Here is a 113,534-nt window from a genome sequence, read left to right on the forward strand (position 1 = left end):
GCAAGGACACAGCGCGCCCCCAATTGGCTGCACACACCAAAAATGAAACTCTTTGGCCGCCCAAGACCTGCAACTGAAGCGCCCGCGCGCCCGATAGTTGTTGCCCTGCTTGAGGGCTGGGGCACCCGTGCAGCCGAACCCCACAAGCTCGCCTTCAAAACCAGAACGCCTGCCTTCAATCGCCTGGTCCAACGCAGCACCGTTACATCGGTTGACCCCGGTACAGCCTGCAGGAGCCTGGCCGGCGCCGTATCAGCCATTGCGCAGGGCAAGGCGCCGCTTGCGCCACATACGGCGCTGGACGCCGTTCTGCGCACATCCGGCGGGCTGGGTGCCCATGAAGGGTTCCGCGCATTCGTCCGTGACCTGAGCAAAGTGGGCGGCGACTGCCACATGCTATGCTGCCTCACGTCATCAGGCATTGAAGGCATGACCGAACAGGCCGCCAAAATTGCGGCGCACCTGAGCCACGAAGGCATTCGCGTGTGGGTCCATGTGGTGCTGGACGGACGTGACACGCCCCATGACGCAGGCCTGAGCGCCATGAGCGAGTTCATGGACGATGTGGCCGGCGTGGATCAGGTACGGTTTGCCACCATAACAGGCCGGGCCCATGTTCTGGATGAAACAGCCGACACTAAATCACTGTTGCTTGCCCGCGACGCGATGCTGGATGCGGCTCCCCAGGTGGCGCAGGGTCTGGGTGCCTATATTGACTCAGAAAACCGCAAAGGCACCAATGATGCCGACATCAAACCCGCAGCGGACCCCGCATATCCCGGCCTGCGCAGCGATGACGCACTGCTGATTATTCATCCGCAGCCGGACGGTTTTTCAGCACTGGTGAACACGCTGCTGCCTGATGACAATCTCACGGTGCCGTCAGCGCGCCCGTCAACGCTGTCAGCGTGCCGCCGGATGATCGGCTGGCCGTACGCTGCACAAACCACTCCTGCAGGCACATCGCCTCAGGCCCGTGCGCCGATCGCGCTCTTTCAGCCCACCCATCCCCGCCTTCCGGATATTATTGCAGCCGCAGGGCACTCAAGCCTGATTGCCGTACCGGCCATGCATCATGCACTGGCCGCCGCTCATCTGGAGGGCTGCACGCCCCCCGCAAGCCGGGCGCAACAAACAGCAACTGCGCTGGATGCAGCCGAAATTGCCGTTCACGCCATCAAACAGAACAGTCACGACGTCATATTTGCACTGCTGACCGGCGCACCCGCAGCTGCGCGTGGTGGCAGTGAAACACTCGCCCGCCGCACCATCGAGCAGCAGGACAAAGCGCTTGGCCGCATCGGCGCCATTCTCGAGCGGCGCGGCGGCACGCTGCTGGCGCTGGGCACTGATACCAGCCTGAGCGATGCCTCGGCGGATGCGTTACCCGTCCTGTTGTCGCCAGGCGATGGTCACACTTTGCTCAAACCCGGCACGCTGGCCAACATTGCCCCCACCGTGCTGGCCCTCGCGGGACTGCCGCCGCATGAGACCTTTGGCAACGCGTCTTTGCTGATGATTGATGAGGGCCATGATGCCGTCGCCTCATCCTAGGCTCACGCTTACCGGCACAGCCCTGCTGGCCTTTGCTCTTGGTGCTGCCGGGGTTACCGGGGCGACCGCACAGGAGACCAGCATTGACCCGGCACAGGCGGAAGAACTCATGGAGGTCGAGCGCGCTCTTGATGGCGCAGCTGCCAGCAAGGCGCAGGCCGAAGCAAAGGCCCACGCCGCTCAGCGCGCGGTCCTTATGCTGCAACGCGAGCTCGTGTTGGCTGGCGAGCGCGCGCAGGCGCTTGAGGCAGACATCGCTGAAACACGAGGCCATCTCAGGGGTCTGAATGCGGCCCGCGCTGTCAGCGAAGCTCTGCTGGCCAGCCGCCGCGAGCAACTGGTGGAAAGCCTGGCCGCCCTGCAACGCCTCGACCTTGAGCCGCCACCTGCTTTGTTGGTGAACCCGCAGGATGCACTGGCCGCCGCCCGTGGTGCGATGTTGCTGGGCACGCTGGTGCCTGAACTCAAGGCGGTAGCCGACGCATTGTCTGACCAGATAATCACCCTCGATGCCCTGTCGCGCACAATCGCACGTGAAAGCGAAAGCCTGGCGCGCGATGCAGCGTCCCTTGAAATCGAGCAGCGCCGCATCGACGAACTGCTGGTGGCCCGCCGCGAAGAACACCTCATCAGCACCCAGGATGCCGCCCGCGCCGCAGACCGCTTCACCAACCTTGCAACCCGCGCCCGCTCGCTGCGGGAGCTGCTGGGCGGCCTTGAAGAAGACGTGCCTACATTTGCAGCTTTGCGCCCAGGCCTGTCCGCCGACGATGCACCGCCTGCTTTTTCCACGCTCAAAGGCTCCCTTCGAAGCCCGGCAATCGGCCGGATTATCCAGCGTTTTGGCGAGGATGACGGGTCGGGCAGCATGGCCCAGGGCATTTCGCTGAGTGCTGCCCCGGGTGCGCGGGTTGTCAGCCCTGCGGATGCTGAAATCGTGTTTGCCGGGCCATTTCGCAGTTATGGAAACGTGTTGATAATCACCCCTGGCGATACTTTCCTCATTGTCATCGCCGGGTTGGCCGAGATTTATGCACAACCCGGCCAGCGCCTGCTGGCGGGGGAGCCAATCGGCAGGCTTTTCAACACAGGCACAGGCGGTGAAGGCACAGGTGGTGAAGGCACACGCGGTCCAGGAAGTGGGGATGCAGGCAATGGGGATGCTAACGGGCAACCGGTGCTCTATATTGAAATGAGAAAAGACGGTGCCCCCGTTGATCCGGCACCTTGGATACAGTTTCGCAGCCGCCCGGCTTAGGCCATAAAGCTGTGAAACACATGGGTTTCAGCCGGTTTTCCCGGCCTTGCCACCGGGTGGACATCCGCCTTGAAGGCTACAACGATGTGTAAAGGGTAGTGAATGATGCACCGGACGGTGATTGCAGGGGCCGCAGGCCTTGTGAGCCTGGCTCTTGTGGGCGTATTTGCAATGGATGCGGGCACCACCCGTGGCGGTGCGGAAGCGGCAAGTTCTGAAACTTACCGTCAGCTCAATCTTTTCGGAGATGTGTTCGAGCGGGTGCGCGCGGACTATGTGGAAGAGCCGGTGGACGCCGACCTGATCGACAACGCGATCAACGGAATGCTCACCTCGCTGGACCCGCATTCAAGCTACCTGAACCCCAAGACCTTCCGCGACATGCAGGTGCAGACCCGCGGTGAGTTCGGCGGGCTTGGCATTGAAGTCACCATGGAAGAGGGCTTCGTCAAGGTCGTCGCCCCCATTGATGACACCCCTGCCGACAAGGCGGGTGTGCGTGCCAACGACATTATCACCCACCTTGATGGTGAACCGATACTGGGCCTCACATTGTCTGAAGCCGTTGAAAAAATGCGTGGGGCCGTCAATGCGCCCATCACTGTCACCATCGTGCGCGCGGGACGGACGGAAGCGTTTGACGTAACGATTGTGCGCGACATCATCCGCATCAAGTCTGTGCGCTTCAAGCGCGACGAGGGCGTCGGCTACATCCGCGTGACCACATTTAACGAGCAAACATCAGACGGCGTGCGCGATGCGCTGCGCGAAATGTCTGATCTGCCCGGCTTCGTGCTTGACCTGCGCAACAACCCCGGCGGGTTGCTGGATCAGGCGATTGAAGTCTCCGACATTTTCCTGGAGCAGGGCGAGGTCGTGTCCACACGTGGCCGCTACCCCGAAGACACCCAGCGCTATAATTCGCGCGGCGGTGACCTTGCCAACGGCAAACCCGTGGTGGTGCTGGTAAACGGCGGCTCGGCGTCTGCCTCGGAAATTGTCGCCGGTGCGCTGCAGGACCACGAACGCGCCATTGTTCTGGGCACGCGCTCATTTGGCAAAGGTTCGGTCCAGACCATCATCCCGCTTGGTTCAGACGGTGCCATCCGCCTTACCACGGCGCGGTACTACACACCTGCGGGCCGCTCTATTCAGGCCAAGGGCATTAAGCCCGACATTCGCGTGCTGCAGGATGTGCCCGAAGAAGACGACATCCGCACCACCGGCGAAGCAGGCCTCGCAGGCCACCTCGCGGGAGAGGACGAGGACGAAAAAGGCGGCTCATCCGCCTATGTTCCCGATGACCCCGCAAAGGATCTGCAACTCATCTATGCGCGCGACCTTGTGCTGGGCAAGCGCACATTCGACCGGCAGAATCCGACACCAACCGCAGATGCCGGTGGTGCAACCGACGACGACGCCATGCAACCGATCCCCAACTAAGCGGACCTTGTTCCACCTGCATCACTGCCCAAAAGCCCCGGCACCCCGCGCGATGCCGGGGCTTTTTGGTTCCATACCGCAGATGTCACCCCCGACCTTTCAGGGGGCCAATGCAATAGCGCCACCACGCGAGGCGGCAGCCAGCGCCGGATCTGGTCCAAACCGGCAAAACGGGAAGACGGCGCGAAAGGCTTGCCGCATCGTGTTCAAGCCCTTATGCCAACATGCTGAATGGTGTTTGATCACTCCTGATCTGCCATCTGCTCATCCGGCCTGCCGCCTGGCTTTTATTTATGAACACACTTTCATCTGACGAGAGCGCACAAACCAGATCAGCGGGCCTCAACCCACTGGCCATCGCTGTTTTTGCGGTCGCACTGCTGATTGGTGGGCTGTTGGTCTGGTTGTCCTTTGCCGGCAACAACGCCCCCCCGACGCAGATTGTGGTGGCACTGCCCGAAGCCGAAAACAACACCAGTGAAACCCTCATGGGCGATGCCTCTGCACCAGCGCCACAGGTACTGGACGCCATGTCCGGCCAACCCACCAACGATGAGGCAGCAACAGCCGACACCGCCGCCGACACCGAAGCAGGCACGGGCAAGGGCACGGGCACGGGCACAGATTTCGATCGCGACGTGCAGAAAATCGGCAGCCTGCCCATGATTGCACCCGGCGCACCGCTTGCCGCAGCACCAATTGCCGGCCTGTATGAAGAAACCGCCGCAGGGCTGTTGCCCGTCATCTCGGCAGACGGCGCACGGCCGGTTGCAAGCTATGCCCGCCCCTTTGCGCCCGTGCCAGCAGACACAGCCGAAGCAGCACGCCCGCGCATCGCCATCATGATTACGGGCTTTGGCCTCAACCGCACATTTGCCGGTCGCGCCCTTGAGCAATTGCCCGCTGACGTCTCGCTGGCCTTCACACCCTATTCAACGGACCTGCAGGAGCAAATCAACGCTGCGCGGGCCGATGGCCATGAAGTAGCCCTCGAACTGCCTATGGAGCCGTTCGACTACCCCGACAACGACCCCGGCCCCTACACATTGCTCACCAGCCTGCCTGAAGAGGCCAACCAAAAACGCCTTGAATGGCTGCTGGCGCGCGCCACGGGATACTTTGCCACCGTCAATCGTCAGGGCGGGCGTTACCTGTCGGACGAAGATGCGTTGCGCCCCATTCTCGGCACCTTGCAGGCACGCGGACTTGGCTTCATCGATACCGGCGACGGCGCCCGAAATGCCACGGCCACTGCTGCGCCCGACGATACTTTTGAGTGGGTGGCCGCAGGCCAGGTAGTGGATGCGGCCAAGTCACCGCGCCAGATCGACCGCGCACTTGCGAGCCTCGAAGCCACAGCCCGCGATGCTGGCATTGCCGTCGGCATCGGCACGGCTCTGCCCATCACCGTTGAGCGCGTGGCTGAATGGGCCGCGGGCCTCAACGAAAAAGGCATTGATCTGGTGCCGGTCTCCGCAGCACTTGTGCGGCCACAAGGCTAGTGACGTGGTGATGGCCAAACTCCCCTACCGGCCCTGTGTGGGCATTATGGTCATCAACCGCTTCGGCAAGGTATGGATCGGGCGGCGTACCCGCATCCGTGCGGTGCAGGTGGATGAACCCGGCTCATGGCAGATGCCCCAGGGCGGCATAGACGAGGGCGAAGACCCGCTGCCCGCCGCCTTGCGTGAACTGGAAGAAGAAACCGGCATCACGGATATTGAAATTGTCGGTGAGACGCCCGACTGGCTGACCTATGATCTTCCAGAGGAGCTTGTTGGCAAAGCCCTCAAGGGCAAATACCGGGGCCAGAAGCAAAAATGGTTTGCAGCCCGCTTTACCGGCAAAGACACGGACATTGATCTCGCCAAAGCCGCCGACGATGAGTTCGACGACTGGCGCTGGGAAAAGGCATCAGCCCTGCCTGACCTTATCGTCGCCTTCAAACGCCCGGTCTATGAACAGGTGGTTGCCGCCTTCGCCCACCTGACAAAACCCGCCTGACACCACACAACACCCAATTGCCGTACCGCCACTTGATCGCGGTACCCAGGCCGCACGGCAAGCCGAACAGGACACTCTGGGCCCCGCGGTCAAGCCGCGGGGAAGCACGAAGAGCGGGGTTTAGAACTTCGCCCTTGGTTTCCAGCTTCGCCACAGAACAGCACCTGCCCGCTACGCCAGACACACAACACCCAACTGCCTTACCGCGACTTGATCGCGGTACCCAGGGCCGCACGACACGTCGAACAGGACACTCTGGGCCCCGCGGTCAAGCCGCGTGGAAGCAGAAAAGAGTGTGATACAGGCTTTGTGCTTCGCGTCAGGCGGCTTTGGCGAGGCGGCTGGTGTGTTTTGAAAAGCCCCACCACACAACCGACGTCAGCGGCCGCGCAACACGCGGGCTGATCTTGATGCCGCAGGCATTGGCGATCATGGCCACCAGCCTGTCGGTGTGTCGGCGCTGGTACAGCCCAAGAGCACGGGCCTGGTAGGCCCTGGAGCAGCCTTCGCGATCATACTCACCATCAGGCGTATTGGCACAAAAATAGGCGTATGACAGCTCATCGTCGTCGGCTTCGCTGACGCGGCCCAGTGCAATCTTCAGCCTGCGGAGCTTTGATGGCACGTCGCGCTCGTAGCGCAGGAAGTGATCGTAAAACAGCTTGTAGTGATTGAATTCATCCCGCGCGAGATGCGCCGCCACCTGTTTCAACACCGGCTCTTCGCTGGCATCGCGAATGGCGGAGTAAAAAGACGATGTTCCCGTTTCAACAACGCACCGCGCCAGCAACTCACCCCCCCGGCTGCCGCGTGTCGATTCATCTACGTCCTGCGGAATGGAATAGCCGGCCTGAAACTGCGCAAGCGCTGCATCAAAGCTGAAAGAGGCATCCGCAAGTTCAGCCCAGCGGGCAAGCGCTGCACCATGCTGTTCTTCTTCAACGCCCCAGCGCTCAATTTCTGCAAGCAGTTCAGGGTCGTCTGAAAAGACGTTGGAGAGATACGTCACATAGTCGGGCGCATTGGCCTCCACCAGCGACGCGGCTTTCACCGTGCGCAACAGATCGGCGTCCACCTTGGCAGCGTCAAACGCCGCCCAGTCAATGTCATCCAGGGTCCAGTGTTGGCTCATCAGTTCAGTCCCCGCGCCTCGTCCTTGCGTGCATATAATAAACCCGCCTGGGCACACATATGTCCAGACGGGTTTACCGACATTCTTTTTGGGGAATCAACGCCTTAGCAAACGGCCGCCGCGCTAGAGCGCATCCCGAAGCTGCTTGAGCTGGTCGAGCCTGAGCTGCGCACGACCACGAACGCGGTCATTTGCAGCATCGGCCACATCTTCGCTGGCGTTCTGGATTTCCTGATCCAGCGCGGCTGCATCAAGCTCTTCCAGCGGCACGGCATGTTCAGCCAGAACCGTCAGCCCCTCGGCATTCACTTCAGCAAAACCACCACGCACAAACAGGCGGGTTTCCTCACGACCGTCCTGCACGTCGATAACGCCGGGTGCGACCGTGGTCATGAAGGGCGCATGGCCCGCCATGACGCCGAACACGCCTTCCGCGCCGGGCACGGTCACCATGTCTGCGTCGGCAGACATCAGCAGCCGCTCCGGGCTTACGAGTTCAAAGTGCAGCTTGTCAGCCATGTGCTTCTACCAGTCCCGTTTGCGTTACGCGGCTTCCGCAGCCAGGCGCTCGGCCTTCTCGATGGCGGTTTCGATTGTGCCCACCATGTAGAAAGCAGCTTCCGGCAGATGGTCATAATCGCCATCGCACAGCGCCTTGAAGCCCTTCACCGTGTCCTGAATATCCACCAGCACGCCCGGCGTGTTGGTGAACTGCTCAGCCACGAAGAACGGCTGAGACAGGAAACGCTCGATCTTGCGCGCGCGCGCCACGGTGAGCTTGTCTTCTTCCGAAAGCTCGTCCATGCCCAAAATGGCGATGATGTCCTGCAGCGACTTGTACTTCTGCAAAATCTCCTGCACCCGGCGAGCCGTATTATAGTGCTCCTGACCCACAACGCGTGGCTCAAGAATACGGCTGGTCGAGTCCAGCGGGTCCACAGCCGGGTAGATGCCCTTTTCAGAGATCGCGCGGTTCAGCACGGTCGTTGCATCCAGGTGAGCAAACGATGTGGCGGGCGCCGGGTCGGTCAGGTCATCGGCAGGCACGTAAATGGCCTGCACCGAGGTGATCGAGCCTTTTGTGGTGGTCGTGATGCGTTCCTGCAGGGCGCCCATGTCCGTTGCCAGTGTCGGCTGATAGCCCACAGCGGACGGGATACGGCCCAGCAGCGCCGACACTTCGGAGCCGGCCTGCGTAAACCGGAAGATGTTGTCCACGAAGAACAGCACGTCCTGACCCTTGTCGCGGAAATCTTCCGCCACCGAGAGGCCCGCAAGCGCCACACGGGCACGCGCACCGGGGGGTTCGTTCATCTGGCCGTAAATCAGCGAGCACTTGGAGCCTTCTCCGCCGCCCTCTTTGTTCACGCCCGATTCGATCATTTCCCAGTACAGGTCGTTGCCCTCGCGGGTGCGCTCACCCACGCCGGCAAACACCGAGTAGCCACCATGTGCCTTGGCGATGTTGTTGATGAGTTCCTGAATGAGCACGGTCTTGCCCACACCGGCACCGCCGAACAGGCCGATCTTGCCGCCCTTGGCGTAGGGAGCCAGCAAGTCCACCACCTTGATGCCCGTCACGAGCATTTCAGATTCCGTTGACTGCTCAACGAAGGGCGGCGCTTCAGCATGGATCGGGCGCTTTTGCGTGAACTGGATCGGACCGGCTTCATCCACCGGCTCCCCGATCACGTTCATGATGCGGCCCAGCGTGCCGTCACCCACAGGCACCTGAATGGCGTCTCCCGTGTCGGTTGCCGTCTGGCCGCGCACCAGGCCCTCAGTCGAGTCCATGGCGATGGTGCGAACGGTGTTTTCGCCCAGATGCTGCGCCACTTCCAGAACAAGGCGGTTGCCGTTGTTGTCGGTTTCAAGCGCGTTCAGGATCGCCGGCAGGTTCTCTTCAAACCTAACGTCCACAACGGCGCCGATGACCTGGGTAATCTTGCCCACTGCGTTGGAGCTCATGGTCTGTGTCCTCGGTCTCGTCTCAGTACCTGGCAGCACGTCATGTGCAGCCTTTGTTGAAATCGCAGCGGCTGATGCCGGTGCGGATGATGTCTCACTCATTTTTGCGGCCGCATCAACAACCGCAGATCTCATGTTCCCCGGCGCTGGCAGGGCACGCGGCCCCGGCTGTCGCTGCCGGACAAACAGCCCAAGAACACCTGCAATGTTCTCAAGCAACGGACGCAAAAAGCGCCCAACTCCGTTTCGCTTCGCCACCGACAGCGCCCCCCGGCTTGCTGTTTGCCGCGCCGCTGTTTCCTCTGGGGCGGCGCCGGCACTTGGTTTGTGGTCGAAGGGGCTTACCGCCGCTCTTTTGTCGTCCCTTATCTAGACCGCTTCCGCGCCCGAGATAATTTCAATCAGTTCCTTGGTGATCTGTGCCTGACGCGACCGGTTGTAGGTCAGCGTCAGCTTGTCGATCATGTCGCCTGCGTTGCGCGTTGCGTTGTCCATGGCGCTCATGCGGGCACCCTGTTCAGACGCTGCATTTTCCAAAAGTGCGCGGAACACCTGAATGGTCAGGCTGCGCGGCAGAAGATCGTTCATGATCTCCGTTTCTTCCGGCTCGTATTCATATGGCACCGGCTCGGCCGCATCTGCGGGGCGTTCGGGAATGGAAGCGGGAACAATCTGCTGCTGTGTCGGGATCTGCGTCACCACATTCTGGAACGCCGAATAAAAGATCGTCGCCACATCGAACTCGCCCGCCTCGAACATGTCGAGCACGCGCTTTGACACAATCTCGGCCTGCGCAAAGCCAATGCGGCGAACGTCAGTGAACTCGAACGTGTCAACGATCAAATCAGCAAACTGGCGCTTGAGAATGTCGCGGCCCTTGCGGCCGACGCACAGGATTTTCACCGTTTTGCCCTGCGACAACAAATCCTGAACCCTGAGCCGGGCAATCCGCGCAATCGACGAGTTGAAACCGCCACACAGACCACGGTCTGCTGTGGCCACCACAAGCAGATGCACCTGGTCGCTTCCCGTGCCGATCAGCAGCGGTGATGCACCGGCTGACGTCAGCATGGAACCACCAAGGTTTGCCATCACACTGTCCATACGCTCCGCATACGGACGGGCAGCTTCGGCCGCATCCTGCGCGCGGCGCAGCTTTGAGGCTGCAACCATCTGCATAGCCTTGGTGATCTTCTGCGTTGCTTTAACGCTCGCGATCCGGTTGCGGAGGTCTTTGAGGCTCGCCATGGCGGATACCGGGTTCCTTAACTAGCGTCTGAACGGTTACGCAAAAGCCTTGGCGAAGGCTTCAACGCCCTCGCGCAGCTTGGCGTTGGTGTCCTCAGACAGCGCGCCTGTATCGCGGATGCTTGTCAGCACGTCTTCATGCTTTTCATGGAACGTGCGCAGCAGTTCTTCTTCAAAACGGCCCACATCTTCCACCGGCAGCTTGTCGAGGAAGCCCTGCGTGCCCGCAAAGATCACCACCACCTGCTCCTCCATGGAGAGCGGTGAGAACTGCGGCTGCTTGAGCAGCTCGGTCAGACGCGCACCGCGGTTGAGCAACCGTTGGGTCGTTGCATCAAGGTCAGAGCCAAACTGTGCAAACGCCGCCATTTCGCGGTACTGCGCAAGCTCGCCTTTGATAGCACCGGCGACTTTTTTCATCGCCTTGGTCTGGGCAGAGCCACCCACACGCGACACCGACAGACCCACATTCACCGCAGGACGAATGCCCTGGAAGAACAGATCCGTCTCAAGGAAGATCTGCCCGTCGGTGATCGAAATCACGTTGGTGGGAATATACGCCGACACGTCGTTGGCCTGGGTTTCAATCACCGGCAGCGCCGTCATCGAGCCAAGACCATTGTCTTCGTTCAGCTTGGCGGAGCGCTCAAGCAAACGCGAATGCAGATAGAACACGTCACCAGGATAGGCTTCACGTCCGGGCGGACGGCGAAGCAGCAGCGACATCTGACGATACGCCACGGCCTGCTTGGACAGATCATCATACACGATCAGCGAATGCATACCGTTGTCGCGGAAATATTCAGCGATGGCGCACCCGCCAAACGGCGCGAGAAACTGCAGCGGCGCAGGCTCGGACGCCGTTGCGGCCACAACCACGGAATATTCCATGGCACCGTTTTCTTCCAGCGTCTTGACGATCTGCGCAACCGTTGAGCGCTTCTGGCCGATAGCGACATAGACGCAATAAAGCTTCTTGCTTTCGTCCGTGCCCTGGTTGGCCTGCTTCTGGTTGAGGATGGCATCAATCGCCACAGCCGTCTTGCCGGTCTGGCGGTCACCAATGATGAGTTCGCGCTGGCCACGGCCGATGGGGATGAGCGCGTCAATTGCCTTGATGCCCGTCTGCATGGGCTCATGCACGGACTTGCGCGGAATGATGCCCGGCGCCTTCACGTCAACGACGCGGCGCTCGGTGGCTTCAATCGGGCCCTTGCCGTCAATCGGGTTGCCCAGCGGGTCGACCACACGGCCCAGCAGACCCTTGCCCACGGGCACGTCCACAATGGCGCCGGTGCGCTTGACGGTATCGCCTTCCTTGATCTGCTGGTCAGAGCCAAAGATCACGACACCCACATTGTCGTCTTCCAGGTTGAGCGCCATGCCGCGCACACCGTTGGGGAACTCGACCATTTCACCGGCCTGAACCTTGTCCAGACCATAAACGCGGGCAATACCGTCACCAACGGACAGCACCTGGCCGATCTCGGTTACTTCGGCATCAGCCCCAAAGTTTTGGATCTGTGTTTTAAGGATCGAGGAAATCTCGGCGGCTTGAATGTCCATCAACCGGCCTCTTTCATAGCAAGTTTCATGCGATTGAGCTTTGAGCGCAGGGACGTATCGACCATCCGGCTGCCGAGCTTGACCACAAGGCCGCCCAGCAAACCGTTATCGACCTTGGTGCTGAGCGTCACCTCGCTGCCGGTAGCAGCCTTGAGGGTTTCGGTCAGCTTTTGCACCTGCGCATCGGTGAGGGGGTGGGCGGAGGTTACTTCCGCCGAAACTTCGCCGCGATGTTGCGCGACAAGAGCCTTGTAAGCGCCAATGATACCGTCCAGCGCAAACAGGCGGCGGTTGGCAACCACAAGGCCGACAAACTTTTTTGTAAGGTCGTTGGCACCGGCGCGCTCAAGCAGCGCGGCCATGGCCTTGGTCTGGTCGTCACGGTCATACAGCGGGCTTTTGATGAGGTCGCGCAGATCCGCGCTGTCATTCATCATGGTTGCCACGCCCGCAAGGTCGCCAGCCACCACATCAATGCTGCCGGCGTCCCTGGCGAGGTCAAAAAGAGCGCTCGCATACCGTCCCGCGACACCTGAGATATTTGCGTTACCGCCTGCCACGTATCTGCCCGCTGAAAGTCACTGATAAAAAACTTCTCAACCCCGCATCTGTGCGACTCGCCGCAACAGCACAAGGCATTGAAATCACTAAGAAAATCTGGCGCACCCAAAGCGTGGAAAAACCCGCTTCCGGCCAAGCCGCGCGTTAGGTAACACACCGTTTTCCGCTGTGCAACATAACCATAGCGGCGCACTGCCGCACTTATGCCGAAGGTAGCAGCGGTGACGCCATTTCAGGAACCAAAAGCCCCTTCTTAAGAAAAGCCCCTTCTAAAGAAAAGACTGCGGATCCACATCCACCGCCAGCCGCACCGCATTGGGCAGCTTCACGCCCGCAAGCCATGCGCGCACATATTTTTGCACCTGAAAATCACGTCCCGCCTTGACCAGAAACCGAACGCGATGCCGACCGCGCAACAAGGCAATCGGCGCCGGCGCAGGCCCCAGAACCCGCACCCCGTCTGCCGGCGGCACCGCACGCGCCAATGCCCGCCCGGCCTCTGTCACCATCTGCGGGTCGGGGGCCGACAGGATGAGCGACACCAGCCGCCCGTAAGGCGGCATACCTGCTTCGTCGCGCTCCTGCGATTCGCGCTCCAGAAACTGGTCCCTGTCGCCGGCCACCAGCGCCTGCATCACTTTGTGCTGCGGCATGTAGGTTTGCAGCAGCACCCGACCGGGCTTTTCGCCCCGCCCGGCCCGCCCGCCAACCTGATGCAGCAACTGATAGGTGCGTTCAGCCGCCCGCAGATCTCCGCCGGTCAGCCCCAGATCGGCATCGACAACGCCGACAAGCGTCAACCCGGGAAAGTTGTGCCCCTTGGCCACCACCTGCGTGCCCACCACAAGGTCCACATCCTGCCGGGTGATTTGGCCAACAGCCGCCTGCGTGGCCGCAGGCCCGTGCAGGTGGTCACTCGACAACACCGCCAGACGTGCATCGGGAAACCGCTCAGCGGCTTCCTCAGCAATGCGCTCAACACCGGGACCACACGCCGCCAGGCTGTCTTCGGCCTTGCACTCCGGACACACAAACGGCACCGGCGCGCGGGTGCCGCAATGGTGACATTGCAGTTCACGCCTGAACCGGTGCTCCACCAGCCATGCATCACAATTGGGACACTCAAACCGGTGCCCGCAGGTGCGGCACAGGGTCAACGGCGCATAGCCCCGCCGGTTCAAAAACAACATCGCCTGCTCGCCATTGGCCAGCGTATCGGCAATGGCGGTCACAAGCTCAGGCGACAACCAGCGTCCACGCTCAGGCGGACTGGCCCGCAGATCAATCGCCCGCACCTGCGGCAACCGCGCCGCGCCATGGCGCTCAGGCAGCACAAGACGCTGATACCGCCCGCGCTCTACATTGGCCACCGTCTCCAGCGACGGTGTGGCGCTGGCCAGCACAACCGGGATGCTGCCAAGAGACGCCCGCGCAACCGCCATGTCGCGGGCGTTATAGATCACGCCCTCTTCCTGCTTGAAGGCGGCTTCATGCTCTTCATCAACGACAATCAGCCCAAGGTCCGTGTACGGAAGGAACAGAGCCGACCGTGCGCCGACAATCACCCGTGCGCGGCCCTCTGCAACACCGCGCCACACGCGCCGCCGCTCTTTGGGGCCAAGGTCTGAGTGCCACGGCGCGGGCGGTACCCCAAACCGCTGTTCAAACCGCTTGAGCAACTGTGGCGTCAGCGCAATTTCAGGCAGCATGACCAGCGCCTGCTTGCCCTTACGTGCTGCTTGCGCCACGGCCTCGAAATAAACTTCGGTCTTGCCCGCGCCCGTTACCCCGTCCAGCAGCGTGGCAGAAAAACCGGCTCCGACGCGCGCCCGCAACGCCGCAGCAACATCGCGCTGGGCGTCGCTGAGGGTCGGCCCTGTATGGTCGCCGTCAGGGATGGCGAAAGGCGCTTCACCCGGCATCTCAACCACCTCAAGCGCCCCCGCATCTGCCAGCCCGCGGACAACGCCGGTTCCAACATCTGCCAGATCAGCAATTTCCCGCCCGGTGCGCGCCAGCATCGGCCCGGTATCCTGCAGCATGTCCAGCACCCGCTGGCGCTGCGGTGTCATTCGCTCGGGCGTTATCCCGCTCGACCGGTAGCCCGTCCGCGTCGGCACCGGCTCGAGCGCTTGCGGCACCCGCATGGCCAGCCGCAAAACAGCACCGGGCGGCGACACCGTGTAGGCGGCCACCCAGTCCACAAACCGCCGCAACACGTCGGGCATCGGCGGCGCATCCAGCCGCGCGGAAATGTATTTGAGCTTTTCCGGCTTGACGGGCTTTGCATCCGGCTTCTCATCAGATGCCGCATCCCACACGACGCCTGTAATTTCGCGCGGCCCAAGTGGCACCCGCACAAAATCGCCCGGCTGAACGGCCAGATCATCAGGCACCGCATAGTCATAGGCACCGGGCAATGCCAAAGGCAGCAGCACGCGGGCCTTCGGCGTATCGGCTGTGGGGGCGGGAGGCATCGGGCTTTATGCGCCTTACTTGGGTTCTTGCAGAGTTGGCAGTGTCGAATCGGTTCACGTACAGTCTAGCTGCACATAAAAGATTCGTTTTGGGTCCCCCAAATAAAGAGCACCCCGCCCATGAGCGCTCCCACCGAGACATCCGGCACGACATCCGGCACGCCCGCGAAGGGCAGCACCCCGGCAAAACCACCCGCAAATGTGGACGCCATGCGCTCCGCTTTGACCAAACCCGCCGCACCTGAACAGGTGGATGCTGCAAGCGTAAAGGCGTTTTTGGGGGCCAATCCGGATATTCTGGTTGATGAACCAGACCTGCTGGCAAAGATCACGCCTTCAGGCTACCGCCACACCGGCGATGGCGGCACCGGCGGTGTCGTCGATTTTCAGGTCTTCACCATTGATCGCCTGCGCCAGGAAATCGAAGACCTGCGCGAACTGCAGCAGGCAATGGTGACGGCGGCTGAAGAAAACGCCATCGCCCGCGACCGCATTTTTGCAGCCGTCCTCAAGGTTCTGGACGCCCGCAACTTCGAACACCTGATCCACTACATCACAACTGAGCTTGCCAGCGACATTGAGGTTGATCTGGTGGCGCTGGGCGTTGAAGCCAGCACCTCCACCGCCAGCATGGCCGGTATGCGCTCACCTGTGGCAGAGCCCGGCGGCCCCGCCGTCATGGTGTTGCAGTCCGGTTTCGTCGAAGCACTGCTGGGCACCAAAGCAGACGGCACCACCCGAGACTATGCCCTGCGTGAAGATGTGGAAGGCGCACAGGAACTGTTCGGCCCACACGCCGTTCAGGTGCAATCAGAAGCCCTCATCAGGCTGACATTCTCCCGCGCAGCACCTCCGGGCATTCTGGCGCTGGGCTCAACCCGCGCCAACCAGTTTTACCCGGAACAGGCCGTGGATCACTTGAGTTTCCTGGCCCGTGTGATTGAACGCACCGTGCGCCTGTGGCTTGACCTGCCGCCTGCATAAGCACACCCAAAAACAAGCAGGCCAAAAGCAGGCAGGCCAGAACCAAACAGGCCAGAACCAAACAGGCATGAGCAAACAGGCTCCAGCACCAACAACGGCGCACCAGCTTGCGGCCCTGCCCGCGCAAACCCGCGCAGCGCTGGACAGGTGGTTACACACACTGGCAAGCGAGCGCCGCATGAGCGCCCACACGGTAACGGGCTACCAGCGGGATGTGCTGAACTTTCTGGCGTTCATCACGCGCCACACCCAAACAGAACCCACATTCAAGACCTTTGATGCATTGCGCGTTGCAGATTTTCGCGCATGGCTGGCGCACCGGCGCCGCCACGACAGTGTAGGTGCCCGCACGCTGTCGCGGGGTCTGTCGTCAGTGCGCTCATTTTTTCGCCATTTGGCCCGGCAGGGGCTGGCAAGCAACGCTCACATCGTACTGGTCCGCACGCCAAAGCAACCAGCGTCCTTGCCCCGCGCGCTGAGCATCGATGCCGCAGACAAAATGCTGGCCGGGATCGAGGCCGACAGGAGCTGGACTGATGCCCGCGACCTGGCACTGGTGACACTGCTCTATGGTGCAGGGCTGCGGATCAACGAGGCGCTGTCACTGGATGCGCAAGACTGGCCCAAGCGCGGCGCGCCGTTGCGCGTGATCGGCAAAGGCGGCAAAACGCGGGTGCTCCCGGTGATCGGGGCAGCGCACGATGCGATGGAAAAATACAAGACAGCCTGTCCACATCCGCTGGAGAGCGGCACGCCGTTGTTTCGCGGAGCCCGCGGCGGACGCCTCAATGCCCGCACCGCGCAAGCACTAATGGCACGGCTGCGCAGTAGCCTTGGCCTGCCGGAAAGCGCAACACCCCATGCCTTGCGTCACTCCTTCGCAACCCACCTGCTGGGCGCTGGTGGTGACCTGCGCACCATCCAGGAGTTGCTGGGCCATGCCAGCCTCTCGACCACGCAAACCTATGCATCGGTCGATGCGACACGGTTGATGGAAGTCTATGACCAGGCCCAGAGCAAAAAAGAAAACAGCGCCCGGAAGTAACCGCTACCAGTGAAGTAGCCGCTACATATGCAGGGCACGGCCATCCACCGCCAGTGCTGCTTCCTTGACAGCTTCCGTCAGCGTCGGGTGCGCGTGACAGGTACGGGCAATGTCTTCGGCACTTGCACCAAACTCCATGGCAATGCCCGCTTCGGCAATCATGTTGCCCGCATCCGTTCCCAGAATATGCACACCAAGCACGCGGTCGGTTTTGGCGTCGGCGAGGATTTTCACGAAGCCATCCGTCTGCATGTTCACCTTGGCCCGCCCGTTGGCGCTGAACGGGAACTTGCCAACACGATAGTCAACGCCCGCGTTTTTCAGCTCTTCCTCCGTTTTGCCGATGGTGGCCACTTCGGGAGCCGTATAGATGACGCCGGGAATAGTATCGTAATTCACATGGCCTGACTGACCGGCCAGAATCTCGGCCACGGCAACACCCTCGTCTTCTGCCTTGTGCGCCAGCATCGGCCCGGCGATAGCGTCGCCAATGGCATAGATACCGTCCACATTGGTTTTGAAGTGGTCGTCGATGGCCACACGGCCACGTTCATCCAGTGCAACGCCTGCGCCTTCAAGGCCCAGCCCTTCCGTGTACGGACGCCGCCCGATGGCAACAAGAGCAATATCAGCTTCAATAACCTGCGTGTCGCCGCCCTTGGCAGGCTCAACGGACACCTTGAGACCCTTGTTCGTCTTGTCGATGCCGGTCACTTTCATGCCCAGCTTGAACTCAAAGCCCTGCTTTTTGAGAATGCGCTGAAAGTTTTTCGCCACCTCGTCATCCGTGCCCGGAATGATACGGTCGAGAAACTCGACAACTGTCACTTTGGCGCCCAGCCGCGACCAGACGGAACCCAGCTCCAGACCGATCACACCGCCCCCAACAACCAGTAAGTGCTTGGGCACCTCCTTGAGATCAAGCGCACCGGTGGACGACACGATCTTGTCTTCGTCAATCTCGACGCCGGGCAGCGGCATCACGTCTGACCCTGTGGCAATAACAATGTTCTTTGCTTCAAGCACGCGGGTGCCGCCCTCATTGAGCGCCACCTCCACCTTTCCCGCAGAAAGGATTTTGCCAGCGCCATACACCGGCTCGATCTTGTTTTTCTTGAACAGGAACGCCACACCCTTGGTGTTGCCATCCACACCGTCGTCCTTGAACGACATCATCTTTTCAAGGTCCAGCGACACGCCCTTGGTGTTGATTCCCATGTCGGCCAAATGACCATTGGCTTCTGCGTAAAGCTCAGATGCATGGAGCAGGGCCTTGGAGGGAATGCACCCGACATTAAGACAGGTGCCGCCCAGCGCATCCCGTTTCTCAACGCAGGCCACCTTCAGACCAAGCTGTGCCGCGCGAATGGCACACACATAACCACCCGGTCCTGCGCCGATCACCACAAGGTCAAACTGGTCAGCCACGATTTTTCTCCCGCGCTTGGATAAGCAATAAACTATTCAGCAGGTGGCAGCGGCGCACGCGCCCCTGCCAGTGTTTCATCAAGCGGCACGCCGCCCGCATTGGGCATGTAAAACGCCGACGCCTCAGCCCAGTACAGCCGCTTATTATGACGCACCCGGACAAACGGTCCACCCGGTGCCGCATCCGCACGACCCACCGGACCATACAGGTCCATGTGTTTTTCGACACGCGCGCATTCAGCAACGTCCTTACCCGCCGCCACCATTGCAAAATCCGCAATCTCCGGACACACAAGCGCTGTTTCCGCAGACACCATCAAGGCATGAGCGGGGGCCGCAAGGCACGTTGCGAAGGCAATGCTGGTGAGCAGGCGGATCACAGGTCGAGCAACAGCCGCTGCGGGTCTTCCAGGCTCTCCTTGACGCGCACCAGAAACGTCACGGCCTCGCGGCCGTCAACAATGCGGTGATCGTATGACAGCGCCAGATACATCATCGGCCGCACTTTGATTTCACCATTCACAACCATCGGCCGCTCCTGGATCTTGTGCATACCCAAAATGCCGGACTGCGGTGCGTTGAGAATGGGTGTGGACATCAATGATCCGTACACACCACCATTGGAGATGGTGAAGGTGCCGCCCTGCATCTCATCCATGGTGAGCTTGCCGTCGCGGGCGCGGGTACCAAAGTCATTGATGGTGCCTTCAATTTCAGCCATCGACATCGCGTCCGCATTGCGCACGACGGGCACCACAAGCCCATTAGGCGTACCCACCGCAACGCCCATATGCACATAATTCTTGTACACAATTTCTTCGCCATCGATCTCGGCGTTGACCTGCGGCAGTTCCTTGAGCGCGTGGCTGCACGCCTTGACGAAAAAGCCCATGAAGCCAAGGCGCACGCCATGCTTCTTTTCAAACAGATCCTTGTATTGTTTGCGCAGCTCCATCACCGGCCCCATGTCCACCTCGTTGAAGGTGGTCAGCATGGCGGCAGTGTTTTGCGCTTCCTTGAGGCGGCGCGCGATGGTCTTGCGCAGCCGCGTCATCTTCACCCGCTCCTCGCGCGGCGCGTCATCAGCCGATGAAGGTGCGCGCGGGGCCTGCGAGGGTGCAGGCGCTGCCGGGGCTTCCGTCTTGGCTTCCAGCGCCGCCTGGATATCGGCCTTTACCAGGCGACCGTCTTTGCCGGTGCCTTCGATAGAGGCCGGGTCAATGTTGTTTTCGTCAACCATTTTGCGCACAGCAGGCGACAGTGGCGGCGCATCAGCAGCGGGTGCCGGAGCAGCCTTGGCGGGCGCGGCTTCAGCCTTTGCAGGTGCGGGAGCCGCCGCTTCCTTTTTGGCGGGTTTTTTCTCAGTGACTTTTACGTCGCCTGACCCTTCACCAATAGCGCCCAGAAGTGCATCCACCTCAACGGTATCACCTTCCTGAACGTTGATTTCTGCCAGAACGCCTGCAGCGGGCGATGGCACTTCAACCGTCACCTTGTCGGTTTCAAGCTCCACCAGCGGCTCATCGGCAGCCACAGCGTCGCCGGGTTTCTTGAACCACTGGGCGACAGTTGCTTCCGTCACCGACTCGCCAAGCGTTGGAACTCTGATTTCCGTGCTCATATTTTTGGGCCTCTTTGGTGCAGCATAGATACGCCGCGTTTTGCTGGATTAAATGGTGAGCGCTTCGTCCAGGAACATATTGAGTTCCTGTTTGTGCTTGCTCATCAGGCCGGTGGCAGTGGATGCCGTGGACGAGCGCCCAGCATAGCGGGCGCGCCTGTGCTTGGCATCAATATGCTTCAACACCCACTCGATGTTGGGCTCCATGAACGTCCACGCGCCCATGTTCTTGGGCTCTTCCTGACACCATACCATGTCGGCATTGGCAAAGCGCTCAAGCTCCTTGATCATCGACTTGGCGGGGAACGGATAAAGCTGCTCGATGCGCATCAGGTAGATGTCATCAATACCGCGCTTCTCACGCTCTTCCAGCAGGTCATAATAGACCTTGCCCGAACACATGACGACGCGCCGTATCTTGCCGGGCTCCTGCAACTTGACCGTTGAACCGGGCATATATTCCGCATCATCCCACAACACCCGGTGGAACGAAGAACCAGGCCCCATCTCCTTGAGTGTGGACACGGCCTTCTTGTGACGCAGCAACGACTTGGGCGTCATCAGGATAAGCGGTTTGCGGAACTTGCGGTGCAACTGGCGCCGCAGAATATGAAAATAGTTTGCCGGCGTTGTGCAGTTGGCAACCTGCAGATTGTCTTCGGCGCACAACTGCAAAAAGCGCTCAAGGCGGGCCGACGAATGCTCCGGACCCTGACCTTCATAGCCATGCGGCAACAGCATCACCAGGCCCGACATGCGCAACCACTTGCGCTCGCCAGATGAAATGAACTGGTCAATGATGACCTGCGCACCGTTCACAAAGTCGCCAAACTGCGCTTCCCACAACACCAGCGCATTGGGCTCCGCCAATGAGTACCCGTACTCGTAACCAAGCACGGCGGCTTCCGACAACATGGAGTCCACCACGTCGTAGTCCGGCTGGCCTTGTTTCAGGTTGTTGAGCGGCATGTACCGCTCTTCGGTTTCCTGATCGATGATGGCTGAATGGCGCTGGGAGAACGTGCCGCGCACACTGTCCTGCCCCACCAGCCGCACGGGAAAGCCTTCGTCCAGCAGGGAGCCGAACGCAAGTGCCTCGGCGGTGGCCCAGTCAAGACCTTCGCCCGCCTCAATGGCTTCGCCGCGCGCCTTGAAAATACGCTCCACCGTGCGGTGCGCATTAATGCCGTCGGGAATGGTCGCCAGCGTCTTGCCTATTTCTTTGAGCTTTTCGATTTCAACGGCGGTGTCGCCGCGCCGGGCTTCACCCTCGGCAACCGACAATCCGCTCCAGCGCCCGTCCAGCCAGTCTGCCTTGTTGGACCGGAAATTGTCGGCGGTCTCAAAGGCGTCCGAGAGCATGGCGTTGAACTGCTCTTTCATGCCGTCAATCTCGCCCGGCTCAACCAGCCCTTCGGCGGCCAGGCGATCGCCATAAATCTCCAGCGTTGTGCGCTGCTGTTTGATGGTCTTGTACATCAGCGGCTGGGTGAACATCGGCTCGTCACCCTCGTTGTGTCCAAAGCGCCGGTAGCAGAACATGTCGATGACAACATCCGCGCCAAATGTCTGGCGGAACTCGGTGGCAATCTTCGCCACGTGCACAACCGCCTCAGGGTCGTCCCCGTTCACATGGAAAATCGGTGCCTGAACCATCTTCGCAACGTCAGACGGATACGGCGACGACCGCGAGAAGCGTGGGGACGTCGTAAAGCCGATCTGGTTGTTGACGATGAAATGGATGGTGCCGCCATTGCGCGCGCCCTTGAGCTGCGACAGGCCGAAACACTCAGCCACAATGCCCTGGCCGGCAAACGCTGCATCGCCATGAAGCAGCACCGGCATCACTTTGGTGCGGTCGCGGTTATGCTGCATGTCCTGCTTGGCGCGCGCCTTGCCCAGCACCACCGGGTTCACCGCCTCAAGATGCGACGGGTTGGCGGTCAGCGACAGATGCACTTTGTTGCCGTCAAACTCGCGGTCTGATGACGTACCCAGATGATATTTGACGTCGCCGGACCCCGCGATGTCTTCCGGATTGACCGAGCCACCCTTGAACTCATGGAAAATCGCCTGATACGGCTTGCCCATGACGGTGGCCAGCACGTTGAGGCGGCCACGGTGCGGCATCCCCAGAATGATCTCCTCAAGCCCCATATTGCCGCCGCGCTTGATGATCTGCTCCATCGCAGGGATCAGGCTCTCGCCGCCATCAAGACCAAAGCGCTTGGTGCCGGTATATTTGACGTGCAGGAACTTCTCGAAGCCTTCACTCTCGATGAGTTTTTGCAGGATCGCCTTCTTGCCCATGTCGGTGAACGACACTTCCTTGCCGCGTCCCTCGATGCGCTCCTGTATCCAGCCCTTTTGTTCAGGGTCGGCAATGTGCATGAACTCCACGCCGATGGTGTCGCAATAGGTGCGCCACAGGATTTCCATCATCTCGTTGATGGTGGCGGTCTCCAGCCCCAGCACATTGTCGATGAAAATCGGGCGGTCCATGTCGGCATCGGTAAAGCCGTAGGAGCGCGGATCAAGTTCGGGGTGTTGTCGGGGCGGCTCGATGCGCAGCGGATCAAGATTGGCAATCAGATGGCCGCGAATACGGTAGGCGCGGATCATCATGATGGCGCGGATACTGTCGAGCGTGGCACTACGCATCTGCTCCGGCGACAGCTCGCCACCGGCCTGCGTTGCCTTTGCCTGGATTTTGCCCTTGATGTGCTCTTCAGCGGCTGGCCAGTTGGTGTCGAGGGCCGACACAAGCTCGCCATTGGCAATCTGCGGCCAGTCGGTGCGCGCCCATGAAGGGCCGGTCGCCTCGCTGGCTACCGCACCGGGATCATCCTTCAACCCGTCAAAATAGGCCCGCCAGCGCGCATCCACCCCTTGGGGATTCTGCGCATAGCGATGATGCATCTGCTCAAGATACTGGGCGTTTCCGCCATACAGGAATGATGTTTCGTCAAAGGCTGCGTTTTCAGGCGTCCGCTGACGCCCAGACCCATCTGCCATTTTGTGTCGCTCCAGCGCGGACGACGGTCATGCAAACGTCATTTGGCCCGCGCGCTTTTGGGTAAAAACTCTCTAATCCCGGTCAGTTTTGCATGGGTTTGGTTAACACGCCATTCAAAACACCGGGATCCGGAGCATTCAGCAACGACATTTTGGCGACATTCAGCCCTTGAGCACATCCACGAGCGTGGAACCCAGCGCCGCAGGTGACGGCGACACGGTGATGCCGGCCGACTTCATGGCGTCAATCTTGCTGGCCGCATCGCCCTTCCCGCCTGAAATGATGGCACCGGCGTGCCCCATGCGACGGCCCGGAGGCGCTGTAACACCGGCAATGAAGCCCACAACCGGCTTCTTGGTTTTGGACTGCTTCAGGAACTCTGCAGCGTCTTCTTCCGCCGAGCCACCAATCTCGCCAATCATGATGATGCTCTCGGTCTTGTCGTCACCCAGAAACAGCTCCAGACAGTCAATGAAGTTGGTGCCGTTGACCGGGTCACCACCAATGCCGATGCACGTGGACTGCCCCAGCCCCGCAGCCGTGGTCTGACCCACAGCCTCATAGGTGAGCGTGCCCGACCGCGACACGATGCCGACAGTACCCGCCTTGTGAATATGACCGGGCATGATGCCGATCTTGCACTGGTTGGGCGTAATCACGCCGGGGCAGTTTGGCCCGACCAGACGTGTCTTGGAGCCGCACAGCGCCTTTTTGACCTTCACCATGTCGAGCACGGGAATGCCTTCGGTGATGCACACGGCGAGCGGTATTTCAGCCGCTATCGCCTCGAGAATGGCATCAGCCGCAAACGGCGGCGGCACGTAAATCATTGTCGCATCCGCGCCGGTGGCCTCCACAGCCTCGCCGACCGTATCAAACACAGGCCTGTCGAGATGCGTGGTGCCGCCCTTGCCCGGCGTCACGCCGCCTACAAGTTTAGTGCCGTACTCAATGGCGGTTTCTGAGTGAAACGTCCCCTGAGCACCGGTAAAGCCCTGGGTGATTACCTTGGTGTTGCTGTCAATAAGGACGGCCATTTACTTTGCTTCCTTCACAGCTTTGACGATCTTCTCGGCGGCGTCCGCCAGATTGTCGGCAGGGATAATGGCAAGGCCTGAATCGGCCATGATCTGCTTGCCCAGCTCTACATTGGTGCCTTCCAGGCGCACAACGAGGGGCACCGACAGCGACGTTTCCTTTGCTGCCGCAATCACGCCCTCGGCAATGATGTCGCAGCGCATGATGCCGCCGAAGATATTGACCAGAATGCCTTCAACCGCAGGGTCCGACAGAATGATCTTGAAGGCTTCCGTTACCTTCTCTTTCGTTGCGCCACCGCCCACATCCAGAAAGTTGGCAGGCTCTTCGCCGTACAGCTTGATGATGTCCATGGTCGCCATGGCAAGGCCCGCGCCGTTGACCATGCAGCCAATGGTGCCGTCGAGCTTCACATAGGAAAGGTCGTATTTGGCCGCCTCAAGCTCCGCTGCATCTTCCTCGTCGGGATCGTGCAACTCGGCAATGTCCTTGTGGCGATACAGCGCGTTCGAGTCGAAGTTCATCTTGGCGTCGAGGCACAAAACATCGCCGGACTTGGTGACCACCAGCGGGTTGATCTCAACCAGGCTGGCGTCGGTGCCGATGAACGCATCATACAAACCCTTGCACAGCTTCGCGCCCGCCTTGGCTTCCGCGCCCTCCAGCTTGAGGGCTGCCGCCAGTGCCCGGCCGTGAAAAGGCATGAAGCCGCAGGCGGGATCAATGTCGATGGTATGGATCTTTTCGGGCGTTTCCGCCGCCACTTCCTCGATGTTCATGCCGCCCTCGGTGGACGCCACAAACGCCACCCGGCTGGTTTCACGATCCACCAGCAGCGACAGATAAAGCTCCCGGTCAATGTCGGAGCCTTCTTCCACATACAGCCGGTTGACGACCTTGCCCTCCGGGCCGGTCTGGTGTGTGACCAGCGTCATGCCCAGCATCCGCTGCGCTTCGCTGCGCACCTCGTCAATGCTCTTCACCACCTTGACGCCGCCGCCCTTGCCGCGACCACCTGCATGAATCTGTGCTTTGACGACCCAAACGGGACCGCCCATGTCTTCAGCGACCTTCACGGCCTCATCGACGGTGAAGGCGGGCTTGCCCTTGGCGACGGGCACACCGAAGCCTGCGAGCACGCCTTTGGCCTGATACTCGTGGATGTTCATGTTGTTCCGGCTGGCTGGGGAGGAGCGATGGCACGCATCGCCCGTCCAGGTGGAGAGAGGACTAACGGATTCGCCTACCCGTATAGCATTGCCACGGGCGATGCCCAAGAGCACTGCCGTGCCCCGTGGCATGTCATGTGTTGCCACACGAAAAAGGCGCGGTCCCTGCAGAGCCGCGCCTTTCATTCTTCTTAAAGCAACTAGCTTACCGCCAGCGCACCCTATGCAAGATCAGGGTTGATCTTCTTGCAGCTCTCAACGAGGCCCTCAACGGCATCAACAGAGACCTTGAACATCTCTTTTTCAGCCGCATCGAGTTCAATCTCGACAACCTTCTCAATGCCACCGGCACCGATGATAGTCGGCACACCCACATAGCGATCATTGACGCCGTACTGGCCGGTTAGCTGCGCCGCGCACGGCAGCAGGCGCTTCTTGTCCTTGAGGTAGCTCTCAGCCATGGCAATGGCAGAGGATGCAGGCGCATAAAATGCTGAACCGGTTTTCAGCAGACCGACGATCTCAGCACCGCCATCGCGCGTGCGCTGAACAATCTGGTCGAGCTTTTCCTGCGTGGTCCAGCCCATCTTCACCAGGTCCGGCAGCGGAATGCCGCCCACCGTGGAATAGCGAACCGACGGCACCATGGTGTCGCCGTGGCCACCCAGAACAAACGCCGTGATGTCTTCAACCGACACGTTGAACTCTTCGGCCAGGAAATACCGGAACCGCGCTGAATCAAGCACGCCCGCCATGCCCACCACCTTGTTGGCGGGCAGGCCAGAGAACTTCTGCAGCGCCCACACCATGGCGTCCAGCGGGTTGGTAATGCAGATCACGAACGCATCCGGGCAGTTGGCCTTGATGCCTTCGCCCACGGCCTTCATCACCTTGAGGTTGGTTTCCACCAGGTCATCACGGCTCATGCCCGGCTTGCGCGGCACACCGGCCGTGACGATCACAACGTCAGCGCCTGCAATGTCCTTGTAGTCACTTGAGCCGGACATGGCGGCGTCAAACCCTTCGACCGGGGATGCTTCGGCAATGTCCAGCGCCTTGCCCTGAGGCACGCCGTCCACGATGTCGAAAATGACGATGTCGCCAAGTTCCTTGAGGCCTGCGAGCAGGGCGAGCGTGCCGCCGATCTGGCCGCCACCGATGAGGGCAATCTTCTTGCGTGACATGGGAGTACTCCGCTGTTGGTGTGTCTTGGGGGTCGGTGCGTTGCGATGCCCGGTGTTGCCGGTATTTTCCTCAGCCTTTGACGCTGTGCGCTGCCGCGGCGGGCGACCCATGAACCAGGTGAAAAAACCGCCGGACATTGAGCGTCAACCCCAAAGAAAGTGCGACCGGAAACGTGAGGCATCAAACGCGCCTGAAAAACGCTGCGCCTCACCTATCCCATGGCCGGTGCGCACGCAAGCAAGCCGGTAGTTACATGTCTCAAATCGAGGATCGGCCGACAGGATCGGGACATGCGCCCGATTAGGCACACACCACTCAAATGTAGCTTTGTGCGTTAATCATACGACCGTTCCCGTTTGACACGCACACCCGCCCGGAGTCACAGTTTGTTAGTCGTTTCTGCCGATTATAGGCGGGTTGGACCTTCGCTGCGGGGAGCAGCACGAGGGCCGGGCCACCAACCGGGGCACCAGACGGGCAGCCCGCTTGAGACCGCCACTTTGTGGCGATTGAAAGCAGCCCAACCCCCCGTAAACCGCAGAAAACGGCGTGTATTGGGGACAGGTCCACCCGCGCAAGACCACACCACCGCGACGCTGACATGCCTGGCAAGACCCGGCAGACACAGCAAAAAGCGGCAAAACCGGCCGGGAACCGGGGTGTGTCAGGTATCTCAAGGGTATTGGCCTGGCAGTCTTTTTGCAGGAAATCCGCCATGAAACGCGGAACTTTCCACAGCCAAAAGACTTTTTGGGGGCGTAATTGATGAACGACGGTCGCAGTAAAAACGCAAAACCACGACGCTCCACGCTGAAAAAGCTGGCGCGTCCGCTGGTCATTGTGGCGGGCACCATGGGCCTTGCAGGCTGTGCGGCGCCTGTCATCGGTGCCATTACGGTCAGCCAGCTTTCAACTGCGGCGGGCATTGCGTCCTCCATCATGTCGGGGCGTGACCTTACCGAGCATGTGGTCTCAGCCATTGTGGGCGAAGACTGCCGTTTCCTTGAAGCCATTCTGCGCGGTCGCCCGATCTGCGTGCCCTACGGGTCGCCGGAAGCCGACGACAGTTTTCAGGGCATCATTGTTGCGCTGAACCGCAACGAAGACGAACCCACCTTTGACCGCTCCGGCGAATACCAGGTGGCGGGCCTCGACCCCACCGCCGTGCAGCTTGGCTTTGCGCCAATCGTGCCGGACTACAACATCACAACCAATGCCATCGCCGCCGTTGAGCGCGACATCACCAACAGCGACCGCGGCGACATGCGCCGTGTCTCTTTCGGCATGATGTCTGCCACCTACGGCCCCAGCCACTCCATGGATGACCTGCTCGCCGAACAGCGCGGCCGTGACGCACGCCCGTTCCTTGAAGGCGCTGATGTAAAGCCCGCGCCCGTACCCGCGCCGCGCGTCATCCTGGCAGCCGCCGCACCCACCGTGATGCCGCAACCGCTTGAAGCACGCCGCAGCGACGGCGCAGTCATCACGCCTGACCTGCCATCACGCAAAACGCGCATTCAGGAAATTATTGAGCGCGCGCAGATGGCGCCCATTCCCGGCTAGGACCTGTGACACGGATTATCAAAAGGGCCGCGAGCGATCGCGGCCTTTTTTTGTGGCCACGGCCCTGGGCCCCGCCCCTCCGGTCAAGCCGGAGGGCTAATGGGTCAACAAGCCGCGGGGATGCACGGTGAGAAGTCGTCAGAGTTCACGCCGCATTGTTTTGCCTTTCCGCGACTTGGTCGCGGGCCCCAGGGCGACTTGCACTATCCCTACCTCATGACACCGCTACCTAGATCGCGTGCCCGGCCGCCATATACGCTTCGCCCTGCATCTCGATAAGCCGCGATGCCGTGCGCTCAAACTCAAACGCGCCATCGCCTTTGGGATATAGGTCATCCGGCGGGGTGGCTGCCGAACAAACCAGCTTGGTCTTGTTCTCGTACAGCGCATCAATCAGCGTCACAAAGCGTTTGGCCTCGTTGCGCAGGTTCGGCCCCATGGCCGGGATGTCGTCAATCAGCAATGTATGAAACGAGCGTGCAATTTTCAGATAATCCGCGGCCCCCAGCGGCCTGCGGCACAGATCATCAAAATGAAACCGCGCCACGCCCATAGCCGCGCGCGGCACAGACACCTTGCGGCCCTTGACCTCCACCTGCGACGGCGCAGCCTCAACGCCCGTTGTCAGGCGTGCCCACGCCGCATCCATTGCAGCCGCAGCAGCACCATCCAGCGGCATGTAATATACCGGCGCACCGGCCAGGTGCTTGAGCCGGTAGTCAGCAGCCGCCACAAGCTCCAGCACATCCATCCGCTCGCGCAGCAGATCAATGAACGGCAAAAACAGCGCCCGGTTGAGGCCGCCCTCATAGAGCGTCGAGGGTTCCCGGTTGGAGGTAGCCACCACCACCAGCCCGCGCTCAAACAGCGCCGTAAACAGCCGCCCCAAAATCATTGCGTCGGTGATGTCGGTCACCTGAAACTCGTCAAAGCACAGCAACGTTGTGCGCTTCATGATGGCATCAACGACAAAAGGTATCGGGTCGCCGCCTTTTGCTTTGCCGCCTTTTGTTGAGCCGCGTTTTTCCCGCTGCCGCCATGTATGCACGCTGGTATGCACATCCTGCATGAAGTCGTGAAAGTGAATGCGCTGCTTTCGCTTCACCGGCACATGCGCAAAAAACAAATCCATCAACATGGATTTGCCGCGCCCCACCCCGCCATGAATATAAAGCCCGCGTGGTGCCCTGGCGGCACCACCAAGCCCGAACAGCCCTGTCTTCCTGCCCGGCTGATAGCCCGCCAGCGCGTCATGCAGCATCTGCAACTGATCCGCCGCCGCTTCCTGCGCCGGGTCATGCTCAATGGCACCCGACGTCACAAGCGCACGGTAGGCATCAATGGTGGATGAGGATTTCGCCATGCCAGCCGATTAGCCGCTTTACGCAGTCGCGGCAAGTCGCTCCCCCCACCCCAGCCCTCCCCTTGATGGGGAGGGGTTGGGGTGGGGTGCCAACTAAAATACGCGCAACGCTGGCCTACTTGTCCGGCCAGGTCCACTTGGCCTTGCGCTTCTCCATCCACGCCCGCACCGACTCCTGGTAGTCAGGCTCCGCCACCATCTCATCCAGCAGACGATCGGCTTCTGCAACGGAAGCCCCGACGTCGCGATGCTGATCTACATAGATCTGCCGCTTGGTGGCCGCCAGCGAATGCGGCGCAACGCCGTCAGCCAGCGTGCGGGCATAAGCCGTGACCTCAGCCATCAGCGCATCAGGCGCGACAAGCCGGTTAACAAGCCCCATCGCATACGCCTCGTCGGTCAAAAATACCCGGCTCGACATCAACAGGTCATTGGCCCGCGCCAGCCCGACAATGCGCGGCAACAGCCATGACAAGCCGTATTCGGCGGGCATGTTGAAACGACCATGCGCCGTCGTCAGCTTGGCACCGGGCACCGCAAACCGGATGTCCGCAAAGCACGCCAGCACGAGACCAACACCGGCAGCAGCGCCGTTGATGGCCGCGATCACCGGCTTGGTGAGGCCAAAGTGATAGGCAAAGTTCTGGTCAAACTCAGGCCGCACGCCAAAGCCGGGCCTGGGAATATCGTCGCGCGTGCCTGAGTCGTATCCGCCCTTGGCCGCATGGCCCTCAAGCGCCTGCATGTCAGCGCCGGCACAAAACGCCCGCCCCGCGCCCGTGACCACAATCACCCGCACCGCCGTATCAGCCTCCGCATGCTCAAGCGAGTGGCGGTATTCCGTATGCATCCGCCCGGTCCACGCATTCATCCGTTCAGGCCGGTGCAACGTGATGGTCGCAATGCCGTCGGTCACATCGTAGCGCGTGGATTTAAGCTCCATCCGGTGCCGCCTATTTCATGGTCGGAATGACGAAGCTCGCGCCTTCATTGCCGCGCGACCAGCGCGCCGTCACAGTCTTGACCTTGGTCCAGAACTTCACACCCTCGGTGCCGTGCTGGTTGGTGTCACCGAACGCGGATCGCTTCCAGCCGCCGAATGAATGATACGCCAGCGGCACCGGGATCGGCACATTGATGCCGACCATGCCGACATTCACCTTTGAGGCAAAGTTGCGCGCCGCGTTGCCGTCCTCAGTAAAGATCGCAACACCGTTGCCGTATTGATGCTTTGACGGCAGGGCAATCGCTTCTTCAGGTGTCTTTGCGCGGGCAATCTGCAACACCGGACCAAAGATCTCTTCCTGATACGAAGTCATGTCCGGCGTCACCTTGTCGAACAGCGATCCGCCCATGAAGAAACCACCTTCATAGCCCTGCAGCGAAAACTCGCGGCCATCAACCAGAAGCTCCGCGCCTTCCGCTACACCCATGTCGATATAGCTCTTGATCTTCTCGCGATGTTCGGCTGTTACCACCGGGCCATAGTCCGCATCCGGATCAGTGGATGTGCCCACCTTGAGTGCCTCAACGCGCGGCACCAGCTTTTCAATCAGCCGCTCCGCTGTGTCGTCGCCCACAGGCACTGCGACCGAAATGGCCATGCAGCGCTCACCGGCAGAGCCGTAGCCTGCGCCAATCAAATCATTCACCACGCCGTCAAGATCAGCATCCGGCAGAATGATCGCGTGATTCTTGGCGCCGCCCATCGCCTGCACGCGCTTGCCGTGGGCGGCACCCGTTGCATAAATATATTCAGCCGTCGCCGACGCGCCCACAAAGCTGATGGCTTCAACCCGCGGGTCCGTCAGCAGCGTATCCACCGCATCCTTGCCGCCGTTCACAACATTGAGCACGCCCGCAGGCGCACCGGCCTCCATCATCAGTTCAGCCAGCCGCAGCGGCACGCCGGGGTCTTTTTCGGAAGGCTTGCACACAAACGTGTTGCCGCAGGCAATTGCCACACCAAACATCCACATCGGGATCATCGCCGGGAAATTAAACGGCGTGATGCCCGCACACACCCCAAGCGGTTGGCGCATGGAATACATGTCGATGCCCGGCCCCGCGCCTTCAGTGAACTCGCCCTTTTGCAGATGCGGAATGCCGCACGCAAACTCGATCACCTCAATGCCGCGTTGAATGTCTCCCTTGCTGTCGGCGATGACCTTGCCATGCTGATTAGAGAGCAACTCCGCCAGCTCATTCATATTGGCTTCAACCAGCCGCTTGAACTCAAACATCACCCGCGCCCGACGCTGCGGGTTGACCTGCGACCAGCCGGGGAAGGCTGCTTCAGCCGCCGCAATGCCCGCGCGCGTTTCGTCAGCGGAGGCAAGCGGCGTCAGCGCCTGAACGTCACCGGTGTTGGGGTTGAACACATCATAAAACCTGCCGCTGGTGCCCGCGACTTTCGCGCCGTTGATGAAGTGATGAAGCTCGTTCGACATTGCGCTGACAGCGCGAGATCAATCCCGCGCCTCCCTGACTGTGACTTTTGTTGGCAGTCACTTAGCGCTTTCGCGGCACACGCTGCAAGCCATGCCCGCCTCTGTCTCGGTCGCTGTCAGTCGCCGTGCATCGCAAAACGGGGTGAGCACTAGCGGTGCTTGTACAACCACCCGAAGAAACCAACGGCAGACGCTGCGGCAATCATCTGCGCGGCGATAAACGGCAGCACGTCATCGGGACGGATGCCCGCAAACGTGTCGGTAAATGCCCGTGCAATCGTCACCGCCGGGTTGGCAAACGAGGTGGACGATGTCCACCAGTAGCCCGCCGTAATCACCAGTCCCACCGCGTAGGGAATAGCCTCCGGTCGCGTTTTCAGCAGCGCCAGAATGGACGCCAACAACGCAAACGTGGCCAGAAACTCACCCAGCCACTGAGGCGGGCCTTCACGCACATGGGTGGATGCCTGGACGATGTCGAGCTCAAACATCGCATGCGCCAGCCCGGTGCCCAAAAGCCCGCCGGCAATCTGAAACCCCACATAGGCAAGCGCTGCCACAAGCGTGATTTCACGCCTGAGCCAAAATGCGAATGTCACCGCCGGATTGAAATGCGCGCCCGACACAGGCCCAAACACCAAGATCAGCACCACTAGAATGGCACCCGTGGCAATCGTATTGCCCAACAACGCCACCGCGTCGTTTCCCACGGAAAGCGCTGCGCCCATGATGCCGGAGCCGATGACCGTGCCAACCAGAATGGCCGTGCCTGCCGCTTCAGCAGCCAGACGACGCGAAAGTGTGATGTCGCTCATGGTGTGCCTAGCCGGCTTGCGACAGATCGCGGCCAATTTCATCCAGTCGCTTTTGCAGCGAGAGTTTGTCGAGGGAGGAGATCGGAAGATTGACGAAAATGGTCAGGCGTCGCTCGATCTGGCCGTAAATCTCGGCAAACTTCTGGGCGATCTGCGCCTCCGAGCCGGTAGCCGCAGCAGGGTCTTCAAACCCCCAATGCGCCGTCATCGGCTGACCCGGCCATGCCGGGCACATTTCGCCCGCCGCGCTGTCACACAGGGTGAACACAAAATCGAGATCCGGTGCCCCCTGAACGCCGCTGGCGGCTGAAAACTCATCCCAGTTCTTCGAGCGCAACTCACCGATGGGGTAGTTGAGCTTTTGCAACAGCGTCAGCGCGCCAGGATTGATTTCCCCTTTGGGGTGACTGCCTGCACTAAACGCCTTGAACGTCGGCCTGCCGATGCGGTTGAGAATGCTCTCCGCCATGATGCTGCGCGCCGAATTGCCGGTACACAAGAACAGTACATTGTATGTGTCAGCCATGATGCTTGTCCTTTCGCGATGGCCTTAAAAATCAGCAGCACCCACCCGGACCACCCTTTGTGATCGGCGGCGGCGCATATGTTTCAACGGGAGAGGTGGTCGGCGCATCACCCCGCGACGCGCCACAGACAGCGGGCTTGTTCTCATCGGTTTTGTCATTGAGGGCGCGAGGGCTGGCGTGAGGGGTGGCGTTTGCCTCGCCAACCGAAACAGTCGTATTGCGGTCGTCCTTTTGCGTGCTCAAGGGTTCTCTCCTCATACGGATTGTTTGGCAGGAGCGGCCGTGCTGACGCACACGCCACAGCGGCCTTCGCAACAGTCTTCCAGCAGGAAGCTGGCCAGCGTCGCCACCTTGTCGAACTGCACCCGATAAATGATCGAGCGCCCGTCCTTGCGGCTGACCAGCAGTCCCGCGCGCGCCAGCTCCTTGAGGTGAAACGACAGCGTGGCAGGTGCCAGCTTCAGCCGCGCTGCAATCTCCCCCGCCGCCATCCCGCCAAGTTTCGGGTCAGGGTCGTGCGCCTTCACCAGCAGCCGGAACACATCCAGCCGGGTTTCCTGCGCGAGCGCACCAAAAGCCTCAACAGCATCAATTGTTTTCATTTTTTGACAATAATGGAATTATAAAACAGGTCAAGTGGCACCGCGAAAGCCGCTTGCACATATGTCGTCAGGCTGCGTGCCGCTGCGTCGGTCTGCGCCAGAGGTAGCGGTAAACACCGAACAGGTTGATGCCGAACAGAATAATGTTCTGCAGCGCCAGAGGCTCGCGGTCGCCGAACCAGGCGGCAGTGATCCACATCACCGACGACACGGTGAAAATCACGAACCCGTAGCCCGTGACCCGCACCGAAATATGGGCGGCGACCATCAGCGCCGCCACGATGCCCGTACCGCTGGCGGCCCAGCGCAGCACATCTACAAACTCCATAGCGACCTCCCCGGCGCGTATTTCGGTTGAACCAACGCCCATAAATGCATGACAGCGCAGACCACTGTCGGTTGCCCCACCTAGAGCGGCTGCAATAGCTCGATACGGTTGCCGAACGGGTCCGCCACGAAAAACCGTGCAAAGCCCTCAAGGGCGGTATCGTCGCGAACCTCGACGCCGCCGGCTATCATTCGCTCACGCAGGGCTGAAAGGTCTGTGACCTCGAATGCCGGATGCGCCTTTCTCGCCGGGCGGAAATCGGCCTCGACGCCCATGTGAACGCGAATATTGCCGTCTTCAAACCAGCAACCACCGCGCCTGGCGAGGTCGGCGGGTTTGGGCACTTCCGGCAGGCCCAGCAACTCCCCGTAGAAGCGCCGGGCGGCATCCTCGCCCCCGGCAGGCATGGCAAGCTGAACGTGATGCAGGGCTGAAATACTCATGAGCGCAGTCTACACGATCCCGGCCATGCGGGGATAAGCATCCCGCCATGCCGCAAACGCAAACGGCCCGCCACGATTGTAGCGGGCCGTGCATACGTGGTGATGCAAAAGCATTTAGACCTGACGCTCGACCATCATCTTCTTGATTTCGGCAATCGCCTTGGCCGGCGACAGGCCCTTGGGGCACGCCTTGGCGCAGTTCATGATGGTGTGGCAGCGGTACAGGCGGAAAGGGTCTTCCAGATTATCAAGCCGCTCGCCCTTGGCTTCGTCGCGGCTGTCGGCCAGCCAGCGGTATGCCTGCAGCAGCGCGGCCGGGCCAAGATAGCGATCCTCATTCCACCAGTAGCTGGGGCACGCCGTTGAACAGCACGCGCACAAAATGCACTCATACAGCCCGTCCAGCTTTTCGCGATCTTCGCGGCTCTGTTTCCATTCCTTTTCAGGCGCGGGCGTATCGGTTTTCAGATACGGCTCGATGGAGGCGTGCTGCGCATAGAAGTTGGTGAGGTCCGGCACCAGGTCCTTCACCACCTGCATATGCGGCAGCGGATATATTGCCACCGTGCCCGACACATCCTCAATGGCCTTGGTGCAGGCCAGCGTGTTGGTGCCGTCAATGTTCATGGCGCACGACCCGCAAATCCCTTCGCGGCATGAGCGCCGGAACGTCAGCGTCGAGTCCATTTCATTTTTGATCTTGATGAGCGCGTCCAGCACCATCGGGCCACACGTGGCCAGATCAACCTTGTAGGTATCCACCCGCGGGTTTTCATCATCGTCCGGCGACCAGCGATAGACCTTGAAGGTTTTCACCTTTTTGGCGCCCTTGGGAGCCGCATAGGTTTTGCCCTTGCCGTTGATCTTCGAATTGCGCGGCAGCGTCAGTTCGACCATTTGCTCAAGTCCTCTTTACGCTTAATAGACGCGCGCCTTGGGCGCGATGTACTGAACGTCGTTACTCATGGTGTAGCTGTGCACCGGACGGAAATCCATCGACACATTGCCCTTGTCATCCACCCACGCCAGCGTGTGCTTCATCCACTCATCGTCGTTGCGATCAGGGAAGTCTTCGCGCGCATGGCCACCGCGGCTCTCTTCGCGGTTGGCGGCAGAGTTCATGGTAACGGCGGCCTGAGAAATCAGATTGTCGAACTCAAGGGTTTCGATCAGGTCCGAGTTCCAGATCATTGAGCGGTCGGTGACGCGAATGTCCGGCAGCCCCGAATAGATGTCCGCCATCTGAGACACACCCTCATTCAGCGTTTCACCGGTGCGGAACACGGCACAGTTGGTCTGCATGCTCTTTTGCATCTTGAGGCGCAGGTCTGCCGTTGGCGTGCTGCCGCTGGCGTAACGGAAGCGATCAAGACGCGCCAACGCATTGTGGCCCGCATCCTTGGGCAGATCAGGCTGGCTTTCGCCCGGCGTCAAAATCTCCGCGCAGCGCAGACCTGACGCACGGCCGAACACCACAAGGTCGATCAGCGAGTTGGAACCAAGACGGTTTGCACCGTGTACGGACACACACGCCGCTTCGCCAATGGCCATCAGCCCCGGCACAACCGCATCCGGATCGCCATCCTTGGGCGCCACAACCTCACCATGGAAGTTGGTGGGAATGCCGCCCATGTTGTAATGCACCGTCGGCAGCACGGGGATCGGCTCTTTGGTCACGTCAACGCCCGCAAAGATACGCGCGGACTCAGAAATGCCCGGCAGACGCTCTGCTAGGATCTTGGGGTCCAGGTGATCCAGATGCAGGAAGATGTGATCGCCTTCCGCACCCACGCCGCGCCCCTCGCGGATTTCCATGCTCATGGACCGCGACACCACATCGCGCGACGCCAGATCCTTGGCGGACGGCGCATAGCGTTCCATGAAGCGCTCGCCTTCGGAGTTGGTGAGGTAGCCGCCCTCACCACGCGAGCCTTCGGTAATCAGGCAGCCCGACCCGTAAATGCCGGTCGGATGAAACTGAACAAACTCCATGTCCTGCAACGGCAGGCCGGCGCGCAGCACCATGGCATTGCCATCGCCCGTGCAAGTATGCGCCGAGGTGCAGGAAAAATACGTGCGGCCATAGCCGCCGGTGGCCAAAATCACCATGTTGGCGCGGAACCGATGGATGGTGCCATCATCCATATTGAGCACCATCACACCAACACAGCGGCCTTCATTCATGATGAGGTCGAGCACAAAATACTCGATGAAGAACTCGGCGTTGTGGCGCACCGCCTGACCATACAGCGTATGCAAAATGGCGTGGCCTGTGCGGTCAGCAGCCGCACATGTGCGCTGGGCAATGCCTTCGCCGTAATTGGTGGTCATGCCGCCGAACGGGCGCTGATAGATCTTGCCTTCTTCGGTACGAGAGAACGGCACACCAAAATGCTCAAGCTCGTACACAGCCTTGGGCGCGTTGCGGCACAGATATTCAATCGCGTCCTGGTCGCCCAGCCAGTCAGACCCCTTGACGGTGTCGTACATATGCCAGCGCCAGTCGTCGTCGCCCATATTGCCAAGCGACGCGGAGATGCCGCCTTGCGCCGCCACCGTGTGCGAGCGGGTGGGAAACACCTTGGAGATACACGCGGTGCGCAAACCCGCCTCAGCGCAGCCCAGCGTGGCGCGCAGACCCGAACCGCCGGCTCCAACCACCACAACGTCAAACGTGTGGTCGGTAATTTTATAGGCTGGTCCCGTTGCCGCGCCGTTTGTCGATCCGTTAGTGCTTGTGGTCGTGCTCATGCAGCTTACCCCTTACGCGCCCAAAGCCAGTTTCAAAACCGAGAACCCGGCAACAGCAGCGATACCAATCGCAAAAAATGTGGTCGCCAGAAGCGACAGAACCTTCAGACCCTCGCCATGCACGTAGTCTTCAATGACCACCTGCATACCAAGGCGCATGTGATAGGTGCCGGTAAAGATCAGCAGCAAAAAGCCGACCGCCACCAGCGGATGCCCGATGAAGGACTTAAAGCTTTCATGCTCGGCGCCAAGCTGCGAAATGATCGCCGCCACAAGGGCGATGCCAAGCGGCACCATGGCAATGGCGGTCACGCGCTGCGCAATGAAGTGGCCGGTGCCGTCTTTGGCAGAGCCAAGCCCGCGCACTTTGGCGCGCGGCGTGCGAAGATCAGTCATTACATGGCTCCCATCATACGGAAGGTGGCAAACCAGATCACCAATGTCAGCGTGATCGAGCAGATGAGCGTACCCCAGGCCAGCACATCAACCGTGCGCAGCGCAAAGCCGTGGCCTGAATCCCACAAGAAATGCCGCAACCCGCCCAGCATGTGGTGGATCAGCGCCCACGTGTAGCCAAACAGCACAAGCCGCCCGATGGTGCTGTCCGCCGTCGCCATGAACGTGGCATAGGCATCAGGACCAATAGCTGCCGCCGCCAGCCACCACGCCAGAATGAGCGTGCCGAAAAACAGCGCGACACCGGTAATGCGGTGAACAATCGACATCATCATAGACATCAGGGGCTTGTATATCCCCAGATGCGGCGACAAGGGCCGCTGTCTTGCAGCAGCCTCCACGGGCGCGTCAGCCATTTGCGAATGCCTCTCAAAAACCTTAGAAACTCAAGGGAAATCCCTGTTGCTGCTTACTTATAGCGGGCACTTATCCTGGGCAAGGGCGTGTGACAAACGACCTGCCCTCAAAAACGAGGCTTGAACAGCTGCATGGCCGAATTGAACCGCAGCAAACGTGGAGCCTATCGAACCCCTTTACGCAGGGTCAGCCGGACAATTTTTCGACACGATGCAGCGCTACTCTCCGGTTCTATCCCGCGCATTTGAGCGCACATTACACTCCCTTTTTGACGCCACCCTTTTGCGAGGCCATCCACGTGCCCATCTCCAACCCGGTCAACAACCGACTGACTTCCGCAGTACTGCTTGCCGCCACCCTTGCGTTCGCAGCACTTCCCGCCTCGGCTCAGGACACAGCGCCGCAAGCTGAGACAATCCTCAATCTCATCGTTGACCCCGGCCTGACGAGCCTCTCCACGCCGCATCTGCGCGTCTGCCAACAGGGCTTCGAAGACTTTTTCGGAGTGCCCGACGGCATGGACCCGGACGAAGCACTCATAATTCGTGGCGCCCGCCAGACCTACCTGAAGGACGAGCGGCTGGGGGACGCATTTGGCAGCACCCTTGAAATAGCCATGCCGTATGAACGCGTACTGCCGCCCGGCCCGCCTGATGGCGCCGTCCTCACCGGCAAGATCACCTGCTATTTTGCCGCCGATGACGCAGGCGCATTCCCGCTCGCGCCTTATGCTGTGCTGCTGGAAGAAGAAGGCCAGTCCCGCCGCATCGAGGGGGAGGGGTTGGCGCTCTTTCGCTGACACTGCTGCCTAGCGGGGCATGGCCACCCACATATCAAGATCAAGGATCACACCATCCGCCTCGTCCGGCAACGGAAACTGCGCGCACGCAAGATCACGGGTCGCAATCAGGCGCAGGCGTAAAAGGCCTGCGTCGTCGCGGCCTGCGACCTCAGCCTTGTCCAGCACCTCGCTCCAGGCAAACACCGTGTCTCCTGCAAACAGCGGCGCCACGTGACGCCCGCCATTGAGCGCAACAACTTTCACGGCATTGGCCAGCCCGTTAAACGACAGTGCGCGGGCCAGACTGATGACATGGCCGCCATAAATCAGCCGCCTGCCGAACCTGCCGCGTGCTTCCGCAAACTGATTGAAGTGCACCCGCGCCGTGTTCTGATACAGCCGCGTCGCCAATTGGTGCTCGGCCTCTTCAACGGTCATGCCGTCCATGTGGTCGATCTTTTCACCCACCGCATAGTCGCCCCAGCGATGCGGCTCGCCGCTGAGACCAAAATCAAAGTTTGAAAAATCCGGCACCGTGCGGGACAGAACGCTTTGCGCCCCCACATGGTCTGCCAGCTCAGGCGGGGGATGCCCGGCAATCACCGACGCCTCATCCCGCTTGCGCACCATCACCCAGCGCACATACGACACCACGTCCTGATTGTTCTGGTTCAGCCCGCACGTGCGCACATACACAACGCCGGTCTTGCCGTTGGAGTTTTCCCTGAGGCCGATAACCTCCGATACCGCGCGCAATGTGTCGCCCGCATAGACAGGCACCCCGAAGCGCCCTTCCGCATAGCCCAGATTGGCCACCGCATTGAGCGAGATATCCGGCACCGTCTTGCCGAACACAATGTGAAACACCAGCCAGTCATCCACCGGCGCCAGATGCAGCCCGCAGGTTTGCGCAAAAATCTCCGACGACTGCAACGCAAACCGTGACCCGTACAGCGCCGTATAAAGCGCCACATCGCCCGCCGTTACGGTGCGGGGTGTTGGGTGCTCAAGGGTCTGACCAACGGCGAAATCCTCAAGGAAATTGCCCCTGTTTGATTTAAGGCCGCTCACGCCGCTGCTTCCTTTGCTGCAATCGCATCCGCCACGGACACCAGCCGCCGGGCTTCTTCGGCGTGCAGCAACTCAACCATTTTGCCGCCGACGGTAATCACGCCTTTGCCCTTGGCGTCGGGCGCATCAAACGCTGCAAGTATCGCACGCGCCTCCTCTACGGCCTCTGTGGAAGGCGCAAAAACCTCATTGCACGGAGCAATCTGCGAGGGGTGGATCAGCGTCTTGCCGTCAAAGCCAAAATCACGCCCCTGTTCGCACTCCTCAATAAACCCGGCGGCATTCTTTATGTCGTTATAGACCCCATCAATGGCAATGCACGCCGCACCGCGCGCCGCCAGCAGCGACATCTGCAACGCTGTCACCAGCGGTGCCCTCCCCGGCACACGGGCCGCCTTGAGTTCCTTCACCAGATCATTGGTGCCCATCACCAGCACGCACAACAGCGGATGCTGCGCAATCTCCTGCGCGGCAAACATCGCGGCCGGTGTTTCCATCATCGCCCAGATCGGCTCATCCTTGAGCGCGCTGGCCGCAGCATCTATGTCGCCCGGCCCGTTGACCTTGGGGATCAGCACCCCGTCAGCACCAACGCCCTTTATGGCCGCCAGATCATCCGCCCCCCATGGCGTATCCAGCCCGTTGACCCGCACGATAACCTCGCGCGCGCCATAGCCGCCTGCGCGCACCGCCTGAACCACCTGCGAGCGGGCAAGCTCCTTGGCGTCAGGTGCAACAGCATCTTCCAGATCAAAAATCAGCGTATCCGCATCCAGCGTTCGCGCCTTTTCAAGCGCACGGGCATTGGCACCGGGCATATACAAAACGGACCGGCGCGGGCGGCCAGCATCAAACTGCGGTAACATAAAACCTCAATTTCTGTATCGTCGAACAGCAACACGGCGCATACCATATGTCCCAACCGTCAACCGCGCCAACCCGCACCAGAAGTACCGCCACTCCCATGAGCATTCTCGCCATATCCTCTCAGGTTGTTGCCGGGCATGTGGGTAACTCGGCGGCGCAGTTTGTGTTGCAGGTACTTGGGCATGATGTGTGGGCGGTGCCCACCGTGCTGTTGTCCCACCACCCGGGCCACGCCAGACCCGCAGGCCGCGCCACATCCGCCGATGAACTGGCAGCACTGCTTGCAAGCCTGACCGACGGAGGCTGGATGGAGAGTGTCAGCGCCGTAATGACCGGCTATTTCGCCTCGCCTCAGCAAACAGAAATTGCCGCTCAAACCATCCGCACCCTGACAACTGCACGGCCCGGCCTGCCGGTATTGATAGACCCGATCATCGGTGATGCCGACGAGGCAGGCACGCGGGTCTATGTTGCCGACGGCGTGCCTGAGGCTATCCGCGACACGCTGATGCCGCTCGCCACCATGACCACGCCCAATGTGTTTGAGTTATCAATACTCACGGACACGCCGTGGCCACTGCGCGACCCTTCAGCCATCTTCAAGGCCGCAATGGCACTGCCCGCCCCCGAAACCCTGGTGACATCTGTGCCCGGATCATCACCAGGCATGATCGCCAATCTGGCTTTTGACGGCAAAACCCTGACGAGGCACGAAACGCCAATGAGCCTTTCGCCGCCAAACGGCGTTGGCGATGTTACCGCCGCGGTCTATCTGGGCAATCGCCTAAAGGGTGTGCCCGTCAGCAAGGCTGCGGCGGCGGCAACCGGCACCGTCAGCGCACTGATTGCCCGCGCCAGGAATGACAATCTGCGCGAACTGCCCCTGATTGCGGGACGCGCTGATATTGTGGATGCATCGTCTGCCGGTTAGGCGGTGAGCGCGCCAACCTGTTTTTTCCGGGCCAGCACGCGGGCGTTGGGAAAGCGCAGCGTGATAGACGTGCCCTTGCCCGGCTCGCTGTTCACCACAAGCGTTGCCTGATGACTGCGTGCAAGCGCAGCCGTCAGCGGCAAACCAAGGCCGGTGCCGTCCGCCTTGAAAACTGTCGCATCGAGCGACAACTGCTGGAACGGCTCGAACGCGCGGGCAATGTCCTGGCGCGCAATGCCCACGCCCGTATCCGCCACTTCAAGCGCCAGCCGTCCGTCGGCCTCAAGCCGCGCCCGCAGCGCCACATGGCCACCCCTGGGCGTAAACTTCACAGCATTGGACACAAGGTTGATGACCATCTGCTTGAGCGCACGCTCATCGCCCACAAGCCACGGAAGGTCGGGTTCAATATCTACCTCAAACGTCAGCTCACCGCTTTCAGCGCGCGTGCGGATCATCCGCCCGCAGGCGTCCAGCACTGCCGCAATATCCAGCTCTTCTTCCGCCAGCTGATAGCTATCTGATTCAATCTTCGACAGGTCCAGAATATCGTTGATGATCGACAGCAGATGCGTACCAGAGTCGTGAATATCAGAAATATACTCTTTGTACTGCGGATTATCGACCGGGCCGAATATCTCGCCATTGATGATTTCTGAAAATCCGATGATGGCGTTAAGCGGCGTGCGCAGTTCATGGCTCATATTGGCCAGAAACTCCGACTTGGCGGCGTTCGCTGTTTCAGCCTGGTCGCGTGCGGTGCGCAACTGTTGTGCTGTTTGCTCGCGCGCCCTGATCTCGCCATCCACCTTGTCCAGTACCTGGTTGTACTGGGCGGCGATCTGTCCTGCTTCCGTATAGGGCTCCACCGGCACGCGCTGTGAAAAATCGCCGGTCTGGCGCTGCGTATCCATCGAGAAAATCAGATCGTGAATGGCCGTTGACGCCCCGTGCTCAGATGCATTGAGGCCAATGTGCTCGGCATGGGCCGACACCCGCAACGGCAAAAACACATTGATGACAGACAACACCGCGTAGCCAATGCCAAACGCATACACGCCCGCAACGGTCACGCCCAACGCCTGCACGCCAAGCTGTTCCATCCGCGTCAGACCGGTGCCCCACAGGGTCGCATCCCCTAAAAGTGCCACCGCAAGCGTGCCCCAGATGCCCGCCGCCAGATGCACCGGCACAGCGCTGACCGCGTCATCAATACGCATACGGATCAACAGCATCTGGCAGCCCAGCGCAATTGTTGCACCAATACCGCCAATCAAAATCGCCGAGCCCACAGTCACTACATGCGCTGACGCCGTAATGGCCACAAGACCCGCCAGCACGCCGTTGAGCGTATCAACTGCGTTGGGCGCGCCCCGCCTGCTCCATGTGAGTGCCATGGCAACAGCACCACCGGCGGCAGCCGCAATCAGCGTATGCACCATGATGTGCGGCACGGAGGCGTTCATCGCCAGCGTTGAGCCGCCATTAAACCCGAACCAACCAACCCACAGCAAGAACATGCCAAACACCGCAACCGGCGTGTTGTGGGACTCGGTCGCTTTGCTGTTTTCATCAAACCGTCCAAGACGCGGCCCGATGATGAGCACTGCTGCCAACGCCACCCAGCCGCCAATGCTGTGCACAACAGTGGACCCGGCAAAATCAATGAAGCCCATGGCCTGCAGCCAGCCCATCTGGGTATCAATGCCAAATCCGCCCCACGCCCAGTGACCAAACACCGGATAGATGCACGCGCTCAGCACAAGCGCGGTCAGCAGATAACCGCGAAAACTCATCCGCTCGGCCACAGCACCCGACACAATGGTGGTGGCCGTCCCGCAGAATGCGAGCTGGAAAAAGAAAAACGCCATAAGCCAGGCAGCGCTTGCCCCCGATGTATTGCCCGGATCAAAGAAGAAGAACGACGTACCGATGACGCCAGACGCCGTGGCGCCAAACATCAGCCCGAAGCCGACAGCCCAGAACGCAAGACTGGCGACACAAAAGTCAGCCACATTTTTGACGGCAACGTTGATGGAGTTTTTGGCGCGAACGAGACCTGTCTCAAGGCAGGTGAAACCTGCCTGCATGAGCAGCACAAGAACGGTGCAAACCAACAGCCATATGGTGTTGTCGGTAACGGCAGGATCGCCCATGCCACTCTCATTACGCTGTACTAAACACAATAGGGTTCAGCAAAAGAGCATGGCAGGAGAAGGTTAAGATTGGCGCAACGCACGAAAAAAGACGTCCGTATGCGATATATCTTAACGCGCGTTTACACTTCGCATGGTCATGACCGGTCAAGCGGCACGAAAGACGGCACATCGCCTTCCAGCTTGTCCATGATCTTCTTTGCGGTTGGCGCTTCGCGCGGCAGGCGGCCAAGGGCAAGCTCAGGTGGCACGGTATCAGGGATATCCGGGTTGGGCTGCGGCGGGCTGAAATAGCCCAGCGCGTAAGAGCCCATCGTGTATCCCAGCAGTTCCTGCAGAGCCGGGTCCAGCGTGCGCGCCACATCCGGCGGGCACGACAGATACTGGTTTTCCTCCGTGCGCAACCAACCCAGACAATAAGTGATGTTCATGCCGACCCGCGGTGCCGACGATCTGTTTTCACCGCCGCCATGGATCACCGAGCCCGTGTACAACAGCACCGAGCCACGCGGCATTACTGCCTGACAAACCTCGTGCGGTTCCGCCTCGCGGGCCTCGTCCCAGGTGTGGCTGCCGGGAACAACCTGCGTGGCACCGTTCTCGACCGTGAAATCCGTCAGTGCCCAGATGGTATTGAACTGGGGTTCGATGTCAGGAAGGTAGCCGCCCCATGCCAGCCGGTCCCGGTGCAACGGCTGCCTGCCTTGCCCCGGCAACAACCGTATGAGTTGTGTCAGGTGCAACTGGATGCGGTCACAGTAGGGCAATAAGAACGCGTTGGCCGCCTCAAGCACGGTCGCATTCATCACAGCTTCGCGGCACGCAGGCGAACGGGCCACCAGCGCGCCGGTGCGGGTGGTGTTGTGGCCGGTAAACGCGTCATTGCCCTTTGCCGACAAGTCCATGAGCGGCTGCGTTTCAGCATCAACGCGCGCAAACAGCGCGTCGTCCATGAGGCCGGTCAAAATCATTGCACCATCGCGGGCCATGATGGTGGCAATGTCATCCTGCGTTGCCGTGGCGGCATCAAGGCTGGTGAGCTGTGGCATCAGGTCATCTCCGTTCGGGAAGGTGTATGCGCATTCATGAGGGGATCAATGAGCGCTGCAAGCGTGGCGCGCATCCGCGTCATGGGCCAGGCGTCCGGCTCCATGCACACGCGCACAGCCACGCCATCAACGGCGGCAATAATGGCGTCTGCCACAACGGGGGCCGCCGCGACACCGCGCTGTTCAAGGTCAAGGCGCAGCACGTGTGAAATAGCCTCATAGGCAACGCGGTGGCGGGTGCGGAAAACCGGATCACTGACGCCACGCCCCCAGAACTGCAGGAACACGCGCCATTCGCGCGCGCTGTGTTCGTCATGCGGCAGATATGTCAGCGCCTGCTCCAGCAGCGTCTGCCCACCCGTGCCGCCGACACGCAGCAACGTGCGTGCGCACACCTCGTCAAAAGCTGCCAGCAACACCTCGTCCTTGTTGCTGAGATAGTGGGTAACAGCCCCCGTGGTCAGCCTGGCGGCGCGCGCCACATCCACCAGCCGCACGCTGTCCAGCCCCTGCGCATCAATGGCGGCAATCGCCGCATTGGCAAGCTGGGACCGGCGCAAATCATGATCGACCTGTTTTGGCATAACCGTGATTATATAAAAATCCGCCGACGTGTAAAGAGGCGGGCTTTGCGGATTTTGAGCTAGGCCACCTTCGCCAGATACTTCGTGTTCAGCACTTCGGCGATCTGCACGGCATTGAGCGCTGCTCCCTTGCGCAGATTGTCAGACACTACCCACAGCGCCAGACCGTTTTCAACGGTCGGGTCCACCCGGATGCGGCTCACAAACGTCGCAAAATCGCCCACGCACTCAACCGGCGTCACGTAGCCGCCGTCCTCACGCTTATCCACCACAAGAATACCGGGAGACTCGCGCAGCACCTTGCGTGCCTGCTTGTCGGAAATCGGCCTGGCAAACTCGATGTGCACCGCTTCGCCGTGCCCCACAAACACCGGCACCCGCACAGACGTCGCCGTCAGCTTGATCTTCGGGTCAAGAATCTTTTTCGTCTCAACCGTCATCTTCCACTCTTCGGTGGTGTAGCCGTCCTCCATGAAGTCACCGCCATGGGGAATGACGTTGAACGCAATCTGCTTGGGATAGATTTCGCGCGTAATCGGATCACCCACAAACACAGCCCGCGTCTGGTTGAACAGCTCGTCCATCGCGTCCTTGCCGGTGCCCGACACGGACTGATAGGTGGAGACAACCACCCGCGTGATCTGCGCCAGATCGTGCAGCGGCTTGAGCGCCACCACAAGCTGCGCCGTCGAGCAATTGGGATTGGCGATGATGTTTTTCTTGGTGTAACCCGCAATCGCGTCCGCATTCACTTCGGGCACAATCAGGGGCACATCCGGGTCCATCCGCCAGGTGGACGAATTGTCGATAACAACCGCGCCCGCTTTGGCAATCTTGGGCGACCATTCCTTCGAGACGCTGCCGCCCGCCGACATCATCACAATGTCGGTGCCGGAAAAGTCATAATTTTCCAGCGACTGGCACTTGAGCTTGCGGTCGCCATACGACACTTCCCGGCCCTGACTGCGGCGCGAGGCGATGGCCACAACTTCGGTGGCGGGAAACTGGCGCTCTTCAAGAATGTTGAGCATCTCGTGGCCCACATTGCCCGTGGCACCCACAACGGCGACTTTCAAACTCATATAATCCAATCCTGTTTCGAGCCTTGGTTTTGGCCCCAATTTGGGCGGTGTATATCTCATTACACCCTGTATCAGTCAATGAAAGCGGCACCCGCACTGCCACATGGCAGACCCGCGCCTTCATCCGCGCCGACATATGGCATGTCGCCGTCATATGCTACGCTTGCCCAGCGCGGGGGTGGATAAGTCACTTGGAAAGGTGCCCGATGTCACCACTCAACTTCAGCGTTCCGGCCACGATCTGTATTCTGGCCCTGACGCTTTCAGGCTGTGCCGGCGACCGCCAAAGCGAGATTGCCGCACAAAATGCAGCCGACCATCAAAACTGCCTCGAACTTGGCTTTGAGGAAGGCACGGAAGCCTACGGCAACTGCCGCCTCAAGCTGCGCGAGATTCGCGCCGCCGAGCGCCGCCATGACTCAGGCGGAAACTTTGGTGTCGGCATCGGCATTGGCATCGGCCTTTAGGAGCGGATCATGAAAAACCGTTTCACCTCACCAGCGCTTGCCGTGTGTGCCTTGCTGCTGTTGACCGCCTGCGCCACGCCCGAACAACGGGCACAACACGCCCAGGCCGTGCTCGCCGCCGACAAGGCAGAATGCAGCAAACTTGGCTTCACCCCTGACACGGAAGCCTTCAGCACCTGCCTGTTGAAGCTGCGCGAGATACGGGCTGACGAACGCCTGGCACTGGAACAGCGCCGCGCCACCAACCGATATTATTTCGGCCCGCACTGGCCGTGGCTCTACAATCGCGGCTACCGCAACCGGCACTGGTAATGGCTAAGACGCCATCTCTTCCACAACGGCGCGGCCCATCTGCGAGGTGGAGACCTTGGTCATGCCGTCCTGCATGATGTCGCCTGTCCGAAGACCCTTGTCGAGCACCGACGTTACAGCGCCTTCAAGCAGGTCGGCCGCCTCACCCATGTTAAACGAATAGCGCAGACACATGGCAAGGCTGGAGAGCATGGCAATCGGGTTGGCAATGCCCTGACCCGCAATGTCAGGGGCGGACCCATGCACCGGCTCATACAGCGACTTGCGCTTTCCATCCGCACCCGGAGCACCCAGCGAAGCCGATGGCAACATGCCAAGAGAACCCGTCAGCATGGCCGCCACATCCGACAGCATGTCGCCAAACAGATTGTCGGTGACAATCACATCAAACTGCTTTGGCGCGCGCACAAGCTGCATACCGCCCGCGTCTGCCAGCATGTGCGACAACTGCACATCTCCATAGTCGCGGCGATGCACATCGCTCACCACGTCGTGCCACAGCACGCCGGATTTCATCACATTGCGTTTTTCCATGGAGCACACCCGGTTGTCGCGCGTGCGCGCCAGATCAAACGCCACAGCGGCAATGCGCTCAATCTCGTAGGTGTCATACACCTGCGTATCGATGCCGCGCTTCTGGCCGTTTTCAAGCTCGATGATTTCCTTCGGCTCACCAAAATACACCCCGCCCGTCAGTTCACGGACGATCAGGATATCGAGCCCTTCAACCAGTTCCTTTTTGAGGGAGGACGCCTCCGCCAGCGCGCCGAAACATATCGCCGGGCGCAGATTGGCGAACAGCTCCATATCCTTGCGCAGCCGCAACAGACCCGCTTCGGGCCGCACATCATAGGGCACATCGTCCCACTTGGGACCGCCCACAGCGCCGAACAAAACCGCGTCGGCCGCCATGGCGCGCGCCATGTCGTCGTCAGAAATCGACTGGCCGTGCGCGTCATAGGCCGCGCCGCCCACAAGGCCTTCTTCAACCTCGAATGATGTCAGCCCCTGACTGTTCATCCACTCAATCGCCCGGCGCACTTCCGCCATCACTTCAGGGCCAATGCCATCGCCGGGCAGCAGGAGAATGTTCTGGGTGGTCATCAGCGTCGGGCCTCCGAAGGATATTTTTGACAGTGCGCGAGGTTCCTAGCAGGGACATGGGGCAAGCGCCACCACCCTTGCACCGAGCGCTGAACAAAGCGTGGGGCGGGCACATAAAATGCAATGAAAAACCGTCGGCGCTGTCACCCCACCCCGGCCCTCCCCATCAAGGGGAGGGAGAACATGCCACGTTCCTCCCCTCCCCCTCGTGGGGAGGGGCCGGGGGTGGGGGGAAACAAAAATCACAGCACTGCAAGCCGCACATCCCCCAATGAGACGCAACGGTAAAAAGTGGGTGGCAGGAGCGCTGCCCTGAGGCAGCATGTCCGTTCTGTCGCAACATCAACAGGCGTGTCGGCCGCCCTGTGGGGCAAGCGCTCCTGCGCGGATGGTCTTAGGCGCCAGCCGTTTCCACCGGCGCGGCTTGGGTGTTACCCGCACCGCCCGGCGCAACATTTGTAACCGGTCTAGCCCTCGTAGGGGACGCGAGAACCGCCGGGATGCCTATGGACATAGGCATCAGCAAGACTGTCACCGCCGTATCCGCCAGCGCCCGTTAATCGCTGGCCCGCGCTGCATGGTCCTGATCCTTGTCCCGATCGGACAGGCCACACACGCTCAACGGCATCCGCCCCCGCACCCAGCACCCGGACGGACCGGACTGCCCACAAGCGCGAGGCATACCGCCAAGTATGAGGGGGTGCGGGAGACCGTGGATAACTTTTTTTGATTTTTTCGGGACGCACGCCCCAACACCACGTACCGCACTACAAATAGAGGTGCAGCCGACACCACACACCGCCCATCCTCCGGCTTGACCGGAGGACCCATCTGGCTCTCCGCTCCCACCCTCCGCATGGCCCCTCCGGTCAAGCCGGAGGGTGGCGAAAGAGAGTGGGTGAAAAGGGTGGCTAAAAAGAGTGGGGGAAGGGGTGAGTAGCGAAGTCCGCAGCCGTCGCCGTCAGACCCAGCTACGCGCCGCCTTGTCCTTGCCTTCGAACGCATCAATCGCGTCGGCCTGCTGCATGGTGAGGCCGATGGCGTCCAGCCCGTTCAGCAGGCAATGCTTGCGGAAGGCATCAATCTCGAACTTGATCGTGCCGCCGTCCGGGCCTTTGATCTCCTGAGCCTCAAGATCAACCGACACAACCGCGTTGGCGCCGCGCTCGGCATCGTCCATCAGCTTGTCCACGTCCGCCTTGGGCAGAACAATCGGCAAAATGCCGTTCTGGAAACAGTTGTTGTAAAAAATGTCCGCGAACGATGTGGAGATGATGCAGCGAATGCCAAAATCCATCAGCGCCCATGGCGCGTGCTCGCGCGACGAGCCACAGCCGAAGTTGTCGCCCGCCACCAGAATTTTGGCGTCGCGATAGGCCGGCTGGTTGAGCACAAAATCCGGCAACTCCTTGCCGTCATCGCCATAGCGCATCTCGTCAAACAGATTGACGCCCAGCCCGGTGCGCTTGATCGTTTTCAAAAACTGCTTGGGAATGATCATGTCGGTATCGACATTGGTGATCGGCAGCGGCGCCGCAACGCCCGTGAGTTTGTCGAATTTATCCATTCCGCATTCCTTTTGACCAAAAAGATAAGATGGTCGTCACAGAGCTACTGCGCGTTCTATGACAACATCCAAAGGGTTTCATAAACATCGGAAGCGGCTTCAACGTACTGAGCGGCAGCGCTCGATGAAATGTTAGCTTTCGACTCATGGACTGCACGATTTCGGAGGGCGTTTAGTTCTTTGAGAGCCGGGATAACTGAATCGGGAACGAGCCCTTGGTTCGCAAGCCGCCCTATCACTCTTGCAGTCGGAAGGTATTTCTCACCAGCTTGCAGCACCCCGGGGAACTCGCGGATCTGCTCATCAACGTACTTCCAAGCCTGTACTACAGCCATATCGGGATGGGTGTTCACAAGCGGTATCAATGCAAGAAACTTGTCTTCTTGAAGCGAGCCTCGGGCCTTTAGAGTTTTTTCGCCCTCCTTCGCAGTTGTGACCGTCGAAAGCACCTCTCTCGCCTCTTCGCTGACTTTGTCGGTAGCCTCACCAAATGTCAGTTCGGTGCCTTTGTGGCGGAGTGAAGTAATGCGGCCAAGCAGTTCCGCTATGTGCGATTTAAGCAGGATCACGACGATAACTATCGCGACAGGCCACGCTAGTAGCCCCATCAACTCCACGAACAATCGGGCAAGTTCGACAAGAAGCTCTTGAGTAGTGCTCAAAAAGGCCCCCCCTACTTCACATCCCGAATATCAACAAAGTGCCCGGCAATCGCCGCTGCTGCCGCCATCGCAGGCGACACAAGATGTGTCCGTCCGCCGCGGCCCTGACGGCCTTCGAAATTGCGGTTGGAGGTGGAGGCGGCGCGTTCGCCCGGCGCCAGCTTGTCGGCATTCATGGCGAGGCACATGGAGCAGCCCGGCTCGCGCCAGTCGAAGCCTGCTTCGATCAGCACCTTGTCGATGCCTTCAGCTTCCGCCTGCTCCTTCACAAGACCTGAGCCCGGCACAACCAGTGTGCGCACGCCGGGTTTCACCTTCTTGCCTTTGGCGACTTCGGCGACGGCGCGCAAATCCTCGATGCGGCCATTTGTGCATGAACCGATGAACACCGTATCAACCGCCACGTCGGTCATTTTGGTGTTGGGCTTGAGCCCCATATAGGCCAGCGCACGCTCGACGGAGCGGGCTTTGTCCGCGTCTTCAATTGTGGCGGGGTCCGGCGTCATGCCGGTGACCGAAACCACGTCCTGCGGGCTGGTGCCCCAGGTGACGATTGGGGCCAGATTGTTGACGTCCAGCGTGATCTCGCGGTCAAACTTTGCGCCTTCATCAGACGGCAGCGAACGCCAGTAGGCTTCCGCAGCATCCCACGCAGCGCCTTGCGGCGCACGCGGACGGCCGCGGAAATAATCAATGGTCTTGTCGTCAGGCGCGATCAGCCCGGCGCGCGCGCCGCCTTCAATCGTCATGTTGCAGACGGTCATGCGGCCTTCCATGGACAGCGCGCGAATGGCCGGGCCGGCAAACTCAATCACGTAGCCCGTGCCGCCGGCTGTGCCGATCTCGCCGATGATGGCCAGAATAATGTCCTTGGCGGTGAGGTACTCCGGCAGCGTGCCTTCCACATTGACCCGAAAGTTTTTGGCTTTCTTCTGGATCAGCGTTTGCGTGGCCAGCACATGCTCAACTTCCGACGTGCCGATGCCATGCGCCAGCGCACCGAACGCGCCGTGCGTGGACGTATGACTGTCGCCGCACACAATGGTGGTGCCCGGCAGCGTAAAGCCCTGTTCCGGCCCGACGATATGCACAATGCCCTGCCGCTTGTCTGTCATCGGCAGATACTCGATGCCGAACTCCTTGCAGTTGGCTTCCAGCGTATCTACCTGGATGCGGCTTTCCTCATCCGCAATGCCCTGCGACCGATCCGTGGTCGGCACGTTGTGGTCGGCCACGGCCAGCGTCTTTTCAGGACGGCGCACGGTGCGGCCGGTCATGCGCAGGCCCTCAAAGGCCTGCGGGCTGGTGACCTCATGAACAAGATGCCGGTCGATATACAGCAGGCCCGTGCCATCCTCGCGGGTTTCCACGTTATGGGCGTCCCAGATCTTGTCGTACATCGTCCGTGGACTGTCAGTGGGTGCGGACATCGCCATGCTTCCTTCTTCGTTGATCGTCACGGCGCATATATAAATGCCGCCGCCGCGCAATTACACCGCGCGGCCAGTGTGGGTTTCACCCTCGCCCCTCTTGTCATCCCGGACTTGATCCGGGATCCAGAGCAACCCGCCAGAGCAACCCGCCAGAGCGTCGCCGTGCTGCTCTGGGCCCCGCGATCAAGTCGCGGGGAAGCAGGCATGTGGGGCGAGCGACGAACCCAAAAGCGCCTTAGGCTTTCTTCTTGCCCTTGGGGCCGTTCTTGTGGTCCACCCGCTCGGCGATACGTGCCGACTTGCCGCGACGACCGCGCAGGTAATACAGCTTGGCGCGCCGCACTTTACCTGTCCGCACCAGCTCGATTGAATCAATCAGCGGCGAGTGGATGGGGAACACGCGCTCCACACCTTCGTTGTACGAAATCTTCCGTACAGTGAAGTTTTGATGCAGACCGTCGCCGGAGCGCGCAATGCACACACCTTCATAGGCCTGGATACGCTCGCGCGAGCCTTCCACAACCTTCACGTTGACGCGCACGGTGTCGCCGGGGCGAAAATCAGGAACTTTCTTGTTTTCGCTCAGTTTCGCTGCCTGTTCGGCATTGATGGTTTCGATGATGTTCATGGGATAAACCCTCGTTTCTTTCGTCGTTCTTCTAGTGATCTACAGATGGACGCGCTGTTGGCGCGCCCGCTTGTTTATGCGTGTAGGCCGCCCACAAATCAGGCCGGCGTTCTTTCGTGATGCGCTCGGCCTGCTGTCGCCGCCAGTCACGCACATTTTCATGGTGGCCGGAGGTCAGCACCGCCGGAATGTCCATGCCGTCAAACTGCTGGGGCCGCGTGTAGTGCGGGTATTCCAGCAGGCCATTTTCAAAACTCTCGTCGTCGCCCGAAGCCTCCGCCCCCATCACGCCCGGCAACAGCCGCACGCAGGCATCAATCATGGTCAGCGCCGCCGCCTCACCGCCCGACAGAACAAAGTCACCCAGCGACACCTCAAGGCCCGGCCGGGTTGCAAACACCCGCTCGTCCACACCTTCAAACCGTCCGCACACAAACTTTGCGCCGGGGCCGGACGCAATCTCGCGCACGAGGCTTTGCGTCAGCGGCACACCGCGCGGCGTCATATACACCAGCGGGCCTGGCTGATCCGCACACGCATCAATCGCTGCCGATACCACGTCAGCCCGCATCACCATGCCCGGCCCGCCGCCCGCGGGCGTGTCATCCACCGTGCGGTGCTTGTCCAGCGCATGGTCGCGGATGTTGCGCGCATCCAGCGCCCACCTGCCCTCATCCAGCGCGCGGCCCGCAAGGCTTGCCCCCAGCGGCCCCGGAAACATCTCCGGATACAGCGTCAATACGGTTGCAGTCCAGCTAGGCGTCGTCATCGGGCGCCTCACTTTCTGCGTCATCAAGCAGACCGACAGGCGGCACACACACGATGCGGCGCGCGGCAATATCAACCTCAGGACACACCGCGCGCGTGAACGGCACCAGCAAGGATTTACCCGCGCCGACCTCGTCACTGCGCAGAACGTCTAAAAGATCGCCCGCACCAAAATCGTGAACGGCAGTCACCCGTCCAATCTCCTTGTTGTGCTCATCCACCAGCACGCACCCCACAAGGTCCGCATGGAAATAAGCCTCTTCACCGTCTTCGTCCGGCTCGGCCTCGCCGAGCGCTGAACGCGGCACATAAAGGCGGGTGCCTTTAAGCGCCTGTGCCTGATCGCGGTCTGTGACCCCATCAAGCTTTGCAACCATGCCACCTTTGACCGGCTGCTTGACGGTCAGCGTGAAACGCCGCCCGTCTTCCGTATGCACCTGCCCGTAGTCTGCAACCGCTGCCGGGTCGCCCGTGAATGTCTTGATCTTTACGTCGCCGCGCACCCCGTGGGCACCGGCAACCGCGCATAACAAGACATCAGTGGGCGCAACAGCCATCGGCCTTTAAGACGCTGCTTTTTCTTCGCCGCCTTCATCAGCAGCAGCTTCTTCAGCAGCAGCCTCTTCAGCCGGAGCCTCTTCGGCAGGTGCTTCTTCTGCAGGTGCCTCTGCCGCAGCCTTGGCAGCTTCAGCCGCGTCTTCCTCGGCAATGCGCTTGGCTTCGATGCGCTCCAGCGCCTTCTTGCCCGGCTTGCCCTTGTTGGGGTTGTTGCGGGCTTCGCGCTTGACCACGCCTTCACCGTCCAGCAGACGCGACACGCGGTCCGTTGGCAGGGCACCCTGGCTCAGCCAGTATTTGGCACGATCAACGTCCAGCTTGAGGCGCGACGCATCGTCCTTCGCCAGCAGCGGGTTCAGCGTACCGATCTTTTCAACAAAGCGGCCATCGCGCGGGCTGCGCACGTCTGCCACCACAATGCGGTAGAACGGACGCTTCTTGGCGCCGCCACGGGCAAGCCTGATTTTCAAAGCCATTAAAGTAGTCTCCTTCAAGTTTGTCTCTTGGTGCCGGGGCGCTTGATGGCCGCCGACAAGTTTCATTAATCCGTGTACGTCAAAAATCCGAACTGCTTCTTCTTTGCTTGTTCTTTGCCCGGATCAATTTCTCAAATCCCTAAACTCACTTCTTCTTGGCGCCACCTGACCCGGGAAGCGATCCGCCCCCCAGACCCGGCAACCCGCCAGATGCTCCGGGCAGTCCGCCGCCCATGCCGCCCATGCCGCCCAGCGGCCCGCCAAGGCCACCCATGCCGCCGCCCATACCGCGACCCATGCCACCGGGAGGTGTCACGCCGGGGGGAAGGCCGCCGCCGCCTGAGCCGCCAAGCGCACCCATCAGGGCAGCCATACCTTTTTTGCCGCCCTTCCTGCCCATCATCTTGAACACGTCGGCCATCTGCCGGTGCATCTTCAAAACGCGGTTCACTTCCTGAACCTGCGTGCCCGAACCTTTGGCCACGCGCTTCTTGCGGCTGGCATTCAACACCTTGGGGTTACGCCGCTCAGCTTTGGTCATCGACGAAATGATCGCGCCCTGACGCTTCAACACGCCGTCATCCATACCGGCGGCGTCCATCTGCTTTTTGGCCTTGCCCATGCCGGGCATCATTGCCATCACGCCGGACATGCCGCCCAGCTTCGACATCTGCTTCAACTGCTCCGCCAGATCATCCAGGTCGAACTGACCTTTTTTCATGCGGGCGGCCATCTTCTCGGCCTGTTCAGCGTCCAGCGTCTCGGCGGCTTTTTCCACCAGCGACACCACATCGCCCATGCCCAGAATGCGCCCGGCGATCCGCTGCGCGCGGAACACTTCCATCTCGTCCAGCTTTTCGCCGGTGCCCAGCAGCTTGATCGGCTTGCCGGTGACAGCACGCATGGAGAGCGCAGCCCCGCCGCGCCCGTCGCCATCCGCGCGGGTCAGCACAATGCCGGTCAGCCCCACACGTTTGTTGAACAGGTCTGCCGTCGTCACCGCGTCCTGACCCGTCAGACTGTCAGCGACCAACAAAATCTCGTGCGGATTGGCGGCAGCCTTGATCTGGGCCATCTCGGCCATCAGCGCTTCGTCAACCGACAGGCGACCCGCCGTATCCAGCATCACAACGTCATAGCCGCCCAGCCGCCCGGCCTGCATGGCGCGCCGCGCAATCGCCACCGGGTCCTGCCCGGCAACGATGGGCAGCGTATCAATGCCCGCCTGCTCGCCCAGCACGCGCAACTGCTCCTGCGCGGCAGGCCGCCGCACATCAAGCGATGCCATCAGCACCTTGCGCTTGGCCTTGTCGCGCAGCCGGATCGCAACCTTGGCGGTGGACGTGGTTTTGCCCGAGCCCTGAAGCCCCACCATCATCACCGGCACCGGCGCGGGCGCATTGAGATCAATACCCGCCATATCGTCCGGCGAGCCGTCTTCGGCCACGGGCTCATCGCCCTGCCCGCCACCGGCAAGCATCGCGATCATCTCGTCATGGACGATCTTGATAACCTGCTGGCCCGGCGTCACCGAGCGCAACACTTCCTGACCGACCGCGCGCTCCGTCACTTTTTTGATGAAGTCGCGCGCCACCGGCAGCGCCACATCCGCCTCAAGCAGCGCCCGGCGCACCTCACGCATCGCCTCGGAGACATCTTTCTCCGACAGCGCCCCGCGCTTGGTCAGCCCCTCAAATATGGAGCCCAGACGATCCTGAAGGGTCTCAAACATTTAGACGAAAAATCCGCAGTTTTAAGCCATTTTCCCGCAAAACAGCCCCCACATCCGTTCAGCCAAACCAAAAACGCACCCGTGGGCGCAACGCGCTGACGGGTGGCGACGTGCGGGGGCGAAAGCCCCGCTGGCCGAAGGAGACAGGAGATGTCTCAGGAATTGAGGGAGGTTTTAGGGGGAAACGGGGTGGGTGGTCAAGGGATGCGGAACAAGGGCGCTAACATCCCGCTCGCCTACACCAAGCACCGAGTGGAGTCATGCAAGAGTGCATAGTAGATGTGCATAAAAGCGGGGATTATAGCCGATTTCGACAGATAAATACTACGGATGCAATGAAGCATCCGAAATAAAAAGGATGCAATTATGCAACTAGTATTTATAGAGTACATATTATGCGGCTACGTCGCCTACTATACAGTGTTAGACCATAATGGAGATACTTGCATAGAAGTCTACCACTCAGCGGGAAGCTTTGTGTATAGGCTTGAGCCAGTCCCGTCAGTGGAACTGCTTTCCAGAATCCCAGATGAAATAACTTAATCACAGGCTCAGCGTCGCAGGTTTAAAGATATCAATCGCAAGCACCGACATACTAAATGACCTGAGACCCATTTGGTCCCGCATTTGAATGACGTGTCTGTCGCAATGGAGACAGACAATGCGGAAGAGCAAATTCGTCACGCCAGCCCGCCAGCATCTCATCGGCGCTCGCACGCTCCTCACTGGTCAACCGCCCCATCGCCTGTTCAACCTCTGCCGCCACGGGCTGCCCAAAATCTTGGGCCAGTGAGAGAAACACAAGCGCCGCCATCCGCTCATCACGGGCCGACATATCCTCAAACACCGGCGCTAGCTCCCCGGCGAGCGCCAGCCTGCCGATGCGCGCCATGGCCTGCGCATGCCCTTGCGTGGCGGCCGTATAGAGGTCACCAATGCCCTGGACCACAAGACGTGTGCCGTCAGGATCAGGCGCCGCCCATTTGTGAGCCAGCTCGTAGTCCAGCGCCCGTTGCGCCTTCAGGTAGGCGATGCGCGGCTGCGGCACCGCGAAGGGTGCAGCTACCAACAGGTCAGCAACAAGGTCGCCGTGCGGTCCGGTTGCGCCGATGCCGATATGCTCGACCAGATCAGCGACCTCAGTTGCACAGGTCTGTGCCCTGTCGTTCCACGCACCCTGACGCCAGCGCTCACCGACGGGCTGTAGCCGTGCCTCCAGCGCAGGCCAGTTCGGGCCACCGTAACCGGTCATCACCGGGTCGCACCCAAGGGTCAGCCACACTAGCTTAGGCCGCAACGCAAACCCGATGCCGGGATATGCGCTTTGGTATTCATAGTCGTCCGCGCCGGGCAGCCACGGTTGCAGGCCCAGCAAAAGAAGAGCGGCCCGGCGAACCGGTCCCGGCCAGGTATCGCGCGCGTTTGCCGCGCGCGCTGATCGTGCCAGCACATCGTCTCGCGTCTGCGGCAAACTGCCGATCAGCCAGTTGGCCTTGTCGGCGGCAACCAGGTCATCGGCGCCGCACGGGCTTCCATCCGCCAGAAACAGCCGGTCAAACTCACCAAAAGCCTCCGGCACATCGGCATCTATGGCCGCAGCCAGAACACCGGCAGCCTGCACACAGTCCTGTGCTGCCAGCGCATCCGACAGATGTACCCGCCAGTCCGGCGCCGCAGGCATATGCGACCGCCACAGCGCGACAGCCAACAGGCTGATGACCACCGCCAGCAGTGCGAGCGCGCCAAAACCAAGTTGTCTCAGCCGCATACTTATCCCCGCCCGAAAGCCCGCCCGTAAAATGGGCCTGCAACTCCCCTCAACCTTACTGGGCAGACATCAACAATGCACCTTGAAACCCGTTCCAACGACGCGCTGTGCCGTGACCTGCGGTCAGACGGCATGCGCTTGAACACCGAAATGAACATGCTCTATGCGCGGCACAGAAGCGCTGAAAGCCAGCGAAATGCGCTTGACCGTCAACTCGTCACGCTGCGCGGCGACCTTGCAGAGGTTGCAAGAGACATCACCCAACTGGCGAGACCCAGTCGCCCCACAATGCGGCCTGGCATCTTTGGGGTTGTGCCCGGCGGCATTCAGTTGCTGCACCTGAAAAACCAAGAGAACAGTCTCAAAAGCCAGATAGCCGCAGTGAGCGCGCAACGGTTGACCGCCATCAGGGCGATGAACGACTTCATGAGTGAGATCACGCGCAAAGAACGTGAACAGGCAGATATCGGGACCCGACGAGCAGCACTAGGGTGTGGCGATTAACCCTCACTCCACCGCCTCGACAAAGTAAAACTCCTTGTCGAAGAACGCGTACAGCACGTTGGCGGGCACGGCATAGACGCACTGCACATAGTCGCGCTGGCTGGCGTGGATGTCCCAGCCGCGTTGTTTGATGCGGGCGTCGCCGGGCATCGAGTGAGTTGGCGCGGGCTGGTTGTCGGCCACGAACCGGCCGCGCTCACCGCCCAACCGCTGCATGATGCCGCGCGGCATCAGCGTGTAGGCGATGTGTTTGGGGCCGCGATACACATGAATGCCCTCAAACTGTTTGACGGCGTGCTGCACGGCGAGGCCGATGCGCATGTGGTCTGTGTGGCCCGTCGCGCCGCTTTCAGGCCAGAACGTCACCACCAGATCAGGCTCATGGCGATGAAACGCCCTGACAATATCTGCAACCAGCGCCATGAACGGCACGCGGGTTTCAAGCCCGCCGTCAGGCATGTTCCAGACTTCCTGCGCGGTAACGCCCAGCGCGTAGCCGTTTTTCAGAACTTCAGCCGTGCGGATGATGCCAAGCTCGGCCTGCCGCGCCACCTGCGGCCGCTGCGAGCCTGCTTCACCGCGCGTGGCGGTAATCATCGAGACATCCGCACCGCCCTCAATGGCCTTTACAATGAGCCCCGCCACAAGCTGCTCGTCATCCGGGTGGGCAACCACCACCATCACCCGCTTGGCGCCCAGCTCGCCCGCCAGCGACAGCACATGGGCAACGCCGGGCTCCTCAAACAGCGCATCCAGCCAGACCACACCGACCATCGCCGCCAGCAAGGCCGCTGCGCCGAGAACCGCGCCAAGCATTGCACCGATGCGCCCCAGAGTTTTCAGCACGGCTTATCCCCCACTTGTTGCCGCCCCGCGGCTTGACCGCGGGGTCCAGAGCACCACGCTACGCCCTCAAGGGCAGCCCCTGGGCCCCGCGGTCGAGCCGCGGGGAAGCAGAACATCCTGAAATATGCCTCCCCGCGGCTCGACCGCGGGGGCCAGGGCAGCACGGTACAAAACCAATGCAGCCTGTTTCTGGCATTTCCACTCCAAAAGCGCCATATAAGCGCCCATGAAGGTGCAGTTTCACAAAATGAACGGTCTGGGCAACGAGATCGTGGTGATTGACGCGCGCGCAGGCAACCTCGCGCTCGACGCCGATGCTGCACGCCTGATCGGCAACCCCGCCACCGGCCCCGGCTGTGACCAGATCATGGTGATTGAACCCGGAAAAAGGGGTGCGGACGTCTGGACCTCGATCTGGAACAATTCTGGCGAGGAAGTGGAAGCCTGCGGCAACGGTGCGCGCTGTGTGGCGGCGTATCTTCATCGTGACGGCATCACCGGCCCCATCACCATGGGCACGCTGGGCGGCACCGTGGTGGCAACCGATGCGGGCAACGGCAACATCACCATAGACATGGGCGCACCGCGCTTCGACTGGCGCGATATTCCGTTGGCGGAGGAAATCCGCGACACCCGCGCCATCGAGCTGCAGATCGGCCCGATAGATGCGCCCATTCTGCATTCGCCATCAGTCGCCAATGTGGGCAACCCGCACGCCGTCTTCTGGGTAGATGACCCTGAGCGGTTTGACCTCGAAAAGATCGGCCCGATGCTGGAGAACCACCCGATGTTCCCCCAGCGCGCCAACATTTCGCTGGCACACGTGATTGACCGCGCCACCATCCGCACCCGCGTGTGGGAGCGCGGTGCGGGCGCAACGCGCGCCTGCGGCACAGCGGCCTGCGCCATCGCCGTGAGTGCCGCGCGCACCGGCCGCACCGGCCGCGACGTCACCGTGCATCTGCCCGGCGGCCCGCTTCACATTGCGTGGCGCGAAACCGACGACCACATCTTGATGACCGGCCCCACCGAGTTTGAGTTTTCAGGCGACATTGACATCGCCGGAGTGCCCGCATGAGCACACACCCCCGCGAACCACACATCGTCACCTTTGGCTGCCGTCTTAACGCCTATGAGAGTGAAGTCATCCGCGACCATGCCCGCGCAGGCGGCACCGACAACGCGATCATTTTCAACACCTGCGCCGTCACCGGCGAGGCCGTGCGTCAGGCCCGTCAGGCCATCCGCAAGGCGCGCCGCGATCATCCGGATGCGGAAATTATAGTCACCGGCTGTGCGGCGCAGATTGAGCCTGAAACATTCGCGCAGATGCCCGAAGTGTCGCGCATCGTCGGCAACGCGGAAAAAACCAGCGCCGAAACCTTCATGCGCGGCACCAACGCGCCGCGCGTCAACGTGTCAGACATTATGCAGGTGCGCGAAACAGCAGGCCACCTGATTGCAGGCTTTGAAGCCCGTGCCCGCGCCTTTGTGGAAGTACAAAACGGCTGTGACCATCGCTGCACGTTCTGCGTCATTCCGTTCGGGCGCGGCAATTCACGCTCGGTGGCGGCGGGCGAGGTTGTGACGCAAATCCGCCAGCTTGTGGAAAACGGCACCCAGGAAATTGTGCTCACCGGCGTTGACCTGACGTCGTGGGGCGGCGACCTGCCGGGCACTCCGCCTCTGGGCAACCTCGTGCAGCGCATCCTGAAGCTGGTGCCGGAGTTGCCGCGCCTGCGCCTGTCGTCGATTGACTCGATAGAAGCCGACCCGGACCTGATGCGTGCCATCGGCGACGAAGACCGCCTGATGCCGCATCTGCATTTGTCGCTGCAACACGGCCACGACATGATCTTGAAGCGCATGAAGCGCCGTCACAGTCGCGCCGACGCCATCGCCTTTTGCGACGAAGCCCGTCGCCTGCGCCCCGACATCGCCTTTGGGGCCGACATCATGGCCGGCTTTCCCACCGAAACCGACGAGATGCACGTCGCCAATCTCTCGCTGATTGAAGCGTGTGACCTCAGCCATGTGCATGTGTTTCCCTATTCGCCCCGCCCGATGACGCCCGCCGCCAAAATGCCACCGGTTGACGGCGCCACCATCAAGAGCCGCGCAGCCCAGCTTCGCGTCCGAGGCACGGCAGCACTTGCAGCGCGGCTCGACATGCATATTGGTCACACCGTGCGCCTGCTGGCCGAACGCCCCACTGAGGGGCACACGGACGATTTTTCTGCCGTGCGCCTGAACCACGCCGTACAGCCCGGCAGCATTCTGGAAGCGCAGGTCACATCGCGTGACGGCACAACGCTTGTGGCAACCCCCAAGGCATCTGTTGCCGCATGAGTGACCACCAAACCAAAGCACCGCGTATCATTGAAACGGGCAGCACCGCGCCCCAGCCAGATGCCACGCCACAAAAGCGCGGCCTGTTCAAGCGGCTGGCGGAGGGCCTGAGCCGCTCCACCTCAAGCATGACCACCGGCATCGCCACCGTGTTCACCAAGCGCAAGCTGGACGGGGCCACGCTGGAGGAACTTGAAGACCTGCTGATCCAGGCAGATCTTGGCCTTGAGACCGCCACCCGCATCACTGACGCTGTGAGCGAGGGCCGCTACGACAAGCAGGTGGACGAACGCGAAGTGCGCGACATCGTGGCCGCCGAAGTATCAAAAGTGCTCACCCCGGTTGAAGCGCCCATTGTTCTCGACGGCACGCACACGCCGCATGTCATTCTGGTTGTCGGCGTCAACGGCACCGGCAAGACCACCACCATCGGCAAACTCGCAAAGCTCATCAGCGCGGCGGGAAAGTCGGTCGTGCTTGGCGCGGGCGATACATTTCGAGCCGCCGCCATCGACCAGCTTAAAATCTGGGGCGAACGCATCGGCGCGCCTGTGGTGGCGCGCGAAGTCGGTGCAGATTCAGCCGGCCTTGCCTTTGATGCCATCGCCAAAGCGCAGGACCTCGGCGCTGACGTTGTGATGATCGACACCGCCGGACGCCTGCAGAACAAGTCCGAGCTGATGTCTGAACTCGAAAAGGTCGTGCGCGTCATAAAAAAGCGCGACGATACCGCCCCGCACACGGTGTTGCTGGTGCTCGACGCCACCACCGGGCAGAACGCGCTCAACCAGGTTGAGGTGTTTACCCGCGCCGTCGGCGTCACGGGTCTGGTGATGACCAAGCTCGACGGTACGGCGCGCGGCGGCATTCTTGTGGCGATTGCCGAGAAAACAAAACTGCCCGTTCACGCAATCGGGGTTGGCGAAGGTGAAGATGATCTGCAACCCTTCGTGGCACGCAACTTTGCCCGCGCCATCTCTGGCCTGGATGAAGAGCCAGCGCTGAACGAAGACGAAGCTGAATGAAGATGAAAATGTCAGGACGTAAAGCATGAGTGACGCTGCTGATCGAAAAGAACCCATGAGCCCGCTGGTGCGCATGGCCGTGGAGATCGGCCCGCTGGCGGTGTTCTTCATCGCCAACAACCGGTTCGACATTTTCACCGCGACAGCCGCCTTCATGGTGGCCATCACCATTTCGCTGGCCGTGTCATGGGTATTAGCCCGCCACATCGCCACGATGCCGCTGGTCACCGGCGTGTTCGTGCTCGTGTTCGGCGCGCTGACGCTTTACCTGAACGATGATCTATTCATTAAAGTGAAGCCGACGCTGGTCAACGGCCTGTTCGCCGCCATTCTGTTTGCCGGACTGTTCTTTGGAAAGTCGCTGCTCAAGGTCGTGTTTGACGGCACGTTCCGGCTGACGCCCGAAGGCTGGCGCAAGCTCACCTGGCGCTGGGCAATTTTCTTCGTATTTCTGGCCGTGCTCAACGAGGTCATCTGGCGCAATTTTTCAACTGACTTCTGGGTCAGCTTCAAACTGTTCGGCAATGTGCCCATCACCATGATCTTCGCCATTGCGCAGGTGGGTCTGTTGCAACGCTACGCCCTGCCCGAGCCCAAAACGCCAGAGGAAGAAGAAGCCGAAGCCGAACGCCAGCGCGAAACCCTGTAGCGCGGTCTCTTACTCGCTTCTCAAAACCACCCCCCCCCCAACTGCCTCCCCGCGACTCGATCGCGGGGCCCAGGGGCTGCCATGCACGGCGTGCGCTCCCGCTCTGGACCCCGTGGTCAAGCCACGGGGAGGCAACATTTGCGGAGGGAGACGAACCACCCCGCAACTGCTTCCCCGCGACTCGATCGCGGGGCCCAGGGGCTGCCATGCATGGCGTGCGCTCCTGCTCTGGGCCCCGTGGTCAAGCCACGGGGAGGCAAAAAGAGTGGGGGGGAGACCTAACGCCTAGTCGAACACCTGCACCAGTTCCGGGCTCTCCACCGGTGTGCCATCGTCCCAGCCGCGCCAGGCAATCTGCGTGCCGTGGGGGTGAGAGTCAGCAAGAATACGGGTGTCGCATTTGCCGTTGCCGCGCCAGATCGCCAGCACAACGCGCATGGGTCTGTTGTTAGCCTCCGGCTCAAGACGAAGCCAGGCAAATGGCGCCTCTACGGTGGCCATCTCACCCGCCTGCACAATTGCCGCATAGGCACGCGCCTGCACGTCTTTGGGCATGTACTGCCACATCACCGAATGCAGCACGCATCTCACCTGATTGGGCACCGGGTCCGTGCCACCCAACACATCTTCAAGCCAGACATCCGCCGAGGCATCTTCAACGACAGGCTTCACGTCCTGCGCAATGGCGATGGCCGCCTCAAGCCGCGACAGCCGCTGCGCCATGTCAGCCCAGATGTAAGAGCGCACTTTTAGGGCATTGTCGGGGTTCAAAATATCAATCGGCGCGGCATCGCAGGCGCGCCGCGCGGCAATGGTGAGCGAGGCTTCTACGGGCGGCCGCACTGACGTGTTCCACTGCGGTGAGACATGGCAAGGGGACGTCTCGTCACCCCACGCGGCATCCCCAAATTGGTAATAAAACCGGTCCAGCCCCTGCAGCAGACCGGCGCTTGCGCCAAGCTCAAAGGTTGCAATCGGCATCTGGGTCAGGCGTGCCAGCTCCAGCAAGCCGGGCATCAGCGCACCCGCACGCGCTACTTCGTTGGTCTGCGGGGGCTGCGTGACATAGGCCTTTGTAAAGTCCGCATGCGCAGCAAAGGCCTCAAGCGCAAGCGCCCAGACGCCGTCCGGTTTGCCATTGCCGTCGCATGACGGGTAATGCGCGGCCAGCGCTGATGCAGTGTCACCAAGTGCAGTGCCACCAAGTGCAAGAGCGTGCGCGCAACCCAAAAAGCGCAACGGCAACACATCCGTTGATACATCACCTGCCGTCTTGCCGGTCCACCACGGCATGTACCGCGATATAAAATCGTCCCCGTTGGCCAATGCGTCCGCCGATTGATCCATCAATGCGCCGGAAAAAGGAGACCCCAGCAAATGGCACCACTCTGCCTGCTTGGAAAACCCCTGCGATAAAGCCTGAAGACGATCACTCATAGTCACGCTCCGTTTTAAACCCTGCCAGCCGAGGGCGCGCAAACGGTGGGGAAAAAGCGACATGCGAGAAAGCCCGCTGACGCAGGTCAGGTATCCGTCAGCGGCCTTGCATGGTCAAGTTGGGCCTCAGCTCATATTGCCCATATCGCCCCAGTCTTCGAGGGGGTTTGTGAAGGGAGCAAAGGCATCAAGCCCCGCCACCTGCTGATACTGCGTCAACGCCCAGCGCACACTTGGAAACGCCAGTTTGTCCCACGGTATTTCGTCGTAGCGCAGCAGCGCCACGTCCAGGCTTTCCTCACCTGCTTTGATGTCGGGCGAAAGCAGCGTTGCCTTATACATGAGCTGCACCTGACTGATACGCGGAATGGAATAGACCGCCAGCAACGCATCAATGCGAATGTCCGCACACGCCTCTTCGCGTGCCTCGCGCGCGGCACCGGCCTGCGTTGTTTCGCCAAGCTCCAGATAGCCCGCAGGAAGCGTCCAAAGGCCCTTGCTTGGCTCAATGGCGCGGCGACACATCACAATCCGATCCTTGCCGTCTTTGGCACCGCCCCAGGTGACAACAGAGCCCACAACAATTTTCGGGTTTACGTAGTGGATGTACCCGCAATCGTCGCACACATGGCGCGGGTGGGTGTCACCATCGGGCGTTCGCACTGAAAACGAATGCGCACCATCCACGGAGGCTGGCGCAACTGAAAGGTTTTTCTCGTCTTTACTCATCCGCAAAGTCTGGCATTCCGCATGCGGATCGTCCAGCGGCAGTGCCCGACCACGCTTTGAGATAGCGCAATTTCATACACGTCCGTGCGCTCTATGCTTGCGTCATTAACCGATTGATGCACTGATACCGATGGACACAAAGGACGTTGCGCGTGCAGCGTCAAAAACCAGTGCACACATGTTTTCCCCGCGCGGCTGATTTTACAGCACGCGGACCAACCAAGAGCGAAAAACAAAAACTCATTTGACCGCCCGCGCACCCGCACCGTTTGAAGCCGAATTAGATGCGCAAACCAACCGGGCAACGCGGCAGACAGACAAGAACTCAAGAGAGAGGGCACCATGGCTAAGAAAGTTGATCTCGATAAATCACCCGGACACCTGCTCCGCCGCGCCACACAGTTTGCGCAGGATCTGTTCACCAAGGAAGTTGGCCCCGGCGGCCTGACAGCACGTCAGTTTGCCGTGCTTGTTACCGTCGAGCGCGACGAAGGCCTGAGCCAGACTGACCTTGTGAAGCAGACCGGCATTGACCGCTCAACCCTGGCCGACATGATCAGCCGGATGATTTCGCGCGGACTGCTGCAGCGCAAGCGCACCTCGTCAGACCGCCGGGCAAACTCGGTGAACCTGACGGCCGCAGGCAAGCGCGCCCTCAATGCAACCCTGCCCCAGGCCGTGCGCGCTGAAAAAATGGTGCTCGACGCCCTGTCTCCCACACAGCGTGAAAATCTGTTTGAGATTCTCGGCGTCATCTCAAGGCTGGGTGAAGAGGCCATGGATGCGGTGAACACCGCCACCGGCCGTAAGACCACCACCAAAAAGAAAGCCGCAACAAAGAAGAAAGCCGCCGCCAAAAAGCGCCCGGCTGCAAAGAAAAAGGCTGCGACCAAAAAGAAGGCCGCGCCCAAGCGCAAAACCGTTGCAAAGAAAAAAGCAGCGCCCAAACGCAAGACAGCCGCCAAGAAGCGCGCGTCACGCCGCTAGGGCTTAAAACTATATTCTGATGTCGAGAGTGGTGCCGGGGCGCGTGTTGCGTGTCCCGGCATTTTGCTGCGCGTCAAACCCCCTGAGCGGGGCCTCGCGGGCAAACATGCGCTGATCGGCGGCACGGCCTTCGGCGCGCTTGTTGTCATCACGGGTTTCAAGCTTCGCCTGATCGGCCTTGCGGGCTTCGGCAGATATTTCCACCCGCACCGCATTGTCGCTGCCGCGCGCGGCCAGCTTTTCCACAGCAGGCGGCGCATAGCTGCGAGCCACTCCGCCCTTTGTGGACGCAGCCGCGTAGCTTTGTGCCTGAGCGGCAATCAGCGATGAGGAAACCGGAAGTGTCATACCCGGTATTTTGCGGCGCGCAGGGTTGCCGGGAGGTTAATTCGCAGCCGGTGTTGGCGTTGCTCCGGCACCCGGATTTTGGCTGTTCTGCGCCATTTTGAGCGCTGGCAGGATCACATTTTCGATATCACCCGGCTCAAGCGGCCCCACATGCTTGAAGCGAATGATGCCCGCCCCGTCCACAATGAACGTCTCCGGCACGCCATACACACCCCAATCAATAGCAGTGCGCCCGGTACGGTCTGAACCGACCGCCACAAACGGGTTGCCCAGCGTGCCCAAAAACCGGCGGGCGTTTTCCGGTGCATCCTTGTAGTTGAGACCCACCAGCCGCACGTCATCGCGCGCCGCGAGCTGCACCAGCAACGGATGCTCCGTGCGGCACGGCACGCACCACGACGCCCACACATTGACGATGGTAACGGCTCCCGTTGCCAGATCCTCATTGGTGAAACCCGGCACGCCTGCAAGCCCTTCGACCGGCGGCAGTGCGAACTCCGGCACCGGCTGACCCACCAGCGCCGACGGCACCTCGCTGGGATCACCCCAGAACAGCGCCAGATACAGCAGCACAGCGAGCGCTGCAAAAATCGACACCGGAATAAGCGCGCCGAACCGGCGACTTGTCACAGATTGTGGAGTGTCGCTCATTCAGCCTCTTTCCTCACCGATGCTTCAAGCGCCACCACCCGCGCCCGCGCCGCCTGATGACCGCGTACAGACCACACGACAAGCCCGATGGTTACAATCGCCGTCACCGCGTAGGCGGACCACACAAAGCCTGCATAGCCGCCCATGGCAAAATACTGCGCTACGTCTTCCGGCATCAAACAGCCCCTGCCCGTTGCAATTCCAGCGTGGCCGCGCGCCGCACCAGTATTTCAGTCCGGGTACGGACGAGTGTCAGCACCACAAACAACAGCGTGAAGCCCAGCGCCATCACCAGCAGCGGCGTGAGGATGGAGGAATGAATGGCCGGCCCGTCAAGCCGCGCCACCGACGCTGGCTGATGCAACGTGTTCCACCAATCCACCGAAAACCGGATGATCGGCAGATTGACCGCGCCCGCCAGACACAGGATGGAGGTCGCTTTGGCCGCGCGGCCAAAGTCCTCAATCACATCCCACAGGGCGATATAGCCCAGATAGATGAAAAACAGCACCAGCACGCTGGTCAGCCGCGCATCCCACACCCAGTACGCGCCCCACATGGGCTTGCCCCACAGCGAGCCTGTGACAAGCGCCAGAAATGTGAACGCCGCCCCCAGGGGCGCCATTGCCTTGGCGGAGGCAAACGCCAGCGGATGCCGCCAGATGAGCCCAACCGCGCAGGCCAGCGCCATGGATGCATAGCCCGCCGACGCCAGCCATGCGGACGGCACATGCACATACATCATGCGCACGGTCTCGCCCTGCTGATAATCGGGCGGCGACGCGATGAGCGCCAGATACAGCCCGACGGCCAGCGTCAGCGCCGTTACCGCGCTGAGCCACGGCAACACAGCGCCGGACAGCGCCATGAAACGGGCGGGATTTGCAAACCGCTGAATGGATTTAGCCATGAGTGATTTTTAACGCCCGCCCGGTGCAGCGGCAAGAAAACCCGGCTGCGGCCAAATAGCTTTTTGCGTGATGTCTCATGAAACAGAAATCCGCAGCGCCGCCGCAGCCGCAAATGGCGTCAGCGCCAGCGCCGCCAGCGACACCGCGCCCAAAAACATCATCGGCGCGCCTGCAATGCCCGCATCTGCCGCCGCCGCGCCAAAAATCAGCACCGGCACATACAGCGGCAGCACAATCAGCGACAGCACCAGCCCGCCACGCCGCACCCCCACCGTTAACGCCGCGCCGATCGCCCCAATCAGACTGAGCGCAGGCGTGCCGATGACAAGGCTCACCAGCAGCGGCAGCAATAAGGCAGTGTCGAGATTGGCCAGCAGCGCCACCGCAGGCAGTGCCACAATCAGCGGCAGTGCTGTCGTCAACCAGTGCGCAACGCATTTGGCCAGCACCACACCCTCGGCCGGCATCTGGGTCATCAGCAACAAATCCAAAGAACCGTCTTCGTGGTCGGCCTGAAACAGCCGGTCGAGCGACAGCAGCGTTGCCAGCAACACCGCCACCCACAACACGCCCGGCGCAATACGCGTCAGCAGCGGCAGGTCCGCACCGACGCCGAACGGCACCATGGTGACCACGATCACAAAGAACGCCAGCCCCACAAGCGGCCCGCCGCCGATCAGTCCGGCCAGCCGGATGTCGCGCCTGACCAGCGCCCAAAAGCTGCTGATGAAGCTGTTCATGAAGCTGGCCCCAAACGCAACGACTGTGCCTCAATGCCAAGACCGCGATGCGTGGCCGCCACCAGCACGCCGCCCGCGCCCAGATGGTCTGCCAACAACACATCAAGCGCCGCGCGCCCTGCATCATCCAGCGCTGCGTCCGGCTCATCCATCAGCCAGATCGGCCGGGCGCTCTTGCCCCCCACGAAACACGCAAACCGCGCCAGCGCCAGCCGTCGCCGCTGCCCGGCAGACAAAACGCCCCCTGGCAGATCAGCAATTGCCAGCAGTCCAAAGCGTTTGAGCGCTCCGTCGATCTTTGCCAGCGCCGCGGCATCACCAAACATCTGTACCCAGAACATGAGATTGTCCCGCACGCCAAGCTGCGGCTTCAACCCATCGAGATGGCCCAGATACAGCATCTCAGCATCGTGCATGACCTCGCCGTCCGCTTCTTCCAGCAGCCCCGCCAATATGCGCAACAAGCTCGATTTTCCGGTGCCGTTTGGCCCCGTCACGACCAGCGCCTGGCCACGCGCCAACGCAAATGCCACGCCGTCGAACAGCAGCCGTGCACCGCGCTGGCAGGCCAGATCAGTTACTTGCAAAACGGCAGTCACGAAACAGGCCAGCCCCTGAATGTCTTTCTAGATGTTGCTGAAATCACCACCGCGCCCCTTGCCCGCTGCAAACCGCGCCGCCCCTTCGCGGGTGGCACCGGACGCAATTGTTTCGCGGCCCAAACGAAACTCGTTGGCCATCGCCTGATCGTAGGGCATGTCCCATTGCATGTATGCGGACATTCTGTCGCCGCGCAAACAGCCTTGCGGAAACTTGGCAATCTGCTTTGCCAGCAGCAATGCCTCTTCAAGGGCGCAGCCTGCTTCCACAACCTTGTTGGCCAGGCCCATGTCCAGCGCCTCATGGGCATGGACGGCACGCCCGGTCAAAATCATGTCCATCGCGCGGCCCTGGCCGATGATGCGCGGCAGACGCACAGTGCCACCGTCAATCAGCGGCACCCCCCAGCGCCTGCAATAGACGCCAAACACCGCCGTCTCACTCACCACCCGCATATCCGCCCAGCACGCCAGTTCCAGCCCGCCTGCCACCGCATGGCCCTCAACGGCTGCAATCACCGGCTTGGACAGCAACATCCGCGACGGCCCCATGGGTCCATCACCCGCCAGCGGGTCAGCCAGAATGCCGGTTTTGGGAAGGGTGCCCTGGTTCGCCTTTGACCGATCACCGCCCGCGACCGCCTTGAGGTCAGCGCCGGCACAAAACGTACCGCGCGCGCCGGTGAACACCGCAACGGACGCCTCGTCATCATGCTCAAAAGCCAGAAAAGCTGCCACCAGCGCGTCTGCTGTAGGCCGGTCCACGGCGTTGCGCGCATGGGGCCGGTCGATGGTGATTGTTGTCACCGGACCGTCTTTCTCAACGGTAACGGTGTTTTCAGGAGCCGAATCCGGCATTTTGTTTGTCCCTCCGGCGATTTAGCGGGTCTGAAAGGCGTCAGGCGCTCTAGGCGCACCAATGTGTTCAGAGTATAAAGCCCCCGAACACCCCCGCACGCTTTGAATGCGCGAACCTGTTTGCACCGCCTGAGGGTCACGCCCCCCCGGTGCCAGGCCCAAAGTGCCAGAACAAAGACCAATGCGCGCGGTCATACAGTCTTGTTGCGCGGCGCTGCGTCATCAGCCGCCCCGCGCGTTGGACGCCACGTCCGTACACAACGCCCGATGAGGAGGATCACTCTCTTGGCACCCGCAAAAAAGAAAACCCCGGCGAAGAAAAAATCTGCCGCCAAAGCAGAAGTAGGCAAAAAACCCGTGACCGGCAGCCTCGACAGCTTCAAGTGCCGCAAGACCCTGAAGGTCGGCACCAAGACCTATGAATATTATTCGCTTCCGGTCGCTGAGAAGAACGGCCTCAAGGGCGTTTCCCGCCTGCCGTTCTCGCTGAAAGTGCTGCTTGAAAACCTGCTGCGCCACGAAGACGGCCGCTCGGTGACCAAAGCCGACATTCAGGCCATGGCAACGTGGCTCAAGACCCGCAAATCCACCCGCGAAATTGCGTTTCGCCCGGCCCGCGTGCTGATGCAGGACTTCACCGGCGTGCCCGGCGTGGTGGACCTCGCCGCCATGCGCGACGCCATGTCAGCGGCCGGTGGCAACCCGGACAAGATCAACCCGCTGGCTCCCGTTGACCTCGTCATCGACCACTCGGTGATGGTGGATTATTTCGGCGGCAAGGACTCCTTCAAGAAAAACGTCGAAACCGAATACGAACGCAATGGCGAGCGCTACGAGTTTTTGCGCTGGGGCTCAGAAGCCTTCGACAACCTGCGCGTTGTGCCGCCGGGCACCGGCATCTGCCACCAGGTGAACCTCGAATATCTGGCGCAGACCGTGTGGACCAAAAAAGACAAGCGCAACGGTAAAGCTGTTGAAGTAGCCTACCCGGATTCACTTGTCGGCACCGACAGCCACACCACCATGGTCAATGGCCTGTCTGTTCTGGGCTGGGGCGTGGGCGGCATCGAAGCGGAAGCCGCCATGCTCGGCCAGCCGATTTCCATGCTGATCCCCGAAGTCATCGGCATGAAGCTCACCGGCAGGATGGCCGAAGGCATTACCGCCACCGACCTTGTGCTCACCGTCACTGAAATGCTGCGCAAGAAGGGCGTAGTGGGCAAGTTCGTTGAGTTCTACGGCCCCGGCCTCGACCATCTGTCGCTGGAAGATCAGGCGACACTTTCCAACATGGCCCCTGAATATGGCGCCACGTGTGGCTTCTTCCCGATTGACTCAGAAACGCTTCGCTACCTCAAGGCAACAGGCCGCAAGAAGGCCCGCGTGGACCTTGTGGAAGCCTATGCCAAGAAGCAGGGCATGTTCCGCACTGCCAAGACCGAAGACCCGATCTTCACCGATACACTGGAGCTTGACCTGTCAAGCGTGGTGCCAAGCCTTGCAGGCCCCAAGCGCCCGCAGGACCGGGTGAGCCTGACAGATGTAGCCGACAGCTTTGCCGGCACGCTGGTCAACGAGTTCAACAAGGTGGATGACGGCTTCAAGCGCGTGCCGGTGGATGGCACCGAGTACACGCTGGGCCATGGCGACGTGGTGATAGCGGCCATTACGTCATGCACCAACACCTCCAATCCGTCGGTGCTGATGGCGGCCGGTCTGGTTGCCCAGAAAGCCAACAAGCTGGGCCTCAAGACCAAGCCATGGGTCAAGCCGTCGCTGGCTCCCGGCTCGCAGGTGGTGACCGACTACCTCAAGGACGCGGGCCTGCAAAAGGAACTCGACAAGCTCGGCTTCAACCTTGTGGGCTATGGCTGCACAACCTGCATCGGCAACTCCGGCCCGCTGCCGGCACCCATTTCCAAGGCCATTCATGACGCGGACCTCGTGGCAGCCTCCGTGCTGTCAGGCAACCGCAACTTTGAAGGCCGTGTGTCGCCGGATGTGCGCGCCAACTATCTGGCGTCACCGCCGCTGGTGGTTGCCTATGCACTGGCAGGCTCGGTCAATGTGAACATCTCCAAAGACCCGATCGGCCAGGACAAGAAGGGCAATGATGTTTTCCTCAAGGACATCTGGCCCACCAGCCACGAGATTGCCGAAGCCGTGCGCAAATCAGTAACCCAGAAAATGTTCCGCGAACGCTATGCGGATGTGTTCAAGGGCGACCGCGAATGGCGCAAGATCAAGGTCACCGGCGGCAAGACCTACAACTGGAACGCCAAGAGCACCTATGTGCAGAACCCGCCATACTTTGCCGGCATGACCGCCAGCCCGCAGGCGGATGAACCGATCAAGGGTGCCCGCATCCTGGGTCTGTTCGCGGATTCGATCACCACTGACCACATCTCGCCTGCCGGTTCCATCAAGGCCGACAGCCCGGCCGGTGAGTACCTCAAGGCCCACAAGGTAAGCCCGGCGGAGTTCAACTCCTACGGCTCGCGGCGCGGCAACCACGAAGTGATGATGCGCGGCACCTTTGCCAACATCCGTATCAAGAACCAGATGGTGCCCGGCGTTGAAGGCGGTGTGACCGTGCATTACCCCTCCGGCGATGCCATGCCCATTTACGACGCCGCCATGAAGTATCAGAAAACTGACACACCTCTGGTTGTGTTCGGCGGCAAGGAATACGGCACCGGTTCGTCGCGTGACTGGGCTGCCAAAGGCACCAAGCTGCTGGGCGTGGAAGCCGTGATCGTTGAGAGTTTCGAGCGTATTCACCGCTCGAACCTCGTTGGCATGGGCGTGCTGCCGTTGCAGTTCACCGATGGCACAAGCTGGAAGTCGCTGGGCCTCACCGGCGCTGAAACCGTGACGATCACCGGCAACGAAAAAGGCATCAAGCCGCGCATGACGCTGACGCTGGAAATCACCAGCCCTGACGGCAAAGCGCAAAAAGTGCCCGTGCTGTGCCGCATCGATACGGCGGACGAAGTGGACTACTACAACAATGGTGGCATTCTGCATTACGTGCTGCGCAACCTGATGGCGGCGTAATACGCTGCACCCAAAGCCCGAAAGGGCAAAGGAAAGCGCGGGAAACCAACACGGTTTCCCGCGCTTTTTTGTGCGCATGACACAGCATCAACGCCGCTCACCAACTGTTGAGTGGCGCTGCCCGGCTCACACTCCTAGGGTGAAAACCACACCCCTTTATCCCTTGCTGCGGAACACGCCTATGACATCTGTTACCGGACACCTTGCCAGAACGGGACTGCTCGCGGTCGGCACCCTTGCAGCAGCGCTTGCAACTCCTGTCGCAGCGCAGGCCCGTCCGGCGGTTATCGAGCTGTTCACCAGTCAGGGCTGTTCATCATGTCCGCCTGCCGACGCCCTGCTCAACACGCTGGCTGACCGCGACGACGTGATCGCGCTCACCTACAACATAACTTACTGGGACTATCTGGGCTGGCGCGACACGCTGGGCCGCGAGGAACATACCGCCCGGCAGGAAGCCTACGCACAGCATTTCCGTGATCGCAAATACACACCGCAACTGGTCATCGACGGCGAAAGCCATCTGCCCGGCAGTCGCACCAAAGCCGCCACCAGAGCCATCGACACGCAGATTGAAAAAGTATCCACCGCGCCTGCGCTTGCAACGGTGCTTTCTGCAACCGGCGCAACCATCACCCACTCAGCCACCAGCAACACCGCCAAAACAGCAAACGTGTGGATGGTGCAGTACGACACTGCTCATGAGGTTGAAATCACCCGTGGCGAAAACGCAGGTGAAACCATCACCTATTCCAATGTGGTGCGCGACATAACGCTGCTGCATACATGGGACATGACGCAACCGCTGTCACTCGACGTTGCGCGAGACAGCCTGACCAAGGGCAACCACGACGGCTGCGCTATCATCATTCAGCAGGACACCAAATACGGCGTCGGCCCCGTCATTGCTGCAGCGCGATTGGACATGGACCTGCTGAACTGACAGCCACGCTACTCAGCGCGAGCAGCATCTTCCAAAGCCTCAAGATCAACCACAGCCCCGTCTGCGGATTTTGGTTCCGTCAGCGTATCAAAGCTGCGGGTGAGATCAGCACCCTTGGGTGTTGAAAGCCCATAGGCATAAGGCGCAAGCCGGGCACCCAGCACAGCCGCTTCGCGCCTGACTGCTTCGTCTGCATCCACCGCAGCACCTGCACTCAGAACCGCGAAATATCCGCCGGACAGGCGCTGTGCCTCAACCGTGATACGAAGCCCGTCATCCGTGCTGAACACCGTGCGCGTCGGCGCATCAAACTCGACATCTCCAATCGGCTGAACATCCGTGAACTGAAGATTGACCAGCGCATTGCCAATACCATTGATCGCATAGTCTGTGACCGGCTGCAGGTCATCCGCCAGATTGCTGATCTGGTATGTCGGCGTTTCAGCGCTGGTGGCAGCAACCCGTTCAACCACGTAAGTCTCACCTTCGGGCGGCGACACCTCCACACGGGCCACCCGCCCCGCCGCCAGATCAATCACCCCGGTATCAAGCCACGCGGCCGCGTTTTGCTCGAGGTTGAAAGAGCCGCGCGCCACGTAGGACTGATCCTCAGCCGTTCGCCGCACATAAATCGTGCCCTCGCCATCAATATCGGCGGTGCCTTCAAGTTTTCCCACAATCAGCGATGCCACTTCGTCACCGTCGGCACCAAACAGCGTCACCCGAACGCCGGTGCCTTTGTCGGCCGGGTTCGTGAGGTTGATATGCTGATGCCACTCAGGCTGGGCCGTGCGCTGTTCGATCAGTTCAAGATCGGCGAGCCCCACCGCTGTGCGCTTCACCATCTCAGCACGTACCGGATGCCCGCCCTTTTCCAGTAGCCGCCATACGGCCACATCACTGTCGGTTGCTTGTTGATCGCGCTCGACTGTTACCTGGCTCAGCCGTGACACGATCTCGATTTTGCTAACCTCGTTCACCTGCCCGCCAAGCTCGGGAAACATCAGCCGTGGCTCGAAATCGGAGGTGAGCGCACGCCGCTGCATGGAGACGGCGAAAACCGCCAGCGCCACCATCAGCAGCGTGACAACGCCCAACAACGCCAGCGTGCGTGCTGGTCCGCGCCGAAGCAGAACGTCCCTCATGATGCTGCTCCCGTGTGTGTCACCGCGCGCCCGGCCGCTTCCGCCCGCGCCCGCCGTCGCCGCCGCTGCGACAATGCCAGCACCAGCCAAACGCCACCCACCAGCAACGGCACCAGCGCCATGTTGATAAAGGCTACACGCGCGCCCAGCGCATCCACATCGCGGCGCAGATCACCCTGCACATCGCGCAATGCCCGGCGACCTTCCGCCAGTTCGCGTTGCAGACTCTGCATTTCCGCTTCCTGCACATCCGTCACAAGCGCCGACATGCCGGTGCCGTCCGGCAACTCGGCACGCAGCTCAGCCAGTCGCGCCTCGGTTTCTTCAATGCGGGCCTGCAGGCGTTGTTCTTCCGCCAGAAAGCGGGCCTCCGCATCGCGGCGAATGTCTTCAACCACCGTAAACGGACGATCCGCCGGCTCGCGGCCACGCAGCGAAATGAGATCGTTGGAGCCCATCAGGTTTTCAACCGCATTCACCACAAACGCCGCATTGTCTGCGGTGGGCACCGCAATACGGTCCCCCAGAAAGTTTTGCACCTGCACCCAGAAGCGGTCATCGAACAGGTCACTGTCGGCGAACACCACGATGTTTGCATCGTCGATGGTTTTCAGCAGATGCGCTGAGGAGCGCACGGCAATCGGCGCTTCGTCCTCATCGTCCGCCAACGGCCGCCCCTCAGGAAATGCGGTTTTGACCGGGCCTGAAATGCGCGCGGCCACCGTGAAAAACTCGCCCGCCGGATCAAACGCCCGCAACAGCGCGTCCGGTGTCGGCGCTGACTTGACCCGCTCAAGGTCGATAAGCATTGCGTCCTGCGTTGAGGTGACAATCGGCGTGAAGGTGGTGGTGGCATCATCTGTTGGCCGCAGCACACCGGCTGAGCCGATATGCAGCGCATCAAGCGGTGCCGTGATCGGATCATCCGTATCAAAATCTTCGCTGACAAGCCGTTGCCACAGCACATAATCAGTCAACTGACGGCGCTGGCTGGCACCGGCTGCAACGCGCTGCGCACGCAAACGGTCCGCCAGCACTTCGTCCGGGTTCATCTCAACGCCCCAGCTTTGCATCAGCAGCGGCAAATTGGATGCTTCCGTATAGCCCTGCACCGGCTTGCCGGCCGGGCCGGCCGTAAGACTGACTTCCGAATGCGGATCAATGAATGCAATCACCCGCCCGCCGCGCATCACGAACTGGTCAATGGCATACAGCGTCTGCGGACTCAGTTCCCTGGGGTGAACCAGCGCCAGAACCTTTATTTCGTTGGCGATGCGATCAAAATCCTGCTCCAGAAACTCGACTTCAAATGAGTTCTTGAGCTCCTGGTAGATCATGAACGGCTCCGACCGGCCTTCCATCGCCAGCAACAGCCCGCCCGCGCCCGTATCAAGCGGCAGGTTGGAGACGACGCCCAGAATGGGTTTTTCAGGTGTCGCCAGCGAGAATATCAGCCGCGCCAGATCATATTCCATATAGGTAGCGCGCTCTGGCGCCAGAAAACCGATCGCCTCACGCCCGTCCACGGTATTTGTGCCGACAACGCCCAAAAACACCTTGTCGCCGGAACGCAGCGGAACGCCGGTCAGCCCCGCATCGGTCGCCTGATCTTCCTGCGCGGAAAACGACTGCGGGTTGATTTCTTCAACGCGCACATTGCCGCCGGATGCTGCGGCAATCTCCTGCAACAGATCCCGCGCCCGCTGGGCATGTGCCCGCAACGCCGGTATTTCCGTCACAACATCTTCGGAATAGTAGAACTTGAGCGTGATCGGTTCGCGCAACCCCTGCACAATATTGCGGGTGCCGTCAGACAGCGTGAACAGGCTGCGGTCGGTCAGGTCTAGCCGCGCGTTTTGCAGACCCACATTGGAAAACGTGTTGAGCGCCACAAACAGGACGGCGCTGAGCACCAGCACAGCTACCGCGTAAACCGGACGGCTGATCCTGGGCTTGTTGGCTGATTGAGAGGTCATGCCGTTACCCCGCCCGCTTGAGGTCAATGGTGATGGCCGTCGCCACCAGCCACACAGCAATCAGCGACGCAAAGTAGATGAGATCGCGCAGATCAATCACCCCATCCATGATCGCATCAAAATGCGTGACGAAACTGAATGACGCGATGGTGTTGAGCACCGCCTGCGGCACCCAGCCCGAAAAGAAATCAAGCACCAGCGGCAGACCCGACAGTGTGAACAGGAAACACACAACCACTGACAGCACGAAGGCAATCACCTGATTGGTGGTAACTGCCGACATGCACGAGCCAATGGCCAGATAGCCGCCCGCCATCAATAAGCTGCCGATATAGCTCGCCAGAATAACACCGTTGTCCGGCTCGCCCAGATAATTGACGGTGATCCAGATCGGGAATGTCAGGAACAGCGCAATGGCCGCAAACGCCCATGCTGCAAGGTATTTGCCAACGACACTCGCCCAGAACGGGGCCGGCAGTGTGAGCAACAACTCCATGGTGCCGCTCTTGCGCTCTTCCGCCCACATGCGCATGGAAATGGCCGGGATCAAAAACAGATACAGCCACGGGTGAAACCCGAAAAAGCCGCGCAGGCTGGCTTCGCCCGCCTCGTACCACTGGCCGAGATAGAAAGTGAAGGCACCTGTGGCCAGCAAAAAAATGACAATGAACACATAGGCCAGCGGCGTTGCGAAGAACGACCCAAGCTCGCGCCTGAAAATGGCGTACATCTGGCTCATGCGCTGATCGCCTCATGCTGAATGAGGTCAGGACGCTCAGCGTCAGGCGCATCTGAATGCGTCAGCATACGGAACACTTCATCAAGACGGCCTTTTTCAGCGTACAACGACGACACCTGCCAGCCTTTTTCGCGTGCCAGCACCGCAACAGCTTCCGCCAGCGGCATCTGGTTGGCATCGCGGGGCCCTGCAAAAACCGTGAAACTGTATGACACACCGTTCACTTCACTGCGCTCCACGCTTGCAGCACCCGCAACACCGCGCAGGGCCGTCTCAGCGGCTGCCGCATCATCAGGCGTTGAGAACTCTGCCGTGAGCGTTACCGCATCATGCCAGCGCGAGCGACCCATAAGCTGAGCAGGCGTGCCGTCGGCAACAATGCGCCCGCGATCAATGATAAGCGCGCGGTCGCATACGGCTTCCACTTCTTCAAGAATGTGCGTGGAGATAATGATGGCCTTGTCCCGCGCCATTTCCTGGATCAGCAACCGCACCTGGTGTTTCTGGTTGGGGTCCAGACCATCCGTCGGCTCATCCATGATGAGCACATCCGGGTCATGCAAAATCGCCTGGGCAAGGCCGACGCGGCGCTTGAAACCCTTGGAGAGCGTTTCAATCGGCTGGTCCAGCACCGGCGCAAGCGTGGTACGGGCAACCGCAAGGCCAATGGCGTTGGCGGCCTGCGCGCCGCGAATGCCGCGCACATCACAGACAAACCGCAAAAAATCGATCGGCGACATCTCGCCATAGGCCGGCGCGCCTTCAGGCAGATAGCCCATGCGCTTTTGCGCCGCCATGGCGTCCGTTTCCACGTCGTGACCACACACGCTCACCCGGCCGGCCGTCATCGACAAGAAGCCGGTAATCATTTTCATCGAGGTGGATTTGCCCGCGCCGTTGGGGCCAAGAAAGCCCAGCACCTGCCCCTTGGGCACGGTGAAACTCACATTATCAACGGCGACAAACGGCCCGAACCGTTTGGTCAGCCCCTCAATTTCAATCATCGGGTCGTGAGCACTCATACCGCTGACTGTCTCTCCCGGCGCTGCGCCCTGCGGATGTCGATGCCCGCAAGGTCATGATTGATGCCCCCGACAAACAGGAGCGGCCCCGTAAAACGGGCGTGGGTGAATAGGCCTTCAGTGAATAGAAAATGCAACCGCACGGGTGCAAGTGACTTTTGCGAAAGAATTATGCCCAAAGCGTGACCGGCCACGCGCAGCACCGCATGCACATGCTGCCCGGGACCCCGGATCAGGTCCGGGATGCACATATAGCGTGCCGTCGATCAGGCAAGCACAGTGCCATCCCGGACTTGATCGTGGGTCCACAGCCGCACATTCAGGCTTGTAAAAAAGGAAAGGCGGGCCGGGCGACACATCCTTCAGGTGAGAAGGATCATGACGCTCCCATCGCGCCCTCAAAGGGGGGGGATGGGGGAGGATCAGGAGCGCGACGACGCAAGAAGGACGTGTCGGCCCGGCACCGCAAAAAGGGGCCCCCGCAAGGGCCCATCGTTGGATACGCGGGAAACCTGCGGGGGTGTCAATTGAGCGGCCCTGACACGCTTGCCCCGACGGGGGGCTGGGGGGCTTGGGGATGCCGGAACAAACGTTAACGTCCGGGCCGCCTTTCGACAGTTGAAATATGGGTACGGTTTGGGGCACGCCAACGGCTGAATTGGGGCCATTTTGTGAAATCGCATCACGGGTTTGCGAGGTCGGCCACCCTCGCAGACCGGCCACGAATAGTTAACGCCCCGGCACCGCTGCCAGCGGGCTTGCGCACCGCGCCTCAGACATAAACAATGGCAGGCAATGAGCCAGCCAACACACCTCACTGTTGTCTCCACACAGCAGCCGCAAACCACCCGCAAGCCCAACGCACCGAAAACCGTTTTCTGGGACCGGCGCGAGCTTGACGCGATCCTCAACATATACGGCAGACGCGTGGCCGCAGGCGACTGGCGCGACTATGCCATGAGCGGCCTCAAGGATGTGGCGGTTTTCTCGGTCTATCGCCGCACCAGCGAAATACCGCTGTATCGCATCGAAAAACGCCCCAAACTGCGTAACCGTCAGGGGGCCTACGCGGTGATTGCAGCCTCCGGCCTGATTTTGAAGCGCGGCCACGAGCTGAAGCAGGTATTGAAAGTGCTTGAGCCCAAGCAGCTTTCGCTCGTTACCGACGTTTAGAGCCCAGCAACGCGCTCAGCGCCAGCGGGGCCACAAGCGTTGTGACGATTGCCATCAGCACCAGCGCAGACGGCAGCGCCTGCACGATCGGGTCGTCGGCACCAAACAAAAACAGCCCGCTTTCAACGGCAATGGCAATCACCACCAGTTCCACCGCGCCGCGCGAACTCATGCCAAAACCGATGGCGGACGCCTCACGGGTGGAAAAACCCGCCAGCCGTGCCGGCACGCCTGCGCCCAGCAACTTGCCCGCGATGGCAAGCGCTATCAGCGCTACCAAAAACACCGGCGCGTGGGTGATGGCAGTGAGGTCCACGGCCAGGCCGATGGACGCGAAAAATACCGGCCCGAAGAAACCGGCCGTGATGCCGCCGACCACCAGCCGCATCTCGTTGTAATGGCGCGGGCCGACGCGGCTTGGCTCAAAAAACAGCCCCGCCATGAATACCCCGACGATCCAGTGCATACCCAGGACCTCAGCGAGCACGCCGTAGGCCAGCGCCACCGCCATGACAATCGCAAACTCCGCCGAGGCGATTTTCAGCACCTGCATGTAGCGCGACAGCCGGGGATAGATGTGCACCCCGATAAGCCCGGTGATGAGAAAAAACGCGCCCGCCTTAACCAGCATCAACGCCAGTTCGCCGATCGATGGCATGTGCCCGCCCTCAATCAGGGCCGTGATGATCGCCAGCAGCATCAGCCCGATCACATCGTCAAATATCGCGGCAGCCACCATCGTCTGCCCGACACGGGTGTTCAGCAGGCCCAGTTCCGCAAGCACCCGCACCGTGGTGGGAATGGCGGTAATCGCCAGCGCCACGCCCACAAAGCCCGCCTGCACACCGCGCATGTCTGACGGCGGCAGAAACTCCCATGCCAGCCATGTGCCCGCCCCCAGCGGCACCAGCGCACCGCCCGCCGCCACTACGAACGATACCGAACTGTGCGATGCAATGGAGCGCGGCTGCATGTCGATACCTGCCGACAGCAACAAAAAGAAGATGCCGGCCTGCGCCACCATCTCAATCATCTCGGTGTGAAAAAGATCAGGCAGCAGCGGCACGGCACTGCCCAGATACACCAGCGTGATGCCCAGAACGATGCCGGCCAGCAATTCGCCCACAGCGGCGGGCTGACCAAACCGCTCAGCCCCTTCACCCACCAGCCGGGCGAACACAAAAACAATGAAAAGTCCGGCGAGCGCTTCCATGGGGCCTGCTTTTTGTTGTGGCTCAGGCCATCAGCTTACCCCCAACGCCACCCGGCACAAGGCAGATGGCCGCACAAAAAAACCCCCGGACGCGCAATGCATCCGGGGGTTGATCTGTTTGCCGTTAGCGGCAAGCGCTATTCGCGGTTTCCAAACAACTGCATCAGCATAATGAACAGATTGATGAAGTCGAGGTACAGCCGCAGGGCACCCATGATGGCCTTGCGGCCTGAGACAGTGCCGTCGTCATTGACGTCATACATCTCTTTGATCTGCTGGGTGTCATAGGCGGTAAGGCCTGCGAACACGAGCACACCAATCACCGAGATGGCGAACTGAAGCGCCGATGAGGCGAGGAAAATGTTCACGATCATCGCGATGATGATGCCGATCAGGCCCATGAACAGGAACGAGCCCCAGCCGGAGATGTCGCGCTTGGTTGTGTAGCCCCACAGGCTGAGCGAACCGAACATGGCTGACGTGATCAGGAAGACCTGCACAACGCTTGCGCCAGTGAACGCCAGCAGAATGTAGGAGAGCGACAGGCCCATGAGGGCCGCAAAGGCCCAGAAGGAAATCTGCGCCGTGCCGACACTCATCTTGTGAATGCGGAACGACAAAAAGAACACCATGCCGAGCGGAGCAAGCATCACCACCCAGATCAGCGGTGTCTGCGCAATGGACATGTACAGCCCGCTTGCCGCGGCGAAATAGGCCACGACAGCAGACAGCAGCACGCCACCGGCCATATAGTTGTAAACCCGCAGCATGTAGCTGCGCAGGCCGGCGTCGATGTCAGCAGCGTGGGCTGCCGTCGCGCCTCGGCTACGAAGAACTTCGCTATCGTAGTCAGCCATGATGTGTTTGGTCCTCTACCTAGGGATCAGGGAATTATCAGCACATAATATCGGTTGGAATTGCGCCGTATTCAAGGCCAATCGGACACCTCAGAGGGCATTTTCGTTGACACTTCAAACACTTAAAATGGATGTGGTTACTCTCAACACGTTTTTGGACGGCGCATTCCCGCATTGGGGCGGTGACGGCGGCACCAGGGTTGTTGAGGCAACGCACACCGGCGTGATCTGCCGCCTGCCGTTCAATGAGGCTCAGCTACGCCCCGGCGGCACGGTCTCAGGCCCCACGCTTATGGGCCTTGCCGACGCCACCATGTACGCCGCCGTATTGTCACGCATCGGCCCGGTGGCGCTGGCCGTCACCACAAACCTCACCATCAACTTCATGCGCAAGCCGGAGCCGCGCGCCACGGTGGCGACGTGCCGACTGCTGAAACTGGGCAAGCGTCTGGCCGTCGGGGAAGTAGCGATTACGAGTGAAGGCGAAACGGATCTGGTGGCGCACGCCACCGTGACGTATTCGATTCCGCCGCACGGTTAAGACACACGGCAATGCATCAGCAAACCACTCTGGACCCCGGATCAGGTCCGGGGTGACACGGTATTTGGCGCTAACACTGCGACATCTACTCGGAGCGCAAAATCGGCGCGGCCTTGCGGCTGAGTGCTGACCATGTGCCCACAAGGCCAAAGCCCATGGTGATGACCGTGGCCCCGATAACCGTCACGCCCAGTGTCACCGGCAGGAAAATCCATTCCGCCTGCATCACCTGCGTAATAACCAGATAAGCCGCCAGCGTGCCCGCACTCGCCGCAATCACTGCGGTGCCGAACCCAAGCAGAGCATATTCCAGCGCATACGCCCCCAGCACACGGGCGCGCGTAGCGCCCAACACCTTGAGCACGACCGAGTCATACACCCGGTGCCTGTGACCGGCGGCCATGGCCCCCGCAAGCACCAGAATGCCCGCAATGATGGTGACAATGCTCGTGGCGCGCACCGCCAGCACCAGATCTTCCAGCAACGCTGAAATGGAGCTGATGGCTTCCTTCATGCGGATGGACGTGACGTTGGGAAACGCATCCGTCACCTCGCGCTGCAGCGCCAGTTCGCCTTGTTCTTCCATGGTCACCGTGGACAAAATCGTTTGCGGCGCATTGTCGAGAACGCCGGGCGAAAACACCAAAATGAAATTGATGCCGCCGGTCTGCCATGTCACGTCGCGCAATGATGCAATTTCAGCGGTGATCTCGCGCCCCAGAACATCAATGGTCAGCGTATCGCCAATGCCGATGCCCCATCCTTCAGCAAGGTCGCGGGTGAACGACACAAGTGGGGGCCCCGTATAATCTTCAGGCCACCACTCGCCTGCGGTTATTTCAGAACCGGCAGGTAGCGCTGCTGAATACGTGAAGCCACGGTCGCCACGCAGCGCCCATCGCGTGTCCGGCGTCGCCTCAACGTCGTTGGCGCTGACCCCGTTCACCGCAGTAATCGGTCCACGGATCATTGCCACCTGATTGACGTTTGTAACGCCCTGTGTGCGATCCAGAATATCGTTGAAGCCCGCAACCTGACCCTTTTGCAGATCCAGGAAAAAGAACGACGGCGCGCGCTCTGGAAGCTGCGTCGCCACCTGCCGGGTAATGTTGCCGTCAATCAGCGAGATCGACACCAGCAGCGTCAGCCCCAGACCAAGCGACAGCACCACGGAAGATGTGGGCGCGCCGGGCCGATAAAGGTTGGCAAGCGCAATGCGCAGCGACGGCATTTTGGGCCGCCCGACTTTTTTCGCCGCCCACATCAACGCTTCCGCCGTCAGCAGCAGCACACCAAAACTCAGCGCCGTGCCGACCAGAAACCACACCGCAAACATGCGCTGATAGTCTTCGGTCAGCGCAACAGCCAGTACCGCCAGCATGGCCAGCGCGCCCAGCGTCAGCACCACATAGAACGGGCGCGGCCAACGGCTGGCGGGCGCAACAATATCGCGGAACAAACCAGCAGCGGGAATATCGCGCGCCCGCGCCAAAGGCCACACGGCAAACGCAATGGCTGTGACGATGCCGTAAACGGCCGCGAGCACCAGCGGCCCCCAATGGACGGCAAACTCAGTGGGCACCGGCAGCAACTCAGCCAGCGACGCCTGCGCAATCATCGGCACCACGGCTCCGATCGCCAGACCGAACGCCACCCCCACCAGCGCAATCGCCATGACTTGCAAAAAATAAATCTGGAAAATCAGCCCGCCCGGTGCACCCAGACATTTGAAGGTCGCAATGACTTCGCGTTTCTTGTCGATGTAGCTCTTGATCGCATTGCCCACGCCAACACCGCCGACAATGAGCGCTGTCAGGCCAACGAGCGTCAAAAACAAAGCAACCTGCCCCACCGTGCGGCGAATGCCCGGTGCCGAGTTGGAACGATCACGAATGCGCCAACCTGACTCAGGCAGTGCGGCTTTTGTGTCCTCCACAAACTGCACCACCGCTTCGTTGGTTTGTTCGCCCGGCGGCAACCGCAACCGGTATTCGTAGTCCACCAGACTGCCGACGGTCACAAGGCCGGTTTCAGCCAGTGCCTCGTCTGAAATCATCACGCGGGGACCAAGCGCAAAGCCACCAGCCACACGGTCAGGCTCGTTGTCGATAGCAGAGCGGATAACAAACGTCTGTGTACCGACGGTCAGTTCATCACCGGCCTCAAGCTCCAGGCGCTCAAGCAGTACCGGCTCAACCACCGCGCCAAACGCGCCATCAGGACCACGCGCCAGCGCCTCATCCAGTGACTGCCCGGTGGCGAGTGTCACCTCGCCATAGAGCGGATAGGCATCATCCACCGCCTTTAGCTCAACCAGCGTGCGCTGCGTGTTTTTGACGGCCCGCCCCATGGCGCGCATGTCTGCGGTTTTGGAGAGCGCACCGCCGCGCGCCACAACAGCATCAAGCCATGCGCGTTCTTCTGCGTTGGTCTGGCGGTGCACAATCTCAAAGCCGACGTCCCCGCCCAGAATTGTCTGGCCTTCCTCGGCAAGCCCGCGCATCAGCGCCGACGACACCGAACCGACCGACGCAATAGCCGCAACGCCCAGCGTCAGACACGCCAGAAAAATCCGAAAACCCTTGAGGCCCGCGCGCAACTCGCGCGAGGCAATCCGCAGGGGCAGCGGCAACCTGCTGGGCGATGGTCCCGCTGCGGAGCGTGCAAGTGTTGATCGGGTTTCAGCAAGCTCGCTCACTGGGCGGCCCCTGCAAGCAGCTCAGTTTTGTCACGCGTGCCTTTGGTGGTTTTTTCCACCAGCCCGTCGCGCAGATGCACCACGTCGTCGCACAGTTCAGCCAGATGCATGTCGTGGGTAATCAGCACCAGCGTGGTGTCGCGCCGCGAATGCAGGTCAAACATCAAATCAATGATCGCATCACCCGTTGTACCATCCAGATTACCGGTGGGTTCGTCCGCCAGCAAAATGGCCGGATCCGGTGCTACGGCACGCGCCAGCGCCACGCGCTGCTGTTCGCCGCCGGACAACTGACCGGGATAATGGTCAAGCCGGTGCGCAAGGCCCACCGCCTTCAATTCTTCCGCCGCCACATCAAACGCATCCGCACGCCCGGCAAACTCAAGCGGAATGGCAACATTTTCCAGCGCCGTCATGGTCGGTACCAGATGGAAAGACTGAAACACGATACCTACGTTGTCGCGTCGAAACAGCGCCAGTTGGTCCTCGTTCATCTGTGTCAGTTCACGATTGGCCACTTTGATGCTGCCCGACGTCGGCTTTTCCAGCCCCGCCAGCACCATCAACAGCGTGGATTTGCCCGAACCCGACGGCCCCACAAGGCCCGCAGCCTTGCCTTGTGATACATCAAGGCCGATGCCACGTAGAATGTGAACCGGGCCTGCGGTGCTCGGCAGCGTAAGATGAACGTCGCTCAACGATATGATCGGATCAGATATGGACTTGCCTGCAGGTGCTTGGGTCACAAAAAACTTCCGGATATTTGGCCAGTCGTGGGGTGAGCCCGCGAGCGACAGGACGATGAGTGGCACTGCATATGGCAGTTCGCCCCCTCGATACAACCATATGACTAACGGTCAGGCAGCGGTGAAACCGTCGGCCCTTGCCTCGCAAACCCCGCGTTTCATTGTCTTTTCTACGCTGCTCACCGCCCTGTGGATCATCAGCATGGGCCTGATCAGCCCGGCTGGAGCCGAAGAAACCGCCGCGCCGGAACCCATAAAGGTGGTGGCCCTGGGCACCAGCCTCACCGCCGGATATGGCCTCGAACAGACGCAGGGCTTTGTACCGCAATTGCAAAAAGCGCTGGAAGACCAAGGGCTTAACGCCATCGTGGAGAATGCAGGCGTTTCCGGCGACACGTCTGCCGGTGGCCTCGCCCGCCTCGACTGGTCGCTGAACGAGGATGTGGACGCAGTCATTGTCGAGCTTGGCTCCAACGACGCCCTACGTGGCTTTGAGCCCCAACAAACCCGCGAGAACCTGACAGCCATACTCGAAGCCCTCACAGCGCGCGGCCTGCCAGTGCTGCTGACAGGCATGTTGGCACCGCCTAATCTGGGCGAGGAATATGGTGAGGAGTTTGCCTCGATCTATCCAGACCTTGCAGCGCAGTACGGCGTGTTGTTTTATCCGTTCTTTCTTGAAGGGGTGGCCGCCGAAGCGTCGCTCAATCAGGCAGACGGCATTCACCCCAATGCTGAGGGTGTGCAGGTGATTGTGGAGGCAATCACGCCTTATGCCGTGCAGCTTGTGGAGCACGCCCGCAACGATACGCCGTCCTGAACATTCCCGCCAACGCGCGCTCCAGGTAAGGGGACACGGAGCAGCGCGCTTACCCGCATTCACACACACATTTGCAATTTGACGATCGCGCTAAAGGAAGCAGTACATGGCTATGGACTATCGCCCGCTGGGAACAACCGACCTCAAGGTGTCATCAATCTGCCTGGGCACCATGACCTGGGGTGAACAGAACACTGAAGCGCAAGGCCATGAACAAATGGACTATGCGCTGGAGCGCGGCATCAATTTTTTCGACACCGCTGAAATGTATGCGGTGCCGCCCAAGCCTGAAACCCAGGGCTCGACGGAAACCATCATCGGCACCTGGTTCAAGGCCCGCGGCAACCGCGACAAGGTCATTCTGGCTACCAAGGTGGCAGGCCGTGCCCCGTTCCACTGGCTGCGCGACAAGCACGAGCAGACCGACCACACCGCTGAGCAGATTGAGGAAGCTGTCAACAAGAGCCTGAAACGTCTGCAGACAGACTATATCGACCTCTATCAACTGCACTGGCCTGACCGCCCCATCAACCTGTTCGGCGGCCTTGGCTACACCCACATCGACAAGGCCGGCACGCCGCTGGACGACATTCTGGAAACACTCGGCAAGCTGGTTAAGGCCGGCAAGGTGCGCCACGTGGGCCTCTCCAACGAAACGCCTTGGGGCACCATGAAGTTTCTTCAGTATGCAGAAGAACGCAACCTGCCGCGGATGCAGTCCATTCAAAATGCCTACAACCTTCTGAACCGCACGTTTGAGCAGGGCGGCTCTGAAATTGCCCACCGCGAAAAAGTAGGTCTGCTGGCCTATTCGCCACTGGCGCAGGGCTACCTCTCCGGCAAATACCGCAACGGTGCCAACCCCAAGGGCTCCCGCCGCGAACTGTTCAACCGCCTGCAGCGCTACGAAACGCCTGCTGCTGATCGCGCCATGGAAAGCTATTTCAAAATCGCCGAAAAGCACGGCATCGACCCGTCGCAGATGGCCCTGCAATACGTGACGCTCAAGCCGTTTGTGACGTCCAACATCATTGGCGCCACCACCATGGAGCAACTCAAGACCGACATCGACAGCGTGGACCTCACCATGAGTGACGAGCTGCTGGCCGAGATCGAAGCCGCACACCTGGAGCAGCCCAACCCCTGCCCGTAACGGCACACTTTAAGGCGGCCGGAACGCCAGGGTTGCAGTCCGGCCGCCCTGGGCCCCGCGGTCAAGCCGCGGGGAGGCAAGGGTTCTTTTGTTCTGTGCTTCCCCGCGGCTCGACCGCGGGGCCCAGAGCCACACACTCCCACCTTCAAGAACCCTTAGCCGAAGAACCCAAGGTGCCCTTCCGACAGAACAGCGATTGGGGTAAGCCTGCACGATGATCCGACTGTTCGCTGCCATCGCCATTCCCCATGCTACCAGCGTTGACCTTGCGATGCTGGCGGGCGGTGTGCCCGGCGCGCGGTGGGTGCCTGTTGAAAACATGCACATCACGTTGCGCTTCATCGGCGACGTGAACCCGCACATGGCCGAAGACGTGGCGTCGGCCATGTCGGCAATCTCAGCAAAACCCTTCGACATCACCCTCAACGGCATGGGCCAGTTCGGCGGCGAGCAGCCTCACTCGATCTTTGCCGCCGTCGCCCCCAACGAGCGTCTTGTCGCCCTTCACAAAAAGATAGACCGCGCCTGCCAGCAAATCGGCCTTGCGCCCGACACACGAAAATTCACACCGCACGTCACGCTGGCCCGCATGCGCTACGCGCCGCTACCAAAAGTGCAGGAGTTTGTGCAAACCCACAGCCTCTACCGCGCCAACCCGTTTACGGTGGACAGCTTCGGTCTGTATTCAAGCGAGCTGAGCCACACAGGCTCGATCTATCATCTCGAACAAAGCTATCGGCTGATCGCGGGCTAGTCCCATCACACAGAGTCGGCGGTCTCTTCCAGCATGTGCATGTCGTCGTCTGACAGGCCCATATGATGCCCAAGCTCATGCACCAGAACATGGCGCACAAGATGCCCCAGCGTCTCGTCATATTCGGCCCAGTAGTCCAGCATCGCGCGGCGATACAAAAACACCATCGTCACATCACCCCCCATGTCGCCGGTGGCACGGTAAGGCGACATGCCGCCCACATACAGCCCCATCAGGTCGAACGGGCTTTCAAGCTCCATGTCGCGCATCACGTCCGCATCGGGAAAATCCTCAACGCGGATCACCACGTCACTGCACAGCGAGCGAAACGTGTCGGGCAGCGCCTCAAAGGCTTCACGCGCCAACATCGTTATGTCGTCAAGGCCCGGTGCGCGCGCCTGTGTCCAGTCAGGTGTGGTCATGCCGCAATCATGGCCGGGGTTGATCCTGACGCCAAGCGGGTCAAATGTCACAAGCAACCCATCAAGCCCCCAGACAGGAGACCCGCCATGACCGCAAAACTGACCGGCGACGCCCGCACCAAAGCCCTTGCCACACTCACCGGCTGGAGCGAAGTGGACGACCGCGACGCCATCCGCCGGGAGTTCCGGTTCAAGGACTTCAGCGAGGCCTTCGCCTTCATGGCCCGTGCTGCCCTCAAGGCAGAAGCCATGGACCACCATCCCGAATGGTTCAATGTCTATAACAAGGTGGATGTGACGCTCACCACGCATGATGCGGACGGACTGAGCGACAAAGACATTGAGCTGGCAAAAGCAATGGAGCGCTTCGCGGCCTGATTAGCTGCGTCACCGGCCAAATTGTCAGCGCGGGTATTTGCCCTTCAAGTGCAGCCCGCACCGGAGTACGATCCCCCGCTTAGGCAAAAGTCCGCACGGGGTACTGGGGGAGAATGGCACTTGGCAAAGGGCGACGGCGACAAGAAGAAAACCGCAAAAGGCTCCAAAAAGCTGGTGAAGGCCGCGTCCCCCGCCAAAAATATGGGCCGTCGCGATCTGTCGCTGGCCGTAATGAACAGCGTGCCGTGGCTGTATTTCCGTTTGCAGGCGCAAAGCCAGAATCTGGGCACCGAGAACGCCCAGCGCGGCGGCGCATGGGGCATCCTGAACTCGGTCATCACCCAGGGGCCCCAAACAGTGCCGCAGCTTGCCCGCGCACGGCCCGTCTCGCGCCAGCACATTCAAAAGCTGGCCAACGAAATGGCGGCCGACGGACTTATCCAGTTTGTCGCCAACCCCGCCCATCGCCGCTCGCAGCTTATCGAGGCAACCCCTAAGGGGCTGGACGCCTATGCCCGCATGAACGCAAGTCTGGGCGAACTAGCCGACGCACTGGGCAAGGATTTTTCAAAGGAAGAACTTTTTGTGGCGGCCAGCGTGATTGAACGTATGCGCGCAAAGCTGGCAGACACCCAGGGCGGCGGTGGCGCCCCCGGTGCTTTGCCGCTTCCCCTCGCTGCGGAGTAAGCAGCAAAAAGGCCGCCCCGTGAGGAGCGGCCTTTTCATTCCGGATCAGGTCTGAGCCTAGCCCATGTGGAATGCGCAGATCTTGTTGCCGTCGAGATCACGGAAATAGGCACCGTAAAAACCGTTGCCCCGATCACCCGGCGCGCCTTCGTCCGCACTGCCCAATGACAGTGCTTTGGCGTGCATGGCATCAACGGCATCGCGGCTGCCCGCAGCCAGCGCCAACATGCTGCCGTTACCGATAGTTGCAGCCTTGCCGTCATGCGGCTTTGTGACCATCACCATGGCCCCGGCACCACCGCCATATATGCGCATACGGCCTTCGTCTTCCATCAGGGTCTTGCCGCCAATGTCTGCGAGCAGCGCGTCGTAATAGGCAAGCGCCTTTGGCAAATCATTGGTGCCGACAGATGCGTATCCAAGCATGAGTATATCCTCCCGAAAAGTGTTGTGCGGTGTATGTAGGGGCAAACGCTGCGCGATGCACTTACGTTTTTAGTAGGGCCAAAACAAAAAGGGCCGCCCGGAATGTCCGGACGACCCTTGCATGTGGAACAGCCGTGCGGCCTACCGCGGTGCCATGCGGATGGCACCGTCAAGGCGCACGCTTTCACCGTTGAAGTAGCCGTTCTCGATCATGGTTGTTGCAAGATGGGCATATTCGTCAGGTGCACCCAGACGTGCCGGGAACGGAACCTGCGCGCCAAGTGCCTGCCGCACCTTTTCAGGCGCACCAGCCAGCAGCGGCGTATCAAAGATACCTGGCAGAATGGTGTTGATGCGGATGGCTTCGCGGCTCAAATCACGCGCGATGGGCAAGGTCATGCCAACAACGCCTGCCTTGGACGCTGAATACGCCGCCTGGCCGATCTGGCCGTCCTGCGCGGCAACGGAAGCCGTGTTGATGATCGCACCACGATCACCGCCTTCCAGCGGATCAAGCGTCATCATGCCGGCTGCCGACTTGGCGATGCACCGGAACGTACCAACCAGGTTGATCTGGATAATCAGGTCAAAAAGATTGGTGGGGAAGGCTTTGATCTCGCCTGTTTCGCGGTCGCGGCTGGCGGTCTTAATTGCGTTGCCGGTGCCTGCGCAGTTTACCAGAATGCGCTCCTGGCCAATGGCGTCACGCGCCTTCGCAAAGGCTGCGTCAACCGCTGCTTCGTCGGTCACGTTGCATTCTGCAAACACGCCGCCAAGCTCCTTGGCCAGCGCTTCGCCTTTTTCAGCGTTGAGATCAAGCAGCGCTACCTTGACGCCTTTTCCAGCCAGCATACGGGCGGTTGCCTCGCCAAGACCGGATGCGCCGCCGGTGATGACGGCTGAAATTGAACTGTCGAGCTTCATGAAAAGCCTCCCTTGTTTACGTCCTGAAGTGATGTTTTGTGCAGCGTCTGAGCGCCCGTGATTGCGCGCGGGTGTACCACGAAGAACAGCCGGTGTCACAAGCACATGCGCGCCTTAAAGTGGCCCCGCTTTTGACGTAGGGGAACCTTGGGCGCATCGACATCACAACTTGCAGGGCGCATCTCAACACCCCATCTGGAAGTGACACAGATGCAAAGAAACCTATGACCGGCAACTCCACAGATGATGAGGCAGCAGCGCTCATCGAAGACCCGCGCATTCAGTTGCCGGTGGTTGCGCAGCGCAACGAGCGCGTGGCCCGCAAGGGTTTCTGGCGCAAGCTCGCCCGCGTCGCCGGCAAAATCCCCTTCGCAGAAGACGCAACCGCGGCCTACTACTGCGCCATAGACCCCGGCACCCCCATGCGCGTGCGGGCAACGCTGTTTGCCGCTATCACCTATTTCATTGTGCCCACAGACCTTGTGCCGGACGTGATTGCCGCCTTCGGCTTCACTGATGATGCAACTGTGCTCACCACAGCGATCGCCATTGTCGGCAGCCACATCAAGGATCACCACCGCACCCGCGCCAGACGCACTTTGCGGCAGGGCGATTTTGAAGATGCCTGAGCCAACCAGGCAGGCTTAGCTGGTTTTATGGCCCCTTACCTGCACCCCTCAGCGCCTTTGCCTCAATAGCCTCCCGCCGCGCAATATAGAGCGTGGTGGCTACGATGATGACGGCACCCGCAATGGTCAGCCAGTCCGGCACATCGCCAAAAATCACAAAGCCCGCAATCCCCGCAAACACCAGCCGCGAATAATCAAACGGCACAATGGCGGTGGCCTCACCCTCGCGGTAACCGCGAATAAAACAATTATGCGCGCCTGCGCCTGCGGCCCCCATAAGCATCAACAGCCCCAGTTCGTTCCAGGTTGGTTGCTGCCACACCAGCCACGCGGGAATGGCCGCAACACAGGTACCCACAACGCCTGTATAAAACATCAGTGTCACCGGCGCGTCTTTGGCAACGATCTTCACCAGAATGGTCGCCATCGCTACCAGTAACGCGCCACCCAGCGCCACAAGTGCCGCCGGATCAATCTCGACTGTTGGCCGCAGCATCACGAGCACGCCCAAAAACCCCACCAGCACAGCACCGATGCGGCGCGGGCCCGCGGGCTCCGACAAAATGAAATAGGCAAGCGGCACAACAAAAAGCGCCTTGGTAAAATTATAGGCCAGCGCATCCGCCAACGGCAGGTGAATGAGCGCGTAAAAGCCACACAGCATGGCCGACGAGCCGACAACGCCACGCACAAGCTGCAACACCGGATAATGCGTCTTGAACATGGCCGCACCACCACGGATCAAAAACGGCATGATAACAACAAGCCCGAACAGCAGCCGGAAGAACGCAACCTGAAAACTGTCGAGGCGCCCGCCCAGCGTCTTGGCCAGCACCGCCATCACCGTAAACAGTGTGGCCGACAGCAACAGCCACAATGCGCCGCGCACATTGGGTGCAAGAGCGAACCAGTATGCAGAGGCCCGCGCCTTTTGCTGTTGAACGGTCATGCGTCTTTTTTTGCCGCAGCCCTGGCCTTGGCCACCACCGCTTCACGTCGCGCAATGTACAGACTGGTGCCCGCAATAATGACAGCGCCCGCAATCGTATAAACATCCGGTACCGTGCCGAAAAACAAGAACCCGGCAACGCCTGCAAACAGCAGCCGCGTATAATCAATCGGTGCCATTGCCGTTGCTTCGCCCACACGGTAGGCACGCAAAAAGCAGTTATGCGCAATCGCGCCAACAATGCCCATGCCCAGCAACAGCAACCATTCATCCGTTGTCGGATCAACCCAGTTGAGCACCATAGGCACAATTGTCATGGCGCAGCCGAACACACCGGAAAACAGCATCATGGTCAGCGGGCTGTCTTTATCCGACACAAGCTTCACCAAAATGGCCGCACCCGCGATCAGCAGCGCGCCGAACAGCGCCACAAAGGCCGCAGGCTCAACTGAGCCCGTGGGCCGCAGCATCACCAGCACGCCGACAAAGCCGACAACTACCGCCGTGATACGCCGCCAGCCCGGCACCTCACGCAGGAACACGATTGCCAGCGGCACCATGAACAGCGCCTGCGCAAACTGAATGGCCTGCGCGTCTGCCAGCGGCAGATGAATGAACGCATAGACCATGCAGATCATCGCACCGCCGCCGATGATGCCGCGCAACGTCATAAGTCGGGTGTGCACGGGAATGAACCCGCCATCACGAATGAGCCACGGCATGATGAAGGCGGTCGCAAAAAACAGCCGGAAGAACGCCACCTGCATGGAGTCCAGCCGCGTGCCCAGAAACTTGGTCAGCACCGCCATGACGGTGAACGCCAGCATCGACAGCAGCAGCCACAGCGCCCCCCGGGTGTTGGGGGCCAGCGTCAGCCAGTAGGCAGCCGCGCGCGCGCGCCGCGCTTGCAGGACCGTTTGAGGAGGGCCGTCTGTCACGCACATGTTCCTGAAAGTTTGTGAACCCGCAATCTAGGTGCGGATACCCGCAGCCACAAGATGACTCGGAGTCATTTTTTTCGCGATCGCAGACTACGGAGCAGGGGCTGGCTGGGCAAACGGGTCGGTGACCGTTGGTGGCGCAGCACGGAAGCGGTCGCCCAGGTCAACCAGCAACCGCTGACGGATCGAACGCCCGATCGCGTCATACCCCGCTTCGTTGAACGTCAGACCGTCCCAGCGGTAAAGATCATTGTTGATGCGATTATCACTGCTGATCAGCAGCGGCGTCAGATCGATGAAGTGGACGCCGGGCGTTGCCTGCGCCAGCGCACGCAGTTGCGCATTGGCCTGCCTGAACACTGGCCAGCGCGCCGCCCGCATGGGGGCGGGCGTGATCGAAAGAATGTAAACCTGCGGTTCAGACTGCGCGCCGGTCACCTCATGACGCAGCACCGCGACCAGCTCTGCCATGTCGGCTTCCACCTGGTCGGGCGGTTTGCCGCCCACATCCGCCAGATCGTCGCCGCCCGCCGAAATCACCACTGCTGCGGGCTCATAGGGAAAAATGATGCGCGGGGCGAATGCCGTGACATGCGCCACATGTGCCCCGCCAAAGCCGCGATTGATGACCGGAAGCGGCGCCAGTGCCTGCGCCAGATCCTCGCGCATTTCGTCCCAGTGGCGAAACATGCCGCCCCCGGCAAAAACGATTGCGCCTTTGGCAGGCGGGTTTGAAATATCAGCGCGCTCAAACGCCGCTATATCGCCTGCCCAATAGTCAGCCTCGCCGGAGGCCAGCAGCACATAAACCAGAAAACCAAACAGCGCGAGAACCACCGCCGACACGATGGCGGCGACGCGGATTGCGCCGCGCCGCCAGCCCCGCGCATCGCGGTCCTCAAGCCTGTTCAGTATGTCTCTAGTCCGTGACAAGAACGATCTTGCCCTTCACTTTGCGTGCCGCCATATCGTTGAGCGCGGACGCTGCATCCGACAGGGCATAGGTCTTGGAAACATGCGGCTTGATCTTGCCGGCCTTGAACCAGTCCATCAGCTCGGCAAGGTTTTGCTTGTTGCGCTCAGGCTCGCGCGCCGTAAACGCACCCCAGAACACACCCACAATCTGGCAACCCTTGAGCAGCGCCAGATTGAGCGGCACCTTGGGAATGGGTCCGGAGGCAAAGCCGACAACCAGAAAACGCCCTTCCCAGTTTGTGGCGCGAATGGCGGGCTCGGAATAGTCACCCCCCACAGGGTCATAGACAACGTCAGCCCCCTGTCCGCCCGTCAGCTCCTTGATTTTTTCCGACAGCGCTTTTTGCTGGTCGCGATCAAGCGCGCCGGTAGGATAGACAAAGCCGTCATCGGCCCCATGATCCCTGGCAACCTGCACCTTGTCTTCCGAAGACGCCGCAGCAATCACCCGCGCACCCATGGCCTTGCCAAGCTCAACAGCGGCAAGACCCACACCACCGGCCGCACCCAGCACCAGCAGCGTTTCGCCGGGCTTGATCATGGCCCGGTCCTTGAGCGCATGATGCGACGTGCCATAGGTCATCAGGAAGGCGGACGCCGAAACGAAATCCATTTCGTCGGGAAACGGCGTGCAGCGCGCTTCTTCAAGCACAATCTCTTCAGCAAACCCGCCCCAGCCGCACGAGCCGATGACCCGATCACCAACCTTCAGCGTCTTGACGCCGGGGCCGACCTTATCCACAACGCCGGACACTTCGCCTCCGGGCGAAAACGGCAGCGGCGGCTTGAACTGATATTTGTTCTCGATGATGAGCACGTCAGGGAAGTTGACAGCAGCAGCCTTCACCGCGATGCGCACCTGACCTTCCCCCGGCTCCGGCGAGGCAACCTCTTCGAGAACCAGCGTTTCCGGCGGTCCGTATTCCTTACACAAAACAGCCTTCATGGCCTTGCTCCCTTAAGTTGTTTTTGGGCGACTGCACCTGCGTGCATCTTCGACACGGGATGTACCATGTAGACACAGTCAACGCCAAAGACATGACGCCGCAAAGACATGATGCCGAAGGCAGAAGGCAAAAATGCAGCATAAGCGGATTGCAGGCCGCCAAGGCTGAGCCGGTCAGGAGGTCAGGCTTCGCGGATCATGTCAATCAGCCCGATACCGACAGGCCCGGCAATGTGACTGTCAGGCTTGGTATCCGCGCGATGCTTCTGGCACGGGCCGGAACATGACCTGAACCCGTCATGCGGATGGGTTTCAAGGATGTGCATCAGCGATTTGTGCGCAAGCTCTTCCAGCCGCATCCCGAACAGATCCATGCCCGTCCCGAAATGCAGCAGGGAACAACCAAACAGAAAAGGCCGTACACGGATTTGTTGAAGATATGGACGAGGTGCTGACGACCTGCATCAAAGGCCATGCACCTGCCATGAAAGCTGATGACATCCGTACGCTGGCACAACTGGCAGGCGGTATGCTCATCAACATTGCCACCTCGGCGACGCTGATAGCAGATGCTGTGCCAAAATCCGGCTAGGATCCCGCCGGACGTCCGCCACCCAGATAGCGCAGGATGATGCGGATCTCGTCATCGCCGTCGCTGTTCATGAAGGCGGCATCCGCGAACGCTGGGGCCGAAAGCACGGGCAGCGCGTCATTTGAGAAACCCAAAGGCTCCAGCGGAACGCCCAAAAAGCCGCGATCAAGTTCGGCGTTGCCGTTGAGGTCATGATAGGCGACCACCGCATAGCGACCTGCGGACAGGCTTTCAAACGTCACCTCAGGCGTACCGTCCTCACCGACCTCGACTTTGGCCTGCGCATCCTCAACGCGCAAAAAGCTGCCCGCCGAGGCATACAGATTGACACGCACGGTACCCGTACCCGGTTCGGTACCGTCAATGACTACCCGCAGCGTGCCGGTTTCAGAAACGGCCACACGCGGTGGCGCAACCACATCGGCTGAGGCACCGGCAATGCCCGCCAACGCGATCAGGAGCACCGCTGCGGGAAAAACAGTCAGCCACCGGATCGACAGGCAAGCAGAGATCTTTGCCGCTTTACCTCGTGGCAAGCCCATATCCGTCATTAACGCGTCCGATCCTCAAGCCCGGCATCATAAAGGGTCGCCCGGCAGTAGCCCTTGCGCCAATATGGGGCATAAAGTGGTTATTCACAGTGCACATCGCCGTGAGGCGGATGTGAAGCCAATTCCGCGCCGAGCGTTAACGTCGGCATTTTTTTACAGGCCATACCAAAGAGCATATGAGCGGCAATATCACCACAACCAGGCCCCGCGGCTACTTCGCCATCGGTGCCGAACGCATCTCAAAGCCCGGAAATTTGGGTAATCTCGTGCGCTCGGCCCACGCTTTTGGGGCCAGTTTCTTTTTCACGGTGGATGCTCATTACAGGCTCAGGGGCGCACAATCCGACACCTCGAAGGCAGGCGAGCACATTCCCTATTATGGTTGGGAGAGCATCGACGACATGCAGATGCCCGGCGGCTGCGAGCTTGTAGGCATTGAACTTCTGGACGAGGCGGTTGACCTGCCCTCATTCCACCACCCCAAACGAGCGGCCTACGTGCTGGGGCCCGAAGCAGGCTCACTATCGCCTGAAATGCGCGACCGCTGCACCAGTTTCGTCCGGATACCGACGGCTTTTTGCGTCAACATTGCCATGGCCGGAGCCATTGTCATGTATGACCGTATCAAGACGCTGGGCAACTATCCGCCACGCCCGGTCTCATCCATCGGTATGCCTGAAACCGGCAACGCACCGGATGAAGCCTACGCCGCCAGCTATGCAGCCAGCCGCATGAAAACGCCTGCTAGTGAGCAGCGCCCCCCGTCCCACCAGCCCCCCCGGACACAGAGAGAGCGCGCTGCACGAGTCCGAGCGCCCCGGTCAGCTGCAAGGGAGCGTCCGTGATAGCCAGCGCGAAACATACAGCGTCTTTTTCCGCGACCGGCCGGTGCGTGACATCTGGCGACGCCACGGAAATATCACCCGGCCCATAGCGGTCATGCCCGTCAGCAAAGGCCCCCGTGAGAACCAGCGTCACTTCCTGACCCTTGTGGGTGTGAGTGGGCACGCCTTTACCCGGCTCAATCCGGTATAGCTTCACCTCGCCCACACTCGCGCCATCCGCGGCCACCGGGCGGGCAAAGCCCAGATCAAGCGCCCGCACACCAGGTGTCACAAACGACCATTTGGCATTGCCGGCGAGTTGCGCCTGCGCACGGTCGCGCACCTCTGCGGGAAGCAAAGCAAGGTCGGGGTCGTGAACCTGCGCGCCTGTCTCCTGAGGTGTGTCGTCAAGCATCGCCAGAACGCTCTCCAGCGCACCCGCCCCCAGGGCAACCGGCTGCGCATCCGCCAAAACAGTACCACCGACCTCGGTCATCATGTCCACAATGCCGCGCGATGCAGGACACAGATCCAGATGCGCCGCCACCATCAGCGCCGTTGCCTCATCCAGTGTGCCGGTGACGTAGTCCATCAGCACTTCCTCACCAAAGCGGCGGACGGGCGCGTCATCGGTAATGGCTGTCAAATCTGTGTGCTCTGATGTCATCACTCAGACAGTTCCTTCGAGGCCTGTTTTCAGTTTGCGAAACGCAAGCCGTAATCTGGATTTGACGGTGCCCAGAGGCAAGTTTTGTTTTTCCGCGATCTCGCTGTGCGACCAGCCTTTGAAGAACGCAAGCTTTATGAGTTCTGCCTGTTCATCGGGAAGGGTCTCAAGCGCCGCGCGCACTTTCACTTCGCGCTCCCCGGCGGCAACGGCGTCATCCGGTTGCTCGGCTTCTGAGGGTAAAAGCAGCGGGTCTTCGGGGTCATAGTTGGGAAACTTCTCGCGCCGCAGCACATCAATACGCCGGTTGCGCGCAATGGTGTAAAGCCACGTGGAGACCGATGATTGCCGCCGGTCAAACTGCCCGGCCTTGCGCCACAGGGTAATCATCACCTCCTGCGCCAATTCCTCAGCCAGTGCCTCCCCCGCGCCCAGCTTCATCAAATAGCCTTTGAGGCGCGGCGCAAAATAATCAAACAGGGTGGCAAACGCCGCCTTGTCCTGCCGCGCGGCCACAGCCTCCATGCAATCCGCCATGGCCTCGCGGTCATAGCTGGTTGAGCGCACTGTTGCCCGATCTGGTGTTGGCGGTGCCACGGCCTGCGTTTTCCATTTCCCTCAAGGGTGCCCGCGACACGAAAACGCCACGTTCCCTTTGCACATTTGCGCCATTCAACGCCACACACCCCGCCAACGCAACGCCACACACGCCGGTTTTAGTGTCGCATCAAACAGCGCCGGTTTTTGCACTCTGGCCTTCGTACAGGTGACATTCAGCGCTGAACAGCGATATGAAGGGGGCACATGGCCCTTCACACGACCTGCCAGCTTAAAAGGATCCTGCCGCGCATGACCCGCCCCGCATATTTGACCACCCTCAACAACCTGATCGCAGCGCTGTTTGCAGCACTCCTTATGCTGCCGGCGACAGCCGCATTTGCCGCAGACCCCGTGCCCCTTGGCACGTTCACAGACTGGCGGGCCTTTAAAGTGACCGCAGGCACCAACACAATCTGCTATGCCCTGAGCAGCCCTCAGGACACTGAACCCAAAAATGTGCGGCGTGGGCCGATTTACGTCATGGTCGCTAACTGGCCGGGCCGCAACGTCAAAAACGAGTTCAGCGTGGTATCGGGCTACCCCTACCGCAAGGACTCAACTGCCACCGCCAATGTGGACGGCACCAACTTCACCATGTTTACCCAGAACGACGCCAACAATGATGGCGGCGCATGGGTGCAGGACCGCGCCGGTGAAGCACGCCTTATTGCCGCAATGAAGCGTGGCAACGCGCTGCGGATTACCGGCACGTCAGGCCGAGGCACCCTCACCAACGACCGCTACTCGCTGTCAGGCGTGACGGCGGCCATCAAAGCCATCGACGACGCCTGCTGACCCCTGCAAACCACCCCATGACGCAACCGCTCGACATCGCCCGCGCCAACCCCAACGCCCCTGCTATTGTAGGCGGCGTGGTGTCTGCGCCTGCGCGTGCATCGCTTATCGGCCTGTCACGCCCGGCACTTGCCGCCGCCTTGCAGGGCGCAGGTGTTGGCGAGCGCGAAAGCCGGATGCGCGCGAGCCAGATTTTCAACTGGCTGTATGTGCGCGGCGCTACATCGTTTGACGAGATGACCAACATCTCAAAGGCGATGCGCGCCACGCTGGACACCCACTTCACACTCAGTCGCCTCGATATCGTCAGCGAACAGATTTCCACCGACGGTACCCGCAAATGGTTGCTGCGCCTCGCCGACGGCAACGAGGTGGAGACGGTGTTCATTCCCGAACCCGGTCGCGGCACGCTGTGTGTCTCCTCCCAGGTCGGCTGCACGCTCACCTGCACGTTCTGCCACACCGGCACCCAGCGCCTGGTGCGCAACCTGACTGCCGGCGAGATTGTGGCCCAGGTGCTGATCGCCCGAGACAGTCTGGACGAGTGGCCGCAGGTCAACGCACCGGCAACCGATACCCGCCGCACCCTCACCAACGTGGTGATGATGGGCATGGGCGAGCCGCTGTATAATTTTGACGCTGTGCGTGATGCGCTTGATGTTGTGTCGGACGGCGACGGCCTGTCCATTTCCAAACGCCGCATCACGCTCTCAACTTCCGGCATTGTGCCGGAGATAGAACGCTGCGGCGCTGAAATGGGTGTCATGCTTGCCATCTCGCTGCATGGCGTGCGCGATGAGGTGCGCGATGAGCTGGTGCCCATCAACAAGAAATATCCGATTGCGGAGCTTCTGCGTGCCTGCCGCCACTACCCCGGCCTATCCAACGCCCGCCGCATCACATTCGAATATGTGATGCTCAAGGGCGTGAACGACAGCAATCAGGATGCCAAGGAACTGGTGCGGCTGCTCAAGGGCATTCCCGCCAAAATCAACCTGATCCCGTTCAACCCGTGGCCCGGCACCCGATATGAGTGCTCCGACTGGGACCGGATCGAGGCATTCGCTGATATCGTCAACAAGGCAGGCTACGCCAGCCCCGTGCGCACCCCGCGCGGCCGCGATATTCTCGCCGCCTGCGGCCAGCTCAAATCAGAGAGCGAAAAAGAACGCGCCTCCGTCCGCATGGCCCGGCTGAGGGCCGAAAATCAGGACGCACCCATCTAGGTCAGGACATTCCTTGGTCGAGACGGGCCCTGGTCGAGACAGTCCTTGGCCATTGGCCCCTGCGCGCCTAAAGTCCCCACACAGCCTACGGCTAATTGGGGAGAACAACCGTGGCAGACCCTATCAAGCACATCACGATTGTGGGCGGCGGAACGGCAGGCTGGCTGACGGCCAATCTGCTGTCGGCATTTTTCGGCATCCAGAAAAACGGCGCGCCGGACCAGATGCGGATTTCGCTCATCGAAAGCCCCAACATTCCAACCGTGGGTGTAGGCGAGGCCACCGTGCCGTCGATGTCGCGGGCGTTGCAGCAGACCGGCATTTCCGAGACCGACTTTTTCAAGACCTGCAATGCGTCGTTCAAGCTGGGCGTTGATTTCGCCAACTGGAATGTGGATGCCGACGGCAAACCCTTCAGCTACATCAATCCGTTCAACACCGGCAGCCTCGTCGGCGGTCTGGACCCCGGCTATTACTACAGCCGCTTTGGCGCGGGCGGGGCCAGCTTTGTTCAAACCATTTCTCCCGCTGAAGACCTGGGCCGCGCCCGCAAGGGCCCGCGCGCGCTTGGCTCCAAGCCGTTCGCCCAACCGGTGAGTTACGCCTACCACCTGGACGCCAGCCTGTTTGCCAGGATGCTGCAGGGTATTTGCGTCGGGCGCGGTGTCGAGCATATCCGTGACGACATGGTAAGTGTTGAGCGCGCCGACGACGGCAACATCGCAGCCGTCAATCTGAAGGAAAAAGGCCGCGTGCCCGTTGAGCTGGTCATCGACTGCACAGGCTTTCGCGGCCTCATCATCAACGGCGAACTCGACGAGCCTTTTATCTCCTACGCCAACCACCTGGCCAACGACCGCGCCATGGCGGTGCAGATCCCCCACCCGGACCTGGACGACAATGGTGCACCCAAGAGCATTGAGCCGGTCACCCGCTCAACAGCGCTGGGCGCAGGCTGGAGCTGGCGTGTGCCGCTGTATAACCGCATCGGCACGGGCTACGTCTATTCATCTGCCCACCGCACCGACGACGAAGCGCGCGACGAGTTTCTGGCGCTGCTGGGCGATGGGGCCAAGGGGGCAGAACCCCGCGTGATCCCCATGCGGGTGGGCCGCACGCGCAATTCATGGGTAAAAAACTGCATCGCTGTTGGCCTGTCAGGCGGCTTCATTGAACCGCTGGAATCAACCGCCATCTACATGATTGAAATGGCGGTGCGCTGGCTCATCGCCTACTTCCCCGACAAGACGTACCCGGACAGTTTGCGCAACCGCTACAATGAGGTGGCCGGCGGGCTGTATGATGAAGTGCGTGATTTCATCTGCCTGCATTACGCACTGGGCAACCGCACCGACAGCCAATACTGGATTGACGCCCGCGAGGAACTGCAAGTGCCTGACAGTCTGGCTGAAAATCTGGAGCTGTGGAAACACACCATCCCCTGCGTCACCGACCTGAAGTCAGCGCATCTTTTTTCCCACGAGGTCTATACCGCCGTGCTGCTGGGCAAGCGCGTGTATTCCATGCGCGACGACTGGAACGCAGGCACGAGCCTCACCCTCAGCCGCAACGGCTGGCGCCAGCACGTCAAGACGCAGCGCCAGAAGGTCAGCCAGTTTGTGGGGTCCATGCCGGACCACGTGGCCCTGCTGCGTGAGTTGCGCGGTGAAGACACGCCACAACGACTGGCCCCCGCAAAACCGGCATCGCGCATGGCGCAGGGCACCGTTCCTCTGCCTGGCCTCGGCGGCCCGATGGCTCCCGTCATCAGGCAACCGATAAAGCCCGCAGCAGCAGCCCCCGCAACTCTGAACACGGACGACGGCAACCTGCTTTAGGGCCACCCTTTAGCCAGCCACTTGCGCGAATTGTCGTCAGGCCTATGATCCCGCGCTTTCTTGTTGCGGCGCACAATTCGCGTGCCGATGAGTAGCGGAGTATTCTGCCTTGCCGGGCCTCAAACCCATGAACGCCCACCCTTTGCGTGAGGCGCTGAACAACGAAGTCCATTCGCGCCCGTCGGCAGATGCTCACGCGCCCATGATGGTGACGCAGATTGCCGTCATCACCGGCGAGACCGACGCTGCCACCGAACGCGACCTGCTGCGCGAACTTGCAGCACAGATGGATGCAGACATCCCGCAAACCTTCGGCAACCACCTGACCATTGATCTGGGCACCAACGGCAACTGCGTGCATCTGGTATGGGAGCGCCACACTGAGTTTTCCACCTACGCGTTTTCACAGGCCTGCCCGGATGCCCTCACGCACGCCTCGCTGGGCACAGCGTTTGAAACACCGCCGCTGGCCGCCGTGCCCGAAAGCTGGCGGTCAAAAATCCCCGGCGAGGTTCTGGTCGGCATAAACCTGCTGGCGCTGACCGCCACTGCAAACGATATTGAAGCGCGGCTGCCGGAAGTTTTTGGCACCAACAAATGCGTTGGCGCGGGCATGTCCGGCGGACGCGCCGGGGCATGGACCGACTTTCATCTGCATACGGATGGGTTGAGTCGCATGGTTGTGGCCAATACAACCCTGCGCCCCGGACGCCTTGGCCGCCTGATCCAGCGCCTTCTGGATGTTGAGACCTACCGCATGATGGCGCTGATGTCTTTTCCGCTGGCGCGCGACATCACCCCTGAACTCGGCACGATCGAAACCGAACTGTCCGTGCTGGCTGCACAGACCGCCAGCATTCAAAGCCTCGAAGACGAGCAACGCCTGCTCAATCGTCTGTCAGCGTTGGCCGCCCGCGCCGAAGACCTTGCCGCGCGCACCCACTATCGGTTTTCAGCAGCCCGCGCGTACCACCAACTCGTCGAGCGCCGCATCAGCGAGCTGGACGAAGTGAAGCGCGAAGGCCTTCAACAAATCGGCACTTTCATGGACCGTCGCCTCGGCCCCGCCATGCGCACCTGCACCGCAGTGGCCGACCGGCTGGAAGCACTGTCGGCGCGCATCGCCCGCGCCTCTGCCCTGCTCAACACCCGCGTTGAACTGGCGCTGCAGGAGCAAAACCAGAAACTGCTGATGTCCATGGAGCGCCGCGCCCGCCTGCAGGTGCGCCTGCAGGAAACCGTGGAGGGGCTGTCAGCGGTCGCCATCACCTATTACCTGGTGGGCCTCATCGCTTACGTGCTCAAGGCGCTAGAAAAAGCCGGCCAGCCGGTGAACCCGACGCTTGCCACCGGCGTGCTCGCCCCGTTTGTGCTGGCGGGCGCATATCTGGCCGTGCGCCAGATCCGCAAACGGGTGACACGAGGCAGGCATACTGACGGTTGAGTATCACTACCCAGGCAGAGCATCCGGCGCATACTGCGCCGCAAACGCGCCACTGGGTGCAATCAGCTTGATGACATCCACCAGATTGCCGTCGGGGTCACTCATGATGAAATGCCGCTGGCCAAAATCCTCGTCCCGCATCGCCTGCAAAATCGGCGTGCCTGCTTGCTGCATCCTTTCATAGATCCCATCCACATCATCTGTTTCAAAGTTGAGCAGACGCGGCGCAGCAACGCCCCGGTGACCTTCGGGCATTGTCTCATGACCTTCCACGATGATCGCCACATTCCCACCTGCTCCAGCCGTGAGGTGGACATACCAATCAGCCTCGAACGCCGTCTCCAGGGCAAACGTGTCGCGATAAAAGGCCGCGAGACCCGCCACGTCCTTCGTGGCGATGACGGGATACAGGCTTGAAATGGTCATGATGCAACCTCCTGAACAAACTGTTTCGCAAACAGACAATCTGTCTGTTTTTCCGATATACAAACAGTCAGACTGTTTGTAAAGTTGTTTCATGGCCACCAACGAACAACGCACGGCAAAAACACGTGCCGCTCTCATAAAAGCTGCCCGCGCGGAGTTTGCCGCCCACGGCTATGCGGACGCGGCGACAACCGACATTGTGGCGCGCGCCGGTGCCACCCGCGGTGCGCTGTACCACCATTTTGCCGACAAGCTGGCGTTGTTCGACGCGGTCGTTGAAGCCGAGGATGCGCGCCTGGCAGCGATGATCGACAGCGACACACAAAACAGCGACGACGCCTATCAGGGCCTTGTCCACGGCATCGGCGTCTATCTGGACGCCGCCACAGCACCTGCCACCCGCCGCATCCTCATGCTCGATGGCCCTTCAGCGCTGGGGTGGAAACGCTGGCGTGAAATCCAGTCGCACCATTCCCTGCGCACCCTGCATGAGGGCCTTGAAGCCGCCAACGCTCAAGGTGCACTGAAAATCGCAAGCGTACCCGCAGCCGCATCGTTGTTCGCCGCCGCACTCGACGAAGCCGTGCATTACATCGCCGAGGCAGAAGACCAAAAGATAGCCCGCAAGCAGGCACACGCCGCAGCACTCGCCATGCTCAACGGACTGCGACCCTGAACGGGCGGCACCATCAAGCAGCCTTCGTCTCGCCGCCGATCACCGGCGCACGCTCCTTCAGGGCAGCCGACATATGATCCATGAAGGCGCGCACACGGGCCGTTTTGCGCAGGTCCATATGGGTCAGCAGCCAGATGTCGTAGGCATACTCCGTATGCGACGCAACAATCCGTACAAGGTCATGGTCTGCGTCAGCCGCACAGCAGGCCAGCCTGGCAATGCCGCCGCCTGAGCGGGCAAGCGCCATCAGCTGGACAGGGTCATTGGTGGTGAGAGTGTGGCGCAGGCCCGGCAGCTTTTGCGTGAACCATGCTTCGTCCCACAGATTGTCGGGGCGGCCCACATAGCCAAGCACCGGTGGCGATGAGGCGAGATATGCAGCCTCAGACCCCGCCGCCTCAACAGCTGAGCGCGCCGCATATAGCCCGAACGCTGCACGGCAGAAGCGTTGGCCCACCAACGTCTCCGGCGGCTGCTCGGTGGCACGGATCACGACATCCGCCTCCCGCCGGTCCAGATCAGCCGACGCATATGTGCTGGACACCTCAATGGCCAGATCAGGATACGCCGCCGCAAACGCTGTAATGGCGGGCGCAAGAACATAGGTCCCCAGCAGCGGTGTGACCGACACCCGCAAAGTGCCTGACAGTGACAGGTCGCGCCCGGCCACTTTCAGCACGACAGCCGCAGCGACTTCGTCCATCTGCCCTGCACTTGCCGCCAGCTCCTCCCCCGCCGCCGTCAACTCCACTGCCCCTGAGGCTGGCCGATCAAACAGCCTCACATTGAGTTGCTTTTCAAGCTGACCCAGCCGACGCGACAACGTGGCATGGCCAAGCCCCAAAGAGATGGCCGCCTTGCGCAGACTGCCGGAACGCGCCACCGCAAGTACCAGCCGAAGATCATCCCAATCCGGGCTGATGGTTCTTTTTTGAACCATAATGGTTCTCTTTTCTTGCCTTATGGACTGATTATGAAACGCTTACATCGGTGGTCCAGGCCGGTCCATCAACCGCGCTTTGGCTGAAAAACGAACAAAAACCCCACGCGGACACCAAAATCGAGGACAACACATCATGGACGCCACTTTTGCTTTTCCGGTTATTGCAGCAGCTCTTGCGGGCTTTTTGCTGCTCATGCAGCAAATTTTCATGTTGGCGGCAGGCACGCGGCGCGGCGGCACGGGCCAGGGCGTGGGCGTAGCCGGCGACGTGCAGCTTGAGCGGCTCGTCCGCCGCCATGGCAACCTTGCCGAAAACGCTGCGATCTTCATCGCCACCCTGGCGCTGCTGGAACTGCTGATCGGCTCCGGCACCACAGTGTTGATATTTGCTGCCGTTTTTCTTGTGGCCCGCCTGTCCCATGCCGTGGGCTTCAGCACCCTGCGCGGCTCTCACGGCAAAATAGATGGCCAGAAAGTGCCTGGCTCGGCGCTGTTCGTGGCGCTGCGGGCCGGTGGCGCAACGCTCACCGCCCTAAGCGGCATCGCTCTTGGCGGCTATCTGCTGTTCCTCACCATTGGCAGCCTGCCGCTTTAGACCGCGAGCCACAACGAGGCCTTTGACAAACGCGCCAAGACGCGCAAAACCCCGCGCTGGACACTTTTTCTGTCACGCGCGGGGCAAAACCAAAAATGAGCGTTACCGATGTAAAGAAGGTGGTGCTCGCCTATTCCGGCGGGCTCGACACCTCCATCATGCTGAAATGGCTGAAGGAAACCTACGACTGCGAGGTCGTGACCTTCACCGCCGATCTGGGCCAGGGCGAGGAACTGGAACCGGCCCGCAAAAAGGCCGAGATGGCCGGCATCAAGGACATCTACATCGAGGATCTGCGCGAGGACTTCGTGGCGGACTATGTGTTCCCCATGATGCGCGCCAACGCGCTCTATGAGGGCCTGTATCTGCTCGGCACATCCATCGCCCGGCCATTGATTGCCAAACGCCAGATTGAAATTGCCCGCGAAACCGGCGCTGACGCCGTGTGCCATGGCGCCACCGGCAAGGGCAACGACCAGGTGCGGTTTGAGCTGGCGTATTATGCCCTGCAGCCGGACATCAAGGTGATCGCCCCGTGGCGCGACTGGGAACTCAAGTCCCGTGAAGCACTGATCAACTTTGCCGAAAAGCACCAGATCCCCATCGCCAAGGACAAGCGTGGCGAAGCGCCGTTCTCGGTGGATGCCAACCTGCTGCACACATCGTCCGAAGGTAAAGCGCTGGAAGACCCCGCCATCGAAGCGCCGGAATATGTCTATCAGCGTACAGTGTCGCCCGAGGCTGCCCCCGACACACCGACCTATATCGAGATCGGCTTTGAGAAAGGCGATCCCGTCTCCATCAATGGCGTGGCCATGTCACCGGCCACCTTGCTGACCGAACTCAACACATATGGCCACGACAACGGTATCGGGCGGCTGGACCTGGTGGAAAACCGCTTCGTCGGCATGAAGAGCCGCGGCATTTATGAGACCCCCGGCGGCACCATTATGCTGATGGCACACCGTGGTATCGAACAGATCACACTCGACCGGGGTGCTGCCCACCTCAAAGACGAGCTGATGCCCAAATATGCCGAGCTTGTGTATTTCGGCATGTGGTTTTCACCCGAACGCGAAATGCTTCAGGCACTGATCGACAAGAGCCAGGAGCATGTGACAGGCACCGTCCGCCTCAAACTCTACAAGGGCAACGTTGATGTGGTGGGCCGCTGGTCTGACAGCTCGCTCTACTCCATGGAGCACGTCACCTTTGAAGAAGACGATGTGTACGACCAGAAGGACGCATCCGGCTTCATCAAGATCAACGCCCTGCGCCTTCGCCTGCTGGCAGACCGCAACAACCGGCTCAAAGGCTGACAGCCATGCGTATCGAAGCTCTTTCCATCGGCGAAAATCCGCCGTTTGATGTCAATGTCATTGTCGAGGTGCCCGTTGGTGGTGCGCCGATCAAATATGAGTTCGACAAGCCGTCGGGCGCACTCGTGGTGGACAGGTTTTTGAACGCCTCCATGCGCTACCCGTGCAACTACGGCTTTGTGCCCCACACATTATCGGAAGACGGCGACCCGGTGGATGTGCTGGTAGCAGGCACGCCTGCCGTTGTGCCCGGTGCGGTCATGGCGTGCCGTCCTGTAGGCGTGCTGCTGATGGAGGACGAGGCTGGTATGGACGAGAAGATTGTTGCGGTGCCGCCGTCGCGCCTCAACACCTACTATGACAGCGTTCAGCAGTACACGGACCTTCCCAAAATGCTGCTCGACCAGATTGAGCATTTTTTCAATCACTACAAGGCGCTTGAAAAAGACAAATGGGTGAAGCTCAACGGCTGGGGCGATGCCGACAAGGCCCGCTCACTGATTGCGGATGCCATTGAAAAAGCCAAGAGCGCCTGATGAGGATCACCTGAATGTCCAAGACCATTCTCGTCGCCGGCGGCTACGGTGTTGTTGGCACACACATTGCCCGCCAGCTTCGCCACCTGATGCCCGATGCGCATCTCATCATTGCCGGTCGGTCTCCGGAAAAAGCGGCACCGCTTGTGACAGAGCTTGGCAGCGCTAAATCGCTGGCTATGGATACAGCCTCGCCCGCCGACGCCCTGACAAAAGCAGGCCCAATCGACGCGATTGTTGCAGCATTACAAGACCCGCATGACAAGCTGCTGCAATTTGCCCTGACGAACGGCATTGCTCACCTGAGCATCACCCGCGCCGTGACGGAGATGGCCGGGCTTCTTGCAACCGCCGCTCACACCGGCCTGCGTGCACCGCTGGTGCCCGCCGCCCATTGGCAGGCGGGCATTCTGTCAGTGACCGCACTCGATTTCGCCAATCAGTTTCAATCCGTACACCGCATTTCCATGTCGGCCTTGTTTGACCTGGCAGACCCGATTGGACCGATGACCATCGAAGATGCCGGGCACTTCTTCGGCAAGGCGCTGATTGTGCGCGACAACCAGTGGACCTGGATTGAGCCGGACGCCGAGGCAAAACAGATCACCATCGGCACGCAGACATTTGACGCCAAGCCCATGAGCGTGCTGGACGTGACCAGCCTGCGCGCGGCCACCGGCGCTGCGAATATCGGTTTTTATCTTGGCATGGGCACATCCAGCGGCACCCGCGACGCAGGGGCCGCATCCCACGATATGCTGATAGAGATTGAAGGCACCGATGCATCCGGGACCACCACGACGCGCACGCGTTTGGTGTCCGACCCGCAAGGACAGGCACACCTGACCGCTACCGGCGCGGCACTGGCCACCCGGCGCGCCATCGGCGGTGATGGCAAGCCTGCGCCCGCGCCAGCCATCCACATGCCGGAAACCATTCTGGACGTGCGCGCAACAACAGCGCTCCTGCAATCGGAGTTCGGCATCAAGGTGACCGATACCCCCTAACTCAGCATGGCCCTAAAAAGAAGGCGCAAAGGCCTCGCCCGGCAATGTCCAGTTGGCGGGTTCGCCAAGGCCGCCGAACACATGCGCGCCAAGTTCCTGAACCATCGCCCCGCCCGATTGCGCGTTGGTAAGCACCACCAGCGCCACCTGTTCCCTGGGCTCGACAATCAGCAGGCTCGCATAGCCGGGGTTTATGCCCCACTGCCACAAGGTACGTTGGGTATCCCCGTCACTGAGCACCCGGTCACGGATGCCGATGCCAAGACCCCACGAAATACTTTTTGATACGCCTTTTCCCACATGCACCTGGGGTGTGGTGATGGTGGCCATGTCTGATGGTTCAAGCAGCGTAGGCGACATTATCTCGCGGGCAAACAGCGCTATCTCACCGGCCGTGCCGCGCAGAGAAGACGCAGGATGCACATCTCCCGCAGCGCGCAGAGGGATCGGCACATTTGCAAACAGCAAAGGCACCGCACACAGCAGGCCGAGCACCAGCGCCAGCCGCATCCAGAACCCGCTGCGCTGATCATCTTGGCGCATCACCGTGCCGGGCCGCACAGTACTGAACCCCAACACATGAAACAGCAACCGCCACAGCGTAACGGCGAGTGCGACCACAAGCGCAAAAACAATGGCAATAATGAAAACCGTTGTAGCCAGCCCCAGTCCTACAAGCTCAAGCACCACGACCATGCTGGCGATGCCGCCTGCAAGCAGGGGCAATGTCAGGTGGCCCATCCGCAGACGCGGCTGCTGCAACACCAAACGCACCACCACAAACACCAGCGCCAGGCTGGCGGCAAACATTCCAATGAACGGCAGAGCCACCAGCGCCACGGGCATCCACGCGGCTGTATGACCCGTTGCCATCATGCTCAACTGGTCATCACGTAATGCAAAGCCCGTTTCCTGAATGCCCAGAGGTTCAAACAACCGCGCGCGCGCCACATCCGCAAATGGTTTTTGCTCATGTGCCGTAATTGCATAACCCAAATAGTCAAAACCTTCGCCCGCATAGGCAAACGCCTCGCCCGGTGTCGTAATCAGGGCATGAGAGGAGCGACGCAGATCGTTCGACAGGCCTGACGTATGCGTTAGAATCTGCCGCAGGGTTATGGAAGGCACCCGACCGTCACTGCCCGGCTCAAGCCAAGGCGGCTCAAGGCCCAGCCCGATGTCAGTGTCCAGCCGCAGCTTGCCCGCCGCCACAAGCTGCATTGCCACATGCGCCGCCACCGGCTTGGAGAGCGACGCCGCCTCAAACAGCGTATCCGGCGTCACCGGCGCGCGGCCAATAACGTTGCGGATGCCAAAACCGCGTTCATAGATGAGCCTGCCGCCACGCATCAAAGCAACCTGCGCGCCGGGCACACTGTTGTGTTCCATCAGGCGCGGCACGAAGGCATCAAGCGCCTGAGCGATTTCAGCGTCGTCCCACGTCAACATGCCTGTGTCAGCACGCACTGCGGGTAGGAATGCAATACTCAAGGCCACCCACACGCCAACCGCGACCGCAAACCGGCACCATATAAAGCCCATATATGTTGCCAGTCCGCGCATCAGCCGTTGAGGCCATCAAGTGGAAACTCTTCAAGCGGCATACGGGGCTTTTGGAAATTGAGCCGTAGCGCATCAATGCGCGCGCGCACATCGTCTTCCAAAGGCCCACGCGCCTCAGCCTCAACGAGCTGCGTAAGTTCATCACGATTTTTGACGCCGAGTATCACGCAATCAACCCCTTCCATGCTCAATGCATAGCGGTGCGCAACAACGGCGGGGTCTTCGCCCATCTCAGCGCACAACTGCCGGAACGGTTCAGCCCTCGCGTAGTCCGTTACCTGCTCATTGTCAGCGGGCAGCGCCCGGTCAATGGCCGATGTAAGCGCACCTGCCTGCACAGCACGAATACCAAGCACGCCCACGCCGTTATTATGCGCTGTGCGGATGATGTTGCGCGGCTCGGCGGGCTCTTCATAGCGGCGCATGTCGCCTGCTGAATCCATCAGGTTTGCCACCGCCTGCACAATGCCGGGCTTCACGTCATGGCGCAGCGCATCCATGATCGACCGTGGCAGCCCCGTTCCGGTAATACCCCACGCTCCAATCAGCCCGCGCTCAACGAACGACTGCATCGCAGGCACAACATAGTCCGTATAAAGAGAATAACGCGTGGCCCACTTATCCTGCGTATCAGCATTCCTGGCGTACACATAGTCGTCAGGACAGATGTTGGAATGCAGCACGAAAATATCTGCGTGCTGTACTTTCATCATGTCGAGCGAACGCACCAGTTTGCGTTCGAGTTCGGATGCCACTTTATCGGCGGGGGGCGACCCAAGCTGGCATTTTGTGGTGAGCCGCACACCTTCCGGCACTGAACCGCCAAAGGCCTCGGCA

General features: G+C 60.7%; 115 protein-coding genes (1 of these 115 only partly in view). 39 read left to right on the forward strand and 76 right to left on the reverse strand.

Going from position 1 to position 113,534, the window contains the following annotated elements:
• Positions 1-42: 42 nt before the first annotated feature.
• The 5 genes from RIB87_RS05075 to RIB87_RS05095 all read left to right on the forward strand — a co-directional run bounded on the left by RIB87_RS05075 (position 43) and on the right by RIB87_RS05095 (position 6,259).
• Positions 43-1,554, forward strand: a complete 1,512-nt coding sequence (locus tag RIB87_RS05075; RefSeq protein WP_350144190.1) for a hypothetical protein — start codon at positions 43-45, stop codon at positions 1,552-1,554.
• The gene (locus RIB87_RS05080; RefSeq protein WP_350144192.1) at positions 1,532-2,812 is read left to right on the forward strand and encodes a murein hydrolase activator EnvC family protein; all 1,281 of its coding nucleotides are present in this window, start codon (positions 1,532-1,534) and stop codon (positions 2,810-2,812) included. The genes RIB87_RS05075 and RIB87_RS05080 overlap by 23 nt, the downstream gene beginning before the upstream one ends.
• A gap of 102 nt (positions 2,813-2,914) precedes the next feature.
• On the forward strand, positions 2,915-4,255 hold the full coding sequence (locus tag RIB87_RS05085; protein WP_502943206.1) for a S41 family peptidase: 1,341 nt from the start codon (positions 2,915-2,917) through the stop codon (positions 4,253-4,255).
• A gap of 293 nt (positions 4,256-4,548) precedes the next feature.
• Positions 4,549-5,757, forward strand: a complete 1,209-nt coding sequence (locus tag RIB87_RS05090; RefSeq protein WP_350144194.1) for a divergent polysaccharide deacetylase family protein — start codon at positions 4,549-4,551, stop codon at positions 5,755-5,757.
• Between the two features lie 10 nt (positions 5,758-5,767).
• Positions 5,768-6,259 (forward strand): RNA pyrophosphohydrolase, encoded by a 492-nt coding sequence (locus RIB87_RS05095; RefSeq protein WP_350144196.1) that lies wholly within the window; start codon positions 5,768-5,770, stop codon positions 6,257-6,259.
• Positions 6,260-6,578: 319 nt separating this feature from the next.
• On the opposite strand, the gene RIB87_RS05100 is transcribed toward RIB87_RS05095, so the two are convergent.
• From RIB87_RS05100 to RIB87_RS05130, 7 genes are all read right to left on the reverse strand, one after another.
• The gene (locus RIB87_RS05100; RefSeq protein ID WP_350144198.1) at positions 6,579-7,391 is read right to left on the reverse strand and encodes a ferritin-like domain-containing protein; all 813 of its coding nucleotides are present in this window, start codon (positions 7,389-7,391) and stop codon (positions 6,579-6,581) included.
• Positions 7,392-7,514: 123 nt separating this feature from the next.
• Complete coding sequence (locus RIB87_RS05105) at positions 7,515-7,910, reverse strand: F0F1 ATP synthase subunit epsilon (RefSeq protein ID WP_350144200.1); 396 nt, start codon at positions 7,908-7,910, stop codon at positions 7,515-7,517.
• Positions 7,911-7,934: 24 nt separating this feature from the next.
• A complete protein-coding gene (atpD, locus tag RIB87_RS05110; protein WP_350144202.1) occupies positions 7,935-9,494 on the reverse strand; it encodes a F0F1 ATP synthase subunit beta in 1,560 nt (519 codons plus the stop codon).
• Between the two features lie 234 nt (positions 9,495-9,728).
• The gene (locus tag RIB87_RS05115) at positions 9,729-10,607 is read right to left on the reverse strand and encodes a F0F1 ATP synthase subunit gamma (RefSeq protein WP_350144204.1); all 879 of its coding nucleotides are present in this window, start codon (positions 10,605-10,607) and stop codon (positions 9,729-9,731) included.
• A 36-nt stretch (positions 10,608-10,643) separates the two neighbouring features.
• On the reverse strand, positions 10,644-12,173 hold the full coding sequence (gene atpA, locus RIB87_RS05120; protein WP_350144206.1) for a F0F1 ATP synthase subunit alpha: 1,530 nt from the start codon (positions 12,171-12,173) through the stop codon (positions 10,644-10,646).
• Positions 12,173-12,733 (reverse strand): F0F1 ATP synthase subunit delta, encoded by a 561-nt coding sequence (locus RIB87_RS05125; RefSeq protein ID WP_350144208.1) that lies wholly within the window; start codon positions 12,731-12,733, stop codon positions 12,173-12,175. Before RIB87_RS05125 ends, atpA begins: the two co-directional genes overlap by 1 nt.
• A gap of 270 nt (positions 12,734-13,003) precedes the next feature.
• Complete coding sequence (locus RIB87_RS05130; protein ID WP_350144210.1) at positions 13,004-15,211, reverse strand: primosomal protein N'; 2,208 nt, start codon at positions 15,209-15,211, stop codon at positions 13,004-13,006.
• Positions 15,212-15,331: 120 nt separating this feature from the next.
• Between RIB87_RS05130 and RIB87_RS05135 the strand changes: the two genes are divergently transcribed.
• Together RIB87_RS05135 and RIB87_RS05140 are read left to right on the forward strand one after the other, a co-directional pair.
• Positions 15,332-16,195, forward strand: a complete 864-nt coding sequence (locus RIB87_RS05135) for a DUF484 family protein (protein ID WP_350144212.1) — start codon at positions 15,332-15,334, stop codon at positions 16,193-16,195.
• A gap of 67 nt (positions 16,196-16,262) precedes the next feature.
• Positions 16,263-17,240, forward strand: coding sequence for a tyrosine recombinase XerC (locus tag RIB87_RS05140; RefSeq protein ID WP_350144214.1), 978 nt, complete (start codon positions 16,263-16,265; stop codon positions 17,238-17,240).
• Positions 17,241-17,261: 21 nt separating this feature from the next.
• Here RIB87_RS05140 and lpdA read toward each other — a convergent pair whose 3' ends face one another.
• The 7 genes from lpdA to mdh form a co-directional block, all read right to left on the reverse strand.
• Positions 17,262-18,668: a dihydrolipoyl dehydrogenase gene (gene lpdA / locus RIB87_RS05145; protein WP_350144216.1), complete on the reverse strand. Its 1,407-nt coding sequence runs from the start codon at positions 18,666-18,668 to the stop codon at positions 17,262-17,264.
• Positions 18,669-18,700: 32 nt separating this feature from the next.
• A complete protein-coding gene (locus RIB87_RS05150) occupies positions 18,701-19,048 on the reverse strand; it encodes a hypothetical protein (protein WP_350144218.1) in 348 nt (115 codons plus the stop codon).
• Positions 19,045-20,289 (reverse strand): 2-oxoglutarate dehydrogenase complex dihydrolipoyllysine-residue succinyltransferase, encoded by a 1,245-nt coding sequence (gene odhB / locus RIB87_RS05155; protein ID WP_350144219.1) that lies wholly within the window; start codon positions 20,287-20,289, stop codon positions 19,045-19,047. Before odhB ends, RIB87_RS05150 begins: the two co-directional genes overlap by 4 nt.
• A gap of 48 nt (positions 20,290-20,337) precedes the next feature.
• A complete protein-coding gene (locus tag RIB87_RS05160) occupies positions 20,338-23,304 on the reverse strand; it encodes a 2-oxoglutarate dehydrogenase E1 component (RefSeq protein ID WP_350144221.1) in 2,967 nt (988 codons plus the stop codon).
• Positions 23,305-23,466: 162 nt separating this feature from the next.
• Positions 23,467-24,342, reverse strand: coding sequence for a succinate--CoA ligase subunit alpha (gene sucD / locus RIB87_RS05165; RefSeq protein ID WP_350144223.1), 876 nt, complete (start codon positions 24,340-24,342; stop codon positions 23,467-23,469).
• Positions 24,343-25,512, reverse strand: a complete 1,170-nt coding sequence (sucC, locus tag RIB87_RS05170; protein WP_350144225.1) for an ADP-forming succinate--CoA ligase subunit beta — start codon at positions 25,510-25,512, stop codon at positions 24,343-24,345.
• A 221-nt stretch (positions 25,513-25,733) separates the two neighbouring features.
• Positions 25,734-26,696, reverse strand: coding sequence for a malate dehydrogenase (gene mdh / locus RIB87_RS05175; RefSeq protein WP_350144227.1), 963 nt, complete (start codon positions 26,694-26,696; stop codon positions 25,734-25,736).
• Positions 26,697-27,462: 766 nt separating this feature from the next.
• On the opposite strand from mdh, the gene RIB87_RS05180 reads away from it, so the two are divergent.
• A complete protein-coding gene (locus RIB87_RS05180; protein WP_350144229.1) occupies positions 27,463-28,260 on the forward strand; it encodes a hypothetical protein in 798 nt (265 codons plus the stop codon).
• 229 nt (positions 28,261-28,489) lie between these two features.
• Here RIB87_RS05180 and zapE read toward each other — a convergent pair whose 3' ends face one another.
• The 13 genes from zapE to sdhC all read right to left on the reverse strand — a co-directional run bounded on the left by zapE (position 28,490) and on the right by sdhC (position 38,351).
• On the reverse strand, positions 28,490-29,623 hold the full coding sequence (gene zapE / locus RIB87_RS05185; RefSeq protein WP_350144231.1) for a cell division protein ZapE: 1,134 nt from the start codon (positions 29,621-29,623) through the stop codon (positions 28,490-28,492).
• Positions 29,624-29,738: 115 nt separating this feature from the next.
• The gene (locus RIB87_RS05190; RefSeq protein ID WP_350144234.1) at positions 29,739-30,566 is read right to left on the reverse strand and encodes an enoyl-CoA hydratase-related protein; all 828 of its coding nucleotides are present in this window, start codon (positions 30,564-30,566) and stop codon (positions 29,739-29,741) included.
• 10 nt (positions 30,567-30,576) lie between these two features.
• Positions 30,577-32,073 carry a CoA-acylating methylmalonate-semialdehyde dehydrogenase gene (locus RIB87_RS05195; protein WP_350144236.1) on the reverse strand — a complete coding sequence of 499 codons (1,497 nt, stop codon included), beginning with the start codon at positions 32,071-32,073 and terminating at the stop codon, positions 30,577-30,579.
• A gap of 149 nt (positions 32,074-32,222) precedes the next feature.
• On the reverse strand, positions 32,223-32,888 hold the full coding sequence (locus RIB87_RS05200) for an aquaporin (RefSeq protein ID WP_350144238.1): 666 nt from the start codon (positions 32,886-32,888) through the stop codon (positions 32,223-32,225).
• Positions 32,889-32,895: 7 nt separating this feature from the next.
• Positions 32,896-33,414 (reverse strand): arsenate reductase ArsC, encoded by a 519-nt coding sequence (locus RIB87_RS05205; protein ID WP_350144240.1) that lies wholly within the window; start codon positions 33,412-33,414, stop codon positions 32,896-32,898.
• Between the two features lie 31 nt (positions 33,415-33,445).
• Positions 33,446-33,658 carry a hypothetical protein gene (locus RIB87_RS05210; RefSeq protein WP_350144242.1) on the reverse strand — a complete coding sequence of 71 codons (213 nt, stop codon included), beginning with the start codon at positions 33,656-33,658 and terminating at the stop codon, positions 33,446-33,448.
• 11 nt (positions 33,659-33,669) lie between these two features.
• Complete coding sequence (locus RIB87_RS05215; protein WP_350144244.1) at positions 33,670-34,017, reverse strand: ArsR/SmtB family transcription factor; 348 nt, start codon at positions 34,015-34,017, stop codon at positions 33,670-33,672.
• A gap of 67 nt (positions 34,018-34,084) precedes the next feature.
• Positions 34,085-34,345, reverse strand: a complete 261-nt coding sequence (locus RIB87_RS05220) for a hypothetical protein (RefSeq protein WP_350144246.1) — start codon at positions 34,343-34,345, stop codon at positions 34,085-34,087.
• An 80-nt stretch (positions 34,346-34,425) separates the two neighbouring features.
• The gene (locus tag RIB87_RS05225; RefSeq protein ID WP_350144248.1) at positions 34,426-34,788 is read right to left on the reverse strand and encodes a VOC family protein; all 363 of its coding nucleotides are present in this window, start codon (positions 34,786-34,788) and stop codon (positions 34,426-34,428) included.
• Between the two features lie 114 nt (positions 34,789-34,902).
• Complete coding sequence (locus RIB87_RS05230) at positions 34,903-35,685, reverse strand: succinate dehydrogenase iron-sulfur subunit (RefSeq protein WP_350144250.1); 783 nt, start codon at positions 35,683-35,685, stop codon at positions 34,903-34,905.
• Between the two features lie 21 nt (positions 35,686-35,706).
• Positions 35,707-37,539: a succinate dehydrogenase flavoprotein subunit gene (gene sdhA / locus RIB87_RS05235; protein ID WP_350144252.1), complete on the reverse strand. Its 1,833-nt coding sequence runs from the start codon at positions 37,537-37,539 to the stop codon at positions 35,707-35,709.
• A 12-nt stretch (positions 37,540-37,551) separates the two neighbouring features.
• Positions 37,552-37,935 (reverse strand): succinate dehydrogenase, hydrophobic membrane anchor protein, encoded by a 384-nt coding sequence (sdhD, locus tag RIB87_RS05240; RefSeq protein ID WP_350144255.1) that lies wholly within the window; start codon positions 37,933-37,935, stop codon positions 37,552-37,554.
• On the reverse strand, positions 37,935-38,351 hold the full coding sequence (gene sdhC / locus RIB87_RS05245; RefSeq protein ID WP_350144257.1) for a succinate dehydrogenase, cytochrome b556 subunit: 417 nt from the start codon (positions 38,349-38,351) through the stop codon (positions 37,935-37,937). Before sdhC ends, sdhD begins: the two co-directional genes overlap by 1 nt.
• 299 nt (positions 38,352-38,650) lie before the next feature.
• Between sdhC and RIB87_RS05250 the strand changes: the two genes are divergently transcribed.
• Positions 38,651-39,151: a hypothetical protein gene (locus tag RIB87_RS05250; protein ID WP_350144259.1), complete on the forward strand. Its 501-nt coding sequence runs from the start codon at positions 38,651-38,653 to the stop codon at positions 39,149-39,151.
• Between the two features lie 9 nt (positions 39,152-39,160).
• Here the strand turns inward: RIB87_RS05250 and RIB87_RS05255 are convergent, their stop codons facing one another.
• Together RIB87_RS05255 and RIB87_RS05260 are read right to left on the reverse strand one after the other, a co-directional pair.
• A complete protein-coding gene (locus tag RIB87_RS05255; protein ID WP_350144261.1) occupies positions 39,161-40,204 on the reverse strand; it encodes a MaoC family dehydratase in 1,044 nt (347 codons plus the stop codon).
• A complete protein-coding gene (locus tag RIB87_RS05260; protein ID WP_350144263.1) occupies positions 40,201-41,070 on the reverse strand; it encodes an HpcH/HpaI aldolase/citrate lyase family protein in 870 nt (289 codons plus the stop codon). The genes RIB87_RS05255 and RIB87_RS05260 overlap by 4 nt, the downstream gene beginning before the upstream one ends.
• 98 nt (positions 41,071-41,168) lie before the next feature.
• On the opposite strand from RIB87_RS05260, the gene RIB87_RS05265 reads away from it, so the two are divergent.
• Complete coding sequence (locus tag RIB87_RS05265) at positions 41,169-42,002, forward strand: bifunctional hydroxymethylpyrimidine kinase/phosphomethylpyrimidine kinase (RefSeq protein ID WP_350144265.1); 834 nt, start codon at positions 41,169-41,171, stop codon at positions 42,000-42,002.
• On the opposite strand, the gene amt is transcribed toward RIB87_RS05265, so the two are convergent.
• The 4 genes from amt to RIB87_RS05285 form a co-directional block, all read right to left on the reverse strand.
• The gene (gene amt, locus RIB87_RS05270) at positions 41,999-44,158 is read right to left on the reverse strand and encodes an ammonium transporter (protein WP_350144267.1); all 2,160 of its coding nucleotides are present in this window, start codon (positions 44,156-44,158) and stop codon (positions 41,999-42,001) included. The genes RIB87_RS05265 and amt overlap by 4 nt on opposite strands.
• A gap of 137 nt (positions 44,159-44,295) precedes the next feature.
• On the reverse strand, positions 44,296-45,207 hold the full coding sequence (locus RIB87_RS05275) for a phytanoyl-CoA dioxygenase family protein (protein WP_350144269.1): 912 nt from the start codon (positions 45,205-45,207) through the stop codon (positions 44,296-44,298).
• The gene (locus RIB87_RS05280; protein ID WP_350144271.1) at positions 45,207-45,767 is read right to left on the reverse strand and encodes a TetR family transcriptional regulator C-terminal domain-containing protein; all 561 of its coding nucleotides are present in this window, start codon (positions 45,765-45,767) and stop codon (positions 45,207-45,209) included. Before RIB87_RS05280 ends, RIB87_RS05275 begins: the two co-directional genes overlap by 1 nt.
• 83 nt (positions 45,768-45,850) lie before the next feature.
• On the reverse strand, positions 45,851-46,873 hold the full coding sequence (locus RIB87_RS05285; protein WP_350144273.1) for an aspartate-semialdehyde dehydrogenase: 1,023 nt from the start codon (positions 46,871-46,873) through the stop codon (positions 45,851-45,853).
• A gap of 206 nt (positions 46,874-47,079) precedes the next feature.
• Here RIB87_RS05285 and RIB87_RS05290 point away from each other — a divergent pair, with 206 nt between their 5' ends.
• Together RIB87_RS05290 and RIB87_RS05295 are read left to right on the forward strand one after the other, a co-directional pair.
• Entirely contained in the window at positions 47,080-47,340 is a 261-nt protein-coding gene (locus RIB87_RS05290) for a hypothetical protein (protein WP_350144276.1), read from the forward strand.
• 9 nt (positions 47,341-47,349) lie between these two features.
• Positions 47,350-47,652, forward strand: coding sequence for a hypothetical protein (locus RIB87_RS05295; RefSeq protein WP_350144278.1), 303 nt, complete (start codon positions 47,350-47,352; stop codon positions 47,650-47,652).
• A 3-nt stretch (positions 47,653-47,655) separates the two neighbouring features.
• Here RIB87_RS05295 and leuB read toward each other — a convergent pair whose 3' ends face one another.
• The 10 genes from leuB to RIB87_RS05345 form a co-directional block, all read right to left on the reverse strand.
• On the reverse strand, positions 47,656-48,756 hold the full coding sequence (gene leuB / locus RIB87_RS05300; RefSeq protein WP_350144280.1) for a 3-isopropylmalate dehydrogenase: 1,101 nt from the start codon (positions 48,754-48,756) through the stop codon (positions 47,656-47,658).
• A gap of 961 nt (positions 48,757-49,717) precedes the next feature.
• Positions 49,718-50,323 carry a 3-isopropylmalate dehydratase small subunit gene (leuD, locus tag RIB87_RS05305; RefSeq protein WP_350144282.1) on the reverse strand — a complete coding sequence of 202 codons (606 nt, stop codon included), beginning with the start codon at positions 50,321-50,323 and terminating at the stop codon, positions 49,718-49,720.
• Positions 50,324-50,379: 56 nt separating this feature from the next.
• Positions 50,380-50,985 (reverse strand): hypothetical protein, encoded by a 606-nt coding sequence (locus RIB87_RS05310; RefSeq protein WP_350144284.1) that lies wholly within the window; start codon positions 50,983-50,985, stop codon positions 50,380-50,382.
• A gap of 11 nt (positions 50,986-50,996) precedes the next feature.
• Positions 50,997-52,415, reverse strand: coding sequence for a 3-isopropylmalate dehydratase large subunit (leuC, locus tag RIB87_RS05315; protein ID WP_350144286.1), 1,419 nt, complete (start codon positions 52,413-52,415; stop codon positions 50,997-50,999).
• Positions 52,416-52,653: 238 nt separating this feature from the next.
• Positions 52,654-53,046 (reverse strand): 50S ribosomal protein L19, encoded by a 393-nt coding sequence (gene rplS / locus RIB87_RS05320; protein ID WP_350144289.1) that lies wholly within the window; start codon positions 53,044-53,046, stop codon positions 52,654-52,656.
• Positions 53,047-53,077: 31 nt separating this feature from the next.
• A complete protein-coding gene (gene trmD, locus RIB87_RS05325; RefSeq protein WP_350144291.1) occupies positions 53,078-53,815 on the reverse strand; it encodes a tRNA (guanosine(37)-N1)-methyltransferase TrmD in 738 nt (245 codons plus the stop codon).
• On the reverse strand, positions 53,802-54,371 hold the full coding sequence (gene rimM, locus RIB87_RS05330; RefSeq protein WP_350144293.1) for a ribosome maturation factor RimM: 570 nt from the start codon (positions 54,369-54,371) through the stop codon (positions 53,802-53,804). Before rimM ends, trmD begins: the two co-directional genes overlap by 14 nt.
• 6 nt (positions 54,372-54,377) lie before the next feature.
• Positions 54,378-54,848 (reverse strand): 30S ribosomal protein S16, encoded by a 471-nt coding sequence (gene rpsP / locus RIB87_RS05335; protein ID WP_350144295.1) that lies wholly within the window; start codon positions 54,846-54,848, stop codon positions 54,378-54,380.
• Between the two features lie 145 nt (positions 54,849-54,993).
• A complete protein-coding gene (gene ffh, locus RIB87_RS05340; RefSeq protein ID WP_350144297.1) occupies positions 54,994-56,580 on the reverse strand; it encodes a signal recognition particle protein in 1,587 nt (528 codons plus the stop codon).
• Positions 56,581-57,175: 595 nt separating this feature from the next.
• On the reverse strand, positions 57,176-58,348 hold the full coding sequence (locus RIB87_RS05345) for a hypothetical protein (protein ID WP_350144299.1): 1,173 nt from the start codon (positions 58,346-58,348) through the stop codon (positions 57,176-57,178).
• A 75-nt stretch (positions 58,349-58,423) separates the two neighbouring features.
• Here RIB87_RS05345 and RIB87_RS05350 point away from each other — a divergent pair, with 75 nt between their 5' ends.
• Complete coding sequence (locus RIB87_RS05350; protein ID WP_350144301.1) at positions 58,424-58,852, forward strand: hypothetical protein; 429 nt, start codon at positions 58,424-58,426, stop codon at positions 58,850-58,852.
• A gap of 3 nt (positions 58,853-58,855) precedes the next feature.
• Here the strand turns inward: RIB87_RS05350 and RIB87_RS05355 are convergent, their stop codons facing one another.
• Complete coding sequence (locus RIB87_RS05355; protein WP_350144303.1) at positions 58,856-59,698, reverse strand: PIG-L deacetylase family protein; 843 nt, start codon at positions 59,696-59,698, stop codon at positions 58,856-58,858.
• A gap of 226 nt (positions 59,699-59,924) precedes the next feature.
• Here RIB87_RS05355 and dapF point away from each other — a divergent pair, with 226 nt between their 5' ends.
• The 4 genes from dapF to RIB87_RS05375 are packed head-to-tail and all read left to right on the forward strand — an operon-like array spanning position 59,925 to position 63,721.
• Positions 59,925-60,776 carry a diaminopimelate epimerase gene (dapF, locus tag RIB87_RS05360; protein ID WP_502943208.1) on the forward strand — a complete coding sequence of 284 codons (852 nt, stop codon included), beginning with the start codon at positions 59,925-59,927 and terminating at the stop codon, positions 60,774-60,776.
• Positions 60,773-62,047 (forward strand): tRNA (N(6)-L-threonylcarbamoyladenosine(37)-C(2))-methylthiotransferase MtaB, encoded by a 1,275-nt coding sequence (gene mtaB / locus RIB87_RS05365; protein ID WP_350144307.1) that lies wholly within the window; start codon positions 60,773-60,775, stop codon positions 62,045-62,047. The genes dapF and mtaB overlap by 4 nt, the downstream gene beginning before the upstream one ends.
• The gene (ftsY, locus tag RIB87_RS05370) at positions 62,044-63,072 is read left to right on the forward strand and encodes a signal recognition particle-docking protein FtsY (RefSeq protein WP_350144309.1); all 1,029 of its coding nucleotides are present in this window, start codon (positions 62,044-62,046) and stop codon (positions 63,070-63,072) included. The genes mtaB and ftsY overlap by 4 nt, the downstream gene beginning before the upstream one ends.
• 25 nt (positions 63,073-63,097) lie before the next feature.
• The gene (locus RIB87_RS05375) at positions 63,098-63,721 is read left to right on the forward strand and encodes a septation protein A (protein WP_350144311.1); all 624 of its coding nucleotides are present in this window, start codon (positions 63,098-63,100) and stop codon (positions 63,719-63,721) included.
• A 285-nt stretch (positions 63,722-64,006) separates the two neighbouring features.
• Here RIB87_RS05375 and RIB87_RS05380 read toward each other — a convergent pair whose 3' ends face one another.
• Both RIB87_RS05380 and RIB87_RS05385 read right to left on the reverse strand, forming a co-directional pair.
• Positions 64,007-65,158 (reverse strand): DUF2332 domain-containing protein, encoded by a 1,152-nt coding sequence (locus tag RIB87_RS05380; protein WP_350144313.1) that lies wholly within the window; start codon positions 65,156-65,158, stop codon positions 64,007-64,009.
• Between the two features lie 126 nt (positions 65,159-65,284).
• A complete protein-coding gene (locus tag RIB87_RS05385) occupies positions 65,285-65,887 on the reverse strand; it encodes an NUDIX hydrolase (protein WP_350144315.1) in 603 nt (200 codons plus the stop codon).
• 342 nt (positions 65,888-66,229) lie between these two features.
• Here RIB87_RS05385 and RIB87_RS05390 point away from each other — a divergent pair, with 342 nt between their 5' ends.
• Complete coding sequence (locus tag RIB87_RS05390; RefSeq protein WP_350144317.1) at positions 66,230-66,874, forward strand: MarR family winged helix-turn-helix transcriptional regulator; 645 nt, start codon at positions 66,230-66,232, stop codon at positions 66,872-66,874.
• Positions 66,875-66,883: 9 nt separating this feature from the next.
• Here RIB87_RS05390 and RIB87_RS05395 read toward each other — a convergent pair whose 3' ends face one another.
• The 7 genes from RIB87_RS05395 to RIB87_RS05425 form a co-directional block, all read right to left on the reverse strand.
• Complete coding sequence (locus RIB87_RS05395; protein WP_350144319.1) at positions 66,884-67,222, reverse strand: hypothetical protein; 339 nt, start codon at positions 67,220-67,222, stop codon at positions 66,884-66,886.
• Positions 67,223-67,258: 36 nt separating this feature from the next.
• Positions 67,259-67,873: a DsbE family thiol:disulfide interchange protein gene (locus RIB87_RS05400; RefSeq protein ID WP_350144321.1), complete on the reverse strand. Its 615-nt coding sequence runs from the start codon at positions 67,871-67,873 to the stop codon at positions 67,259-67,261.
• A complete protein-coding gene (gene ccmD, locus RIB87_RS05405; protein WP_350144323.1) occupies positions 67,870-68,049 on the reverse strand; it encodes a heme exporter protein CcmD in 180 nt (59 codons plus the stop codon). The genes RIB87_RS05400 and ccmD overlap by 4 nt, the downstream gene beginning before the upstream one ends.
• Positions 68,049-68,783 carry a heme ABC transporter permease gene (locus tag RIB87_RS05410; RefSeq protein ID WP_350144325.1) on the reverse strand — a complete coding sequence of 245 codons (735 nt, stop codon included), beginning with the start codon at positions 68,781-68,783 and terminating at the stop codon, positions 68,049-68,051. The genes ccmD and RIB87_RS05410 overlap by 1 nt, the downstream gene beginning before the upstream one ends.
• Positions 68,784-68,858: 75 nt before the next feature.
• Entirely contained in the window at positions 68,859-69,524 is a 666-nt protein-coding gene (gene ccmB, locus RIB87_RS05415) for a heme exporter protein CcmB (RefSeq protein WP_350144327.1), read from the reverse strand.
• On the reverse strand, positions 69,521-70,123 hold the full coding sequence (gene ccmA / locus RIB87_RS05420) for a heme ABC exporter ATP-binding protein CcmA (RefSeq protein WP_350144329.1): 603 nt from the start codon (positions 70,121-70,123) through the stop codon (positions 69,521-69,523). Before ccmA ends, ccmB begins: the two co-directional genes overlap by 4 nt.
• A 27-nt stretch (positions 70,124-70,150) precedes the next feature.
• Positions 70,151-70,981, reverse strand: a complete 831-nt coding sequence (locus RIB87_RS05425) for a crotonase/enoyl-CoA hydratase family protein (RefSeq protein WP_350144331.1) — start codon at positions 70,979-70,981, stop codon at positions 70,151-70,153.
• A 357-nt stretch (positions 70,982-71,338) separates the two neighbouring features.
• Between RIB87_RS05425 and acnA the strand changes: the two genes are divergently transcribed.
• Together acnA and RIB87_RS05435 are read left to right on the forward strand one after the other, a co-directional pair.
• The gene (gene acnA / locus RIB87_RS05430; protein ID WP_350145575.1) at positions 71,339-74,038 is read left to right on the forward strand and encodes an aconitate hydratase AcnA; all 2,700 of its coding nucleotides are present in this window, start codon (positions 71,339-71,341) and stop codon (positions 74,036-74,038) included.
• 181 nt (positions 74,039-74,219) lie between these two features.
• Positions 74,220-74,981, forward strand: a complete 762-nt coding sequence (locus RIB87_RS05435) for a DUF1223 domain-containing protein (protein ID WP_350144333.1) — start codon at positions 74,220-74,222, stop codon at positions 74,979-74,981.
• An 8-nt stretch (positions 74,982-74,989) separates the two neighbouring features.
• On the opposite strand, the gene RIB87_RS05440 is transcribed toward RIB87_RS05435, so the two are convergent.
• The 4 genes from RIB87_RS05440 to RIB87_RS05455 are packed head-to-tail and all read right to left on the reverse strand — an operon-like array spanning position 74,990 to position 79,863.
• Entirely contained in the window at positions 74,990-76,126 is a 1,137-nt protein-coding gene (locus RIB87_RS05440; RefSeq protein ID WP_350144335.1) for a DUF4340 domain-containing protein, read from the reverse strand.
• The gene (locus RIB87_RS05445) at positions 76,123-78,102 is read right to left on the reverse strand and encodes a Gldg family protein (protein ID WP_350144337.1); all 1,980 of its coding nucleotides are present in this window, start codon (positions 78,100-78,102) and stop codon (positions 76,123-76,125) included. Before RIB87_RS05445 ends, RIB87_RS05440 begins: the two co-directional genes overlap by 4 nt.
• A gap of 4 nt (positions 78,103-78,106) precedes the next feature.
• Positions 78,107-78,841, reverse strand: a complete 735-nt coding sequence (locus RIB87_RS05450; RefSeq protein WP_350144339.1) for an ABC transporter permease subunit — start codon at positions 78,839-78,841, stop codon at positions 78,107-78,109.
• A complete protein-coding gene (locus RIB87_RS05455; protein ID WP_350144341.1) occupies positions 78,838-79,863 on the reverse strand; it encodes an ABC transporter ATP-binding protein in 1,026 nt (341 codons plus the stop codon). Before RIB87_RS05455 ends, RIB87_RS05450 begins: the two co-directional genes overlap by 4 nt.
• Before the next feature lie 795 nt (positions 79,864-80,658).
• Between RIB87_RS05455 and RIB87_RS05460 the strand changes: the two genes are divergently transcribed.
• Positions 80,659-81,036, forward strand: coding sequence for a DUF2794 domain-containing protein (locus tag RIB87_RS05460; RefSeq protein WP_350144344.1), 378 nt, complete (start codon positions 80,659-80,661; stop codon positions 81,034-81,036).
• On the opposite strand, the gene RIB87_RS05465 is transcribed toward RIB87_RS05460, so the two are convergent.
• Positions 81,023-82,249, reverse strand: coding sequence for a cation:proton antiporter (locus RIB87_RS05465; protein ID WP_350144346.1), 1,227 nt, complete (start codon positions 82,247-82,249; stop codon positions 81,023-81,025). The two genes, RIB87_RS05460 and RIB87_RS05465, sit on opposite strands and share 14 nt — an antisense overlap.
• 137 nt (positions 82,250-82,386) lie before the next feature.
• Positions 82,387-83,106 (reverse strand): Bax inhibitor-1/YccA family protein, encoded by a 720-nt coding sequence (locus RIB87_RS05470; protein WP_350144348.1) that lies wholly within the window; start codon positions 83,104-83,106, stop codon positions 82,387-82,389.
• Positions 83,107-83,212: 106 nt separating this feature from the next.
• Between RIB87_RS05470 and RIB87_RS05475 the strand changes: the two genes are divergently transcribed.
• Complete coding sequence (locus RIB87_RS05475; RefSeq protein ID WP_350144350.1) at positions 83,213-83,647, forward strand: PaaI family thioesterase; 435 nt, start codon at positions 83,213-83,215, stop codon at positions 83,645-83,647.
• Between the two features lie 85 nt (positions 83,648-83,732).
• On the opposite strand, the gene RIB87_RS05480 is transcribed toward RIB87_RS05475, so the two are convergent.
• Both RIB87_RS05480 and RIB87_RS05485 read right to left on the reverse strand, forming a co-directional pair.
• On the reverse strand, positions 83,733-86,345 hold the full coding sequence (locus tag RIB87_RS05480) for an ABC transporter permease (RefSeq protein ID WP_350144352.1): 2,613 nt from the start codon (positions 86,343-86,345) through the stop codon (positions 83,733-83,735).
• A complete protein-coding gene (locus RIB87_RS05485; RefSeq protein ID WP_350144354.1) occupies positions 86,342-87,091 on the reverse strand; it encodes an ABC transporter ATP-binding protein in 750 nt (249 codons plus the stop codon). Before RIB87_RS05485 ends, RIB87_RS05480 begins: the two co-directional genes overlap by 4 nt.
• Before the next feature lie 202 nt (positions 87,092-87,293).
• Here RIB87_RS05485 and RIB87_RS05490 point away from each other — a divergent pair, with 202 nt between their 5' ends.
• From RIB87_RS05490 to thpR, 3 genes are all read left to right on the forward strand, one after another.
• Entirely contained in the window at positions 87,294-87,911 is a 618-nt protein-coding gene (locus RIB87_RS05490; RefSeq protein WP_350145577.1) for an arylesterase, read from the forward strand.
• 112 nt (positions 87,912-88,023) lie between these two features.
• The gene (locus RIB87_RS05495) at positions 88,024-89,064 is read left to right on the forward strand and encodes an NADP(H)-dependent aldo-keto reductase (protein WP_350145579.1); all 1,041 of its coding nucleotides are present in this window, start codon (positions 88,024-88,026) and stop codon (positions 89,062-89,064) included.
• Between the two features lie 214 nt (positions 89,065-89,278).
• Positions 89,279-89,818: an RNA 2',3'-cyclic phosphodiesterase gene (gene thpR, locus RIB87_RS05500; protein ID WP_350144356.1), complete on the forward strand. Its 540-nt coding sequence runs from the start codon at positions 89,279-89,281 to the stop codon at positions 89,816-89,818.
• Between the two features lie 5 nt (positions 89,819-89,823).
• Here the strand turns inward: thpR and RIB87_RS05505 are convergent, their stop codons facing one another.
• Complete coding sequence (locus RIB87_RS05505) at positions 89,824-90,240, reverse strand: metallopeptidase family protein (protein ID WP_350144358.1); 417 nt, start codon at positions 90,238-90,240, stop codon at positions 89,824-89,826.
• Between the two features lie 87 nt (positions 90,241-90,327).
• Between RIB87_RS05505 and RIB87_RS05510 the strand changes: the two genes are divergently transcribed.
• Positions 90,328-90,618, forward strand: a complete 291-nt coding sequence (locus RIB87_RS05510; protein WP_350144360.1) for a 4a-hydroxytetrahydrobiopterin dehydratase — start codon at positions 90,328-90,330, stop codon at positions 90,616-90,618.
• 120 nt (positions 90,619-90,738) lie between these two features.
• A complete protein-coding gene (locus RIB87_RS05515; protein ID WP_350144362.1) occupies positions 90,739-91,305 on the forward strand; it encodes a MarR family winged helix-turn-helix transcriptional regulator in 567 nt (188 codons plus the stop codon).
• A gap of 57 nt (positions 91,306-91,362) precedes the next feature.
• Here RIB87_RS05515 and RIB87_RS05520 read toward each other — a convergent pair whose 3' ends face one another.
• Both RIB87_RS05520 and RIB87_RS05525 read right to left on the reverse strand, forming a co-directional pair.
• Positions 91,363-91,731, reverse strand: coding sequence for a VOC family protein (locus RIB87_RS05520; RefSeq protein ID WP_350144364.1), 369 nt, complete (start codon positions 91,729-91,731; stop codon positions 91,363-91,365).
• A 141-nt stretch (positions 91,732-91,872) separates the two neighbouring features.
• Positions 91,873-92,655, reverse strand: a complete 783-nt coding sequence (locus tag RIB87_RS05525; RefSeq protein WP_350144366.1) for an SDR family NAD(P)-dependent oxidoreductase — start codon at positions 92,653-92,655, stop codon at positions 91,873-91,875.
• Positions 92,656-92,879: 224 nt separating this feature from the next.
• On the opposite strand from RIB87_RS05525, the gene RIB87_RS05530 reads away from it, so the two are divergent.
• Positions 92,880-93,284 carry a YkvA family protein gene (locus RIB87_RS05530; protein WP_350144368.1) on the forward strand — a complete coding sequence of 135 codons (405 nt, stop codon included), beginning with the start codon at positions 92,880-92,882 and terminating at the stop codon, positions 93,282-93,284.
• A gap of 25 nt (positions 93,285-93,309) precedes the next feature.
• Here the strand turns inward: RIB87_RS05530 and RIB87_RS05535 are convergent, their stop codons facing one another.
• From RIB87_RS05535 to RIB87_RS05555, 5 genes are all read right to left on the reverse strand, one after another.
• Entirely contained in the window at positions 93,310-94,233 is a 924-nt protein-coding gene (locus tag RIB87_RS05535) for a DMT family transporter (protein WP_350144370.1), read from the reverse strand.
• Entirely contained in the window at positions 94,230-95,171 is a 942-nt protein-coding gene (locus RIB87_RS05540) for a DMT family transporter (protein ID WP_350144372.1), read from the reverse strand. The genes RIB87_RS05535 and RIB87_RS05540 overlap by 4 nt, the downstream gene beginning before the upstream one ends.
• 93 nt (positions 95,172-95,264) lie before the next feature.
• Positions 95,265-96,107: a GDSL-type esterase/lipase family protein gene (locus tag RIB87_RS05545; RefSeq protein ID WP_350144374.1), complete on the reverse strand. Its 843-nt coding sequence runs from the start codon at positions 96,105-96,107 to the stop codon at positions 95,265-95,267.
• On the reverse strand, positions 96,094-97,095 hold the full coding sequence (locus tag RIB87_RS05550) for an NADPH:quinone oxidoreductase family protein (protein WP_350144376.1): 1,002 nt from the start codon (positions 97,093-97,095) through the stop codon (positions 96,094-96,096). The genes RIB87_RS05545 and RIB87_RS05550 overlap by 14 nt, the downstream gene beginning before the upstream one ends.
• A 182-nt stretch (positions 97,096-97,277) precedes the next feature.
• On the reverse strand, positions 97,278-97,469 hold the full coding sequence (locus RIB87_RS05555) for a hypothetical protein (RefSeq protein ID WP_350144378.1): 192 nt from the start codon (positions 97,467-97,469) through the stop codon (positions 97,278-97,280).
• Between the two features lie 65 nt (positions 97,470-97,534).
• On the opposite strand from RIB87_RS05555, the gene RIB87_RS05560 reads away from it, so the two are divergent.
• Positions 97,535-97,687, forward strand: coding sequence for a hypothetical protein (locus tag RIB87_RS05560; protein ID WP_350144380.1), 153 nt, complete (start codon positions 97,535-97,537; stop codon positions 97,685-97,687).
• Here the strand turns inward: RIB87_RS05560 and RIB87_RS05565 are convergent.
• Positions 97,684-98,223, reverse strand: a complete 540-nt coding sequence (locus RIB87_RS05565; protein WP_350144382.1) for a DUF2141 domain-containing protein — start codon at positions 98,221-98,223, stop codon at positions 97,684-97,686. The genes RIB87_RS05560 and RIB87_RS05565 overlap by 4 nt on opposite strands.
• Positions 98,224-98,414: 191 nt before the next feature.
• Between RIB87_RS05565 and RIB87_RS05570 the strand changes: the two genes are divergently transcribed.
• The gene (locus tag RIB87_RS05570) at positions 98,415-99,083 is read left to right on the forward strand and encodes an RNA methyltransferase (protein WP_350144384.1); all 669 of its coding nucleotides are present in this window, start codon (positions 98,415-98,417) and stop codon (positions 99,081-99,083) included.
• Here the strand turns inward: RIB87_RS05570 and RIB87_RS05575 are convergent.
• Both RIB87_RS05575 and RIB87_RS05580 read right to left on the reverse strand, forming a co-directional pair.
• On the reverse strand, positions 98,983-99,729 hold the full coding sequence (locus tag RIB87_RS05575) for a ChrR family anti-sigma-E factor (RefSeq protein WP_350144386.1): 747 nt from the start codon (positions 99,727-99,729) through the stop codon (positions 98,983-98,985). The genes RIB87_RS05570 and RIB87_RS05575 overlap by 101 nt on opposite strands.
• Positions 99,730-99,732: 3 nt before the next feature.
• Positions 99,733-100,326 (reverse strand): sigma-70 family RNA polymerase sigma factor, encoded by a 594-nt coding sequence (locus tag RIB87_RS05580; protein ID WP_350144388.1) that lies wholly within the window; start codon positions 100,324-100,326, stop codon positions 99,733-99,735.
• 252 nt (positions 100,327-100,578) lie between these two features.
• On the opposite strand from RIB87_RS05580, the gene RIB87_RS05585 reads away from it, so the two are divergent.
• The 4 genes from RIB87_RS05585 (at position 100,579) to RIB87_RS05600 (ending at position 105,632) form a co-directional block, all read left to right on the forward strand.
• Complete coding sequence (locus RIB87_RS05585; protein ID WP_350144390.1) at positions 100,579-101,124, forward strand: invasion associated locus B family protein; 546 nt, start codon at positions 100,579-100,581, stop codon at positions 101,122-101,124.
• Between the two features lie 17 nt (positions 101,125-101,141).
• The gene (rlmN, locus tag RIB87_RS05590; protein WP_350144392.1) at positions 101,142-102,350 is read left to right on the forward strand and encodes a dual-specificity RNA methyltransferase RlmN; all 1,209 of its coding nucleotides are present in this window, start codon (positions 101,142-101,144) and stop codon (positions 102,348-102,350) included.
• Between the two features lie 110 nt (positions 102,351-102,460).
• On the forward strand, positions 102,461-104,188 hold the full coding sequence (locus tag RIB87_RS05595; protein WP_350144394.1) for a tryptophan halogenase family protein: 1,728 nt from the start codon (positions 102,461-102,463) through the stop codon (positions 104,186-104,188).
• Positions 104,189-104,315: 127 nt separating this feature from the next.
• A complete protein-coding gene (locus RIB87_RS05600) occupies positions 104,316-105,632 on the forward strand; it encodes a DUF3422 family protein (RefSeq protein ID WP_350144396.1) in 1,317 nt (438 codons plus the stop codon).
• Between the two features lie 6 nt (positions 105,633-105,638).
• Here RIB87_RS05600 and RIB87_RS05605 read toward each other — a convergent pair whose 3' ends face one another.
• On the reverse strand, positions 105,639-106,058 hold the full coding sequence (locus tag RIB87_RS05605) for a VOC family protein (RefSeq protein WP_350144398.1): 420 nt from the start codon (positions 106,056-106,058) through the stop codon (positions 105,639-105,641).
• A 91-nt stretch (positions 106,059-106,149) separates the two neighbouring features.
• Between RIB87_RS05605 and RIB87_RS05610 the strand changes: the two genes are divergently transcribed.
• A complete protein-coding gene (locus RIB87_RS05610) occupies positions 106,150-106,734 on the forward strand; it encodes a TetR family C-terminal domain-containing protein (RefSeq protein ID WP_350144400.1) in 585 nt (194 codons plus the stop codon).
• 13 nt (positions 106,735-106,747) lie between these two features.
• Here RIB87_RS05610 and RIB87_RS05615 read toward each other — a convergent pair whose 3' ends face one another.
• A complete protein-coding gene (locus tag RIB87_RS05615) occupies positions 106,748-107,674 on the reverse strand; it encodes a LysR family transcriptional regulator (protein WP_350144402.1) in 927 nt (308 codons plus the stop codon).
• A 136-nt stretch (positions 107,675-107,810) separates the two neighbouring features.
• On the opposite strand from RIB87_RS05615, the gene RIB87_RS05620 reads away from it, so the two are divergent.
• The 4 genes from RIB87_RS05620 (at position 107,811) to RIB87_RS05635 (ending at position 111,134) form a co-directional block, all read left to right on the forward strand.
• Positions 107,811-108,272: an MAPEG family protein gene (locus RIB87_RS05620; protein WP_350144404.1), complete on the forward strand. Its 462-nt coding sequence runs from the start codon at positions 107,811-107,813 to the stop codon at positions 108,270-108,272.
• 95 nt (positions 108,273-108,367) lie between these two features.
• Positions 108,368-109,591 (forward strand): argininosuccinate synthase, encoded by a 1,224-nt coding sequence (locus RIB87_RS05625; protein WP_350144406.1) that lies wholly within the window; start codon positions 108,368-108,370, stop codon positions 109,589-109,591.
• A 5-nt stretch (positions 109,592-109,596) separates the two neighbouring features.
• On the forward strand, positions 109,597-110,127 hold the full coding sequence (gene ppa / locus RIB87_RS05630; protein ID WP_350144408.1) for an inorganic diphosphatase: 531 nt from the start codon (positions 109,597-109,599) through the stop codon (positions 110,125-110,127).
• A 14-nt stretch (positions 110,128-110,141) separates the two neighbouring features.
• Positions 110,142-111,134 (forward strand): saccharopine dehydrogenase family protein, encoded by a 993-nt coding sequence (locus RIB87_RS05635; protein WP_350144410.1) that lies wholly within the window; start codon positions 110,142-110,144, stop codon positions 111,132-111,134.
• A 12-nt stretch (positions 111,135-111,146) separates the two neighbouring features.
• Here RIB87_RS05635 and RIB87_RS05640 read toward each other — a convergent pair whose 3' ends face one another.
• Positions 111,147-112,625 carry a serine hydrolase domain-containing protein gene (locus RIB87_RS05640; protein ID WP_350144412.1) on the reverse strand — a complete coding sequence of 493 codons (1,479 nt, stop codon included), beginning with the start codon at positions 112,623-112,625 and terminating at the stop codon, positions 111,147-111,149.
• A gap of 71 nt (positions 112,626-112,696) precedes the next feature.
• On the reverse strand, positions 112,697-113,534 hold the 3' portion of the coding sequence (locus RIB87_RS05645) for an aldo/keto reductase (RefSeq protein ID WP_350144414.1). 191 nt of this gene lie beyond the right edge of the window; the window shows 838 of its 1,029 coding nt (coding positions 192-1,029); its start codon lies beyond the right edge, outside the window — the gene reads right to left on this strand; its stop codon occupies positions 112,697-112,699.

The organism is Pyruvatibacter sp. (assembly GCF_040219635.1).
Taxonomy (GTDB): Bacteria; Pseudomonadota; Alphaproteobacteria; order CGMCC-115125; family CGMCC-115125; genus Pyruvatibacter.

Excerpts from the sequence above, each read along its gene's own strand:
- RIB87_RS05075 (WP_350144190.1), top strand. The coding sequence starts at position 43 with ATGAAACTCTTTGGCCGCCCAAGACCTGCAACTGAAGCGCCCGCGCGC.
- RIB87_RS05080 (WP_350144192.1), top strand. The coding sequence starts at position 1,532 with ATGATGCCGTCGCCTCATCCTAGGCTCACGCTTACCGGCACAGCCCTG.
- RIB87_RS05085 (WP_502943206.1), top strand. The coding sequence starts at position 2,915 with ATGATGCACCGGACGGTGATTGCAGGGGCCGCAGGCCTTGTGAGCCTG.
- RIB87_RS05090 (WP_350144194.1), top strand. The coding sequence starts at position 4,549 with ATGAACACACTTTCATCTGACGAGAGCGCACAAACCAGATCAGCGGGC.
- RIB87_RS05095 (WP_350144196.1), top strand. The coding sequence starts at position 5,768 with ATGGCCAAACTCCCCTACCGGCCCTGTGTGGGCATTATGGTCATCAAC.
- RIB87_RS05100 (WP_350144198.1), bottom strand. The coding sequence starts at position 7,391 with ATGAGCCAACACTGGACCCTGGATGACATTGACTGGGCGGCGTTTGAC.
- RIB87_RS05105 (WP_350144200.1), bottom strand. The coding sequence starts at position 7,910 with ATGGCTGACAAGCTGCACTTTGAACTCGTAAGCCCGGAGCGGCTGCTG.
- atpD (WP_350144202.1), bottom strand. The coding sequence starts at position 9,494 with ATGAGATCTGCGGTTGTTGATGCGGCCGCAAAAATGAGTGAGACATCA.
- RIB87_RS05115 (WP_350144204.1), bottom strand. The coding sequence starts at position 10,607 with ATGGCGAGCCTCAAAGACCTCCGCAACCGGATCGCGAGCGTTAAAGCA.
- atpA (WP_350144206.1), bottom strand. The coding sequence starts at position 12,173 with ATGGACATTCAAGCCGCCGAGATTTCCTCGATCCTTAAAACACAGATC.
- RIB87_RS05130 (WP_350144210.1), bottom strand. The coding sequence starts at position 15,211 with ATGCCTCCCGCCCCCACAGCCGATACGCCGAAGGCCCGCGTGCTGCTG.
- RIB87_RS05135 (WP_350144212.1), top strand. The coding sequence starts at position 15,332 with ATGAGCGCTCCCACCGAGACATCCGGCACGACATCCGGCACGCCCGCG.
- RIB87_RS05140 (WP_350144214.1), top strand. The coding sequence starts at position 16,263 with ATGAGCAAACAGGCTCCAGCACCAACAACGGCGCACCAGCTTGCGGCC.
- odhB (WP_350144219.1), bottom strand. The coding sequence starts at position 20,289 with ATGAGCACGGAAATCAGAGTTCCAACGCTTGGCGAGTCGGTGACGGAA.
- RIB87_RS05160 (WP_350144221.1), bottom strand. The coding sequence starts at position 23,304 with ATGGCAGATGGGTCTGGGCGTCAGCGGACGCCTGAAAACGCAGCCTTT.
- sucD (WP_350144223.1), bottom strand. The coding sequence starts at position 24,342 with ATGGCCGTCCTTATTGACAGCAACACCAAGGTAATCACCCAGGGCTTT.
- sucC (WP_350144225.1), bottom strand. The coding sequence starts at position 25,512 with ATGAACATCCACGAGTATCAGGCCAAAGGCGTGCTCGCAGGCTTCGGT.
- mdh (WP_350144227.1), bottom strand. The coding sequence starts at position 26,696 with ATGTCACGCAAGAAGATTGCCCTCATCGGTGGCGGCCAGATCGGCGGC.
- RIB87_RS05180 (WP_350144229.1), top strand. The coding sequence starts at position 27,463 with ATGAACGACGGTCGCAGTAAAAACGCAAAACCACGACGCTCCACGCTG.
- zapE (WP_350144231.1), bottom strand. The coding sequence starts at position 29,623 with ATGGCGAAATCCTCATCCACCATTGATGCCTACCGTGCGCTTGTGACG.
- RIB87_RS05190 (WP_350144234.1), bottom strand. The coding sequence starts at position 30,566 with ATGGAGCTTAAATCCACGCGCTACGATGTGACCGACGGCATTGCGACC.
- RIB87_RS05195 (WP_350144236.1), bottom strand. The coding sequence starts at position 32,073 with ATGTCGAACGAGCTTCATCACTTCATCAACGGCGCGAAAGTCGCGGGC.
- RIB87_RS05200 (WP_350144238.1), bottom strand. The coding sequence starts at position 32,888 with ATGAGCGACATCACACTTTCGCGTCGTCTGGCTGCTGAAGCGGCAGGC.
- RIB87_RS05205 (WP_350144240.1), bottom strand. The coding sequence starts at position 33,414 with ATGGCTGACACATACAATGTACTGTTCTTGTGTACCGGCAATTCGGCG.
- RIB87_RS05215 (WP_350144244.1), bottom strand. The coding sequence starts at position 34,017 with ATGAAAACAATTGATGCTGTTGAGGCTTTTGGTGCGCTCGCGCAGGAA.
- RIB87_RS05220 (WP_350144246.1), bottom strand. The coding sequence starts at position 34,345 with ATGGAGTTTGTAGATGTGCTGCGCTGGGCCGCCAGCGGTACGGGCATC.
- RIB87_RS05225 (WP_350144248.1), bottom strand. The coding sequence starts at position 34,788 with ATGAGTATTTCAGCCCTGCATCACGTTCAGCTTGCCATGCCTGCCGGG.
- RIB87_RS05230 (WP_350144250.1), bottom strand. The coding sequence starts at position 35,685 with ATGGTCGAACTGACGCTGCCGCGCAATTCGAAGATCAACGGCAAGGGC.
- sdhA (WP_350144252.1), bottom strand. The coding sequence starts at position 37,539 with ATGAGCACGACCACAAGCACTAACGGATCGACAAACGGCGCGGCAACG.
- sdhD (WP_350144255.1), bottom strand. The coding sequence starts at position 37,935 with ATGACTGATCTTCGCACGCCGCGCGCCAAAGTGCGCGGGCTTGGCTCT.
- sdhC (WP_350144257.1), bottom strand. The coding sequence starts at position 38,351 with ATGGCTGACGCGCCCGTGGAGGCTGCTGCAAGACAGCGGCCCTTGTCG.
- RIB87_RS05260 (WP_350144263.1), bottom strand. The coding sequence starts at position 41,070 with ATGTTACCGCAGTTTGATGCTGGCCGCCCGCGCCGGTCCGTTTTGTAT.
- RIB87_RS05265 (WP_350144265.1), top strand. The coding sequence starts at position 41,169 with ATGAGCATTCTCGCCATATCCTCTCAGGTTGTTGCCGGGCATGTGGGT.
- amt (WP_350144267.1), bottom strand. The coding sequence starts at position 44,158 with ATGGGCGATCCTGCCGTTACCGACAACACCATATGGCTGTTGGTTTGC.
- RIB87_RS05275 (WP_350144269.1), bottom strand. The coding sequence starts at position 45,207 with ATGCCACAGCTCACCAGCCTTGATGCCGCCACGGCAACGCAGGATGAC.
- RIB87_RS05285 (WP_350144273.1), bottom strand. The coding sequence starts at position 46,873 with ATGAGTTTGAAAGTCGCCGTTGTGGGTGCCACGGGCAATGTGGGCCAC.
- RIB87_RS05290 (WP_350144276.1), top strand. The coding sequence starts at position 47,080 with ATGTCACCACTCAACTTCAGCGTTCCGGCCACGATCTGTATTCTGGCC.
- RIB87_RS05295 (WP_350144278.1), top strand. The coding sequence starts at position 47,350 with ATGAAAAACCGTTTCACCTCACCAGCGCTTGCCGTGTGTGCCTTGCTG.
- leuB (WP_350144280.1), bottom strand. The coding sequence starts at position 48,756 with ATGACCACCCAGAACATTCTCCTGCTGCCCGGCGATGGCATTGGCCCT.
- leuD (WP_350144282.1), bottom strand. The coding sequence starts at position 50,323 with ATGGATAAATTCGACAAACTCACGGGCGTTGCGGCGCCGCTGCCGATC.
- leuC (WP_350144286.1), bottom strand. The coding sequence starts at position 52,415 with ATGTCCGCACCCACTGACAGTCCACGGACGATGTACGACAAGATCTGG.
- rplS (WP_350144289.1), bottom strand. The coding sequence starts at position 53,046 with ATGAACATCATCGAAACCATCAATGCCGAACAGGCAGCGAAACTGAGC.
- trmD (WP_350144291.1), bottom strand. The coding sequence starts at position 53,815 with ATGACGACGCCTAGCTGGACTGCAACCGTATTGACGCTGTATCCGGAG.
- rimM (WP_350144293.1), bottom strand. The coding sequence starts at position 54,371 with ATGGCTGTTGCGCCCACTGATGTCTTGTTATGCGCGGTTGCCGGTGCC.
- rpsP (WP_350144295.1), bottom strand. The coding sequence starts at position 54,848 with ATGGCTTTGAAAATCAGGCTTGCCCGTGGCGGCGCCAAGAAGCGTCCG.
- ffh (WP_350144297.1), bottom strand. The coding sequence starts at position 56,580 with ATGTTTGAGACCCTTCAGGATCGTCTGGGCTCCATATTTGAGGGGCTG.
- RIB87_RS05345 (WP_350144299.1), bottom strand. The coding sequence starts at position 58,348 with ATGCGGCTGAGACAACTTGGTTTTGGCGCGCTCGCACTGCTGGCGGTG.
- RIB87_RS05350 (WP_350144301.1), top strand. The coding sequence starts at position 58,424 with ATGCACCTTGAAACCCGTTCCAACGACGCGCTGTGCCGTGACCTGCGG.
- dapF (WP_502943208.1), top strand. The coding sequence starts at position 59,925 with ATGAAGGTGCAGTTTCACAAAATGAACGGTCTGGGCAACGAGATCGTG.
- mtaB (WP_350144307.1), top strand. The coding sequence starts at position 60,773 with ATGAGCACACACCCCCGCGAACCACACATCGTCACCTTTGGCTGCCGT.
- ftsY (WP_350144309.1), top strand. The coding sequence starts at position 62,044 with ATGAGTGACCACCAAACCAAAGCACCGCGTATCATTGAAACGGGCAGC.
- RIB87_RS05375 (WP_350144311.1), top strand. The coding sequence starts at position 63,098 with ATGAGTGACGCTGCTGATCGAAAAGAACCCATGAGCCCGCTGGTGCGC.
- RIB87_RS05380 (WP_350144313.1), bottom strand. The coding sequence starts at position 65,158 with ATGAGTGATCGTCTTCAGGCTTTATCGCAGGGGTTTTCCAAGCAGGCA.
- RIB87_RS05385 (WP_350144315.1), bottom strand. The coding sequence starts at position 65,887 with ATGAGTAAAGACGAGAAAAACCTTTCAGTTGCGCCAGCCTCCGTGGAT.
- RIB87_RS05390 (WP_350144317.1), top strand. The coding sequence starts at position 66,230 with ATGGCTAAGAAAGTTGATCTCGATAAATCACCCGGACACCTGCTCCGC.
- RIB87_RS05395 (WP_350144319.1), bottom strand. The coding sequence starts at position 67,222 with ATGACACTTCCGGTTTCCTCATCGCTGATTGCCGCTCAGGCACAAAGC.
- RIB87_RS05400 (WP_350144321.1), bottom strand. The coding sequence starts at position 67,873 with ATGAGCGACACTCCACAATCTGTGACAAGTCGCCGGTTCGGCGCGCTT.
- ccmD (WP_350144323.1), bottom strand. The coding sequence starts at position 68,049 with ATGCCGGAAGACGTAGCGCAGTATTTTGCCATGGGCGGCTATGCAGGC.
- RIB87_RS05410 (WP_350144325.1), bottom strand. The coding sequence starts at position 68,783 with ATGGCTAAATCCATTCAGCGGTTTGCAAATCCCGCCCGTTTCATGGCG.
- ccmB (WP_350144327.1), bottom strand. The coding sequence starts at position 69,524 with ATGAACAGCTTCATCAGCAGCTTTTGGGCGCTGGTCAGGCGCGACATC.
- RIB87_RS05425 (WP_350144331.1), bottom strand. The coding sequence starts at position 70,981 with ATGCCGGATTCGGCTCCTGAAAACACCGTTACCGTTGAGAAAGACGGT.
- RIB87_RS05435 (WP_350144333.1), top strand. The coding sequence starts at position 74,220 with ATGACATCTGTTACCGGACACCTTGCCAGAACGGGACTGCTCGCGGTC.
- RIB87_RS05440 (WP_350144335.1), bottom strand. The coding sequence starts at position 76,126 with ATGAGGGACGTTCTGCTTCGGCGCGGACCAGCACGCACGCTGGCGTTG.
- RIB87_RS05445 (WP_350144337.1), bottom strand. The coding sequence starts at position 78,102 with ATGACCTCTCAATCAGCCAACAAGCCCAGGATCAGCCGTCCGGTTTAC.
- RIB87_RS05450 (WP_350144339.1), bottom strand. The coding sequence starts at position 78,841 with ATGAGCCAGATGTACGCCATTTTCAGGCGCGAGCTTGGGTCGTTCTTC.
- RIB87_RS05455 (WP_350144341.1), bottom strand. The coding sequence starts at position 79,863 with ATGAGTGCTCACGACCCGATGATTGAAATTGAGGGGCTGACCAAACGG.
- RIB87_RS05460 (WP_350144344.1), top strand. The coding sequence starts at position 80,659 with ATGAGCCAGCCAACACACCTCACTGTTGTCTCCACACAGCAGCCGCAA.
- RIB87_RS05465 (WP_350144346.1), bottom strand. The coding sequence starts at position 82,249 with ATGGAAGCGCTCGCCGGACTTTTCATTGTTTTTGTGTTCGCCCGGCTG.
- RIB87_RS05470 (WP_350144348.1), bottom strand. The coding sequence starts at position 83,106 with ATGGCTGACTACGATAGCGAAGTTCTTCGTAGCCGAGGCGCGACGGCA.
- RIB87_RS05490 (WP_350145577.1), top strand. The coding sequence starts at position 87,294 with ATGGGCCTGATCAGCCCGGCTGGAGCCGAAGAAACCGCCGCGCCGGAA.
- RIB87_RS05495 (WP_350145579.1), top strand. The coding sequence starts at position 88,024 with ATGGACTATCGCCCGCTGGGAACAACCGACCTCAAGGTGTCATCAATC.
- thpR (WP_350144356.1), top strand. The coding sequence starts at position 89,279 with ATGATCCGACTGTTCGCTGCCATCGCCATTCCCCATGCTACCAGCGTT.
- RIB87_RS05505 (WP_350144358.1), bottom strand. The coding sequence starts at position 90,240 with ATGACCACACCTGACTGGACACAGGCGCGCGCACCGGGCCTTGACGAC.
- RIB87_RS05510 (WP_350144360.1), top strand. The coding sequence starts at position 90,328 with ATGACCGCAAAACTGACCGGCGACGCCCGCACCAAAGCCCTTGCCACA.
- RIB87_RS05520 (WP_350144364.1), bottom strand. The coding sequence starts at position 91,731 with ATGCTTGGATACGCATCTGTCGGCACCAATGATTTGCCAAAGGCGCTT.
- RIB87_RS05525 (WP_350144366.1), bottom strand. The coding sequence starts at position 92,655 with ATGAAGCTCGACAGTTCAATTTCAGCCGTCATCACCGGCGGCGCATCC.
- RIB87_RS05530 (WP_350144368.1), top strand. The coding sequence starts at position 92,880 with ATGACCGGCAACTCCACAGATGATGAGGCAGCAGCGCTCATCGAAGAC.
- RIB87_RS05535 (WP_350144370.1), bottom strand. The coding sequence starts at position 94,233 with ATGACCGTTCAACAGCAAAAGGCGCGGGCCTCTGCATACTGGTTCGCT.
- RIB87_RS05550 (WP_350144376.1), bottom strand. The coding sequence starts at position 97,095 with ATGAAGGCTGTTTTGTGTAAGGAATACGGACCGCCGGAAACGCTGGTT.
- RIB87_RS05555 (WP_350144378.1), bottom strand. The coding sequence starts at position 97,469 with ATGGATCTGTTCGGGATGCGGCTGGAAGAGCTTGCGCACAAATCGCTG.
- RIB87_RS05560 (WP_350144380.1), top strand. The coding sequence starts at position 97,535 with ATGGACGAGGTGCTGACGACCTGCATCAAAGGCCATGCACCTGCCATG.
- RIB87_RS05570 (WP_350144384.1), top strand. The coding sequence starts at position 98,415 with ATGAGCGGCAATATCACCACAACCAGGCCCCGCGGCTACTTCGCCATC.
- RIB87_RS05575 (WP_350144386.1), bottom strand. The coding sequence starts at position 99,729 with ATGACATCAGAGCACACAGATTTGACAGCCATTACCGATGACGCGCCC.
- RIB87_RS05585 (WP_350144390.1), top strand. The coding sequence starts at position 100,579 with ATGACCCGCCCCGCATATTTGACCACCCTCAACAACCTGATCGCAGCG.
- rlmN (WP_350144392.1), top strand. The coding sequence starts at position 101,142 with ATGACGCAACCGCTCGACATCGCCCGCGCCAACCCCAACGCCCCTGCT.
- RIB87_RS05600 (WP_350144396.1), top strand. The coding sequence starts at position 104,316 with ATGAACGCCCACCCTTTGCGTGAGGCGCTGAACAACGAAGTCCATTCG.
- RIB87_RS05605 (WP_350144398.1), bottom strand. The coding sequence starts at position 106,058 with ATGACCATTTCAAGCCTGTATCCCGTCATCGCCACGAAGGACGTGGCG.
- RIB87_RS05610 (WP_350144400.1), top strand. The coding sequence starts at position 106,150 with ATGGCCACCAACGAACAACGCACGGCAAAAACACGTGCCGCTCTCATA.
- RIB87_RS05615 (WP_350144402.1), bottom strand. The coding sequence starts at position 107,674 with ATGGTTCAAAAAAGAACCATCAGCCCGGATTGGGATGATCTTCGGCTG.
- RIB87_RS05620 (WP_350144404.1), top strand. The coding sequence starts at position 107,811 with ATGGACGCCACTTTTGCTTTTCCGGTTATTGCAGCAGCTCTTGCGGGC.
- RIB87_RS05625 (WP_350144406.1), top strand. The coding sequence starts at position 108,368 with ATGAGCGTTACCGATGTAAAGAAGGTGGTGCTCGCCTATTCCGGCGGG.
- ppa (WP_350144408.1), top strand. The coding sequence starts at position 109,597 with ATGCGTATCGAAGCTCTTTCCATCGGCGAAAATCCGCCGTTTGATGTC.
- RIB87_RS05635 (WP_350144410.1), top strand. The coding sequence starts at position 110,142 with ATGTCCAAGACCATTCTCGTCGCCGGCGGCTACGGTGTTGTTGGCACA.